The sequence below is a fragment of the Rhodococcus sp. ARC_M5 genome (assembly GCF_022810405.1).
Classification (GTDB): Bacteria; Actinomycetota; Actinomycetes; order Mycobacteriales; family Mycobacteriaceae; genus Rhodococcoides; species Rhodococcoides navarretei.
The window spans coordinates 1-82,365 of record NZ_JALGQE010000019.1 but is presented as its reverse complement, the minus strand read 5'-3'; the positions used below and the strand labels follow the sequence as shown (position 1 = coordinate 82,365).

Here is an 82,365-nt window from a genome sequence, read left to right as displayed (position 1 = left end):
TGAACTTCTACAACACTCGACGTAGGCACTCCACGATCGGAATGCTCAGCCCCCACAATTACGAACAGTCACTGAACGCGCCGATTATGGCCGCGTAGCCACTGTCCACTTTTCGGGGTGAACCTCAGTCGGCATCGTCGTCGAGCAGGCTTCCCCAGTGCTGCCGGATCTTCTCCGTGAGCTCGTTCGCGGCGTCGAGGAAGGCAACTTGTGAATTGAACTGCCGGTCTGTGACGGCGTGTTCTCGCTCCTGCTCCCGTTGCTTTTTCGCAGCTCGATTGGTTTGTATGTTGGCGAGCAGTGTCACTGCGCCGCCGATTGCTGCGCCCCCTCCGGCACTGATTGCCCCGATCCACCCAACAGCGATGTCCATATCCATTGGGGTACCCAAGCACGCAGCGGGACGCAATGGACCTCGAACAGCCCTTCTGGCTGGGGTAGCTCAAGAAGAGCGAAGCCCCACCCCCAGGGTGGGGGCGGGGCTTTGGCGGGGCTGTGACTATCGGTCACCTTTTTCGGTACTGACTTCGACACCGGCGCTGCGGTCACCCTTGCGGGCCTTCGGCGATAAAGACGCGCCTGCGACAGGAGCGCCGATCGGGTGGGCGTTGTCTCGATCAGCGGCTAGCCGGGCTGCGATGGCATCGGGATCGACGCCGGCGGCTGTCAGCGTCTCCGTCAGTGCGTCGCGGCGTTCCTTCGAGTCGTACTTGAATGGGACCGCAGGCGGCGCTAACGCTGATATGACATCGACGTGGGGACGTCCTGCGGTCGTCCATTCCCCGATCAGTTCCGTTCTGGCAGTGAGGTAGTCCTCCCGGTTCGCCGACGCCTCGCTCTGCGCGAACTGAGCTGCAAGTGCGGGCGCGTGGTCTGCGGCCCATCCTTTCGACTGGGCTACCTCCCAGCCGGTGATGATGGTTTCGCGTGCAGCGTCCTGTCGGCGGCCGACTGTGTCGACGTAGCGTTCGGCGTCGCGGGGTACAGCCTGTTTGGCCCACTCCAACGCGTCCGCGAATTCCTGCTGTTCGCGAGGTGAGGGTGAGGGCTCTTGCGCGCGCTGCGCGGTGGCCTCGCTCGTCTGGCGGCGGGTGGCCGACTTGTCGATCGCGTCGGCCTGCGCGATCGCAGCGGCGGCGTCGACTCGCTCTCGGGTTCCTTTGTCGTCGGCGCGTTCCTTGTCGCGTTCGGCGGTGACAGTGCTGATGCGGGCTGCGAGGTCGTCCGGCAGGCCGGCGAACGGTCGGGCGTCGATGCCGTAGCGGCGAGAGATCTGATCCTGCATGTGGGCGATGCCGTAGGCGCTGCCGTTGTGGACGAACTGGTCGTGGATTTCCGCGATCTGGTGATCGGCGGCCATCTCCCACCACCAGTCCTCGTAGGCGAGATACAGCGGTGGGATCGGGCGGTTCAAGCCGGCCGCGTCGGGGTCGGTGCAGAAGTACTCGGGCGTCCAGTCGCCCGTGTCGTTGTCCCGGGCGAGGTAGACCGCCCAGTGAGCAGGTGCGGTGTCGATGGTCTCTTGATCGACGTTCTCACCGCTGGCCTGCCGGAGGTCCCAGGTGGGAATGAATCCCCGGCCGGCGGGACGGTCCTCGACGACGGTGAAGCCGCGCTCGGTGTACGGCTCCGATGCCTTCTCGCGGGCGATGCGTTCGTTCATCACCGCCTCGACCTTGTCCGCGACGGCTGCTCTGTCGACACCCAGCTTGCTGGTGTCGATTCCGTGCCGCTGCGCCAGCTGCTCGTCGAGGCGGATGAGGGTGTCGGCGGCGAGCGGTGATTGGTCCTTCCACGCGTACGCGGTGCGGTAGGTGTTCGCAAGGATCTCCGGGGTTGCGGCGGTCCACCAACGCGGTGAATGCACCGGACGTAGTTGAGCCTCAGCGGAGGCACGTTCGGCCCGTAGGCGAGCGGTGAGGGCGGCGGCGCGTTGCTCGCTGTCCTGTTGCGCCTGACGGAGTCGGTTATCGCGTCGACGCGCGATGTCCTGGCCGGCGAGCATGGCGACCTGCAGGGTGGCGCGGAGGGCGCGGGCGAGGTCGTCGGTGAGGGCGTCGGTGGGGTGAGTCATCGGTGTTCGTCTCCTTCGGATGCGGCGGGTACGAGCTCAGGTGCGGGGGCGGCGGTTCGCGGATCTGCGGGTGTTCCGAACAGGGCCGGGTCGGGTGGATCTGAGGGCAGCGGCGGCAGGGACGTCTTGTGTCCGTGTTTGACGCTGCAGGCGGAGAACGGGCCCTGAGGGTCGAACAGCTTGCTCATGTGGTGGTCGGCGTGATCTCTCCACCACACGCTCATCCCGGTGTTCGGGTCCTGCCTCAGGTGCTCCCACGCCCTCCAGAGAGCGTCGAGACGCCGGTACGCCTCACCGTGCGCCCACCACTGCGGACACCATTTTTTGCTGTTGCCGTCGACCACCTCGCGGCGATAGTGCGGCCGGATCATCTCGTCGACGAAATCGAGCAGGGTCTCGTACACCGGTGTCGCTTCGGCGTTGTCGGCGTCCGCTTCGGCTCGACGTGCTGCTTCCTCGAGGTGGGCCGCCAGTGCGCGTGCCGTGGCGGTCTGCATCCGTTCGTACAGCTCGGGTGTCAGGGCTTCCTCGAACTGCGCCTCCGCGATGGCGGCGAGTTCTTTGCTGATGCGTCTGTTCACGCTGTGCTCGACCAACGCTTGCAGACTCTGTGGCAGCTCGTCTGCCGTCGCGTATTCCGTTGCGTCGCAGACTGTCTCGTTGCCCGGACCGAACGGCGGGGCATCTTCGAACGCTGGAAGGTCGTCGTAGGGCGAGGGTTCGTCGGGTGAGGGGATCTCGCTCAGCGGATCGAAGTCGGGATCGTCGTCGCTCATAGCGGCGTGGCTTCGGTTCCGCTGAACTCGGGTGTTTTGTCGAGTCGGACGGTGCCGGCTCGGTCGTCGGCGGCCTGGTTGGCTCGCTCCTGCGCGGCGGCCACGGCGTCGGCGTACGGGCCGTCGCTCCACTGCACCGTCTCGATCAATACCGGCAGATTGCCCGACGAGCGGACCAGGGCGCGGCCGCGGGGGAGGGCTTCGAGGGCGTCTTCGGTCAGGGTGCGCACCTTGGTGCGCTGCCGCGATTGCGACCCACCGCCTCGTCCGGACGAAACCGATCCGGAGAGTTCGTAGTGATCGCCCACGGCAGTGGACATGTTGCGCAGGAACGGTCCGTCGTCGACGGCGACACCGCCGCCGTAGACCTTCACGTTGGCGGCCGACCACAGCGCTTTCATGCCGTCCTCGCCCCAGCAGCGCACCCCCTGCGACCACGACTGCAGGATGGACATGATGATGATGCCGCGCGAGCCGAAGTGGCTGTAGAGGCCGGGAAGCTCCTGCCAGCGAACGACATTGGCGACCTCGTCCAGGGCGAACAGGACCGGTGTACGCAGACGCCCGCCCTCGATCTCGCTGGCGTAGTCAAGTATCTCGTCACACACCGCGACGGTGAGGGCGGTGACCAGCGGCCCGACCGACCCGACGCCTTCCTTGGACAGGCTGTACAGGGTGTCGGTCTGCGACCGTGCGAACGTGGCCGGGTCGAACTCGGGCCGGGTATCGCCCGGTCCGGTCCGCTCGATCCAGGGATGCACCGAGCTGAGTTTGAGGCAGTTGATCATCTTCTTGGCGGTGGTGAATACGCCGCTGCGTTGCTTCGGGGTGGCGTTGTAGTGGGCGGAGAGGCCGTCTGCCATCAGGGAGTAGCCGCCCTCGCGGAGCAGCTGGATCGGTTCGAGGTTCTGCTCGTCGGTCACCCACCGGTACACCTGTGTGATGCCGTAGCGGGAGGTTGCTGCAGCGAGGATCAGTGACGCAAGCAGGTCCTCACCTTCGGGGTCGAAGAACGGGTCCTTGCTGGCAGCTTGCCCGTCCGCGCCGACGGCGAACTGCTTGGCCAGTGCCGCGGCTTTGCGTTCGTGCACCGATACGTCGCTGAGTACATCGTCGATGTCGTCCGTCGCGGCCGTGGTCGCGGTAGCCGATCGCACCCAGGACAGCGGATCCCAGAACCACGTCGGGGGCTCGTGCGCCACCCGCTGAGGATCGAAGATGCGGACGGTGCCGATCTCGGCACGGTACGCACGGGTGATGTCGACGACGTCGCGTTTGTTGCTGGTGGTCAACACCGACCCGATCGCGGCGAGGATCGCTGGAATGACCCGGGAGGTGGTCTTACCGGTACGCGGGCCCCAGATGTCGACGTGCGTGGATTCGATATCGGCGTACAGCCTGGCGTTCGTTCCAACCATGACACCGAGCGGCACCCCTGGAGGGCAACCCTTCTCGATCGAGGTTCCGAGCCTGCCTGCTGCTGCGCGGCATGACTTTTCGGTCAACGACCGGACATCCTTCATGGAGGCGAGATATTTGGCGGCGTCGTCGACGCGGCTGCGGCCGGCCCGGCGACGGGCGAGGCCGACCGCCACCGCCCCGAGCAACACCAGCAGCAGGAGTGCGAAGAACACTGCGACGATGGTGGCACCGGTCGGCCACACCAGATCACCGGTGTAGAGCTGGGAGACGACGTCGGCAGGGTTGGCCGGCACATTCTGTTCGGTATCGGACAGAGCGCTACCCAGATGCAGAGAGATCGACGCTCCTCCGCCGACGAGTACTGCAGCACTGGCAATTCCGGCGAGCAGCCACGTGGCGGCTGTGTCGTTCGTGGGATCTTTGACGTCGTTGTTCACGCTGGCTCTCCTAGGGTGGGTGTGGCGGATCAGGTTGTGCGGTAGCGGAAGTCGGACAGTTTCCACCCGTTTGGGGTGGTGATGACGGTGGCGCGCCACGGTTCGGTGGGTCGCTGTGTCGAGGAGCCGTCGGCGTGGAGGACTCGTTGGCGGCATTCGAGGTCGACGATGACCGTGCGCATTCCGGCAGGCGGGGCGGTGGCACCCTCGACGGGCCAGCAGGTGGCGGTGAGGGAATCTTTCGAGCGGGCCCAGGCGTCCCACTCCTTGTCCGGACGTAGCTCGGTTGTGCTCTGTGGTGCATCAAGGGTGTCGATCAGGGGTGTGGTGATCCACGGCCGTGCGCGGGCGAGCGCGGCGGCCTTGCTGTCGTCGACGGCGGGTTGCCAGGACAGAATGGCGTTCATCGCTGTCGTCGCGGCACCGGGGGCGTCGAGGCCGGAGGGGTCGAGTGGGTCGATCTGAACGTGGGCGTCGGTGCCTTCGGGGATCGGATCGGGATCGGGTGATCCACCGCAGCCCGCGACAGCGAGTACCGCGGCGATGGCCGCAGCGAGCAGGAGTCGTCGACGATGGACCAGTGCGGTGCGAGCGTTGGAGTGGGCGTTCATGAGTTCTGCTTCCTGTACTTGGCTTCACCGGCGATGATCTTGTCGGCGTACGGGCGGGTCTGAACGACGTAATCGGTGGAACCGGTGGGGAATCCGCCCGAGGACAGCACGGCTCCCTCGCCGGCGTTGTAGCCGGCGAGATACAGCTCGGTCGGACCGTTCGGCGCGGCCACACGTCCGTCCGCGATCCCGGCATCGATGGCCTTGGCGATATCGCACATGTACTGGCCCTGGGCCATGACCGCGTCTCCGATGGAATTGATGTCGACCCGTCCGTCGCCGTCGTAGTCCTTGCCGTAACTGGCCCAGGTGCCCGGCATGAACTGCGCGGGCCCACCGGCACCGGTGGAGGACACGGGAGCGTTTGCGCCGTAGGCGAATCCGTTCTCGGCGTCGAGCTGAGCGGCGATGAGCGAGGGCTTGATCTGCGGGCAGATCCCGCCTGCTTTGCGGATCCACTGCTCGAACTCGGGTGGGACCGATCCGTCGGCGAGATCTTCACCGAGGCCTCCGCCGGCGACGGTGCAGCCCGGGCTCGTGGCCGCAGCGTTCGATCCCGCCCCGCCGCCGGGTAGCTGTCCCCAGACCGCGGCTGCGTCGTCGAAGCCGGAGGCGTCGACTGTGATGTGGACGTGGTTCATGTGGTTCTCGTTGTCCGAGCCGCGGTCCTCCATCAGGGAGGGCTCCTGGCCGGGGAAATGGATGGTCTGACGCCAGATCGCGTACTCGAGGTGGAAGAAGTCCGCGTTGGCCATGACGTAATCGAGGACCTCGTTGCCGAGCGCGACGCCTTCGCCGGAGGAGTAGTTCGGGATCATCGCGTCGACGGCGCGGCCTTCGGGGTGATCGGTGGCCGCTCCGCCGTTTGCTCGCCACCCGCCGAGCGAGTCGAGCCGGTCCCCGAACTTCATGGCCAGGGCGCGCATCAATCGTTTGGTGCCGACCTGCAAATTCGCTTCCGAGCCCATCGACGCCGGTGTCGGGGCCGAGAGGTCACCACCGCCTGCGGTAGCGCCAGCCAGCTGGTCGACCGGGGCAGCAGGAGCAGCAGGGGCGGCCGGTGCCGGACTCGCCGCAGCGGGAGCCTGCCCCGGTGCGGGAGCGGCTTCGTACTGGGCGAGGGGGTCGATGGCCTGCCCGCCGGCGTGGCCACCGTCCCAGATCTCGAAATGCAGGTGCGGGCCGGTCGACTCACCCCGGTTACCGAGGGTGGCGATGAGCTGCCCGGCGCGCACGGGTTGGCCGGCGGCGACGGTGAAGGTGTCGATGTGGCCGTAGACGGTGGAGATGGTCTTGCCGTCGATGACGTGGTCGAGCACGACCCACTGCCCGAAGCCGGACGCGTTCCCGGCGGCGTTGACCGTTCCGTCGGCGGCGGCGTAGATAGGGGTTCCGATCGGTCCGGCGAGGTCGATGCCTTGATGCTGGGCACCCCAGCGAGTACCGAAACCGCTGGTGAACGTCACTTGGGCGGGGTCGACGGGTTTGATGAACGACCCGGGCGCGGCAAGGAGGTTGCCCTGCGTCTGTCCGGTCGCTCTGCTGCCGGGCATGCAATCGAGTGCCCCGATCGCGGCCTGGTCCTCTTCGTCCTGAGCGAGGAAGGACATCATCACGACCAGGCTCATCATCACCGCCACGACGGCCGCGAGCACACCCATCACGGCCGACGAGGAAGAGGACGACGACGCCATCAGCTGGTCGCCGTCCCGAACATCGACCCGCTGGTGCGTTGAGCGGCGAGCCGGTGGTTGAGCTCGGCTGCGGCTTCGAGGGCGCGGCGCAGCTCGAGGACCTGCTCGAAATCGGCGCGCGGGCGCCGACCGGAGTCGTTCACCCAACCGCGCACCGTCGTTTCGGCGACGTCGAGATGCTGAGCGACGACCTTGCAGGCCGCCGTGAACGATGTTCCCTTCTCGATCGCACCGCACACGGTGCCGATAGCGGCGTCGCGAGTGGCGTCGTCGACGATCCGGTACTTGCGGCGCTCACCTCCACCGAACGCAGTCATCGGGTCACCGCCGCACGTCGCTGCTCTTCGGCGGCCGCGTCGAGCCGCTCATCGGTGTCGTGGATTCCCGACTTCTTCTCGGCCGGGGTCACCCACACCCGGAACGGGACACCGGGGCGGCCGCCTTCACCGAGCTTGAGCAGAAAGTGCCCCATCCCGGAGGGTGGCTGCTTGACCGCTTCGAGTGGTTCGGCAATGCGGTCGGTGGCCTGCGCCTGGAAGTACGCGTCCTGTTGCGGGTCGACGGCGTCGCAGTACCGCGCTTCGCTGTCCTGGTGCACCCATTCCGGTGTCTGGGTGCCGGCGAGGTAGAGCAGCGACCGTGAGCAGTGCTTGCAGCGAATCCGCGCCGCGGTCATCGCGGTCGCGGCCGAACCCAGGTCGGCCGAGTCCGACCAGTTGGTGAGCATCGTCTTCTCCCGCTCGGAGAACTGCATGACCTCCGAGAGGCGGGCGACTTCGCTGCGGGGGATGGGGCCGATGATGCGGGCGCGGGAGCGTTCGAAGAATCCTGAGGCACCGACTTTTTCGAGGTCGGCTACCGAGTGGGTGACCGCGATGACGCCGACGCCTTTGGTGCGCTGTAGGCGCTGGACGCCGTCGAGGCGGTCGACCATCGTCGGACCGCACGAGAGGACCTGCCAGAGCTCGTCCATGAGGATCGAGAACGCCAGGTGTGGGCCGTTGCCGCTGGTGGCGCGTAGGTGCGCGGCGTCGACGGCGGCGAAGCACTCCGACCAGCCCGAGACGAGAACGGCGGCACGCATCAGGGAGTCGCCTTCGGGGACGGCGGACATGTCCAGGCAGGTCGAGGGGTTGTCGATGTCGATCCGGACGGTGGTGTTCGAGTCGAACGTTTCCCCGAACCGGCCTTTGGTGAGCGCGCGCAGGGTCCTCAGCAGTGGTTTGACCTGCCCGCGGTACTCCTCGGGGGTGTCTGCGACGACGTCGTTCTGTAGCTCCTCGGGGCAGCTGTCGACGAGGTCGAGCAGGTCCGACAGGCGGGCGGGCCGCTCGACGTCGTGTCCGCGGCCGCCGTCAAAGACGGGTGTGTAGAGCAGGCGGATACCGGAGTCGATGACTGCTTCTTCGTAGTCCTGCAATGGACTTCGGCGGACGATCTCGCACAGTGCCAGTACGAGGTTGACCTGACGGAAGTGCAGTGCGAACTCGTAGCGTCGTCGCAGGTCCGGATCGATGGTGATGTACCGGGCCAGGGCGACTCCGATCGGGCCGGGGTCGAGGGGGTTCAACGAACCTGTGCCGTAACCGACTTCGTTGACGCCGGTAGTGCAGACCGCTTCGGTGAGCTTGCGTCCGTCGGGCTTGACGTCGCCGGGCCACATCACCCGGATACCGGCGGCGATGTCTCCCAGGGCGATGCGGCGCAGAAGGGTCGATTTACCGAATCCGTTGAGCGCGATGATGATGCACGCCGGGGCGGTGATCGCGCCGCGTTCTTTCGCGGCGAGCGGTGAGAAGCCGACCGGAGCTCCGGTGGACAGGTGCGGCCCGAGGATCGGTCCGAGGATCGGGGCGGAGGCACCGAAGATCCACGGATAGAGCCCCGCCACCTGCTTGGTGGTGCCGCGGTACTCGACCGGCGGCAACACGATGGCCATGCGGCCGCTGCTTTCGCCTTTGAATCCGCGTGCGTCGGATTCGGTGAACCGCGCGGTGTCGGTGCCGTCACCGAGCAGTGCCAGGTCGCGGTCCCGGTTGCGGCGGTGGTTGGCGTCGCGGTTGAGGCGGGCACGCAGCCAGAAGGCGGTGATACCGGTCGCGGCCGCGCACCGCTGTTCGAGCGCGGCGCGGTCGGCGTCGGACATGACCTTGTATTTGTCGACGCGGGTCGATGCGGGCTTGGGCGGTCGGGCGTGGGTGGTGGGCACCGGGGTGGTCCTCTCGATCGGTCGACGACGCAGGAGTGGTGGGTGTGGATCAGCCGTCGGCCAGGCGCGGCAGGGAGGTGTGTTCGGGTGCGGAGACCCCGACCCCGAGACCGACTGCGAATGCCGCGTCCTGCCAGTAGTTGCTGCGCCGCACCGAGAGCAGCGCTTGGACCGAGACGTCGCGCAGGATGGCATCGATGCGGGGAACGTCGGTGGTTTCGGCGGGTCCGGTGACGGTGATCAGGACCGCGAAGCGGGTCATGCCGTGCCCGAGGGACTGTTCCTGTTGGGCGAGGTTGGCGGCGCGTTCGTCGTTGACGTCGCTCATGTTGTCCAGGCCGGTGCGTCCGGATCGGCGGGCGCGGGCGTTGCGGTAGTCGCTGGCGGCGACGTCCGCGGCCTCGCCGGCGGGGTGGACGCGGTAGATGATCGTCACCCGCTTGTGCGGCAGTTCGGCGTGCGGGCGGATCAGGCGTTCGAGGACGCGTTCTGTGACAGCGCGTTTCGGTGCGGCTCGCATTTCCCAGGTCACCGACACCGCGCCGTCGTGCAGGTAGCGATCGCGTTTTCGGAACGCCGTGCGTGGCCCGCAGTCCGCCCAGTTCAAGCCGGTGCCTTGACCGGAGTAGAGAGCGGCTTCGACGGCTTCGAGGGCAGCGGGATCGTAGGAGCGGCGCACCGTTCCGGCGACCTCGTCGGCGGTCATGGGGGTGCAGATGACCCCGGCAGCGGCTGCGGCGGAGGTGATTTCGGGGAGGCGGCGGGCGATCTCGACGGCTTGCTCGGCGGGGTCCTTGCGACGCTCGTCGGTCTGGGCCTCGAAGGTGATCGCCAGGCGGGCGGCCATCCGGACGCCGCCTTTGGCGGTGCCGGTGGCCGTTTCGTACATCGACTGGCGTGCGAGCTCGGGGGCGTCGCGTCGAACGCGGCCACGGACGGTTTCCATGAGCACTGTGCCGGTGTCGGGAACGGTTTCGAGTACTGCTGCCACCAACGGGATGTCGGAGACGTCGCCGAATGCGGTGAGCTGCTGTCCCCAGTTGTTCACCGCGCGGTCGAGGTGTTCCTGGTCGAAGTTCTCTCCGCCTTGCGGCTCCGCGGCGAGCTGGACGGTGTAGATGTTCTTGTCGGGCATGTGGATCATCGAGAACGTGCGGCCGGCGGAGTCGATTGCCTCGTAGAGGTCGGTACCGGCGAGAACGCCCGGTAGCCGCAGCATTCCGCCGGGCACCTTCGAGAAGGCCCCGGAAGCGTAGGTGTCTTCACCGCGACGGCTCGAGGTCAGAGCGGATCGCCAGCCGGAGAATCGGCGGTGGCCGCTCTGACCGTCCTTGTTCATCACCATCGGCACGAGCACCACCGCACCCGCGGCGACGACCAGACCCGATGCCATGAGCGATCTCGTGAACAGGTACGTGGCGATCATGGCCACGGCCACGCCCATGCCGATGATGGTCACTGCGAAGCTCACACCGAATGCGCCGCCGGAACGGGGCAGTCGCCACGCGCCGTAGGTCGTCGGGCGTCTGCTGGCGTCACTCATATCTGGAATCCCCTGTCATCGTCGGTGTTTCCCAAGTTGCGGTCGGCTGCTCCGTCGACGCCGGACCCGAACGAATCCGGGGCCGATCCACCCCCGGCGGCCGGTCCGCCGGCGTCGGTGGCCCGTCCTGCCGTCTCTGCTCCGGAATCGCCTGCACCCGTACCGCTGGGCATCGATCCGCCGCCGCCTCCGCCGTCCGATCCGCCGCTGCTCGGTTCTGAGCTGTCACTTCCGCCTCCGCCGGAGGGGCCGACACCGAAGGACGCCGGAACCGATCCGGACGAGCTCGACGGGGCCCATCCCTCGACTGCGCCGCCGCCGGCCGCGCCGCCCGCTGCGCCTCCGGCGGCACCCGCGCCTGCGCTGGCACCACTGGTAGCGGCCATGCCGCCGATCTGGACAGCGGCACCGGTGAGAGCGGCTGCGGCTGCGAGACCGCCTGCACCGCCGGAGGTTTCGGGAAGCAGCAGCTTCATCAGAGACGGCAGCACCAGTGCGGTGCAGGCCAGCAGGAGTGCCCCGATAACGGCGGTCATGATGCCGCCGTCGGCTTCCTGAGAGGGGGCCGATTGGGCGAAGAGCATGGCCGATATTCCGATGACGAACGCGCCGACCGGCTTGAAGAGCAGGAACGCCAGCGTCCAGGCGATCAGGCGGTCGTACGCTCCCGCTCCGATCCGCGTTCCACCGGCGGCGGCGACGATCGGCAGGAACGCCGAGACGACGACGAGCATGCCCATGCGCATGATGAGCAGGAACGCCATCAGCAGACCGCCGAGGATGCCGATCAGTCCGATGACGAACAGCATTGCGATGCCGCCGGATCCGGTGAACACCGTGATACGCACCATCGCCTCGACGAGCTTGGCGGGATCGTCCCCGACGGTGGAGGTGATGAACCAGCTGCTCACCCCGTCCGATATCCGGGTGCCGATGACCACGAAGAAGCCGATGGAGCCGGAAATGATGGTGGCGCGGGCGAGTTGGCGGAATCCTTCCTCCGAGACCTGCCGGATGGCTCCCGATCGGGCGAGGGCGAGTTTGCCGCCGAGCAGGATGATCGAGACGATGAGGAACGCCAGCTGGATGTCGTAGGTGTAGCCGCCGACAGTGGACAGCACGCTCTGGTAGGCCTGCTCGTTCTGTCCGGGAATCTCGATCCACCAGCCCAGGGCGAATTTCAGTGCCGCGCCGCCGGCTTCGCCGAAGCTCAGGCCGGCTTTCTCGAACGCACCTTCGGCGACATTCTTGACGGCGTTGATCGGTGCTGCCGCGACGTCACCTACCGCGTCGAGGCAGCTCGGCCCACCGTCGGTCACGCCCGTCGCATTTGCGATCTCACTGGCTATGGCGACGCCGAGCCCGACGGCGTTCGAGCACGTCGAGGCTGTGGCGGCGTTCTCGACGAATGACGGGTCATCCGGCGGCGGGTCCTGTGCGGCCGCGATGCCGGCGTTACCCGCGACCAGCGCGAAAACAGCAACGAACATGAGCGTGGAGCGCAGCAGGTAAGTCAGAAGCGTTCGAGGCTTGTGGGTTACCACCATGTCAGCCACCCCGGCTCGAATGGCGTCTGGTCGGCGGTACCGCCAACCGTAGAACCCTGAGGGGAGTTCAGCGGTCGGACCTGGATGACCCATCCGCGGTCCTCGCGCCAGATGAAGTCCGAGAACACGCGTCGGTACTGGGTGGAGCCGTCCTTGAGGGTGGCGGTGTAGCCGAACGAGACGCGGGTGAGGGCGTCGGTGTAGTTCAATTTCAAGGAGGGCAGGGCAACGTATGCGGAGCCGTCCGCGACGGACCCGAGAACACCGGTGGCGTTGTAGCGCTTGGCTTCTGCGATGGTGCCGGTCGGATCGTCGGCCCGACCCGACGCTGCGATCATGTCGATGCGGTCGTTTCCGCCGGTGAAGTAGGCGATGTAGTGCGCCGCAGCCAACGCCGCACCCTGGGGGGTGTGGCTGAATCCTGTTGCCACACCGGAGGAATCGATAGCGGTCGGCCCGTCCGAGGTGGAGAACGGCAGCACCATGTTGCCGTGCACCCGTTGGAGCATTACCCCTTCCGGAGCGGTCTCGGGCGTGCGGCCGGCAGGTGGGGTCTTCTGCTCGAGGACGACCCCGTTCGGGTCTTTCGGGACGTAGACGACCCGGTCGAGGGAATCGAATTCGGGATCGGGCTCGAACAAACCGGCAGTGTCCTGCGGGGTCACCTGCGCCGCAGTGCCGCCGTCGTCGAGCGGGACCAGTGGGGTGTCCTGGTCGCGGGAGAGGACCACCAGGCTCACGGCGAGACCGGCGAGCATGATGACCACCACCATCCCGACGCCGATCCAGCCGACGGTGCCGATGCGCTTGCCCTCCGGCTCGGTCGGTTCTGTTGCAGGCGTTAGGTTTTCTTCGTAGTGCGGTTCGGTCATGGTCTGGTTCCTTCCAGGTCGACGATGTCGTCGGGAAGGGTAGCCAGATCCTCGACCGGGTTGGTGTCGCTGACCGGGAGGGTGAGCTTCCAGTCACCGCCGGACCAGGTCACCGGGGTCAGGGTCGAGGCCAGCGAGTCGTCGGGAAAGCGTTGGACGATCGAGACATCGGCTGCGTCGGCCGAGTACTCCTCGATCGTGTAGCCGACGATCTCGGGGGCGACGGAGGGATCGATGCCGCTGGTGGAGAGCAAAGCCCGGTTGCCGGCCCACAGGTCGCGGCCCTGGCCGGGAACGGTTACAGAGGGCAGGATTTCTGCCCAACGCCCGTCGGCGGCGGTGGCGAGCTGGACCGATTGGTCGATCGCGGCCAGAGCTGCCCCTTGCGGGGTCTGGGTGTAGCCGGTGAACGGTGCTCCCGGGGCCGAGGTCGGCCCGTCTGCTGCGCCGAGTGGTACCGCAATGCTCCCTGCTGTGGTCCAGGACGCGATCTCGGGTGCCCGGTGGATGTCGATGCTCGGCGCGGCGGGAGCGTCGCTCTGCGGCTCTGTCTCGTCGCTGCCGCACCCGGCCAGTAGGAGGCCGACCGTGATCGCGGTGGCCGCACCTGCGGTCAGGTATCGACGGCCCGTGCGGGGGTGAGTGGCGATGGTCATTGTCCGCCTTCCAGAGGTGGGTTGATGCGTTCGATGTCGTCGACGACGGTGGGGCTCGGTTGGGGATCGTTCGAGACAGTGCCGGTCGCATCCAGTAGGGCCGCGGCGATACCTCCGGCGGCGACGGCCGCGAGAATCCATCCGATGACCGCGGCGAAGAACTCCGCCGAGACAGGCGATTCGACCCCGGGGGTGTGCTGGTGATCCCACGCCATGCGGGCACCGACGAAGATGATCTTTCCTACGCAGGCCACCGCGACGAGCCCGAGCATCCACCCGAGAGCGGTGTTGATGTTCTCGACGACATCGGCGGGCATGGCCAGGACAGTCCCGCCGTCGGTGGCCCCGGTCATCCGCCGGCGACGGCGTTGAGGATGGCGTTGGCGCTACCGGAGACGATCGCGCCTACCAGAGCGCCGAGCAGGATCTTCGGGGCCTGGATCGATCCCTGATTCCACTTCTCCCAGGCCATCTTTCCGCCCGAGAACACGATCGCGGCCATGCAGGCCAGCAGCACCCCCCACAGCAGCCAGTTCAACAGTTTGAGCAGTCCGTTCGCGCCGGGCGGGAGTTCGGCGGTGACGTTGAATTCGATGGCCTGGACCGAGAAGTCCTGCACGGCCTGTGCGGTTGCGAGAATCATGGGCGATCATCGAGCCTTTCGTGTCGTATTCGGTCGAGCGGTGAACATCGGTCGCATCAGTACTGCGGTCCGAAACTTGTTGAGAGGCAGCAGCGGTGAACCGGTCATGAGATATAGTGCGAGAGGCTGAAGGTGCCGGCCATGATCAGGCATCCGAGGATGGATTTCGCGTTCACGAGGCGACCTGTCCGGTGAACAGTGCCGGGATGCGTGCGTGTACGGCGTTGGTCAGGGCGATGCCGACGGTGTGGATATCGGTTGGTAGTGCTGGGTTGGGGGCGGTTGCGTCGGCGGCGAGGGGATGCCAGCGCGGGAGCCGATCCACAGACGCCGACAGCAAGGTTCGATGCCATCCGATGTGCCAGGACTGCTCGAACGCCCCACCGACGACGTCGCGGTGTTGGCGTATTGGCTTGTCCAAGGTTGGGGCCGATGCGACGGTGATCAACCCGAGGAGCTCCGATCCGGCCCCGATTTCTCCTCGCTGGTGTGCGAGTGCGAGATTCTGTGCGGCAGTGAGCGATTTGAAGCTGTCGCGCGCGACGATGACGACGTACGGGGAGACGCGTTCGCGGTCGTCGCCCGGTGGCCAGGATCCTTCGCTGTCGGCGGTGAACGACCAGAACTGTTCGAGGGTGCTCACCCCTGCCTCGCGGGTGGCACCGAGCAGCCACAGTGACGGTGAGATCCACTGAGCCGCTGAGTCTGTGGTGTCGATGGTCTCGGTCATGCTTGCTCTCGCTTTCGTTGCTGGTCGGTCTCGAGGTCTGCAGCGGCGAGCGACAGGGCCAGCGCGGCAGACGCGGCGGTGGACCATGCGGCCGTCGTGGCCGGTGCGGTGCGGCGGTGATCGAACAATCCGGGTGCAGCCAGGGCACTGTCGAAGGGCACCTCGACCAGTGCGCCGAGAACAGGGGTCAGTCCGGCACGGACGGCGGTGAGATCGACGGTGCCGGCGGGAATGGTGTGCGAGATGACCACGACGGTGCGAGCGAGCGCATCCGCCCCGTGGGCGGCGCGAATATGCTCGAGGCGTCCTCGCAGGCGGGTGAGTGGTTCGGCGCGTGCGATCGCGGTCAGGACGAGCACGGCCTGTCCTCGCAGGCTTGCCACGCGCGGTGCGTCGAGCGCTGTGCCGACGTCGTAGATGCGCGCTGCTCCGCGTGAGGCGAAGATGCTGTTGATCAGGGTCAGGTCGCTGCGGTCCGAGGTCGGTCCGCACACTGTTGCGTTCGCGGTGGTGGCGGCGCTGCTGACGGGTAGGCCGGCGGTGACCGGGTTGTCGAGGGTGTGCGCGGCGGCGCGCTCGAAGAGGTTGCCGCCGTCGGTGGTGGCGTCGGCCACCACGACCGGGAACTTCGGTGTGGTTATGGCGGTCGCGAGCCCGAGGGCGGTGGTAGTCGAGGACGCACCACCCGAGGACGACCCGACCATGATGCAGACCTGCTGTGGCGGTGGGGTTTTGCCCGGTCGGATGGGAACCACGGTGCTCACCGAACCTCCTCGACGTTGCTGATGGCGTAGTTCGCGCCGGTGCGGACGGTGGTGATCCGTGAGGCGATGGCCGATTCGGAGCCGGACGGCGTTCGTAGCGCGAGGGCGACGGCATGAACGTCCGGGTTGTCGGTGGCGGCGATCGTCACGCAGTGCTCGGTGCCGGCCGGGGTGCGGTCGATGACGGCCTGGATGCGTTCCGGTGGTGCCGGAGAGACCATGAGGGAGGCGACGGCTGCGCCGGAGCGCTCAACGTAGTAGGCGTGTTCGAAGGCTGCGATGACATCGACCGCGTTTCCGCGTCCCCCGGCAGCGTCGGTGGTCGTGGCGTCGGGGGTGCTGGTGGTGGTGCAGAAGGGAGCCGGGGCGGCGCTGGTGGGCGCGGTGGTGCTCGCTCTCGGTGCGGCGGTCGGCGCAGCCACCACGGTCGGGGTCTGCGGGGCCGGGGCGTCGTCCTGGCCGTTGACGATGACAACGGCACCGATCATTGCGGCGGCCGCGACGCCGGCAGCAGCGATCCACGTCGGGGAGATCCGTCGACGCGGGCGCGCGGCCGGTGCCGGCAGCGCCGATGTCGTGTCGTCTACGGAGGGAGCCGGTGTGGGCGCGGTGCGACGTCGACGAAATCGCCGTTGTGGTTGATCCATCACGAGGCGGTCGGCCGGGACGTGTGCGGCGACCCAGTACGGAACCGGAGCGGTCTCGGGGGCGATGTCGCCGAAATCATGGTCGGCATCGGCGGCGACGTAGTCGTGTTCGGTGCCGAAGTCGTAGGTGTGTGCCGGATCGGTTGTCGGGGAATTGTGGTCGCCTACTGCTGGCATCGCCGGTAGCAGCGGTGCGGGGGTCGTCGTCCGGTGCACGGCGGAGTCTGCGGCCGGCTGCCACTGCGAGTGGTCGAAGTTTTCCTGGGGGTCAGGGAACAGCATCGTGCTGTCGCGGTGATTGTCGGTCGCCATTGTTTTCTCCTGTGTCCCTGAGACGTTCGATGAGAGCGCGAGGGGTTCGGGTGGAGTGGGGAGCTTCGGGAAGGCCGGTTCCGGCCGCGTGCGGGTCGGTCGGAACCGGCCTTCCCGAAGCAGGTCACTGGGTAGGTCAGGCAGGCACTGCCGGAGCGAGCGGGTTGGACAATCCGGCGGCCGCGAGCGCGTTGTCGATGGCAGCGAAGGCAGGTGCTGCATCTGCCACAGCGGCGTGTACCGCGGGGGTCGCGTCGGCCACAGCGGCATCGACGGCGTCGAGTGCTTGCTGGCCACCGGCGATCTGTGTCGTGACGAATCCGCGTGCTGTGTCGACAGGGTTGTCCGGAACGGTCCAGACCGGGGCGGCCTGCTCGATGACCGGTGCGGGTGCGGGAGCCGGTGCGATAGGTGCAGGTGCAGGCGCGGGCTGCGGGAAGTCCGGCAGTTCGATCTTCTGCGGCTCACCGAGATCGCCGGCACCGTAGGTGGTTCCGAGTGCAACTCCCGTAGCGAGACCGACTGCGCCACCGATCGCGGCCGAGGGCACACCGCCGACCAGTGCTCCGATTGCTGCTCCGCCTGCGGTGCCGGCGATGCCGGTGGTGATCGGTGCGATGCCGGGGGCGATGGGGATCAGGCCGCCGGCGAGTGCGCCGCCGATACCGCCGATGGTTCCGCCGGCGAGCGAGCCGAGGACAGCACCGGGGACACCGGCCGCCACAGCGCCGGTGACCAGGCCTGCGCCGCCCGCGGCGATCTGGGCGGCACCGAGTCGCTGGGCGCGGTCGGTCGGGACACCGATCGAGCGCCAGAAGTCGGTCACCTGCGCTTCGATGACGGCTGTGGAGTTGTTGGTGCGGTCGCGGTCCTGGTCGGAGAGCCAGCTGGGCTGGTCGGCGTAGAAGTCACCGATCTTGACCGTCTTGTCCGGTGCGGCGATCGGCGCGGTGGGGTCGTCGATGGCGGTCGGGCCGTGGAGGGTGTTCACGTCCAACGGTGCGGCGGGCTCTGCCGGTGCGGCCGGTTCTGCGGGCTGTGCAGCGGTGTCGTCGGAGCTCGTGCTGTTGCCGCCGGTGGTGGCTGGGGTTTCGTCGTCGTAGTAGGCGTCCCAGGTCTGCCATTCGGTCTGGTCGTACTGCGCGGGCGGTGCCACCCAGTAGACGCGTTCGGGCTGCGGGGCGGGGGCGGTCAGTTCACCTTGGGTGGACGGTGCATCGGAGGTCAGCGGGCCCTGTGTGGAGGGTGCAGCGGTGGTGATGTCGCCCTGGGTGGCCGGGGCGTCGCCCGGGGCGGCTGCTGCGGTGCCGTAGCAGAACACGGCCATCACCGATGCGGCGGTCGTTGCCGTAGCGACGCGGGCCAGCGAACGGGTGGGGATCTTGTGAGTGCCCATGAAGGAGTGGACCTTTCGAGTAGGTGGAGCTATTGGACGGGACTTGCGGACGGAAGCGAGGTGACGCTCGCGGGCGTGGTGGAGGGGCGAGTCGAGGGCAGCACCGAGGTGGTGCCGGTCGAGGTCGTGGGCGTTGCGGTGCGTGTCGTGGTGGAGCTCGACGGAGACGATGTCGTCGACGCCGTATCGGTGGAACTGTCACCAAAATCGGCTGCGGCGGCCGCGAGCCAATCCGCCACGAACTGTGTCGTCGATTCGCCCTGTGGAGTCGCCGCTGCAGTGCCGTAACCGGTATGTGCGGCAATGGTGTTGGCGTAGGACGTCAACGCCGCGAGGTCGAACAGATCCTTGTTGGCCGTCACTTCGTTCTTGACGACGTTGAACGCCTGCTGCACGACCCGCTTCGATGTCGCGGGTGGCACGAGCTCGATCACGGCCTTGGCTGTCTTGGCGGCGATCACCGCGAATGCTGCTGCGGGATTGGACAACCCGGCAGCGGAGACTTCCGCGATGGTCTGCGGGGTGATGACCTTCTTCGCCACCGACACCACCGCATTGACCGCGACCAGACCGACTTTGGTCAGCGCCGAGATCGCTTCCTGCCCGGTCGGCGGAGTCGCCTTCGGGTCCGAAGCTTCGGCGAACCGCTGCGAGAGCGACTTCTTCGGCGCGATCGACAGGTTCTTGAGGGAGTTCTTCGGTACCGAGACGTCCTCGTTGATGACGTCGACCGCGACGCCGAACGACGTTGACGCCAATGCCATGCCGATGGACGACACGGCGCGGAACGGATCACCGCCGACCTCTGCCTGGCCCGCGACATTGGTGACCGCTCGTGCGATCGGGGCGTTCGCGGGTGCATCGCACGCGAGGTCGCCGGTCTGGCACATCGACGCCACCCGGCCGCTGAGCGATCCGTAGCTCGACACGACGTCACTGGTCGGTCCGATTCCCGACCCGGCAGGGGCGGGCGCAGAGACCGGGGGAAGTTCGGCGACGTGGTTTCCGGACGACCCGGGAGCGGGCGAGGGGTCGTCGCTACTGCTGCCAGGGAAGACCGGCGAACCGGCGGCCCTGGTCGGCGAACCGAACAGCGCGCCGACCGCAACCTTGTCCGCGGGGATTGCGCTGGTGCCCGCGCCGACTGCCTCGAGGAAGTTCGAGGCGGCGTGCGCACCCTGGCTGTAGCCGACGACGGCCAATCGGGTTGCTGGGCAACTGGAGACGACCTTCTCGGCTGCAGCTTCGAGGTTGGCTGCAGCTTCCTCTACCGAGACGGTGTAGGGCTGCTTGCCGCCGGGAACCGCTCCGCCGAATGCAGCCGGGTACGGCACATACGCCCGGTCGAGCGAGGAACCGATGACCCGCGCGGCCTCGAGTGCCGGGCCGAGGACCGTCCCGAGCATTCCGGTGTCGGCCTTGATCGGCGCATCCGGCGAGGACTGTCCGGTCCCCTGGACGGCGAGTGTGTAGAGGGCGGGGCAGTCGGTGACAAGTTCGTCGAGCCACGGCTGCTCTGGGCTGGCCGAGGCAGTCGGCGGCGTCACCAACAGGTGTGCCGCGGTGACCGACAGCGTGCATGCTGCGACGGCCATCATCGCGGCGATGGATCTGAAACGAGTTCTGTCGGACAATATTTCGACTCCTGTCAAAACCGAGAGAAACTGCGGGCTGTGACGTCGACGACGCCGGATCGTGGAACTTCTGTGTGCTTCCTGGTGGGTGCCAGGTCGATCGACAACGCAGGCACCCACCGGCATGTTTGGAGAAGCGGTCAGCCCAGCGGACTGAGCCAGAACCAGAGCTGCGAGAAAATCCAAGGCATCGGGCGTATTCCTTTCTGTCAGTGGAGGTGTGGGAATCCGGTGGATGTCCCGGCGGGGTCGCGCAGTGCTGAACATGATGAAATGCGCTCACTGCGCGACCCTCGCGCCGGTCCATCGGTCGAGCTACAGGGCGTCGGGGAGCTCCTGCAGCTCACGACCGGGCGTCAACAGCTGACCCCGGTCGAGATTGGGGGTCAGGCCACGTCGTCGTAGTGAATCTCGTGGTCGGGTGTATCGCTGAACTCGACATAGCGCTGGAATTCGTTGGTGGGCAGGCGGAACGTCGTGTCCGCGTCGGTCCATTCCCCGACTATTTCGCCGGTCTCTTCACACCGAAGCTGGTGTGTGGAATGCGGAGCCGAGGCCAGTGAGCACACAGCAAGACCGTGGACTCGGTCGTTCACGGCGCGGCACTGATTCGAGTGCGAGGACGCGGCCGCTGGTGCTTGCAGGGTCTGTGAATGACTGGACAGCACAGTTGCGTTCCGTTCCGGGGCGCTACGTGCATCGACGTCCGTTAGGCTGAGAATGCCCATGTAGACGCGACGTAGTCGCACCCCTATCTGCTGGGTCGGCCCTCGTGGATGCGCTTTGCGGACGCCAATCAGCTACGCGCACCACGGGGGTTCTTCTTTGTTCGGGTCCTGTGCTAAACCTTACTTCGACAGTCCGGTTTAAACAACCCGCGATAACCAATCTGTTTTACGACTACATTATGTGCTACCAGGAATAGGCGGGTGACATTGTGACTCACCGTGGAGTACCAGCGATGAAGCGCCGCCTCCGCGGTTTCGATCCGAGCCGCCTGCGAGACGCCCGAGCCAAGGCTGGGCTCAGTGGTGCGGAGGTTGCTCGACGGGGCGGTATCGGAGCGTCGACCTACTCGCAGTGGGAGCAGGGAAAGGCGGATCCGGGCATCGCCGCACTTGCCCGCTGCCTCGCTGTGCTGCAAGTGCGTGTGACCGATGTGGTGATCGTGGATCCCAGTGATGAGCACCTTGGAGACTTGCGGGTAGCTCGCGGTCTTACGCAGGGTGATCTTGCTGGCAAAGTTGAGGTAAGCCCTCAGCACATCGGCGCACTCGAACGCGGTCATGTGAAGCTGTCGGACGCAATGGCCCGGAAGATTGCTAGCGCCCTTGGTTTCGAGGTGTCGCGTGTAGTTGCCTCCTTCGAGCGCGTGCGAAACCGACCGTCGGACGTACTCCCTTGAGGACGTTGGCGGCAGCACGGGGTTCTCGTCGCAATTAGTCCGGTCCAGTGGCAGCTGAGCCGAACCGTCTCGGGCGGTCGTAAGTGGGCCGACGACTCTCCGTTTGACGTCCCGTGGACCCAGTCTTCTAGATTCACAAAACTCAACGCGCGATCTGATTGCGCCGTGTTTCGTCGTCACGAGCGGAACACTATGGTCCCCCTGAGCGATGGGCAAGTAGAAGTCAATTTTGAGTGCATCACATGTCCCTGACCTGGGCGTTATGAATCGACACGTTAATTGACCCCACTCAGTTTATTGACCATATATTGACCTCGGCTCTAGGATGGATCTGTGACGCAAACGGGACACCCACTATGGTTTGCCACCTGCGTCAGCTCTCGCAGAAAGCAACGGAACCTCACCATCACGGGATTGCGCGAAGCAGGTGGGCCCACAAAGCCCGTCGTCCTGATGGCCGAACGCGGCGAGCTCAACAACCCGAGACCGAGCACCTTGCGAAAGTTCGATACCGGCCTGAGTTGGAAGCCCGGAAGCGCCGCGAATGTCTATTGGGAAAGCGCGCAGCCGGTTGTGTTGGGTCGAGCGCCGTACAACGCCGGCACGGGGAACATCACGGTCGGGCTGGACCCTCTGACCAAACTGCTCGCGGCCCAGAGGGGCATGCACAGAGAGATCGATGGCCTGGAAGACCGCACCTCAGGAGTCGATGATCTGCGGGCAGCACTCCAGAAACTGGATGTTGCAGTTTCGGCCATCGCCGGGTCCTTCGTCACCGAGACGCTGGAACGAAATCATGGGCAGCACCACAAGGCAATCGATTCCGCAATTGCGGCGCTCCTGGAGCTTCCTGTCGATTGCGACGATCCAGAACGCGAAGAAAAGCTTTACCGCCGTTGGCTTTACGGCAGTCCCATCGAAATCGATCAAGCAACAGCCCAGCGGTTCGCGCGCCGTCTGAAAGACAGTCGACGCCGCTAAGAAGAACGGAATAAACATGGCTAAGGCAACGCCCTCCTTACACGTCAGAATCAACAAACTCTTCGAGACGAACCACACCGCTGACAACCCGGAAATCAGCAATGCCGTCGTAGCCGAGGCGATCTCCAGCCTCTTGGGACGGCCTGTTCTCGAGACGGAAATAGCAGAGTTACGTGCTGAGGCCGGTCTGAGATTTGCCGACAGCGACATGGTCCACGCTCTCGCTGAGTACTTCGAGGCCCCGGCCTCCTTTCTCGCGAACAAGTGGGACAGCACCGCGGAGAGCTACGACCGGGAATTGTCGGTGCTGACCCAGCTACGCGATTCCGGCGTTCAGTTACTTGCGATGCGGGACGGAGGTGCGATGAGCGCCGACGATCTCATGAACATCCTCGAACAGCTTCCTGACCAGCCAGAAGGCAAGACATCCGATGCAGGCGGTACCAGGAGTAACGTGTAGCGCCGTTCATCGTTTCGGTTAAAAAAAGGTCAGAGGGAGTCGGGACCCGTGAGCCAAGAGAATCAGATTCGGTCGGCTGTGCGACGCATCGCAGCGAACATGCCGTCGGATGAGCCGTGGTCGCGTCACAAGTTCATCGACCTGATCGCAGAGGAACGTGACCGACCGATCGTCCTATGGCCCGTCGAGTCGGCACTGCTGAGCCGTGTGGGCCTGACGGGCACCCTCTGCGGGTTGTGGGTGGCACGCAAGCAAGACGACTTCATCGTGTATGGGTCCGACGTCGCTGAGTATCAAGCAGACCAGGTCATTGGTCACGAGGTAGGTCATATGGTGCTTTCGCACACCGGCCTGCCCGAGTCCCGACATAGTAGGGCCATGCTCAGGGTGCTGTTACCCCACGTCTCGGAGCGCACCATCGAAAATGTGTTGGGTCGTGACAGCTTCGAAGACGACCAGGAAGTCGCCGCCGAATCCTTCGCCGACCACATCATGGTCGAGGCGATGGTCAATCGAAATCGACGCCAGTCACCCCTCCGCTCTACATTTTTCAGGTCGAAATGACCTCCCCCGTCCCAGCGTGGATCTCGTGGCCAATCCTCATATTGATGGCGCTGACGTTGGTGGTTCGCGTGGCGTGGCTCAACTCGTCGATCATCGACCGGTTGACCACACGCTCGTTGATCATCGGATGGTTCGGCCTGGTTCTACGTGAACGCGCGGTGCAAGATGCAATCAGGCAGCTACCGAAGCCGTTAGGCGACGTCGCTCTGTTCCAGCAGCTCACGTTCTGTTGCATCGTCATGATCGTCATGACCATTTACGGCATGTCGAGGTTATGGGTTGGAGCAGATCCCTCCACTGTGTGGAAACGACAGCGGATCTACGACGCGATCGGGCTTGCTCTCAGTGCGGTCATCCTCATTTCCGGGACACCCTCACGGAAGGCCGGTGAGTTGATCGACCAATACTTGGGTTGGCCGGCAGTCGTCTTGTGGACCGCCTTCTACGCCCCACTGCTGTACGTCGCAGTTGCTGTCATGAGCATTTTCGTACGCGAAGCTCGACATCCCGACACCGCTGTCCGTGAGAAAGCCCTCTATGGCTTGGCGATCGCAATTGCGGTCGGCCTCGCGCTCGTCGCGGTGAGCACACCCATTCTTACGCTCCAGGAGGTCTTGACGGGCTCTGGGTCGGCGGACCCAGAGATGCATGTGAAGGCCCTGACCTTCTTCCTGGCGGTCGCTGGATCACTGATCATGGGTGCGGTTCCGGTTGCCGCCGTACTGCGCGCAAAGCTAGGCCAGGACCGAATCAGCAAGAACTTGAAGGAAATCGAGCTTCTGTGGCAAGACATGACCGATCAGTTCCCCGAGGTCAGGACAGCCGACAGTCGACAGTCCGATCCTGCGATGAAGCTGCACAGAAAGATCATCGAAATTCACGATGCAGCACGCAGGCTCAGCAAGTGGAACGCATCCACGTTGTCCACTGAATCGGACCCGCTTCAGCTAAATGCGGAGAGCATCGCAGCAGAACTGGCTCAGGCCTATGCCGCGAAAAACGCCGGTCAGACGCCTCCGGAACGCTATGAGCTCCTCACGGTGCTGGCGCAACGCTCCGTGGCCTACGACCTCACCGCTACGAGCGATGACTTGGTCGACGTTGCCAGAGCTTGGCGAAAGCTGCGCCGGCACAGCGCGATGTCCTGATCGAACCGCTCGTCACTTGTCCTAGCGAGCCTCGTACGTGCTAGATCCGTGGTGTGGCTCTCGGATCTTCGGCAACAAAAAGAGCGACATTTCCGATCATGTCGACCTTCACCTGCTCGAACCGACTGCTGAGCGCCTTCTCCAGTCCCGGCAGATCGTCATGCCAATTGCCGAACGCACCAATCTTGTTGTACGCCGTCATCAGAGCTTTGCCGAATAGGGTGTATCGCTGATCGACTCCGATCACAGTTGATCCAAACAGCACTCCCCCGGGCTTCAGTTTCTCGGCAAGATTGTCGAAGGCTGCAGCTTTGGTCGACCAGTCGCCTGGTAAACAGTGCAGAACGTAGTTGAGTGATATCGAGTCGAACTTCTCTATGCCCTCAGCGAAGGGCTCAAGTACGTCTTGCTCGATCAGCGTGGTGGGTATTTGGAGTCGAGACGCGGTGTGCTTGAGCGAATTTGGGCTTAAATCCGTAAGAGTGAGATCGAGGTCGGCTGGCAAGTCTGTGTTGGCGAGTAGCCAACCTGATCCAGGCCCGACCTCAAGGTGTCTGCGTCCGATGCGACCGTTGTAGAGGTCGAGGAAGTTCTGCCGGTTGCAGCGCCAGGCGTAGCTGTTCGATAGCCGCATGACCCAGAGATCGTAGACGTTCAGAAACAGATTGCTGCTGTACGGAGCCGCCCCCGCTTGGGTCGTATCAGATGTCATCGAGTCGATGTTCCTCTCGGTGTGTGTGAGCCAGTCCCCCGCGTAGCTACCACGCGATCTAGGAGTCTGCCCTATCGGTGCGGTTGGGGCAGGCGCGACGGTGCGGATCGGGTTCGGCGTGGGCCGGAGGATGCTTGTCGATCCGTCACAACCAGCCCAAGACCGCCGCTGGATGCCCCTTCCATGGGGACTTCCGGGAATCTTGTTACAGCTTCCCGGCGTGTCGAACCGGCGCCATTCGCAATCTGTTACAGAATCCGGAGGTGGATTGGCGTCCGGGAAAGGTGTCAGCGATGGCCATGCAGAGCAAGGGGTCGAGGCGTATGTACGCAACTCGTATCCCTGTGGAGGTTGGTGACCTGATCGAACGGCGAGCACTTGAGGCGGGCTGCACGTCTACGTCGCAGTACCTTGCGGATCTGCTTGCAGTGGTTCACGGACGCCCCGATCTTGTACGCGAATTGAACCAAGAGGTGATGCCGCTAACCGCATAGCCGGACAAGAATGCGGAGTGCTTGAGGACGGTTAGCCTCGGCCCCGCTCGCACACTACGTGCAGACCGAAAAGAGTCGAGCCCCCGACTGGCAGGTCGAGGGCTCGAGGTGAAACGGAGAGCCAATCTTCGTTTCGGTGCTGCATTCCCCTGGAAGGGACAGACTATTGCTGGTCTCGTCTCAGGGTACCTCGCGCCCTGATGAAGGTTCAAGATCTAACGATCGTGTCGAGTCGACGATGTCGACGTCCGACCTTATTTGGAGACGTCTGTCTCCGCTCGTGGCCGCGCGTCGGTCCATGCGACTGTGGAGCCCCGTCACCGGAGAGTTCGCGGACGAAGGTCAGAGCTGGACGAAGCGCCTGCCGGCGGTGCCGGCGGCCGTACCGATCTACCGCAGGGGACGTACGTGTCTGTTGGCGTTGGACTTTGACGCCAAACATCACACGGGCGAGCAGGTCGATGCCGATGTCGAACGGGTGTTGGTGTGGCTCCACCAATGTGGCGCACGCACGGTAACGGATCGCTCGACGAGCGGCGGCCGCCACGTGCTCGTACCTCTGGCTACCAACAGTTCTTTGCGGGTCGACGACGTCAAAGTCTTGATGGAGCTCCTCGCTGCTCGGCTGATGACTCTGGACCGTTCTCCCATGCTCGGGGTGGAGCAGGGGTGCATTACTCCCCCGGGGTCACCCTGCCGGGAGGGTGGATTTCGCCGCCTCGATGGGACGCTCGACGACGCGATCGACGCGTTCACTGTCCGATCCGACCGTGGTGTCGTTGCCCGCTTGACTGCTCTGCTCGGTGGCGTGACCACTCCCCGACACCGAACCGCAGTTGCCGCCGTGGCAGCCTCGCTCACCCAGGACGAACGCCTCGTCGGCGTCGGACGAGGGCGGCGTTTGGACCCGCGCTTTCACCGCACCACGCCGTTCCCTGAGGCCGTCGAGACCTACGCGGCCACCGGCAAGCTCAACAGGGCTCTCTGGCCGACGCCCTCGGAAGCACGCCAGTCCGTCATCAGCCACGCGGTTCTTCGGGGTGCCAGCGCTGCGGATATCGAGAAGGCGATCGCTACCAAGGAGTGGGCTGGTGTCCGCCGCGCTTACACCGAGAAGTACAGGGATCCCGCAGTCGCTCTCCGACGGGACGTGGAGAAGGCGCTGACCTGGGCGGCAGGGACCGCCCATCAATTCCATCAACTCACGCACAAGAACAAGCTCACAGGGGGAGGTACTTCCTTCCTGAAAGATCGAATTCGTCGCAAGTGGTTAGCTCACGCACAGCTGTGGATCGACTCAGAATTCCTCGGTACCCGCCAGCGGCCGGTCCTACTCGCTGTGGTCCAGGCACTGGCCTACACATCGGCTTTGGCCGGCGACCTGGTCGAGGGCGTCCCGGTCGTGGCGGTTGGCGGTCGCAGCTTGTCGCATTCAGCTGGGCTGATGTCGGAATCGACCGTGTGGAGCGCGTTGAGGGTTCTTAGAGAGACCCCAGGTTCTCCCCTGCTACTCGTAGCGCGCGGCGCGGGTCGGGAGGCCGATCGCTACGCCTTGACCACGCCAGCGACCACAGGCGGCCCTGGACGAGCGCGTGTCGAGCGTGCACGGGTCGAGCCGGTCCACCCGGCATGGAGCGTGCTCGGTCTACGTGGCCGGATGGTCTACGAGCTGGTCGCTGCGGGTCTTGCTACAAACGTCGACGATGTGTTTGCTGGCGCAATGCTCCGGCCGTCGAACGGTTATGCCATTCTCGCAGCTCTGACGGCCGCTGGGCTCATTGAACGGAACGGCGCAACCTTGAGCATCGGGAGCCGCACGTTGGACGACGTAGCGGCCGCTCACGGCCTGGAAACTGTCGCTGCCGAGAGGATCGTCCGACACCGAGCCGAACGGCTCGTATGGCAGGTGTGGCTCGAGAACCGCTTCTACGGTCCGGCCGTTGCGTTGTTCATGAAAGATCCAGTCAACGTTCCGATCTCTGGGGCTCCCCCACCGCGTGGGGAAGAGTCGGAGACGCTGTGGGCGGCCATGCTTGCTGCCGGGCCCCCGAAGCCTGATCCTGTGCTGGAAGCCATGGAGCTGCTCAGCGATCAGCTGGGTGCAGTGATCGTGTGTTCAGATTCCTGATCGATCACCGACATGAATGCTGGCATTAGCAGCATTGGCGTTATTCGATAAGCCAGTATTAGCGTGGCGGTGGACGATGCGGGGCCGCCACGCCCGGAGGCGATGAGGTGACCCCGTCGGATGCGGTCCCCCCGCCACGCGCGGCCGGTGTGCATATTTTCGCGGGGACGAGACATGGCCAAGATGGCTGCTGCGGCCCCAGCCCCGGCCGGCCAGAGGGATGCAGTCGGAGAGTGGGCGGAATGGCAGTTATAGCAGCATTGTTGCGGGCGGCTCTGACCTCGGGGTTCGCCTCAAGTTGAACAGGTTGGTCGACCATCTCTGGCCAACTATGGCAGTAATGACAGCATTGCTGTAGCTTAATAGCAGTATTACAGCTATTGCTGGTATAGACAGTTATGGCATGATTGCCATGAATGCTGACAATGCCAGCGATGTTGGCAATGCTGTGATTCGCAGCAATAGAGCTAATGCCGGTGATGCTGTCAATACCTGTAATAACAGGAATGCCAGTATTAACAGTATCCCGTCCAAGTCGGAGACCTCAGAAGGGAACATCAAGATCGTGAGCGCAGATGTCTATGACCGCGAACGGGTGATCGCCATCATCAACGGCAAGGGAGGCGTCATGAAAACAACCCTCTCGGCCAACGTCGGTGGCCTGGCCGCTGCATCCGGCTACAAAGTTCTCATCGTTGATTTCGACCCCCAAGGAAACCTCGCAGAGGATCTTGGGTACACCGAAACGGACAGGGACGACCACGGACGTGCCCTCGCCGCAGCCCTCGCGTTCGGCGGAAGCGTAGAGCCAGTCAGGGGCGTCCGAGAAAACCTCGACGTCCTCACGGGAGGTGTCAACCTCGAGCAGGCCACAGCGGCCCTGGCCTCTAAGGCAGCGAAGGACCCGAACGGCGCGAAGCTGGCACTGGCCGTCCTGTTAGCACCGCTGGCCAAGGACTACGACTTGATAATCATCGACTGCCCGCCCGGTGACGAGACGCTGCAGAACGCCGCCCTTGCGGCTGCGCGCTGGGCGGTCGTGCCAATCAAAAGCGACGCATCCAGCCGTAAAGGACTGGCGGCTGTCGCTCACCGTCTCGACGCAGTGCTCGACATCAACCCCACCCTTGACCTGCTGGGAGTTGTGCTGGTGGGAGTCGGCAAATCCGCGACCGCAGTACAGGAACGTGCACGCAAACTCGTCGCCGAAGCCTTCCAGGACGACAGTGTCCTGTTCTCGGGAGTGGTGAGGCATTCGGAAGCGACAGCACAGGCAACGAGAGAACGAGGACTCTTGGTGCACGAACTCGACGACGCCGTTCGCAAGGGGCCCAAATGGTACGAGGTCATCCGTGGCGAGGCTCAGGCGCAATCCCTCGCGCCTAAGTCATCCGGTTCAGTCGCTGACGACCTACTTGCCATCACACAAGAAATGATCGCACGCATCACTGCGGCCGAAGAGAGGGTGAACGCATGACCGATCCCAAGCAAGACCGAGTCGTAACGGGCCTGCCACCGCGGCGGCCGGCAGTCACGGGCGACCTGTCGAAGCTACAAGCCAAAAACAGAAGTCCGGTACCACCACCACCAGCTACGCCGCAGGTATCTCCGTTAGTCGGGTCGAACACGGTCGCGGACGACGATGCAAGGACGAAGAGAATCACCGTCTACATCGACCACGACGTCTTCACCCGCGCACGTGGCGTCCACAAAGCAACAGCGCACCTCGAAGACGACAAGTCGTGGTCTCAATTCGTAGAAAAGGCCCTCGTCCGCGAGGCCCAGGCTCGCGAACTCACACACAACGAAGGCGAGCGGTACGGGGGATCCGACGTACCACTGTCTGCGGGCCGACCACTGTCGTCCTAGCCGCCCCACCTGGTCATCGAAACACTCGAAATCCGACGCGGGGCCCCGGCAGTGCTGTCACACCACCGGGGCCGGCGGCCACAGACAAACCAAGGAGCTGTGACCTATGAACAACCGTAACTCTGACCCGAAAAGCGATACAGCGGACGACGTCACACCGCCACCCCCTATTGGACAGCCGGTGGAGATCCACCCGGCTATCGTGACCTGGGCGCTCGTCATCGGCCTGGTCGTCGCCTTCGTCGTGACAGCATCGAGCTTCAAGCTCAGCTTCGCCACCCTCTACGACCTGGCCGCGATGGCCGGCATGCGCGACTCCGCGTGGGTGATACCAGTGGTCCTCGACGGCCCGATACTCGCCGCCGGCATCTTCCGAGTCGCGTTGTCCCAACACACCGATCACCGCACAGTTCTCGGCCGACGATTCATCATCGCTGTCTTTGCCCTAGCTGGACTGGCCAGCATGGCCGGCAACGCCTACCACGCAGTCCTTACAGTTACCGACCTAAACGCAGGAGTCGCGGCCGCACTCGGCGCACTCGCCCCCCTGATGGTGATGACCATGAGCGAAATGATGTCCATCGCAATCAGCGCACCCCGACACCGACGCCCATCCGCGACACCCGCCGTGCTCGAAGCGACCGAAGCCGAACAATCGACAGCCGGGCCGCAGAACAGCACCGAACAGCGCGACGAGACACCCGACGACGAGCACGGAACCCTCGACCAAGTCGTATGGGAAACCGTCGACGTCTATCTCAATCACCCGACCGCGATGGGCAAATTCAACAAGGCCGCAGAAGTCCTTGGAGTCTCGCCGACCACCGTCCGAAGCCGCTATGACAAGTGGGTGAACCTCCAACAGAAGATCGCCGCAACCAAAGCGGCTTCCCAGCTTTCAACGCCACCGGCACCGGCCGAGAGTGCGGCCGACACCGGAAACGCTCTGGAGAACCTTCACCCGGCCGACATCGACACATACACGGCTGCCGAACGCGACTACGCGGTTGCAAACCGCTGACCGACCACAGGAGGGTGTGACAGAAACGATCGTTTCTGTCACCCGGTCCTGCACGTAGATCCGGTGTCAGTTTCAGAAGTGGGCTGCACGATTTGCTGGGATTTCACCAGTGATTGCAGTCGTCTTCTGACATTCTGAGTGCAGAAGTGAACTGCACAAGCGGCACCACAGGTCGGGGTGTTCAAGGCTGTGGTGGGGGTGGGCGGCCGATGTGCGGACGGGTCGATACGTCGACCAGAATCATCGGTATGACGGACGAGCGGTCGGCAGAGACTTTTGTGGGGTTCGCGGTGCGCTGGGAACCCTATGGAGGTGCCGATGACGAAGACATCTTCGTGGCGTTCGGGATTTCGGGTGCGGAGTATCGGCGCCGGTTGTGGTGGGCCTTGAATCTGCCCAGTGGCCCAGACCTGGACGCCGATGTCCGTGATCGACTCCGTGAGTACGCCATGCGTACCACGCGCCTACGCCGTCGTCGGGGCGGTAGCGAAGTTCGCGATGCACTCAGTGGCGTGTGGGAATGGGGTGATTCCTACGGTGATCGCGACGTGAATCGACTTCCCGCCAGCGAGGGCGATCAACGCGAGGATCAGTAGTGTCGATGACGTTTGTCAGTGTCAGAAGTTGGCTGCTCTTCGTGCTGACGCCGGGGGTTGGCTTGGGGAACCTTTGGTGCGGTTTCGCAGCGCCCGCGTGATGTCGATGATCGTCATGGCCAGCAGGACTGGTATGGCAATGCTTAGTACGGCCGCGGACCCGATGACCGAGGCAACCAGAATTGGGTAGATGTCCACCGGTCAGGTCTTGTGGCTTACGTCGTTCGGTGTCGCCGTTGTCGTCGACGGTTCGGATTTGTGGTGCTCGATGATGTCGGCGTCGTCGGCGAAGATCAGCGTTCCGCTGTTCGTTGCGACGGCCCATCGATGGGGCATCGCCCAGTCTCGGCCGGCGACGGGGACGGTCAGCAAGTAGTCGGCGAAGTCCTCGACTACGGTCCCGGTAACGAAGCCGCCTTCTAGGCGTCGCACTTGGACTGTGTCACCAACGGTGGGTGTTGTCGTTGTGATGTCTACCGGATCGGTCATGACGGAATTGAAGCAGATGAACCCTCTTGGCTGATCATGCGTCCATCGATTTTCAAAGTCGTCGATGTGCCTGAGACCGGTAGGTTGCGGCCGAGGAGGTGCAGCTCTGGGTTCGAAGGTGACGGCACTGCTTGCACGTTTCACCTGCGGTCTCTTGTCGCAGCGGAGGCGCTCACGCCGTGTGTTGTACCTTCCCTGCCATGGCCAAATTTCCCAGGGTTCGAGAGCAACACATCGCCGTGTTCGGCGAGAGTGGTTCGGGCAAGACTGTTTTGTTGTCGTCTTTTTTCGGACCGACGCAGGATGGGGGATACGCGAACGATCTCTGGGACCTTGTTGCCGACGACATCGGCCAAGGGCATCGGCTCTACAGGAACTACCTCCGCATGCGGGACCTCGCGACGGCACCGAAACAAGACCGATACAAGGCGACGACTCATTACTTCTCGGTGAAACTCAAAGGCGCAGACACCGACGCAGCCAAGAAGCGGCCCTTCGACGTCCTCCGACTCGCATGGCACGACTATCCAGGCGAATGGTTCGAAACCGAGCCCAGCAGCGCGACGGAGCGCGAGCGGCGCACCGACACCTTCCGTTCTCTACTTCGGTCCGACGTCGCTTTCCTGCTGGTCGACGGACAGAAATTACTCGACCACCGAGGCGACGAAGAGCTGTACCTGAAGTCGTTGATGTTCAGCTTTCGTCAGGGGCTCTTACGAATCAAGGACGACTTGCTCGAGGACGGGCCTATCGTCGAGTTCCCTCGGGTGTGGATCCTGGCGCTCTCGAAAGCCGATCTGTTCCCGGACTGGGACGTCGACACTTTCCGCGATCTGATCATCGTCAATGCAGCAGCAGACATCGAACAGCTCCGATCGACCATCGCCGAACTCATCGACACCCCCGCTGCCCTGTCCATCGGGGAAGACTTCTTGCTGCTGTCCTCCGCCAAGTTCGAGCGCGAGTCCACTGGTCCACAGACGCTCGACATCGACTTGACCCGGCGTATCGGTCTCGATCTCGTCCTTCCGGTGGCGTCGATTCTTCCGCTTCAGCGTCGTGTGCAATGGCAGGAGAAGCACGACATTCCTGGCAAAGTGCTCGACTCGCTCGCCGACGGCGCAGAGTTGCTGGCAGCAGGCCTGACGGGTGAAAAATTTGCGGCGATCGAAAAGCTTCTAGCACTGGTCAACCCAGGTAAGGGCGGAAAGGCAAGAAAGATCGCCGCCGTCGCGCTGCCCATCCTGGCGGACGCGGCGCGGTTGGTGGGACCGAAACTCAGGGAGATGAACGCGCAGGCCCGCGCTCAGCACGACTACCTGCGAGCGACACTGACGCAGTTCAAGTTGGACCTCGAGCAGGGCGTCGACGACAAGGTGATCAGGAACCCGAAGTGAGCACCAGTTCCGGACCCTCGGACATCATCTGGTCCACTCGGGGCCGTAATTGGGGTTTTCGTTTTCTTCTCGACGCCGGACTCGGCGACCCGCTCCCGGACTACGAACGTGCTTTCGACGACGCTGGAGACGCGCTGACTGCGTGGCACCGCCAGGATGGACATGTTGCGCTTCGCATCGAGGATCCGCTCGGACGCCGAGACTCGGCTGGCCGTGTGATTCCCCACGAGTTCGTGATCTTCGGCGACCTCGCCACCGTCGTCGACTCCGTCGAGGACGGTCTTCGCCAGGTGTGGCCGTTGGTAGCCGAGATGTATGCGGGAATCTGGGATACTCCCACCCCTCCAGATAGCTGACAGAGTGCGCCGGACCCGCCGCGACGCCAACCTACCGAGATGCCATCCCATTACGTTGCCAGCGCACCCAGTTAGAAACCGCACGCGTCCTCCCGGCACGGCTTCGTTCAGGCGTGTTCGATCGGTGGTCTGAAGTCTCCGGACACAGTCGGTGCTCATAGCGACAATGCGCACTCCGACCGGGGAGCAGCACCCCATTGCCCACCCAGTTGGTGACCACGTGGACTGAAGACAACTGACCGGGTAAACGATCAACAGAAAACCCGACGACAACCTACGCTAAAGTTTCAGCCGCTCCCCCGGAGGCGACGCCGAGAATTCTCAAATCGGTTACACCTCCGGCGGGAACCGTCCGAACATTCCCACCTCTGACCCTCGCATGTACGCCTCGTGCTCGGCCTGTGCCCGTGCCGACAGTGCCGCGTTCTCTGCGCGCTGCGCCTTGGCCCGCTGGATTCCGAAATAGCCGCCGACACCGACAACGGCGAGCGGCACGAACACATACCAGAAGTTGATGACAACACCGAGGGCGATGAAGGCCATGATCGCGAAGGTCAGCGTCCCGACGATAGGGTGTTGGCGCCACACAGAGCGCGTGTCGACGGGCGGCGGATCGGGTTGACGTTCAACACCTCTCGTCCCACCATGGTAATGGTGGTGAACGCCGCCGTAAAAGTTGTTCCCCATGCGCGTAACGGTACTCTGCAGGGCAGCAGCCTCGGGCGATATCTGACCTGTCAACTCTCGGGCCTGTGCATGTGGGACAACGGCTTGCATCGGGACGTGTCGATGACCAGGTCCTATACCCTGCTTTTTCGTCTGTTGCCGACTACGGCCGCCTGATGTGGGCTCATTCCGGGTGAAACCGCTACCTCCTTGGCAGTGATGTTCTTCGCTAATCGCACTCGAAACTGCGAAACGGTAGCCGTCGCCGAATACTTCCACTGCGTCGGTTGCTGATCAGCTGCCCAACTACGATGTCGCCCGACTCGTTCATCAACGATCCTGGAGCACCACTGTGTCTTTTTCCGGCTGTTCGCCGCCTATGTCATCCGCATCGAAGAGTGTGCGGACGTGGCCGTGGATCGCCGGAGTGGCATTGTCCGGTCTGCTCGTCGTCGGTTGCGTGGATCCGTCGGGGGAGAGGGACGCAACGTCGCAAACCGATGCTGCGTCGTCGGCCGCCGATACGACAATCGACACCTCACGCGAAGCGGCTACTACCGAGGCCACGCCCACGCTTCCGGTCGATCCGCCGGCCATACCCGAACCGGTGGATCCATCCGTACCTGCCGCGGCGGTGGTCACCAACGCGGACAGCGCACAAACAGCCCTGACTATGCTGGCAACCGTGCCGATCAAGGGGCGAGCCCCGAAGACCGGCTACGACCGCGACCTGTTCGGGCAGGCCTGGACCGACAACGTAACCGTTGAGTACGGCCGCAACGGCTGCGACACCCGCAACGACGTACTTCGACGGGATCTCACCGCAATCACTGTGAAACCGGGATCCAACGGATGCGCAATACAAACAGGCACCCTGGTTGACGAATACACCGGGGCCACCATCGACTTCATCCGTGGTGCCGATACCTCGATGACCGTGCAGGTCGATCACGTCGTTGCTCTGAGCAACGCCTGGCAGACAGGTGCGCAGCAGCTTGACGAGCTCACGTTGCGGAATCTGGCGAACGACCCGCGCAATCTGCAGGCCGTGGACGGCCCGGCGAATCAGCAGAAAGGCGACGGCGATGCCGCGACATGGCTGCCGAGCAACAAGCCGTACCGGTGTACCTACGTCTCACGGCAGGTCGAGGTCAAAGCCGCGTACGGACTTTGGGTCACCCCGCCCGAATACGATGCCATCGTTCGCATACTCGGGGAGTGCGGCGCTACCGCCTCAATCCGCCCCGCCGAGTCAGCGCCCGCGCTGACACCAGCTCAGCAACCCGCTGCGCCAGCGCCGGTGGGTATGGCACCGGCGCTGGCGAGCGTGATCTACGCGAACTGCGCCGCAGTTCGCGCCGCCGGTGCAGCCCCCATCCGAGTTGGAGACCCCGGATTCAGTACCGAGTTCGACGGTGACGGAGACGGCGTCGGCTGCGAGTGACGACGACACACGTCAGGGGCAACTGTGGTGGGTGTGCGTTGCCCTGACAACCATCGCCGAACGCGAGTGCGCACCGCGTCCATATCGAGCTCGGCATCGTGACAACCGCACGCGACCGAATGGGTGCATCGGACAGCTACTCTGACCGAGAGCACATCGGTCCCTCGGCGAACGGATTGTGGGATCGAATCGCCAACGCCATCAACAATTGGCACTCTCGCATCGCGCCCAACCTGATCGCGCGGCTCGACGACACTTTTGCGGTCGAGTCCTGCGCAACACGCCCCGACATGCCGCTCATCTTCGTAATCAATCGTCCAGTCGGAGAGGCCGTTGCTATCCCGTGATGTCAATCATGTTGGCCTTGAGTACTAACGCGGTTTCGCTCGTGCCCAATGTGGTTTCATAGCTCCGACTTCCGGCGACCTCTGCGTAGAGCGTCACCACATCGCCATCAATGATTTCGCGTCCAATGACCGGATCGAAGTTCACTATGGTGTTGTGGTCGAACTCGTACCACTGGTTGCCTTCCACTGCAGAGGTGTCTGCCCGAAACATAGAGGTCCCGGTGACCGAGTCAAACTGGGTCACATACCCGTACACGACAACTCTTCTTCCCCGTTCGGCATCTGGATCGCGGACCAACACGCCGAATTCGCGTTCGCCGATTGCTGGGTAAGTTTGTCGGTCCAGCCGTGTTGCTTGAGCGTCGGCCGCTGCCTGTTGAGAATCCATAGCAACGCGATTTGCTTCGATTGCAGCCGCGTTCGGATCTGTCGTTACCGCAGCGGCCGGTGAGGGCGATACGGTTGGGACGGTGGTCGCTCGTTCGGCACCACTCGGAGCCGAACCTCCCGGGGGCGAAGGCGGAAGCGTGCGTGTGGTCGTCTGAATGGCGCGCGTAGAGTTCTCATTATTGTCGGCGTTGCCGAGAGCGACTCCTAGGAGGAGCACGCTTACCAACGCAGCACCTGCAACCACTGACTGAGGCGTCGTCAACGGCCACTTGTGCGGCTTCTTATGTTTCTGGTCGTCTATCCGCCGCCAGGTTCGACCGTCCCAGTAGCATTCGCCTGATTCGTATCGACCGGTTTTGGGGTTTAACGAACCCGACCCTGGTGGCGGTTCCATTTATAGGGCTTCCTCTCCTCACGGGATTTCCGTTGCAGATTACTCGCGGACCGCTGCAACTCTGCCAATGGCGGCCAACAGCAGAAGCGTGGCAGTCATCGACGTCGGGGGGCACTGGTCGGGTTGTGCATAAACAGGCCGCGTCGGTGGCGTGCCGTCAATCGTCCGCCTCGGAAATTACACTCCACGGTCTCTCGCACGGCTCGGGCTTCTTGAGATCACCTCGGCAGGCTCATCGCGATTTGTCTCGCGGGTCCGGGTTGAGAAGCTTCCTGCGGGTTTGGGTGTGCGTTTAGACCATCGTCATACCGGACGAGCGCGAACGGGCTACTGAGAGCGATTGACCACGACGTTCTCTCGGCCGAACCGTCCGCTGGAGGTGTCCACTTGATTGGTCCAGCTTCCCGTAGTCTCTACTGGACAGAACGAGTCCAGCAGGTCGGAGGGGCATGAAAATCGGGTACGCGCGGTGCAGCACCGCCAGACAGGACACCTCCGTCCAAATTGGACTGCTCGCCAAGATCGGCGTCGAACGCGACCGGGTCTACATCGACCACGCCGTCAGCGGCCGGCAAGCGAAACGGCCCGGACTCGAAAACGCCATCAACGCCAGCCGCGAAGGCGACGAATTCTGCGTCACCAAACTCGATCGTCTCTCCCGATCAGCCGGAGACCTCCACGAAACCGTGAACCGCCTCGCCGCCAGGGGAGTGGCACTGTTGATCGACGGCAAGGTCTACGACCCAGCTGATCCCATGGGCAAGATGTTCATCGGCATGCTCGGCCTGATGGCCGAATTCGAGTCCGACCTGATCCGAGCCCGCACCCGCGACGCGATCGCGGCCGCAGCAGCGGCCGGCAAGATGAAAGGACGGCCGCACACCCTGACCCCTGAAGAGCGGGCATACCTACTCCAGGTATACGAAACACGGCAGTTCAAGATCGAAACACTCTGCAAGAACACCGGATTGAAACGATCCGCCCTCTACAGCAACCTCACCCTCGCGAGGGAAGAACGAGACGCTCTAGCGGTCGCGAGAGGCGAGTAGTGCAGTCCACTTCTGAAACAATGCAGTCGTCTTCTGAAACTGACATCCGGTGCGGAGGCGACCAGTCCGAATGTCGTGCCAAAAACGTGAGCTAAACCGATCGTGTCAGAACCCCCTGTGTCAGTGAGTTGTGGCAGTCTCTCGCCCTGTGGGACACAAATACGGATACGCCAGGGTTTCGACCACCGATCAGACACCCGCGCTACAGAGCGACGCTCTAACCGCGTTTGGGTGTGAACGGCTCTTCGTCGACACTGCGAGTGGGTCCACGACCACAAGGCCCGCGCTCGACGAGCTCCTGGGCACCCTATTGCCCGGAGACACCTTGTGCGTGTGGAGGCTCGACCGGCTCGGTCGCAACCTCCCGCACTTGATCGAACTCGTGACCGAGCTGAAATCCAGGGGAGTGGGGTTCGCATCGGTCACCGAACAGATCGACACTGCTACCGCCGGAGGTGAACTCATCTTTCACATCTTCGGTGCCCTCGCCTCGTTTGAGCGGCAGCTGCTCCGCGAACGCACGAACGCTGGCCTAGCCGCCGCGCGCGAACGCGGCAAGATCGGTGGTCGGCCACCTGCACTGTCGACTGCCAAGAAGCGTGAAGCCACCCGAATGCGCAACCAGGGCAGCACTATCGGCGACATAGCTGAAATCCTTGGAGTAAGTCGGCGAACCCTGTACCGCCATTTTGCGCAATCCTAGAGCTGAGGGGGAACTACGCGGTTGACACTCCCGCTCCGACCTCGACCGAATCACTCGCCGGTGACGCCTCGCGTTGCGCCTGAGCGCTGGCAAGCTCACGGGCCTCGAGCACGTTCAGATCTTCGCCGGCTTCGTTCTTCCAGCTGATGCGTCCATTGTTGCTTCCACCGACGAGCACTGCGCCGGCGGCGGATGGACTGTCGAAGAGCTCGTCGTCGCGAAATATGAAAGCGTCATCTTCGATCGACGCGCGGCCGCTGGTGATTAGAGACTCGCGGGTGGTCCTGACGCGCTCGGTAGCTGAGCCACGTAGATCCGGTCGGCCACGGGAACCTCGTTGCACGACAATGCCTTCGGAAGTCAAGTACCCCTGCGCATCGCATCCGGACTCACGGAAGAAGAGAGGCTGGTTTGGCGATTCTTCACCTGCTCTGGATTCACCCTTCGTTGGACGAATCGAATCGAGGATCGGTGCGCCAAGGGTGGTCAGCAGGACGGAGATCGTGTCCAGAAACTCGTGGCAATCCGCCTCAAGCGGTGCTGGTGTGAACGGGTTGCTCGCATCGTTGACGTTGGTCAGCGTGTACCGATCTGCGCGTTGAGCGGTTCGGATCGACAACCACTCCAGGTAGGAGACGTGCGTGGTCGTCCATTCATTGGTCAACGACACTGCAACCATCGCGCGGGTCCAGTTCTTCTCGCCGTGCTCACCCAGGCGTTTACCGACGTTCCCAGTCTGGCCGATGTATGCGGTCCGTTCGTCTTCGCTACCTCCGAACAGGTAATACACCCCGACCTGCGTCGACGCCGGTAGCTTCGCAAACTCGCTCAGCAGCGATCGCGGGATGTCGAAGACCCGGACAGTCCTGGTGGTCAGGCTCGCGACCCGAATACCGGCGGGATCCCCACCCGGTAGAAAGATCTGGATGGTCTGAGCCCGGACCATCAAGCGGCCTTCCATATGTCGAGTTCGCGAACTATGCGCATCGTTTCGACGGCGACGGTGGTGACTTTTTTGATCAGCTCGACGATATACGTCGGGTCGTTGTGTTCGTCGCACCACAGGTTCGGATCGCTCACGATGCCCGAAGGCTTATCGGTTTTGACCTGGTAACGGTCTATGACCCATGCCAGCGCTGACCTCGACCCGAGCACATACTCCTCGGCTTCGGATGGAATGCCGGTGATAGTCACCTTCGAGTTGTAGACAATGGCGGTGTGGTCGGACTTGCTGCGCCACTTCATTTTCTGTACCCGCCACGTCTCGCGATCGTGTTCGTCGACACCGGCTTTCACCTCGACTACGAGTGGGTGGGGAGCGACGTCCTCGTATTGCATATGAAGATCACCGAGCTGCTCGCCGGCGTCGGCGAGCTGGGTGAAGCGTTGCAAGCTTTCAGGGGGAGGGATGTGGGGAAGCATCTTCTTCAGATCCGCCGCGTACGTGTTCCGATAGGCCGGGACGTGCAGTTGCCCGTACACCGACCAAAAGATCTGATCCTTCGTAACGGGTTTGCCGAGCGCAGCCTGGTACACCGACAGGATTTCGCCGGTGATGTTGTCTATTCGTCGATATCCCCACTCGTCGGCACCGAGATCGGAAGCTGTGGAGCCGAAGTCGAACCCACCTGCGTCGGCAGCTTGAACCTTTTCGAAGGTAAAACGAGGAAAATATTGACCATTCTGTCCTGCGCCTAGCAACTGAACGTCAGGAATCCCGCTTGTCGCCAAAAGTGAGAAGTCTGCCGTTGCCCCCACCCCAATTGCATAGAAGCCGTAGTTGTCGTGGTGGGTTGTCGGGAACATCGACGGGAGCTGCGACCGCTCGTGGTTCAGATATTGGTCGAAGTAGGTGTTCTGTCGGTTGAACGGCCTGTAGCTCGATGCGCGGAAGCCGTGCTCGCTCAGCTTAATCGTGCGGCCGCGGGCTAGATGGGTGCGTAAGCTGCGTGACCATTTGATGTGATCACCCGCCGCTGCGGCGGGGGTAGAACCGAGGAACGTTGTGACGTCTGCTTCGCGTGGGCTCGTGATGCTGTGACTGGCGCAGAACGCTGCAAACGGCGCGAGCTGCGCGTTGTAGTTGACGATAAGCCGACGGACGTTCTGCTCGAGGTCGGCGCGCGAGTAGTTGTCCACCCACGCATCGCGATTGGTTTGAAGGCCGGCCGAGTACCGCGCGAAAACATGGGTACCCGGTGACTGATGTCGATCGCCGATGGCCGGCCAGGTGCCGAAGGTGGTGTCGCGTTGGCTGATCCAGTCGCCGCTGGCGTTCGGGGTGATGGTGTCCCATTCGAGTGCGTCGATGTTGTTGGATGCGACCAGGCCCAGTTTCTGTTCCCGGTCGAGGTAGTCGCCGATATCGCGATAGTGAATCTGCGTCGCTCCTGTATGTGCGACATCTTTGACCCCAACGAAAATTGCGATGGTGGTCTTGCTACCGGAGCCGAAGACGTTGCCGCTTTCCTTCCGTCGAAGTTCGCCGGCTGTACGGGCGTTCCCGCGTAGGTTGTAGATCCACAGGTGGGCGAGTTCGTCGGCAAAGCTCAAACGGACACCATCGCCACTATTCGAGTTGATCCAACCGCCGTTGGAAACGAACGCGACGATGCCGGTGTCGCCGACGCGGTCGGTGGCCCACCGAAAAGCGCGGTAGTAAGAGTCGTAGAGGCTGTTCTTGTTCGTTCCTGTCGACCGCGCGGCGTAAGTCGCTGCGATACGGGCGTCGAGAGTGGGGTAGCTGAGGTTGGCGTTGTTGTCGTTGGCGCTGTCCTGCCCGACAGAGTACGGCGGGTTACCGACGATGACGTTGATCGGCACACTCTGCTGGCGGATGATGCGATCGTTGTTCTGCGGGAACATGATTGCGTCCATCGTGTCGCCGTCTTCGGAGATCTGGAACGTGTCGGTGAGGACGATTCCCTCGAACGACTCGTACTGTCCCTCTTCGCCGCTGGGCGTAGTAAGAGCGTGGTAGGTGGTCTCGATGTTGACCGCGGCGATGTAGTACGCGAGAAGCATGATCTCGTTGGCGTGCAGCTCGTCCCGGTATTTACGCGAGAGGTCGTCGGGGAGGATCAGCCCGGATTGCAGGAGCCGAGTGAGGAAAGTGCCGGTGCCTGTGAACGGGTCGAGGATATGGACGCCGGTGTCGGTGAGGCCCTTGCCGAAATGCTCCTTCGAGACGTGGTCTGCGGCCCGGAGGATGAAGTCGATGATCTCCACGGGTGTGTAGACGATGCCCAGCGCATCGGACTGCTTCTTGAACGCGACGCGGAAGAACCGTTCGTACAACTCGGCGATGACCTGCTGTTTGCCTTCGGCGCTGGTCACTTCGGAGGCTCGTATGCGGACGGAGTTGTAGAACGAGTCGAGACCGGTGGTCTCCGATTCGAGGTTGGCGTCGCCGAGGGTGTCGAGCATCTGTTGCATGACAATCGAGACGGGGTTGTGCGCGGCGAAGTCGTGGCCGGCGAACAGGGCATCGAACACTGGCTTGGTGATGAGGTGTTGGCTGAGCATGCTGATTGCGTCGTCGCGGCTGATGGAGTCGTTGAGGTTGTCACGTAGTCCGGTGAGGAACCTCTCGAACTGCTCCGTCACTTGGGAGGATGCACCGGTGAGGAGGGCGTTGATGCGGGCGATCTGGGCGGCGGCGATGTCGGCGACGTCGGCGGCCCATTGTTCCCAGTAGACGCGGGTGCCGACCTTGTCGACGATGCGGGCGTAAATCGCTTCCTGCCACTCCGAGAGTGCGAACAACGCCATCTGTGACGCCACCCCGCCGCTCCGACCTTCGCCGTTGTGCGGCTTCGGATCTGTGTCCGGGGTGGGGTGTCCGTCGCCGATCGTTTCGTCGGAGTCGGTGGTGGGGCCGATGTGGCCGCCGAGAAGTCGATCGTTCCCCTGGCCGGCTTTGGCTTGTTTGGTGGTGGCGTTGAGGGCGATGGAGTTGACCATCGCGTTGAACCGATCATCATGCGCCCGTAGGGCGTTGAGAACCTGCCACACCACCTTGAAGCGGCGATTGTCCGCCAACGCCTGCGACGGTGACACTCCGGCGGGCACGGCGACGGGCAGGATGATGTACCCGTAGTCCTTGCCGGGGGAGAGGCGCATGACGCGGCCTACGGATTGGACGACGTCGACGACGGAGTTGCGGGGGTGCAGGAACAACACGGCATCGAGGGCAGGGACGTCGACGCCCTCGGACAGGCAGCGTGCATTGGACAGGATGCGGCATTCACCCTCGGGGATGGGCGCTTTGAGCCAGGACAGTTGCTCGTTGCGCTTGAGAGCGTTGAAAGTTCCGTCGACGTGTCGTGCGGAGACGACGAGGTCTCGGTTGGTGGCGTCGACCTGTTCGCCGTCGTTCTCGTTCTCGTCGAGGAGGGCGCGGTAGGCGGCGACGACGTCGGGGAACACTTCGGCGACCTGCTTGGAGGCGGCGATGTCCTTGGCGAACGCGACGGCCCGTTTCATCGGGGGTGCGCCGATCGCGAACCCGTCTCCGTCGGGGGAGCGGCCGGCACGTTTCGCGAGACCGTTCCAGCAGCCGACGATCTTGGAGGCGTCGTCGAGTTGGAGTTCGGCGAAGTTCCCGGCGAGCTGTTTCTGCATAGGGGCCGCAACGAGGTCCTCGTCGACAGTGAGCACGATGACCTTGTAGTCGGTGAGCAGCCCGCGCTCGACAGCGTCACCGAAGGACAATCGGTGCAGCTCCGGCCCGAAGATGTCGACATCGTCCATGGACGACAACTCGGCCGAGTGGTCGGCGGCCTTCTCCTTGACTGCGTCGTCGAAGATCCGCGGCGTTGCCGTCATGTACAGCCGCCGTGACGCTTTCAGGAACTCGGCGTCGTGGACGCGGACGAAGTTCGATTCGTCCGCACCGGCGACGGTGACACCGGTGGTGCGGTGTGCTTCGTCGCAGATCACCAGATCGAACGCATCCACCCCCATGCCTTGCGCCGCAGCGACCGTCGGCAGGGACTGGTAGGTGGTGAACACCACGGTCAGTCCTTTGGAGCGTTTCCGGTGCGCCATGTGCGATGCGAGGGTGTCGGGGTCGGTGGTCACCGGGATCGCGACGTCGACGGTGCTGTAGTCCTCGGCGGAGCGGGAGACCTTCGAATCCGAGCACACCGCGAACGCGCGAATGTCGAGCTGGGTTTGAGCGGTCCACTCTCGAAGTGTCTGCGAAAGCAAGGAGATGGAAGGGACCGCGAACAAGATGCGTGCACTGCCGCCGGCCTCGGCAGCCGTGCGTTCGGCGATCTTCAGAGCGGTGAACGTCTTTCCCGTTCCGCAGGCCATGATCAGTTTCCCGCGGTCGTTGCCGGCGGAGAACCCGGCGAAGACCGCGTCGATCGCCTCGACCTGGTGCGGGCGGGGCTCGTTGCGGACCGCTTCACTCAACTCGACCGTCAGCTCACCCTGCGGCCATGCGATGTCCCAGTCGATCGGGGCCTCGGCGATCTCGGCCAGACCGATCCGTTGGACAGGGATGGTCTGGTGATTGATCGCGTCTTCGGCGTTCTTTCCCCACCGGTCGGTGGTGGAGATGATCACGCGGTTGGTGAACGACCGATCCCCATCGGCGGTGGGAAATGTTTGTCCCGAGGCGGTGAAAAACGAGTCGAGATCGCCTTTGCTCAACGTGGTGGTCGGTTCGTAGAACTTGCACTGGATCGCGGCGTAGTCGCCGGTGTCGCGTTCGCGGGCGACCAGGTCGATACCGGTGTCGGCCTTACCTTGACGGTCGGGCCAGTCGATCCACCGCCACACCTGCTCGTACTGCTGCGACAGCGTCGGATCGAGCTCGAAGTATCGAACCATCAGCTGCTCGAACTTGGTGCCCCGCTCCGAATTCGACGGCTCACCACGGAACGCTTCGATAACCTCGTGCACACTCGCCATGACCTACCGAAACCACCTCAACGTCGGGGACAATCAGACCGAGTATGCCGCTTACATCGACGACAACCGCCATCCACGAGGACTCTTCGGCGTTTCGGTCACTGAAGAGGTCGTGGCCCAGCAGGGTCTCCCTGGTAGAGCCGCAGACGCGGAAAGCTCCGGTGTCGCATCCTCGAGTGCAAAGGGGTGTGCCGCCGCGAAGCCTGCACGGTCGAAGTCAGGATTGTTCGCGCGCCGCGGCCTGGACAGCACTGGCGAGTCCGGAGAACGAACATTCGACGGGATCATGCGAGAGCAGACTGCTCAACACAATCGACTTCTGCTCCCCGCACGTGGAGTTGAGGCGCTGGGTGGACATCACGTAGAAGTCCCACTGGTCTAGGTCGAGCGGGTCGGCGGTGGCCCGATCGGTCTGTTTGAAGACACAGAAGACGTATACGTCGGCCTGCCGCTTCCGTTGTGCGGCAATTGTGTTCGTCGTCGCGTCCCAGCCGTTCGTCGGCTGGATCCCGAAGCTGATCATCGACAACCTCTTCTGCTTCCAACTTTGCAGGTACGCAGACGATTTCACCTCGACGCGAATTCCCCCTTCGGTCAGTAGATCAGAAGCATCCCACTCCACTCGGACTCCATCGGCTACGCATCCGAGTGCGAGTCCGACAATGTATTCGGCGAGAACACCGCGTTGAGCGTTACCGATGAGATCCGAGCACGCCCAACGCCAGAACTGGCGAAGGTCCGATCCGATCGACTGCCCCTGCTGTGTGAACGGCTCGTCGCCAGTCTTCGGTGCTGTCACGAGTGGGTCGCAGTGGTTCGTGAACTCGATCGACGAGCATTCGGCCACGTCGAACGCATACCGGGTCCCGTGGTGGTCGTGCAGCATCGCACTCGATGGGTCGAGATGCCGATGAACTCGGAATCGATGGCCATGAAAATTCTCCCTCGATCGGGCAGGTGAACGCAACTAGCTCTTCCGAGGTCTACTCATGTGCCGCCAGATCGAGTGGTCGAGTGCCGACACCGGCATGTCCATCCGCCTCGCAGCGTCGGTCACCAGCCGTGAGACTTCTTCGCTCCCGAGTCTGCGACCCAACGCCTCCACCACGAATCGAGTCACGAGAGTGTCGGCTTTGACGCCGTCGTGGCCGACCAGCATGAGGAAGTAGTCCCACGTCACCGGGCCCAAGCCGCGAGTTCCGCAGTACGCGGCTCGCTGCGCTGCAGAGTCCCGATCGATCTCGGATGCGTGGCGTGCGCCCGACGCTGCGAGCCGGCCGGCAGCAGAGATGATCGCCTCAGCCTTCGGCACACCTCCGGTCTTCTGCTTGTTGCCGAGCACCGTCTGAATCCACTGCGGGTCGGTTTCGCCCAGTACACCGAGGTCGTCCCAACTTTGCCTGCCGGACTCGGCCTTGTACCGCTTGATCGCGCCGCGTACGCCCGTGTCGGCAGAGACTCCGTAGACCGCTCTGATCGACAGGACCGCATCGAGCAACGCCAGTTCCACATGCCCCGGCCATCCGTCCGGGGCAGCGTGCATCTCAGTGATCTCAGCCGTGAGGTACTCGACGAGCACCTCGATATCGCCTGCGTCAGTCGTCGCCATTGCGGTGGATCCCTTCTGGGTCGATGAGAGCGGACGTTACCGGCCGGTGCCGACCTATTTGCACAGAACTCGTCCTCGACGACCACAGTTCGTCGTACGGGCGAGGGTGGCAGTCGACACACCTTCCGGTGCTGCCTGCGACAGTCAGGCAGACGTTCGACTATCCGCGGATGACGATCTCGATGGCGTCGACATCGACGTCGTACGTCTTCGCCAGACCGGCCTTCGCTTCCCGGATCGTCAACGCGGCGACCTCCGTCGTCGGTGCTTGCGTGCTCGTGGACTGATCGTCGAATTTCTCGAACTTTGCATCGGTCAGGTCGATCCCCAGATCGTCCAGCGTGGTGTACCGCACCGGATTTCGGTCACCTGTCCACACGTCGGGGACGTTGACCCGGGCGAATTCGCTGAACTGAATCTTCCACCGGGCGGGGTCGCCGGCCGTTGCGGGAACGATCCGAGAGATCCGCCCGACCAAGAAGGCGCTGCCGTGATCCTCGGTGCCGTCCGCGTACGCCTCGACGTTGTGTGCGTTCTGCGTGCACACCACGTACTGGCACTTCCTGGCTCGCGCTGCATCCAGTTTCCACGACTGAGACCCACCCTCACCCAGGATCGAGTCGAGGCTCTTGCCGGTGAACACTGCCACTGTGTCTTCGTTTGTTGTCATGCCGAGAAGGTAGCAAACTATCGACCGTCGTGCAACGAACTATGTATAGTTTTATCCATAGTTTTCGCGTTGTGCCTGCGGGGACACCTAGAAGTTGCCCGCCCCCGCATGCATCTTGGGCGCTACCGCGGCTACGAGCGTGGTCGGGCCTCGTCGCTCCCGCGCAATCACCCGAAGTGCTCCACCGATGGAAGGTGGACACCCGACGAAGTCGCGAGCCGGTCCCGCATCCCGCCTGCCGGCGGTGCCGGCCACCTGCGGTGTCCCCTGAGTGGAGCTCCGCTGCGCTCCGCACCGTGAAAGAGCATCGTTCTTTCGGGCATCTGGCTGCCGGCGAGTCTGCGTCACCCGGGCCCGCCTTACCCACCCCTGACTCCGCGATGCTCCGGCCCTGCGGGCGCCGAAAACTTTTCACAGACGCCTCCGGCTGAAAACTTCCCGGCCCAGGGGCAGGACGCCGTTCCCGTGCGCCGCCTACTCTCCCCACGCCAGATGACGGCGAAAGAACGCGGGGGAGGACGCAACACCGACCCGGCATGAGTTCCGGAGGGCAGCAACAGTTATGACCGAGACCACGAACACCGACGCCGTCACCTGCATCGCGGACGGCCGCGATTGCACCGGTGACGTCGAATACCGGGACGCACTGTCCGGAACCGGAGTAGCGCACCCGAGGTGCGACAAGCACTGGCAGGACCGACTCGACCTCGAGGACGACCTCCGCCGCCGCTACCCGGCCCACGCACCCGCCGATTTCGACCCCTCCTACGCAGGGGAGCACTGGGAGGAGGACTACTGACCCAGCACACGCTCACCACCCCATCCGACCCGCACCGACCGAGGAGCAGAAGCCATGACCGCCAACGACATCGACGACTACTGGACCACCTACGACAAGGCCCTCGACGCGGCCGCAGAATGCCGGAGCGTCGAATCCCTGATCGATACCCTGAACCGCTACTACCCGCCCTCGTCCGGAGTCGCGTTCTTCCCCAACGGAGCCGACCGCGACCTACTCGGCACCCTCACCGACGCCGGACACTTCGATACCGTCTGGGTCCACGCGGACTACCACTTCGCACTCCGTGACGGCCGCGGAGACGGATTCACCTACATCGAAGGCGACATCGTCCGCGGAACCTCACGCCGGTAACCGACCGCCCCGGTGCCAGACGGCACCGGGGCCACCAACCCCGCACCACCTGGAAGGAACGCCCCTGATGCCCGCACAAGCAGTGAACACTGGACACAGGGTCGCTAGGCACCACGATTGACCTACCGCACAAGTGACCGGTGTGTCTTTCCCAAGACGCGTCGTCGCGGTGTCGAGCGGCCCGCTCGTCGGTGGTCGGGCCTGGCGGCGTGACTTCATAGGACCTTGAAGCGACTCTGCCCCATCACTGTTTTGTCCACCGCCAGCGTCCGCCCACCCAGCGCGAAACTCGGTCGGAAGGCCCGCCGAGTCCGTCGAACGGGAAGGCTCGGATCACATGGACGGTGACATCGTCGTCGGCATCGATTCACACAAAGACACTCACTACGCAGCTGTGCTCACACGGGGTGGAAGGAGGCTCGGAGCGCGCCAGTTCGGAGCCACAGCGCAGGGCTACAACGAGCTGTCGGAATGGGTGGAGACGTTCGGAACTCCGGCGAGCTTCGGTGTCGAGTGCACCGGTTCGTACGCTGCGGGACTGACGCGTCACCTGCTCGAACGTGGCATGTCGGTCGCGGAGATCAACACGACCAACAAACATGCGCGGGCTCGCCGTGGGAAGGACGATGCCCTCGATGCGGAGATGGCTGCTCGGCACGTCCTCACCGGAGCCGACGCCATCGTTCCGAAGTCGAGTACCGGAGCGGTGGAATCGATCAGAATGCTGCTTCTCACGCGGGAGTCGGCAGTGAACGCTCGTACCGTTGCGCTGCAACAGATTCAAGATGTTCTGATCACCGCCCCGGTGGCTCTGCGTGAGTCGATCACCTACAAGCGGGGGAAGGGAGCCGTCGAAGCGTGCTCCCGGTTGCGTCCGGACTTGTCGCGCCTGTCCGATCCGGAACAAGCTGCGAAGTTGACATTGCGGACTCTCGGTCGCCGGGCCAGCGATCTGGCCGAGGAGATCGCCGTTCTGGAGCGCGAGCTCGACACTTTGGTGACCGCGACGGCTCCGACGATGCGCGCAGCGTGCGGGGTAGGACCGGTCAACGGGGCGCAGTTGTTGGTGACCGCGGGGCAGAACATCGGCCGGCTTCATTCCGAGGCCGCGTTCGCCCGGTTGTGCGGTGTCGCCCCTGTTCCTGCCTCGTCGGGCAAGACGACGAGGATGAGGCTGCACCGAGGCGGTGATCGCGCCGCGAACAGAGCGCTCTACTTGATCACCGTGTGTCGGCTGCGGTACGACCAACGCACGATCGACTACATGCAACGCCGGCGCGGTGACGGGTTGTCGAAGAAGGACGTCATCAGGTGCCTCAAGCGGTTCGTGGCGCGGGAGGTTTTCAACGATCTCGTCGCTGATCTCGCAGGATGTGGCAGCATGTCAGCAGAGGTTGACGTACCTGCCGCTCGCGCCCCGTCCGGGGTTCGGTGAACACGTTGCTCTGAGGGTCCACCATCGGAATCCGTCAGGAAGCAGCTGACCGCCGGTAATGCGAGCATCCGGACTCGGTTGTGCTTCCAACGAAGGATCCCTGATGCCCGTTCACATGACCATCGATGAGTTGAAGTCCGCTGCACGAACGTTGCGAAAGTTCCTGGCCGAATCAGGTGCTGCACAATTGACCCACGCCCAGTCACTCGAGGCCGTCGCTCACACTGCCGGATTTCGAGACTGGAACAGCTGCAGCGCCGCTCTTCTCGCTCCCCGTCCGCTGGCGGCTGTTCCGATCCTGCGGGTGTATGACGAGGTCGCGACACGAAACTTCTATTGCGACTACCTCGGATTCGAGGTCGACTTCGAGCATCGCTTCGCCGCCGATCTACCGCTCTACATGCGGGTCACCCGTGGCGGTGTTCACCTGGACCTGAGTCAACACCACGGGGATGGAACACCAGGGGCCGCTGTGTGGCTGCCGACGGTCGACATCGCGGCGTTCCACCGGGAGCTGCGTCGGCGAGACCATCTGGTGACTCTGCGACCCGGTATCGATCGCTCCGCACCTGGTGGACCGACCGTCGAGCTACTGGATCCGTTCCAGAACGCCCTGCGCTTCTGCGAACTCGACGACTGACACATGCTCGACTGACAGACGATTCACTGCTCCCGCCCACGGATCGCTTGACATGTATAGGACCGTCATGGGCCACCCTGATCGTCGGCGTCCTCGCCGTCGTCGGCGTCGCCCTGACAGTCCGCCAACGCACCGTGGCCGACAAACGCGCCCAAGCCTGGCAACGGATCACCTGGTGCCTCGAACGCACCACCAGCGCCGACCCCGCCGAAGCCGAGCTCGGATGGGACATCTACGCCACCGTCACCGACTCACCGCTCATCACCACCACCGAGCAAGACGTCCTCGTCGCCGTCGCTGACCGATCCGCCCGACGTGCACTGGCGGAACCCGACGAAACCGAGGACACTGACAACCAGAACGAGCAGGAGGACCCACGATGACCACCGCAGAAGCCCGCAAGACCTGGACCCCGAACGAACGGCGCAGTGTCGCTGCCGCAGCAGCCCGCGCCTCGATCGCACTCCGTGAACGCAGCGGCCGCGAGGTACCCCAATGGATCCGCGACGCCGCCGAAGGGCGCCCCACCACCCCACCGGCCGAACAGTCCTGACGCCGGCCACAGCCGCAGACCGACAAGGCCCGTACCCCCACAGGGTGCGGGCCTTCTCTATTGCCTCACCGAGAAGGAGCGCTGCGAGCAGGTCCGGGCCACCCTGCGGGCGTCCACCGAATCGAACTCCGCTGCGCTCCGTCCTGTGAAAAGAATTCTTGTTTTCCCTTCTGGCCTTCCGATTTTGACCGGCGGTGACCTCCGCGCAACCGCCGGCGTCCGCTGCGCTCCCGGCCCCAAGGGGCTCCGAAAACTTTTCACAGACGCCTCCGGCTGAAAACTTTCCGGCCCGACCATTGCACTCCGGCCCCCTCATGCCGGTCCAACTCTCCTCTGCCAGAACGGCAAAAAAATTGGCGGGCCACCCGGTTCGTCACGTTGAGCAGGGGAGCGCGAGATGTCGAAGACCACCGCCCAGAAAGCCCACAGCAGCACCGACACCGACAACTACGGCGCAGTGGTCACCCACACCACCGCCACCATCGTCGGACGCCAGAAAGCCGTGGTCAACGTCCATGCCGCCGCCACCGACGACGCCCAGATGATCGTCACCTTCAACCGACTGATGATGACCTTCCGCTCCGCCGCCGCCGTCCACGCGTTCATCGCCGGACTCGCCGACGCACGCACCCTCATAGGCCGCATCGACAACCAGGCACCCCAGCCCGGGGGACCGGGCGACGACTACGCCCGCGCCGCAATGTCCGTGGTCTGGATCGCGCCACCGGAAACCGCCGTCACCCCGCGCGAGCAGTACGTTCCCGCCCGGCGGCGCACCATGCACTGGGTCGAGGTCCACATGGGACCGGTCACCTGGCGCATCATCGACCGCCTCGGCTACGTCACCATGCTCGACGAGCTCCGCAACGTGCACCGCATGGCCGTCGCGATCTTCACCGACGGCGACCAGTACACGAGCGACCCGACCACCCTCACCGACGCATTCGACGACGCCGAACGCGAACACCAGGAAGATATGGCCGCACCCTGGCGACGACGTTTGTAGCCACACCTGATCCGGCCCCGGAACCCGAGACGGATTCCGGGGCCGAGCTGTATCCATCCACAGGAAACGTCTCTATCCCCAGATTCCGGAAAATGCCTGCGCATCGCGGACCTCGCTGGCGCTCGGTACGCGATGCTGGAAGCCGAACGCACTTTCGCGCCGCCCGGCTCACCCACCCGAAGGAACACGACACCGATGATCACCTGGACCGTCACCACCCGCCCCGACCGCCGACCCGAAGCCATCACCACCGCAGGAGCAGAACCCAGCCTCGACGCAGCGAAACGAGCCGCCGCCGACGCCGTCCGCTACGCCCTCCTCGACGCACAAGCCCACGCCGACACCAGCCCCACCAACACCCCACCGACCTACCTCGTCACCATCGACGGAGCCTGCGCACTCATCGTCAGCCTCGGAGCCTGCCGACCCGCCAACTACACCGGAGTCCTGGACAACCTCGAACACTTCGACGGCACCGCCACCCACCTGCTCTACCTATAGGCAGGCCAAGGGGAGCAGACCTGAAAGCGTTGCGAGAGAACGACTCTGTCGGTCCCCACTGCAATACTCGCCCTCATGCGCATCAGAACACTCACCGGCCCACCGCTACCAGCAGAGATCGCAGCGAACACAGCGCGACTCCTCGCGCTCGTGGAACTGAACAACGCCCGGCCCCAATCGGAACCGAACGCCACGGCCAACGACCGCAGCCGCCACGCGCGACACTGCTGAATCTGCCAACCCCTACAACCAAAAGTCCGGTGACCGTGAACGGCCACCGGATCCTGGTGCTTCTACTTATCAGCCTTAGAACAACTGCAACCAAGCGATCAGCAAGTCAACGGCTCCGTGAACCCACGGACCCACCACATCCCAGACCGCCAGCAGCACTGCCCACACAGGAGACGAAACCTCGTCACCCTGCCACGGCACATCGACACCAAACATGTGGCACACCAGCTGAATCCGCCAGTGCACCTGCGCCAGTGTCGACAAGGTCCTCACGGGTCGTGAACCCTTGAACCTCGCGGACCATCCTCTCCAGCCTGCTCGCCCGGTCTCGGACCCATCATTCTTCTCTGCTGCCATAATAGTTTCCTCTCGTTGTGAAATTCCGTCCCGTTGTTGGAGTGATTTGCGCACACGTGTGGCATATCGGCCTTTCGGTTGGATTCTCGATATCTTGGCTCAGCGGTTGCTTCGCCTCCATCAGGGTCCCACATAGAGGGCCGTTTCGCAACCTCTCGAAGAAAGCGAAGTCGCCACATAGTCCCAGGTCAAGAGTGGTTTATAAGTTTAATTGCGCACTTATCGAGCGCAAATTATTGTCGGATTAAAAGCAGCGGATATCTCTGATTAATTTCCGAATATTCGCGATTAATTGCGCGGAATAGATAAATGTTCGACAAAAAATGTATCCAGGGTCTACGAGCTGCCGCGACACCGAGCGTGGCCGGTCTCCGTCGCTCCCGCACAGTCACCGCGCCAGCTCCGCAGGTGGGAGGTGGTCACCCGCCGACGTCGACGAGCGGTCTCGCATTCCGCCTGCCGGCGGTGCCGGCCACCCTGCGGGCGTCCACCGAACCGAACTCCGCTGCGCTCCGCACCGCGAAAGACATCGATTTCTTGTCGCACATCTGGCTCCCGGCGATACTGCATCACCCGTGCCCGCCGCCTCAACTCCTCGCTCCGCTGCGCTACGGCCGAAGGCTCCGAACACTTTTCGTCCCGTACTCGCTGCGCTCCCACGAAAACTGTCCGGCCGCGGGGTTGCCCCGTCGTTCCCGTGCGCTGCTGTCTCTCCTCACGCCAGATGACGGCGACAAGAAATTGGCAGAGCAGGCCGGGGGACCGGTCACGAGGGAGAGGGGCCAGTCATGGCATCACGGACCAAGACCAGCACAGCGGACAAGGCCGAAGCACGCCGCGAGCTGGCGGCATCACTGCACGCCTCGATCACCGACAAGGTAGCCGAGCTGACCAGCTCCGACACGTGGCGCGCGTACCTCGACCACGTGGCCTCGTTCCACTCCTACAGCACTGGCAGGGATGGTGTATTCGGGGGTGCGAATGCCGTCGCTCAGGGTCGGCGGTCGGCGGCGTAGTTTGCCCATTGGCCGTTCGTCTTGAAGGTGTGTTTGGCGACGGTATGAGCGTTGAGCCCTAGGATTCCCGCGAGCACACTCGGCGGGAGCTCACGGGCTAGCTGTGCGGTGGCGGACAGTCGTAGCTTTCGGGGCTCGATTCCAATGGCGCGCAACCTGTTTCCTAGACTGGTTGCACTCAACGGTTTGCCTGCGTGGCCACCTGCGAAAAGCCATGTCGTAGGTAGTTGTTCCGCAGTTCCGGTGCGCCGCTTGAGGGGTAGATTTCGGGCGATGGCTGCGAACGGATCTGGCAGGTCGAGGACGTCGGTGGGACCGAGTCGTAGACCTGTGGTCGTCGCGGTGGCAATCACGTCGGCTGTGGTGAGGCTGACGATTCGCCGTAGCGGCTGGGCGTAGAGGGCGACCAGCGCACCGGCCAGTCGATCTACCGGGTCGAGTGACTCGTCGTGGATAAGGCGCCGGCCGATCTGCCAGCGATCCTCGGCGTCAGTCGGTAGTTCTGCATGGGCTCGACGCTCTTTCGGGAGGGCAATCTCTTTCGATAGGTGCCGTGTTCTTTGTGCCCAGGTCAAAAACGGGCGGATGTGCCATCGGGACGCACCGGGCTCTGCGAACCAGGCGTCAATGTCGTATTGCGCACATCGAGGCATCTCGGTTCCTCGTCGTTCGAGTGTGTTGAGGAACTGAATGACTTGGAGGATCTGGCAACGTGCGTTCTGTACGGCGGTGCCGATCGGTCGGTGCGTTTCGAGTCCGCGCAAACGCGGCAGTACAGCCCAGTGCGTCCACTGGCTAGCGAGCTTGCGATGGCCTGTGTCGAGTCCGCTGAGGAGTTGCGGGAGCTCCGTCTCGAGCCGCCGGAGACTACGGTGCACGTCGGGGTCGAGGATGCCCGTAGCGATGAGGAGTGATCGGAGGTAGTCGACCGACTTGGGCCGAGGGAGCAGGTCGAGTGATTCGTGCGTGAGGGGAATGGTGCCGTCGTGGAGGCCGCGCAATAGGTCTGTGTTGCGGTTCAGCCATCGCCGTGTGGTCGTCGGTTCAGCCTGCATGATGGCGTCACGAAGTGGTTCCAGGAGCCCGTCGGCAGTCGGTGGTAAGACGTGCTCGAGGTGGCAGCGGAGCGCGCATCGCGCGCACATGCGTTCGCCGTCCATGGCGATCAGGGGCTGACCGACGCTGGGGCACCGCGGGCAGCTTCGCTGCGCCTTCTCGCGACACCATCGGCATAATGCGTTGTCGTCCAACAGCTTGTCGGGTTTCGTGCAGCCGGTGCACGCGCCGCGATGCTGTCGTCGTCTTTTCCTGCAGCGGTCGCACACCCGGACGCGGTCTACGACTGAATTGCACAGTACACAAACAGTATTGATCACTTCTTACGTTTGATTTCCGCTCGCCGTGGTGTGCGCGTCTTCGCGTCGGATGGTGTTGCTGCGGTCTTGGGCCGATGGGTAGTTGTACCGGTCGCTCGCACCGTCGCCCGTTCGGCGACTGGTTCGATCAGATCGTTCGGTGTGCACGAGAGTATGTCGCAGAGCGCCGCGAGGGTACGCAGGCTGAGGCGTTCCGGCGTTCCAGTGACCAGGCGATACACCTGAGCTTCGGACAAACTGATCCCGCGCTCGGCAAGCAGCGGTCCCAAACCGGTCGTCGCGAATATTCCCCTCTCGGCCAACAGTCGGCGTAGGTGCCAGTCGTAGTTCAAGCGTGGCTGTTGCATCCCTGTCTCCGTCCTACTCTGCGGTGAACGCTCGGTCCAATGCCCGTCGGAGGGCATTGTTCTTGTAGTCGGTGCCGACGCTGGTGTAGATCGCGGTGGTAGATCCCCAGGAGTGTCCGAGTTGTTGCTGAACAAACAGGTGGTCGAAACCGTCTTCGAGTAGGTGTGTCGCATACGAGTGCCGTAGGCAGTGCGGACCGAGATGCTTCTCCAGTCCGATTGCGTCCCGGTACTCGGCGAAACGGTGCGAAATCGACTCGGTGCCGACGCGTGCCCGACGTTCTGTCGGCCACATGGCGAGATGGTCGGTGTCGTACAGGGGCCGAATCTCGGTGACCCACTCGGCGACGGCTTCGGCGGCCCACCCCATCGTGGTCAGTACCGTTCGGCGGCGCGGTGGCCCTCCATTGAGGGCTTTGCCGTAGCGAACCGACAATGCGCCATGGCGGCCGAACTCTTTGGCCGCGGAGTTCGCGGTCCAGTCCACGATGTCCAACATCGCTGCCTCGCGGCGACGCAGCCCCCAGGCATAGATGACCTTGAACAACGTCGCGTCTCGGTAACTGGCAAGCCATCCCTTGCGGCCGGACAACCCAACCCGGTTCACCCGCTCATCGCAGTAGTCGAAGAAGGCCTGTAACTCGTCCCTCGTCAGTGGCCGGTTTCCTGGTCGACCTTCGTACTCCCCGCGGTGGACGACGGTGTTCCATTCGTGGAAAACCTGCACCGGGTGAACGCGAAAGTATCGCTGACACACTTCATCCCACCGATATCGGACATCAGTGATGTAGGCGCAGAACAGCGACGCGGCCATCTGGTAGAGCCGCACAGTCGAGTGAGCGACCCCCGAATCGACAAGATGTGCGGTCCACTCCTCGACGTCCATCGACGACCAGTTCCAGGGGTAGTCGTTCGTGAATGCGACCAGCCTCCGCACGATCTGTGTCCGTCGCTCGATCGTCAAGTTTGCGAGCATCCGCGCACGTTGCTGCGTCTCCCATCCGTCGATCATTCCTTCCAGGACCGTTTCCTCCGGAACCAGTAATACGACGCCATCACTGAGGAAGCGGTCGGCGGAACCTTTGGCGTCGGACGCGGGCTTTTTGGCAACAGGGTCGACCGGCACTGGATGAATGTAACAGTCATTCGATGCATGTTCACGTGATGCTCTTCAGCTGCTGATGGCCGACGAGCCCGCGGCCGCCCCCGGAGATCGACGCAGATGCAAGTAGGCGGTTGTGACATGGATGCCCCCTTTTCAACGGTACGGGGAGGGGGTATGGTCCGAATCATCGCAAGATACCCCCTGGGGGTATCACTCAAGATGAAGGAGTACCTCATGATCACCACGAATTACCGAGTCACCGGCATGACCTGCGGACACTGCGAGGCGTCGGTCCGGGAAGAAGTCGGTGCTGTGGCCGGGGTCGACACGGTCGAAGCATCGGCGTCGGCGGGGACGCTGACGGTGACAAGCGCCGATGAGCCCGACCACGCCCAGGTCGTCGCCGCCGTTCGCGATGCCGGATACACAGCCGAACCGCAACCCGCAGATTCACGCACCGCGTAGCCGCTGAACTCGGTGGAGAGAAGGATTCGCACGATGAACAACCACACACACGCCGATGTCGGCGTGGCCGAGACAGCGGGCACACAGTCGGGCCACGACCCGTCTGGACACAGCGCAGCCCACACCGGACACGGCGAGCAGACTGAACACGAAGGCCATACCGGGCACGGTGGCCATGCCGGTCACGGCGATCACGTCGGCATGTTCCGTCGCCTGTTCGCGATCATGCTGGTCCTCGCCGTCCCGGTGATCGTTGCCTCGAACATGTTCGCGATGCTCCTCGGATACTCGCTGCCCGACGCAGCGTGGATCGCGTGGGTCTCCCCGGTACTGGGCACCGTGATGTATGTCTGGGGCGGTTCCCCGTTCCTCACCGGCGCAGTCAGCGAAATCCGTTCACGTGCACCAGGAATGATGCTGCTCATCGCCCTCGCGATTACCGTCGCATTCATTGCGTCGATGGGAGCGAGCCTCGGCCTGCTCGATCATCAGCTCGACTTCTGGTGGGAACTTGCCCTGCTGATCGTGATCATGTTGCTCGGGCACTGGATCGAAATGCGATCCCTCGCTCAGACCACCTCCGCCCTGGACTCGTTGGCAGCACTGCTCCCGGACACCGCCGAACGCGTCGACGGCGACGACGTAGTGCAGGTATCCCCGGCCGAGCTGCAGCTCGGTGATCTCGTCGTCGTCCGCCCCGGCGGACGCGTACCCGCGGACGGCACCATCGTCTCCGGATCGGCGAGCATGGACGAATCGATGATCACCGGCGAATCACGCACCGTCCGCCGCAGCGACGGCGACCAGGTCGTCGCCGGCACTGTCGCCACCGACTCCGGCCTGCGCATCCAGGTCACCGCAGTAGGGGAGGACACCGCCCTCGCCGGCATCGGCCGGCTCGTCGCCGACGCCCAGAACTCGACCTCGCGCGCTCAGCGCATCGCCGACACCGCCGCCGGCTGGCTGTTCTGGTTCGCTCTCGGATCCGCGATCATCACCGCCGCCGTGTGGACCCTGGTCGGGATGCCCGACGACGCCGTCATCCGCACCATCACCGTGCTGGTCATCGCCTGCCCGCACGCACTCGGACTCGCGATCCCGCTGGTGGTCTCCATCGCCACCGAACGCGCCGCCCGCGGCGGCGTTCTGGTCAAGGACCGGCTCGCACTCGAAACCATGCGCACAGTGGACACCGTGCTCTTCGACAAGACCGGGACCCTCACCAAGGGTGAACCCACCGTCACCGCAATCGAGGTGACGAACGGGCGCACCGCCGACAATGTCCTCGCTTTGGCTGCTGCCGCAGAAGCCGACTCAGAGCACCCACTCGCACGCGCCATCATCGGTGCCGCACGATCACGGAACCTGACCGTCCCGGCGGCCACTGACTTCCAGTCGTCCCCCGCTGTCGGGGTCTCTGCGAATGTCGACGGTACCCGCGTACAGGTCGGCGGGCCCGCGCTGCTCGAGCAGGAACACGGATCCGAACTCGCCGTCGCCGACCGGTGGCGCGGTGACGGGGCGATCATCCTGCACGTCCTCGCCGACGGGGCCGTGATCGGTGCACTCGCGCTCGCCGACGAGATCCGGTCAGAATCACGCACCGCGATCGATGCACTCCACGCCCGCGGAATCACCGTCGTGATGATCACCGGTGATGCCGATGCCGTCGCGAAGTCCGTCGCGACCGAACTCGGTGTGGACCGCTACTTCGCCGGGGTGAAGCCGGAAGACAAGTCCCACACCGTCGCTGCACTCCAGGGCGAAGGACGTACGGTGGCGATGGTCGGCGACGGAGTCAACGACGCCCCAGCGCTCGCGCAAGCCGATGTCGGTATCGCGATCGGGGCCGGCACCGACGTCGCTATCGCATCGGCCGGAGTGATCCTCGCCAGCGACGACCCGCGGTCGGTGCTGTCGGTAATCGAACTCTCGCGCGCCTCGTACCGAAAGATGAAGCAAAACCTCTGGTGGGCAGCGGGATACAACCTCATCTCAGTCCCACTCGCGGCAGGAGTGCTCGCACCGGTCGGGTTCGTACTGCCCATGTCCATCGGCGCGATCCTGATGTCGCTGTCGACGATCATCGTCGCCGCGAACGCGCAGCTGCTCCGGCGACTCGACCTCACGCCCGACACCATCGCCGGAGCGCTGAACGAGGGGAGTTCCAATCCTCCGTCGCAGCGCACACCGTCACTGTGAGAGCTGATCTCGTACCGGAAACGCAGCCCTGACGACTGCGAAACGCTGATGGCCGCACCCTCTCCGCCGGAGAGGATGCGGCCATCGTTGTGTGGCGGGCCGGGTCAGCCGAGCAGCCGCTGCATGGTCTCGATTTCCTGCTGCTGAGTGGCGACGATGGCGCGTGCCATCTCCAGGGCGTCAGGATTGGAACCGTCCGCGATTTCGGTGTTCGCCATCTCGATGGCACCGGTGTGGTGGGCGATCATCATCGTCAACCACTGGCGGTCGAATTCCGGTCCCGACGCTGCCATCAACGCGTCCATGTCCTGAGCGGTCATCATGCCGCTGCCAGAGCTGTGGTCCATCCCGCCCATGTCACTCATGTCCATGTCGGGCATGGGCTGGCCCCACTCGGTCAGCCATGCCGTCATCTGGTCCATCTCGGGCTGCTGTGCGCCGGCGATCGCCGATGCCAGCGACAGCACGTCCGGGTTGTCGGTGCGGCCGTTCGCCATGTCGGCCATCTCGACTGCTTGTGCGTGGTGCGGATACATCATCTGCGCGAACATCACGTCGGCATCGTTGAACTCTGCGGACGCGCTTGCTTGGGCCGAGGACATCGGTGCGGAGGACATCGAGCCCATGGAATGCCCGTCCATCGACGAATCGGTCGAGTCGTTGCTACAGCCGACGACGAGGAACGCGCTGGCGGCGGCAGCAGCGAGTGAAGCCATGACTTTGGTACGCATGTGGAATCTCCTTGCAAGAGTGGACAATCAGGGGTGTGTGACGTGTTTCGGTCCGCCGGTCGACGCGCGTCTACCGGGCTCCCTGTCACACTCGCAAGGTCACCGATCTGTCCAACTCCCACAAGGTCCACGGCGGTGCGCGCTCCAGGATGGAGTCTGTGCGCCCGGCGATCCCGTCCACCGCTGTCGGCGACTGGCCTGTCTCGGTGCTCATCGTCGGGACGGACAACGCGGCCCACGACACCGGAGTTCCCACACAGGGATGCATCATCTGATGCGCCGACGGACAATCGTGTTCCCCGAACATCACCGAAGCCGAGCTACTGCCCGGGGCTGTCGACGCCATCGCGGCATGACCACCGGTCATCGACTCCGACATCGGGCCAGCCATCGACGATGCCGGTGTCACAGAATGCATCAACAACACCCCGAACACCGTCACTGCAATCAACAATCCGATCGCCGAGGCTGTGCCCCGTCGAGTGCGACGAATCGTCGAGTTCATGCTCTCGGCGGTAACAGGGCATACCCCCCAGGGGTAGCGTCGGTGCATCGTTCAGCTGGCCAGTCGGACGTCAGCTCTCGGTCGTGCGAACCAGTGAACCAACACCCCGCTCGCGACACTGAGTGTTGCGAGCGTCGGCATCGCCACCACGATCGCCCTGTCGAGCCCCCAGAAGGTTGCGAGCGCACCGATCCCAACCGCAGTGAGACCCTGCGACAGGTACGCCACCAAGTACATCAACGACAGTGTCGCGGCCCGCGTCTCGGCCTCGGAGGCTGCGACGACCATCCCGAGCCCGCCGTAGAACATCAGGCCGTACCCCACCCCACTGATGACCGCAGCGAGCAGGAAGACTGTGAGCAAGTCCACGTTGGCTGCGGCGACGAGGCTGACAGACCCGGTGGCGGAAAGCACCGAACCGGCCAAAGATGCGGACGTCGGCGAACCGCGGCGGGCGATGATGGACGCGGGAACGATGGCAACAGCCCAACACGCAAGTGCGCACGCGGCGACGAAAGCGTCGACGGTACCGACGAGATCCCTCACGATCTGCGCACCGAGCCCGATGAACACCGCGCCCATCATGAAGGCCACGGTGAGGGAAGCAACACCGATGGCGAACTGCATTCGAGTTCTCGCGGGTGCTCGCACCCGACTGGGCCGCCATCGAACATTGCTGCGCGTGGCCTCCTCGGGGAGGAACCACACCAGCGGCAGCAGAGCAATCGTCACGCCGAGCAAGATGGCGAACGGGAACGTGGTGGGCAAGGCGGAGTACTGCACGAGCGCACCGCCGACAACGAGCGCGAGTGCGGTACCGCTGGCCGTCGCCGCCGTATTGACGGAAGTGGACAGTGCCGCGGTGCGGCGCGGTGCGAACTCGACGAGTGCGGCGCTGGCCGCACTCATCGCGATACCGACCCCGAGTCCTTGAAGAGTGCGGCCGATGAAGATCGGGACGAGACCGCTTGTGACCACGAACAGCGCAGTGCCGACGGCGACCATGCCGACGCCGGCAAGCAGTACGCGGCGTCGCCCGATCGAGTCCGAGAGAGACCCACATGCAACGAGAGCGAGAACCAGCGCTACCGGATAGGTAGCGAACAACGCGGTCGTGACGACCTCACCTACGCGCCACCGATCCGCTAAGAGCGGATAGACCATCGACGGCGCGCCGCTCGCCCACAACGACACAACCAGGACGCCCGCCGCCGTCGACAACGCCACAGGTAACGGCAAGGTCTTGCGTGAACGAGGGCGGCGGTTCACCGATCTACGCCGACCGAACCGACGGTGTGCGACCAACCGAGCGGAAGGTGGTGCGCCCAAGCCTCAATGGGTGTCGAGTAGAGCAAGGATGGTCCTCACGATCAGATCGGGTGCGTCCATCGAATCCAGTCGCCCTGCTGCTATCTCGGCTCCGGCACCGTGAAGGACCTGATGGAGCACGGCGACTTGCCACGAGGTGGGCATGTCACGTGAAAACAGTCCTGCACTGCGTCCGCGTTCGATCAACGATTCGACCCGGCTCGCGGGGCCGTCGTGAAGCTCGCGGATACGCGCTGGGGGGAGTTCTTCCTCGGCGGCGGCAATGACCGATCGTGACCGGTCCACCAGCTCCCAGCTGCTGTGAATGAGCCGGGACAACGCTTCTCGGGGATCCCCACCCAGATCGACCGCAGCCAACGTCTGCTCACCGCGATCGATCACACGCGCCACCACGGCATCGATGAGCGCTGGGCGAGAAGCGAAGTGACCGTAGAGCGTCACCCGCCCGAGACCGGCTTCCCGTGCGATATCGCTCATCGTGGCGTTCTGCCGCCGAGACAGGCAGACGATCGCAGCATCGAGGATGCGCTCGACGTTGCGCACCGCGTCGGCTCGTTTACCGCCTACCTGTGACGTATCGGTCGTCATAGAACCCTCACTTCCCGAACACGTTTGTATGAGTTACGGTACCAGTGTCCAACTCAAACAACTATGTACAACTTAGGAGGCAGTGGTGACCACGTCGAAAACGACACCGGAAGCGGGCGAAGGGCTTCACCCGAAGCGATGGCTCGCACTGGCCCTGCTGGGCACAGCGCAGTTCATGCTGATCCTCGACGTCACAGTGGTCGCGATCGCGCTACCGCAGATGGGCATGGACCTGGCCCTCTCGCGGGAGGCGGTCACGTGGGTCGTCGCCGCATACACCCTGACCTTCGGCGGCTTGATGCTCCTCGGCGGGCGTAGCGCGGACCTGTTCGGGTCCAAACCAATCGTCTTCGCCGGCCTGGCCGTCTTCACCGCCGGCTCGCTAGCGGCCGGACTGGCTGCCAATGCCGAGTTCCTGCTCGGCGGCCGCATTGTCCAAGGCATTGGCGCGGCGATGCTCTCACCGGCGGCGTTGTCGGTGGTGGTGCGCCTGTTCGCCGGCGACGAACGCAACCGCGCCCTGGGCATCTGGTCGGCATTGGGCGGCGGCGGCGCGGCGGTCGGTGTCCTGCTCGGTGGCCTGATCACCGCCGGACCGGGATGGCCGTGGGTGTTCTACGTCAACATCCCGGTCGGCCTGATCGTCATTTTCGGCCTTCTGCGCGTCCTTCCGCCCCTCGCCCCAGCTCCCGGGCCGCGTCCCGCGCTCGACATTCTCGGTGCAGCGCTGGTCACCGCTGCGACCGGATCGGCGATCTACTCGTTGACCGTCGCCGGTGAAATCGGATGGACCAACCCGCAGACCCTCACCGCAGCCGGGGCAGCGGCAGCGCTCTACCTGCTGTTCTACTGGCGACAGCAGGCCGCGTCCTCTCCGCTGATGAACCTAGGACTGCTCAGCCGACGTCCCGTCGGTGCCGGAGTGTTCGTGATCCTGATCGCAACAGCCCTGATGGTCGCAGTGTTCTTCCTGGGCACCTTCTACTTTCAGCAATCCGCCGGGCACGGCCCCCTCGTGACCGGACTGTTGTTCCTACCGATCGCCGTGGCCACGATGACGGGAGCGAACCTCGGCGGACGCCTCATCGGCCGCTGGGGCGCACGAATCCTCGGCACCGCCGGGATGCTCATCGCAGCGTTGGGATTACTTGTGCCAGCCCTGTGGGCAACCACCGCGGCGACCACGATCGGCGTCAGCTTCGGCGCATTCGGTATCGGCGCGCTGTTCGTCGTCGCCTCAGCCACCGCGCTCGGACAGATCGGCCCCGAGGAGGCCGGCATCGCATCCGGCCTGCTGAGCACCTTCCACGAATTCGGTGCATCCATCGGCGTGGCCACCGTCTCGAGCATCGCTGCACTCAGCCTCGTCGCGGGTGGCGGTGACACCGGGTTCCAACACGCGTTCCTCTTCGCCGCAGCCGCTGCTGCACTGGCCGCAATGATCTCCGCCGTCGTCATCCCGCCACGCCCCGCACTCTGATCGTGCAAAACCAGGCACCGCCGGTCAGGAAGTGGTGAAAGCGTCACCGTCACCGTCGACGAATGAGCTCTCGGTCCGGATAGTGTTCGTGGAGAACGTGATCAGGTTGCCGTCTCCGTCCACGGACGCGAATTCCATCGTCCCCCAGTCCGTCGCGACGGGGTGGCCGGCGTCTGCCGGGTGCAGAACGCCCGCGCGCGAGAGTTCGTCGTACAGCGCGGTGACCTCGTCGACGGTGATGCGGCAACTGGCCGTTCCCGCGAGGAAGGTCTCCGCTCCGCTGCACACAGGCCAGGGTGCGGTGTCGGGCCGGCTGCTCCAGCTGTCGTCGTCGGCGGCCCACAGGTGGATCTCGACGTCGTCTCGAGTGAGCTTGGCGAAGGTGGGATCGGAGTACTGCGCCGTGAAGCCCAAGGAGCGGGTGTAGACAGCGACTGCTGTCTCGATGTGCCGTACCGGCAGTGCGGGGACCGCTCTGGACATACGCATGGGCAACACTAACGCCAATGAACGGCACGAGGAAGCGAACGCTGCCGTGCCTTCGGGGAGTGCGTGCGGGCCGAGGTGCACGGTCGCCGCGCGGACGCTACCGCTCGGCGTTCGACAGGGTCGGCGTGACGCGACCCTTCGCTGCGTTCATCGTTGCAACGCTTCGCCTTTGGATCGCAGCGACGCGGCGAGTTGGTCGACGGTCGGCAGACCCGCCAGGCCGCGGTCGGTCGAGTAGACGCGGCAGGCAAGTTCGGTCAGTTGCACGGCATCGTCGAAGGCGTCGACGCCGTCAACGAGGATGGTCGGTGAGCCTGCGAAGGCCGACGCCGCTGCCTCGGCGTCGGAGGAGATCAGCCGGTGTCCGATCTCGATGTCTGACTGTCCGATCAGGCTGGCTGCAGCACGAACCCGGTCCGCAGCTTCCTGCCAGTTCGGGCATCCGTCGAAGTACAAGATCTCCACCTTCATACGAGCGAGTCTGCCCTCGAATCGGATGGCGTGCCGGTGCGGCCACAACGGGGGTCAGTTCATGGTGAGATCGTTTCGGCTGCAACGGGCGAGGCGGCGATCGTGCACCTGATGCTATTCCGCATCCTTCTTCAACAACGTCCTGCTGATCCTCGCCCAGAAGCCCGAGGCAACGCAGGTCGCCGGATTCCGTGCCTGGCAGCAACGCGGACGGCAGGTCCGTAAGGGCGAGAGGGCGATCCGGATCTACGGCTACAGCTCCCGCACCGTCACCGAGACCGACCCCGACACCGGCGACGAAGAGACCCGCAAGGTGCCCACGTTCCCGATTCTGTCGGTGTTCGACCACTCCCAAACCGACCCGATCGAGGGACACCCGCAGCCCGAGAAAATCGCCCAGCTGCTCACCGGCGCTGATCCGGACGCGATCTACGACCGCGTGGCCGCGATCATGACCGGACGCGGCTGGACCGTCACCCGCGAGGCGATCCCCAGCAGCGCGAACGGCTACACCACCACCGACGGCTCCCACCGGATCGTCGTCGACGCAGCCCTCGAACCCGCAGCGGCCGCGAAAACGATGATCCACGAGGCAGCGCACGCGATCATGCACGCACCCGACCTCATCGGCCCCGAAGCCCGAAAGGACCTGCACCGGGGCCGGATGGAGGTCGAGGCCGAATCCGTCGCCTACGTCCTGGCCGGGATGCTCGGACTCGACACCAGCGCCTACAGCGTCGGCTACATCGCCGGATGGGCAGCAGGAGATCTCGAGCAGGTCACCGCCACCGCGAAAGCAGTGCTGACCGCCGTCCACGAGTTGGCAGACGCCCTCGATCCTGCCGCCGCCGAGTCGGACGACGGCGAGGGCACCGGGACCGGGCAAGCCGCATAGGTGCACAGGGAGGTTCGCCGGCCGAAATGTTCCGGCCGGCGGATCAGGCCACCTGCGGTGTCCACCGAATCGAGCTCCGCTGCGCTCCGCACCGTGGAAGAGCGAAGACGTTTTTTCACTGCGGTTCTGGCTCCCGGCGAGCATTCATCACCCGTGGCCGCCGCCTCAACCCCTCGCTCCGCTGCGCTACGGCCAAGGCTCCGAACACTTTTCGTCGAGCAGTCGCTGCGCTCCCACGAAAACTGTCCGAGACGAGGGGTTGCCCCGTCGTCCCCGTGCGCTGACTTCTCTCCTCACGCCAGAAACGGCGAAAAAACGTGGCAGGGCAAAGGGTCAGGCCACCAGTTGAGAAGGGAAGTACGCGACATGCACGACACCATCACAGGACCGAGGACGGTGGGACTGCGCATCGCAGTCATGGCCGCGATCCGTCAGGTACCGGGGCAGGTCAAGACCCACGCACTCGCGCAGGTCACCGCCTACACCGAGCAGGTCAACCGGGCCGCAGCGGACGCGAAGTCGACCACCGTCGACGCGCACCTCGAGCGGGCCGCGTTCTGGGCGTGCACCGCACGCGAAAACGGAGCCAGTGAGGCCGAGATCCACGCTGCACGGCTCGAAGGCCACCACCAGGCAGCCACCGTCCAGAAGTAGCCCCAGGCCCGTACAGGCCCGGACAACAAGAAAACACCGGACAGTCCTTACCTGCCCGGTGTCTCCAACCGAAGAATCTATCAGGAGAGAGACACCACCATGACCGCGAGCGTCGAAACCACCACCGCCGCAACGCAAGCCTCCACGACCGGCACCACGCCGGTCGTGGAGGCGGGCGAATACGTCGTCCGCCTGCACCCCACCGCCCTCGAGGTCGGCCCGAACGTCCGCAGCGAGGTCGACACCGAGTCACCGGCATTCCGAAACATGGTCGCCTCCATCATCGAGCACGGTGTGCTGATGCCGATCCTCGCGCGCCGCGACGGCGACCACACCGTTGTCATCGACGGCCAGGTTCGCACCCTCGCCGCGATCGAAGCCGGGGTCGACAGCGTCCGAGTGCTGATCGTGCCGACTGCCAGCAAGGCCAAGGACCGGGAAATCGAACGCCTCACCCAGCAGGTCGTCGCCAACGACCGCAGAATCGGCCTCACCGAAGGTCAGCGCGCGAAGGCCGTGACCGACATGCTCGAACTCGGTCTGTCGGTGCCCAAGATCGCCAAGGCCGTCCAGGTCAAGCGTGAGACCGTCAAAGCGGCAGGGGCAGCGGGCCGCTCGCAGACTGCGATCGGTGCCCTCGACGCGGGGCAGCTGACTCTCGATCAGGCCGCGATCGTGGCCGTGTTCGACGCAGAGGGCGACACCGCCGCCGTCGAGAAGCTACTGGGAGTTGCGCGGTACGACTTCCGGTGGACCGCGCAGCGGCTGCTCGAGGACCGTGCCGTCCGCAAGGCCCGCGCCGCAGCAGGCGCACCGTATGTCGAGCAAGGGCTGAACGTCCTCGAGGAAGAACCGGCCTACGGCGGCCCGTACCTGCGTGCAGACGATCTGGTGACCGTCGACGGTGATGCTGTGACCGACGCCGTGATCGACGGCGCAGCGGGACACTGGGCGGTGTGGCTGTCGAAGGAAGACCAGTTCACCCTCACCGCGACAGGTGCGGTGATCGAGGAGGACAGCATCGACTGGGACACCCAGGACGACCCCGAAGCGACACCCGACGAGGGGTTGCACCACCACAAGGACATCACCGCCGCCGAGGTATGGGTGCCGGAGTACTTCACCGCCGACCCCGACGCCGCCGGTGTGAAGCCGGGGCCGATCCTCGCAGCCGCACTGGCCGAACCCGCAGAAAACGTCGATCCCGCCGACGCCGAGGCAGTCGCTCGGGCGGCCGAGCAGAAGCGGCTCGCCGCCGAGGCGGCGGCGAAGGAAGCAGAACGGGCAGCCCGGCGACGGACCAAGGCGCTCAACGTCGCATCGCTCGCAGCGACTGTGGTCCGCAAGGAGTTCGTGTCGAAGTTCCTCACTCGCAAGACCCTGCCGAAGGGGGCCGCGAAGTGGATCACCGACACCCTGGTCGACGAGCCGGGACTGCTCACCCAGAACAAGGCGTCGCAGTACCTCGCGGAGCTGCTCGGAGTGAGCGTGGCCGAGCCGACGACCAGCCTCTATGGCGATTGGAAAGAGCGGGCCGCACGTGATGCGCTGGCACCGGTGATCGACAAGGCGAGCGACTCACGCGCGCAGGTGATTGCGCTCGCGCAGATCCTCGCCGCCTACGAAGCGCGGATGAGCGGGACCGGTAAGGACTGGTGGAAGCGAGTCGGAGGCTCCAACCAGGACAACTACCTGGGACTGTTGGCCGAGCAGGGCTACGAGCTGATTCCGGTCGAGAAGGTCGCAGCCGGGACGATGACACCGGAACAGGCATACGACGCGCTCAGCGAGGAGAGCGTCACCGACTAGGACCGGCATCGGTGGCGGGTACCTCTACGCTGCCCGCCACCTGGTGGCCTCGTCCCCGGCCCGGGTCGAGGGGGCTCCGCCGCCCTCGAGCTCCCCCGCTCGGCGCACCACCATCGGCACCCGCTCACGTCGACGCAGGCGGCTCACCGACATCAGTGAGCGGCGTTGTACGCCTCTTCGATGTCGGCCGGAATCCGGCCACGTTCGCTGATCTCGTAACCTTGGTCGAACGCCCACTGCCGGATCGCCCGCGTCTGCTCCGGATCACGCTTGACCGATCCGCCGGCCGCTGTCGCGTTCGACGCGGCAGCGGGGGAGGGCTTACGCTTGCGGCCACCGACCCGCGTCGCATGCCCGACGTAGTAGTCGAGCTTCTTGTGAAACTCGTTGGCGTTCTTCGCTTTTAAGTCGATCGAGTACTCGACGCCGTTGATCGCGAATTCGATCGTCTCGCCGGACTCGTCGTCGATGACCGACCCGTCGATATCGTCCACCAATTGGGTTGTCACTCGTTTGGCCACAGCCGGAAAACCTTTCATCGACACATTCGCAATGCGCAACCGCATTCGTCTTCTCGAGGATAACCAGCGTCGATATCCGCATTCTTCATCGACACGGTAATTGAGCTGCATTCGATTTCCCGCAGTCGGACCTATGGGCACAGTGAAAGCAATCCCGCCGAGTGCGCGGATGGACGTTTTGCGGCAGCCGTAGGCGTTGCAGTGCAACAGTATTCGAACGCGTGGGACGCGTCCGCACGTCCCCTTCGGGGCCGCCCCATACGGGTCACCATTTTTGGTCGTACGAGTCGCCCGAGTCTGACATGCCGGGGACCCCGACCAGTCAACCCACGCTCCGCAAGCTCCGCTCTTCGGGGTTGACAGGCCACCCTCGTCATGTCGATCGGGGACGTCTCATCCGAACATTTGGAAGGTGTCCCTGACATGAACAACTGCGAACTGCTCAACGATCACCAGATCATCACCGGCCTCATCGGCGCAGCCGCGAATGCCCCCGCTGGGGATCCGCGCGCGGCCCGGTGGGCCACCGAAGCGCTCGCGCTCGCCAGGGCAGTAGAGCTGCCCATCCTCATCGAGGAGGCCGAGGGAGTGCTCGGCCGGATCGAGCACGACACCACCTGCGGGTGGTGCAACAGACAGCCGGGAGCGGCCATCCCGGTCGGGTCCTTCTGGTGCACCCACTGAGCACCAGGCCCTCCAGGGCCCGGTCCCACCACGGGGCCGGGCCCCCTTTTTTGTCTCCCAGATCGGAGCTGTGCATCCGTGCGGAGTGCACGTGTACCTGCAGCACCACCTCGCCGCCTGCGGCGTCGCCCCCTATGGGTCACCAAAGGGGTCGTACGAGGACGCCGAGTCTGACATGCCGGGGACCCCGACCAGTCAACCCACGCTCCGCTCTTCGGGGTTGACAGGCCACCCTCGTCATGTCCGATCGCTGCGTCTCATCCGAACCTCGAAAGGATCTCGCCATGCTTCCAGATCGCCTCTCCGCCATCGCATCCGCCGCCCATAACCGCGGTGCGACGATGGCCACCCACAACCTGGGCGGACTGCACGCGGACGTGCACCACGCCACGATGTGCGGACAGTGGGTCACACCCGAGCAGCTCGACACCCGGACCTGGGAATGCCTACTCGGCAAACACCGCACCGACGAACCGATCCAGCCGCTCAAGCTCTAGGCCGGACGGGCCCCGCCCACACCGGGCGGGGCCGAATCGCCCGTCCCGGAGGAAGTGCTCAAGTTGGCTTTTCGAAGACTTCGAAACGCCACGCCGAACAGTTGGACTGACATGTGTCCGACATTGGACTAACCTCGGGCAGCAAGAAGGCCAGGCCCCCGTAGCAATGGAAACCTGGCCAACTTGCTTCAGATGGTTGCGTTAACTGAAGAACGTAATGAAGATCCTGGCCAACTGGATGACGGCTGCAACCGCTCCCCAGTTGACCGGGGTTTTCTTCTTCCGACGCTGAGAGACCATCTTTCATCACCCCCTCTCGGGTTGTGACTTAAAGGCGACGGTACCGCCGAAATCGAGGTTCGGCTCGCTGGAAGTCTGGCGTGTCGGTGAACAAAGCGTTACGTCGACATCGGCCCAGGTCGCGGGACGTTCACCAGCTCTTTTCTGTATGGCCGCTAGTTGTTAAATCTCAGGCCCGTTAAGTTCAGTCATTCGATCGAATGACTGTTGTCGGAACCAACTCGAACCCGACTGCGTCCAAGTAGGTATGGACCACGACGACCGAGACGCCGTCCGAGACGAGGGCCACGACCCCGACCACCCGTCCGTCGCCATAGCTCTCGACCAGGTCAAACGCACCCTAAATCTGTACCGACATCTCGCCTGGACCTTCACGGCGTCCGACCTAGACGGCCGCGCAATTCCCCGCTGACAGGCCCACCAGCACATTCGACACTCGAACACCCGTTCGATACAGTGGCGGTAGTTCCTACCGGCACGGCGAAAGGTCGATCCACATGGCCACCGTCGACGTGATCGAAGACCTCACCGGACTCGACAAAGCTACCCAGCTCGACGTCCTCCGTCGACGGATGGCCACCGTCCCCGGCGGCCGCCGAGACCACGCACCCGCCAACCTGCCCACCATCGCCCCGCCCGATCGGGTCGAACCCCTCGACCGGGTCACGCCCCTCGTCGACGACGACGGCCCGGAACCGCTCACCGCCGCTGTACGCGGCAAAACCCTCCGGACCATGCCCGTACCGCCACCGCTCGCCGCTCTGGCCGGTCTACTGTCCGCCGCACTCGCAGCCGGAATGGAACCGACGCAGGTCCAAGGAATCGGCAGGGTCATCACCCCCGACTACGTTGCCGACCACATCGGCGCAGTCCAGAGCTACACCTGACACCGCAGCCGAGCGTGGCCACCGGCTCGAGGTGGCCACGCTCGGCAGTCAGGGCGCGGGCGCGGGGCCGGTGCATCGGGCATCGAGCCCTCACACCGACACACGCCCACCAGCGTCGACACCAACGTGGGCCGGGCGGCCGGCAGCAAAGCAGGGAGAAGTGAAGAGCGAGAGAGCGCTCAGAGGGACGTCGGATCGGCCGGCCACGCCATATCGACGTCGGCGGCGGTGGGACGGGTGTCCTCGACCGGAACACCGGCCATGATCGCATCGAGCGCCAGATCCGACGGCGGCAGCGACGCGTTCACCACAGCTTTGGACAAGGCATGTTCGACCCGCGAGCGCTCCATACCCCAGAACCCTACCGACCAGCACGAACACCAGCCACCAGGCACGAGCTCCGCGCCACCACATACAAAGGGTAGAGATTCTTTTCGATCCGTCTGGCTGCGCAACGAGAATGCGTCACCCGCCGCGCTTCCGGATCAACCCCTGACTCCGCTCACGCTCCGGCCCACAGGGCCCAGCACGACTGTTCGCCCGACCCGCACTCGCTGCGCTCCCCGGCGAACACTCGCACCGGCCAGGCATTGACCGTCGACACCGTGCACCGCCGTCTCTTTTTCGCGCCACCCGGAAGCGAAAAGAACGCAGTAAGGCAGGCCCAATCAGAGGAATTCGTAACTGTTCCGGAATGCCGAAAATGGATGCATCGGGGATTGCTCAGAAAACGATAAGTCGAAGTGCAGCAACATAATTGAAATATATTTGGAGTAATCAAGGTCTGGATTCAATGCCGTTATTGACGTAGAATAGAAGCCAACAGCAGTAATTCCCGTAAGGAGAAAACTATGCCGATCACCGTGTACACGAAACCGAATTGCAGCCAATGCGACGCAACGAAACAACGACTCGACAAGCACGGCCTCGACTACCGGACAGTCGACATCACAGAAGACGACACCGCCCGCCACTTCGTCACCTGCGAACTCGGCTACCTCCAGGCACCCGTGGTCGTCGTCGACGAGGACACCCACTGGTCAGGGTTCCGGATCGACGCCCTGGACAAGCTCGCCGCCGCCTGAAACCCGCAAACCCACAAACACAGAAGAGGCCCCGCCATGCGACTCGTGCCCGCCTACACCCCCGACCCTGACTACATCGACCGCCAGATCGACGCCGAACTCACCGTAGAACACCCCACATCACGTCAGTCCAACCTGGCCGAGACCGAGTGCAGTGACATCGACAAAGCTGCATCCTGACCACTGACGCAATGCACCACAGCCGGTAGCAACGTTCCACCGGTACGACGTCCGACCCGACACGAACACGAGGCCCACGATGAACGCACTACGCGCAGTCCCCACACCCGGCGACGACGCCGCAGCGCAGGCACGCGCGGACCTCGCACCCGTCGAGGACCTCGACACGTCCGTCGAACCCGGCTACGACCCGGCCACCGACCCCGAAGCAATGCTCCTGTGCGCCCTGATGGACGTGCGCAACCAGAGCACCGACGGAGCCGACATCGAACGGATCACCAGCACACTCACCGCAGCAGACTTCGAAGATCCAGCACACGCACGCATGTACGGCCACATCGTCGACCTCATCGCCGCCGGCCAACCCCACGACTTCGCCTCCGTCACCGGCGCACTCATCCGATCCGGAGCAGACGGAGCCAAAGACGCGCCACTACGCAAACGCCTCATGGGCATCGTCACCGCCGGCGCACACTCCGTCGCCGCCGTGCACTACGCCGACAACGTCCTCTCGCAGTCCTACCGACGCAGCTTCCACATCGCCGGCCAACGACTGACCCAGGCCGCCGAAGAAGCACCCGAAGCCGACCTGTTCGACTACATGGTCGAACTCGGCACCACGCAACGCGCAGCGTTCAACCGACTCAACGCTTTTCGGCAACCCTCCACATCCTGACCATCGGGCGAGCTGATACGTGTACGCGGACGACCGGCGGATGGCACTACGGTGCTCTGCGGGCCACAACCGAAAGACGAGGACAGTGACAACGACAGGTGAGCACGCCGAACAGACGCCACACGTAGCGTCAGACGGCATGAACGAGCCCACCACGCCCGCCGCCACTCTCGGCGCAGGCCTGCCCGCGCACGTTCGGGACCAGATCGCTGCAGTCGTCGACGCGTCCGGCGACCTCGAGCACGTCCCGACCGGCAGCGGTGCGCTGACCGTGCAGGTGTGCTCGGCATCGGAAACCTCGTACGACGCCGCGACGTGGAGCACCCTGGGCACCTACCGCGCCGCTGACGCCGCAACTCTGGCCGAACGACTGCTCGACGCTCTCGGGGACAGTGCGAACATCGGAACCGACCTCGGCGTCCTCATCGTCACCCACACCCACACCGACAGCCTGGAGGCACCGGCCATGACCGCACCCACCGCACACGGAGCCGACGGAACCCCTGCGCCGGCCGCGCCGCTGCTCACCCTCGACATCGCCAAAGCCGACGTCCTCGACGACGACTTCGAGTGGCCCGAACCCGGTACCCCGCAAGCACTGTGGATGCCGCACTGGTTGCTGCAGGCCGCGATCAACTCCGGTGCCGTCACCTACGACCGGCGACTGTGGGGCGAGCTTGCCCTGTCGGCCGAGTTCACCGCCCCGAACCGGCACGAGCTCCACTTCGTGATCACCTACGAGATCGACGGCGCACCGAACATCGTCGACGGCGACACCACCGACTACCCGAGCGACTTCAACGAACTCTCCGACGACGAACAGAACGCCGTCCCGTCGACGCTGGTTCCGAATCCGGAGACCGCAGCGTCGTGGCTGACGTACCTCGTCGCCGCGTTCAACGCCGTGCACGCGAGCACCGACAAGCTCGTTCGCGGCTGGCCCCAGCACTAGAACCCGCCCGAACAGCGAAACCCCCGACCACAGTGTGTGTTCGGGGGTTTCGCTGTTTCTCGCGATCGGAGTGGTGTGGCTGTCAGTCCTCGCGGATCCTCCGCAAGACCTGTGCGAGAGCGAGCGCGGTGATCGGATCGTCGACGGTGGGGGCGGCCGCGACGACCACCTCGAGGTCACCCGAGTCCTGCACCGCGTCGAGCAGATCGAGTGATGCGTCGACGGCGAAGTTCGGGCCCGAGAGCTCGTTGATGATCGCCAGCAGCTCGACGAACCGCGGCCCGGCCTCTGGGCGGACGGTGCTGTGCAGCATTTCGAACGTGGCTACCGCTTCCGGTGAGCGCAGTTCGGCGAGGATGTCGAGCTCCACGGCGTCGAGGTCGGACAGGGCGGGGGAGTCGGGTGTGCTCATGGTGTGGGTCCTTCGGTCGGTGCGTCGCCGGTGGCCGGAGACGTAGGAGGGACGAGAAACAGTCGGGACACCGCGGCTTCGGTGGTCCCGAGATGGCCGGCGATAGTGGCCACGGAGTCGGTGGCCACCATCTCGGTGACCAGATCCCGATGGATCAGGGCGGCGAGGCGGTGCTGATGGGAAAGGTAGGCGAGCAGCTCGGAGGTGAGCAGTGCGGCACCGATCGGTCCGCCGTAGTCCTGCGCCCAGTCCTCGCCGTCGCGTTCGGGTGCGTACAGCAGCGAGTCCGGCGCGCAGAGAACCTTGTCGAGGATCTCCGCAGTGATCCCGCACGCCTGCAGGCGCTCGATCACCCCGGGGATCTCGTCGGTCGTCCGGTGCCCGACGAGGCTCAGATACCACCCGACGTCGATCACGCCACTGCGCCCGATTCGTCATCGAACGACCGGCGGGTATGGCTCTCCAGTACGTGGAGCTCGGCAGTGAGGCCGACCGCGCATTCGGCGTCCGCCACCGGATCGAGGGCAGCGATGTTCGCCCGCAGTTGCGTGATCCGGGTGTAGCGGGCGACCGCTGCGGCATCGGCCTCGTAGACCTCCACCGCGTGCTCGACGATCAACCGTCGTTGCCCGGGCACCGTCTTCACGGTCGCCTCACTGTGGCCGCCGCTGCGCATCGTGATCTCGCGGGCGAGAGCGCCGGCGAAGATGTGCGCCGAGTGGGCGGGGAAGTCGCCGGCCACCGTGGTCGAGTCCGGCAACGGATCGGGCCGAGTCGAGCGCACCGTGACGTCGATCAGGTCGGCCGGGTCGACGCCGGGAAGCGGCGCGATCGGTGTGGCGGTCCAGACCCCGATCGAGGTGGTGACGTAGCCCGGTGGCGGCAGTTCCGCCGACCGCACACCCGGCGCGTAGGCCGACATCGACGCCAGAGCGCACGCTATCTCGCCGGGTGTCCCGATGAGGCAGAGCGAGTCGTCGACGGTGTGAATGAACGTCGCGGCGACGGTATCGACCTGTCGGAGGTCCGCGACGGTTTCCGCTTGGCTCACCGCGAACCGGGCCGCAGTCGAGGGGGAGTGGAAGTGCCCGCGGGTGAGTACGAACCCGGGGTCGCCGTGTTGGTCGAGGGTCGAGATCTCGATCTCGATCAGCGTACGAGTCGAGGGCGCGGCCGAGTGGGACTCTGTGGCCGGCGGGAGCGAGTGGTGATCTGTGGTGTCCATGATGGATGCCTTCGATTAGGGGCGAGACAGGTCAGAGCGGAATGGGGTTCGGGCCCCACGATGTCCAGGCCGAGAGGGCCAGGGTGGCGGCGGCGCACAGAAGACCGATCAGGACCAGGTTTCGACTGATGCGGTCGTCCAACGGTCCACAAATGGTTGTGTGCCGGAGCGTGAGGCCGAGCCGGGCACCGGCGATTGCCGTCGTGAGAAAGGACGTGAGCGCCAGGGCGACGGTCAGCCAGTACAGAACGGCCATCGGTCAGCTCGCGTTCGCGTAGCTCTCGGACGAGTTCTGCTCAGCGTCCGTGGCGGTCGACTCGGGAGCGTCGTTGTCGTTCTTCGCCGGCGTCGATGACGGTTGGAGTCGAGGCGGCCGCGGCGACGTCTTGGCGGACGCTCCGGTGTTGGATTTCTTGCCGCCCGCGGCGGAGGTGGGGACTTTGAGTCCGGCCTTGCGGAGTTCGGCGGCGGACCAGCCACCGTCTATCGCAGCTTTGATGGCGGCGAGTTCGGTGGCTGCGGCGGCACGTTCGGTGGCCTGTGCTTCGGCGACCTTCGTCGCGGCGGTGGTGCGTTCGTTCTGCGCGGCGACGATGGCGTCGATGAGACCGAGTCGGGCATCGAGGGCGGCCTGGGCGGCGGCGCGAACGGTGGTGGGATCGAGAGCAGTGCTGGACATGTGCGGACCTTTCGGAGACGGCGTGCAGCGCACACGCAAACCGATGCGTGGCGCTGTTCTGAACGCGGTCTCGGACGGCCCGCACGGCTGCCCGATATCCACTGGCAACAATATCGAATCGGTCCGACAGATGCATGTCGGGCGGCCCGATTCGGTTGGGCTGCTTCGTCTGATGGCTAGGGAGGTGCGGTCATGATCGGATGATCGGAGTGAGTGGTTGGTCGATGCCGGGCAGGTCCCAGGGTGTCGGCGGGTTCGCGAAAAGATCGGGTCGGTCGTTGCTCGTGAGGATGAGCCGGAAGTATCTGGTTGCTCCGGGGGCAAGCTCGACTTTTACGTCCTCCGCTACTCCGTTATCGAGCGCTGTCAAGGCTGGGGCGGGGTCTACGAAATACGCCTGGGGGTCGGTAATGAAGACGCGTCCGATGTCGAGGGTCTTTCGTCCAATGCTTATGCCGTAGGTGCTGCCCTCAAGGCGGAGTGACTGGTGCTCGCCGCTCAGGGCTGCGCGCAGTTCTGGGGTGTCGTCGCCGTTGAGAGTAAGGGTGATCCTGCTGAGGTCTGGACTTTCCGCAGCGTGACCTTCGATCAGCAGGCGAGCAACCCGAAGATCGATGCGCTCCTTGGGCGTGACATTGACCGGGAGGTTGAAGAATTTGTTGCAGTGCCGCTGTACGACCGCCAGATCTTCGGCGATTGACTTGATCAGATCGAGTTCTGGATCGGATGCCGTGTCCGGTTGGTTGTGCGTCATCGACATCAAAAAGTCGTCCTCGAAGTACACCTTGAGAACGCCGCCGGGAGCTCGCAACAGTTGACCAATCTCGATCACGCCGATTGCGTCCTGAGGACTGATCTGTCGAAGGTGAAACCGGCTGGTGACGTCGATCGGGTCGGAGTTGTTTGTCAGGGAGTGCAGGACGCGCACGGTGTGGTGGCTGTTGAAGAATTCGACTTCGAGAGAGCCGCCGACTCCGCCGCTCCCGATATGGGTGACTGTGCCCTCGTATTGACCACGGCTGTTGCCGGCCGAGTCCTCGAACTCGAATTGAACGGTTGCACCTATGTGTGGGTGTGCACTGTTGGGATTGATCTGGACTGTCACATTGGTTTGTGTGCCGGCGATGAATTCCGGTCCATCGATCTTCAAGCTGTGCACGACATCAGCCGGGATAAGGACGGGGTCGGACGAACCAAAGTCGAACGTGTTGCTGAGTGCCTTGGCCAGCGCAGCGTGTTCGGGTCCGAGTCTGGTGGTGACGGTAAATTTGATCGGGCTTTTCGTGTGTGATTCCGCGGTTTTCGGTGTCAGCTCGTAGCTGAACTCGTTGCCGTCGCGGCGGAAGTTCAACCCCCAATATGGGTCCATGCTGCTGTCCACCAGCTCCCCCAAAGCCAGTGTTCGATCGGCGAGGTCGTCGATTCCGTTGAACAGCGAGTCGGTCTCCCGTCCGTAAAGTTCGGCGTTGGCTCGCATCTGGTCGCGACTCAAGTAGTTGTAGACCTCAGGCATATTGATCATCAGGTTGTCGAGCTCGATGCGATCGAAGACAACTACGCGTGGTCCGCCCGGTTCCTGGAGGTCGGTCACGAAGCGTCGTTCGCCGGGCGTCAGTTTGACTGGCACAACCAGAAACCACTCGTCGGGTTGGAGCGCAGCGGCCCTCACGTACGAATTCTTGAGTTGACGTTGGCGGGTTGTCTTCCGATCGCCCGAGAAGCCATCGGAGAAGTACTTCAGCTGATAGATAGCTAGCTTGCTACCGCGCCGAACCTCGATGTCGATTCCCTCGTCTCCGCCACGTCCGTCGGGGACGGTGACAGTAGCCAAGCCGTCCCACTGCTTCCGGATAAGTGCCTCGACGACGTAGTCGAATTTGTCCCGGCCCAACTGTGGCCAATCAACCTCCACTGCGACCTCCCTGCGATGTCACGCGAGGTCGGATTCGGCATTCGCATGCGCAGGACACGGCCGCCGCGAGCCTGCGAATCTGCGTGCCTTGATCGCATGTCGCTCGGGGCGATGTTCTCATCGGCAATACATACCAGACGGTTCCGACGCCTAGAGGGGTCCCGGCGGATCGTTGCCCCCCGCTGGGGATCGGACGTGGTCCTCATGTGGATGTCCGAGAGTTCCCAGGCCGCTCCGCTCGATCTCAGGCACCCACAATCGGGTCCGAATCCACAACCGGGGACAACCGCCGGCCGCGCACCGTTGGCGCGCGGAATCGGAACTCGCAGCGCTCGTCCTGAGCGTCTTTTCTGGCGACCCACTCCGCAGGCTCCGCGAGCCACCAGCGTGCCCCTGGCGGAGCAAGCTATAACTTAGGTGCCCTAAGTGTGGATTTCCTGACGGAAATCTGACACGCTGGTCGCGTGGTCCCCAGGTGTGGGGTTGCTGCGCTGGGCCGATGTGAGATGCGAACGGGAGGAGCGGGTGATGGCAGAACGCAAAGCTGGGTGGCTGCGCACCCGTCAGTCGAACGTCGTCGGCGGCCGCGAGTACCGGCACGTGGTGAAGTTGACCGCCGAGCAGGAGATGGCGGTCCAGGCGGCTGCCCGAGTGCAGGGTGTGACGGTGGCCCGGCTGTTGATCGACTCCGCTCTCAAGGCCCCGCGTTCGACGGTCTCGCGTGAGGATCTGGCCGAGCTGTTCGCCGCGACCAAGCTCATCGCGGCACTCGGACGGAACCTGAACCAGCTCGCGAAAGTGGCGAACGCGACGGGCGAGGTGCCACCGGAAACGACGGCGGCGATCGCGGCGGTGCGGCAAGTATTCGATCGGGTGAACCGGTTGCCGCGCGATCTGGTGGGACGTTGATACCGAACATCACTCGGGGCGCGAAGATGACCGGGTTGGTGGTGTATCTCGCCGGTCCGGGTAAGTCGAACGAGCACGAGAATCCGCACGTCGTCGCCGGGCACGAGAGCATCGTGTTCGCGGCCCCGGCGGGCGAGCTGTCGCACGAGGACGCCATCGCGTTGGCGGGTGAACTGGACACTGCGCGTGTGGTGTTCGGTACCGAGGTGTCGGTGACGAGTCGACGCAAGATGAACGCTGCCATCGACGACGGAGTGCCGCGATCGGTGGCGTTGGCGGACGCGACGTCGGATCAGAACGTGTGGCACTGCTCGCTCTCGCTCAACCCCGAGGAGGGCGAGCTGTCGGACGAGAAGTGGGCGACGATCGCTGCCGACTTCATGAAGGAAATGGACTTCGACGACGCGGACTCGCCGCGCGCCCCGGCTCGCTGGGTCGCGATCCGCCACGGCAAGACCACAGCCGGTGGCGACCACATCCACATCGCGGCATCCGCTGTCCGCGAGGATGGAACGAAGGTCAATACCTTCAACGACTTCAAGCGTGCCCAGGCGGCGTGCAACGTCCTCGAACGTCGACACGATCTGGTGGTGCTGGCCTCGCGGGAAGCTGAGCGCGGCACGCGGGGAATCAAGCCTGCCGAAGCGGCACGAGCGCGGCGGTCCGGTGCACCGGAAACTGCGCGTGAGTCGATGGAGCGGACGGTGCGGGCCTGCGCGACCGCATCGAAGACCGAAGCCGAGTTCGTCCGCCGACTACGTGCACGCAAGCTTCTGGTGCGCCCCCGCTACGACAAGGGTTCGGCCGGCGAGGTGGTCGGCTACTCAGTGGCCACGACACCGACGCCCGCCGACCGAGCGAACGGCATCAAACCGGTTTGGTACGGCGGCGGACGCCTGTCGAAAGACCTCACCTTGCCGCGGTTGCGGGACGAATGGGACCAGAGCGAGGACGCCCGTACAGCGGCTGCAGCCGAGTGGAAGGCAACGCGTCGCGGGACAGCGGTCACCGTCACCGACGGGCGCGAACGCGCGCCGATCGACCCCAAGCTGGTCGCCCGCGCCGCCGACGACATCGGCAAATGGAACACTTACCTCGCGTCGATCCCGGCGACCGACACTGCGCAATGGGCACGCGCCGCCGGCCGCACCTCCGGTGTGTTCGCGGCATGGTCGGCGCGAGTGGAGACCACTCCTGGCCCCTTGGCGGCGGCGGCACGGACCCTGGCCGACTCGGCGCAGATCTCGGCCCACCAACGCGCCCCGGTACCGAAGAAGACGATCTCTGCAGGCGGGGCCGCGCTGATCATGCTGCAGCTCGCCACCGACGACCCGACAGCGGCGTACATGCTGCTGCTGCAACAGCTGTCCAAGACCGTCGAGGCGATCGCCAGCGCTCACCGGGCTGCGGGTGATCTGATGCGTGCACGTGCCGTCGAGACGATGTCCGAGGTGCAACTGCACTCTGTCCAAGCCCGGTTGCGTGAAACCCAACCAGCAGGGCCGGCGGTGGACACGATCGAGCGCCCCCGGACGCTGTCCGCGGGTGAACAACGCGCGGCGTACGCCGCCGAAATCGACTCCCGGACCGACATCTCCGAGGAGATCAAACAGGTGCTCAAAGCTCGGCACGCCGACACCGTCGGCATACCGACAGGCAACAAGCGCGGGCTAGCTGACTCTCCGGACACTGTCCCCAACCGAACATTCGACACTCCTGAACCCAGCAACGAGCAGGAGCGCTAGGGATTCTCATGCTGGGTGTCGGTGGCTACTCGTAACGTGGAGAGCCACCTACGGGGAAACCCGGACCAGGAGGGGTAATGAGCAGCAGTCAGTACCAAGGACAGCTCGATCGCAAACGCAAGTCGCGCATCGCCGCAGAGACCAAAGCCGGGGAGCTCCGGTCGAAAGAGTCGAAGCACCGCGCAGACGCTGCGAGCGCACGCCTGGCCGCAGAAAAGACGACCAACGCAACGACCCGCAAGTCGAAACTCAGCAAAGCTGAACGCGAAGACAAGCATGCACAGGCTGCGGGTAAGGATGCGGCCGCAGCGCAGTCGAAGGCTGCCGGATATCTCAGAGAGGAGTCGGCCCTCGGCATCAAGGTCGCCCGGGCCCTAAAGACCGAGAACGAGGCGGCCGAACGCAAGCGAAAGCGCGAACAACAGCAGGCAGAGCGGAAGGCAGTCAGCGATCGCACTGCGATGGAAACACGACTTTCACAGACCGAGTCCGTCGTCAGATCCGCCTTACGAGACCTGCCCGAACCGAAACCGGAAAAGCTCCGAGTGTTGATGCTCGCCGCGTCGTCAGAGGGTGATCTGAGGGTGGGTAGAGAGCAGAAACGCATCCGGGCCGCCGTCGAGTCAGCTTTACACCGGGACCATATCGAGTTCGATGTGCGCCCCGCGGCCACCGGCGCTGATCTTCTGGACGGCATCACCAAGTTTCGACCCCACGTAGTGCACTTTTCTGGTCACAGCGACGACGAACTCATCGTTTTCGAGGATGAGCAAGACGAGGCTCACCCAGGCGTGGTCGTGTCGGCGCGCACGTTCGCCAAAGCCATTCAAGCAACCGACACCCCGCCGCTCCTCGTGCTCCTGAACTCTTGTAACTCAGCGGCGCAGATCGACGACCTCGTAGCCGAAGTCGTACCGTTCGCGATAGGCATGGCAGACAGTATCGACGACGTCGACGCCATCAACTACGCAGCACAGTTTTATGCCGCCATCACCAACGGTCAGTCGATCGATTCCTCGCACCTCTCCGCTCAGGTAGCACTGGAATTGGCGGGATTGGATGGGGCCGAGCTGCCCACGCTCGCGTGGGCAGACGACGTCGACCCGACTACAACTGTGTTGGTCACAGGAACGGGCATCTAGGCGACGCCCGTCGTCAGGACGACAGTAGGTCCACGCCTTCCGCGATGTACGCGTCTTTCTTCTCGGTCAGCTGCTTGCTCAGTGAGTTGAGTTCGTTGTGCCATTCTTCGTTCGTTTTCGTTCGGGTGGGTTCCGCATGTTCTGCGTCCCAGTCGTCAAGGCACTTCGAGTAGTCCCGCATCGCTTCCCGAAATAAGGTAGCGGCCGGTTCTAGGCCTCCTGGACCTGCCAGGCGTGCAGCAGATGTACTCGTGAAGTAGACCCGCCAGGCCTCGATGTATTTCTCTTTCGTAGCTTTGATTGTCGCGTCGTCTGAGGTTCACCCCGGATGGTGGACACCGAGATAGCGGGACCGATGGTTCCGCTGGAAGGATGTCCGCATGTCCCGCAAACGCAGGTCGTTCACGACCGAATACAAGGTCGAGGCCGCCCGTAGGGTG

Annotated in this window: 89 protein-coding genes; 43 read left to right on the top strand and 46 right to left on the bottom strand. The window is 64.1% G+C overall.

What is annotated here, in order from left to right:
• Positions 1-124: 124 nt before the first annotated feature.
• The 20 genes from MTX34_RS22055 to MTX34_RS21960 form a co-directional block, all read right to left on the bottom strand.
• On the bottom strand, positions 125-373 hold the full coding sequence (locus tag MTX34_RS22055; protein WP_243610824.1) for a hypothetical protein: 249 nt from the start codon (positions 371-373) through the stop codon (positions 125-127).
• 126 nt (positions 374-499) lie between these two features.
• A complete protein-coding gene (locus MTX34_RS22050) occupies positions 500-2,074 on the bottom strand; it encodes a hypothetical protein (protein ID WP_243610823.1) in 1,575 nt (524 codons plus the stop codon).
• Positions 2,071-2,850: a DUF4913 domain-containing protein gene (locus MTX34_RS22045; protein ID WP_243610822.1), complete on the bottom strand. Its 780-nt coding sequence runs from the start codon at positions 2,848-2,850 to the stop codon at positions 2,071-2,073. The genes MTX34_RS22050 and MTX34_RS22045 overlap by 4 nt, the downstream gene beginning before the upstream one ends.
• Complete coding sequence (locus MTX34_RS22040; RefSeq protein WP_243610821.1) at positions 2,847-4,709, bottom strand: type IV secretory system conjugative DNA transfer family protein; 1,863 nt, start codon at positions 4,707-4,709, stop codon at positions 2,847-2,849. The genes MTX34_RS22045 and MTX34_RS22040 overlap by 4 nt, the downstream gene beginning before the upstream one ends.
• 29 nt (positions 4,710-4,738) lie before the next feature.
• On the bottom strand, positions 4,739-5,320 hold the full coding sequence (locus MTX34_RS22035; protein WP_008720881.1) for a hypothetical protein: 582 nt from the start codon (positions 5,318-5,320) through the stop codon (positions 4,739-4,741).
• Positions 5,317-7,014 carry a peptidoglycan DD-metalloendopeptidase family protein gene (locus MTX34_RS22030; RefSeq protein WP_374640263.1) on the bottom strand — a complete coding sequence of 566 codons (1,698 nt, stop codon included), beginning with the start codon at positions 7,012-7,014 and terminating at the stop codon, positions 5,317-5,319. Before MTX34_RS22030 ends, MTX34_RS22035 begins: the two co-directional genes overlap by 4 nt.
• Positions 7,014-7,331: a hypothetical protein gene (locus MTX34_RS22025; RefSeq protein ID WP_008720879.1), complete on the bottom strand. Its 318-nt coding sequence runs from the start codon at positions 7,329-7,331 to the stop codon at positions 7,014-7,016. The genes MTX34_RS22030 and MTX34_RS22025 overlap by 1 nt, the downstream gene beginning before the upstream one ends.
• Entirely contained in the window at positions 7,328-9,223 is a 1,896-nt protein-coding gene (locus tag MTX34_RS22020; RefSeq protein ID WP_243610820.1) for an ATP-binding protein, read from the bottom strand. Before MTX34_RS22020 ends, MTX34_RS22025 begins: the two co-directional genes overlap by 4 nt.
• Before the next feature lie 49 nt (positions 9,224-9,272).
• Entirely contained in the window at positions 9,273-10,766 is a 1,494-nt protein-coding gene (locus MTX34_RS22015) for an SCO6880 family protein (RefSeq protein ID WP_243610819.1), read from the bottom strand.
• Positions 10,763-12,313: a hypothetical protein gene (locus MTX34_RS22010; RefSeq protein ID WP_243610818.1), complete on the bottom strand. Its 1,551-nt coding sequence runs from the start codon at positions 12,311-12,313 to the stop codon at positions 10,763-10,765. Before MTX34_RS22010 ends, MTX34_RS22015 begins: the two co-directional genes overlap by 4 nt.
• On the bottom strand, positions 12,304-13,185 hold the full coding sequence (locus tag MTX34_RS22005) for a hypothetical protein (RefSeq protein WP_243610817.1): 882 nt from the start codon (positions 13,183-13,185) through the stop codon (positions 12,304-12,306). The genes MTX34_RS22010 and MTX34_RS22005 overlap by 10 nt, the downstream gene beginning before the upstream one ends.
• Positions 13,182-13,841 (bottom strand): hypothetical protein, encoded by a 660-nt coding sequence (locus tag MTX34_RS22000; RefSeq protein WP_243610816.1) that lies wholly within the window; start codon positions 13,839-13,841, stop codon positions 13,182-13,184. Before MTX34_RS22000 ends, MTX34_RS22005 begins: the two co-directional genes overlap by 4 nt.
• The gene (locus tag MTX34_RS21995; protein WP_008720864.1) at positions 13,838-14,194 is read right to left on the bottom strand and encodes a hypothetical protein; all 357 of its coding nucleotides are present in this window, start codon (positions 14,192-14,194) and stop codon (positions 13,838-13,840) included. Before MTX34_RS21995 ends, MTX34_RS22000 begins: the two co-directional genes overlap by 4 nt.
• A complete protein-coding gene (locus tag MTX34_RS21990; protein ID WP_008720862.1) occupies positions 14,191-14,484 on the bottom strand; it encodes a hypothetical protein in 294 nt (97 codons plus the stop codon). The genes MTX34_RS21995 and MTX34_RS21990 overlap by 4 nt, the downstream gene beginning before the upstream one ends.
• 172 nt (positions 14,485-14,656) lie before the next feature.
• Positions 14,657-15,214 carry a hypothetical protein gene (locus tag MTX34_RS21985; RefSeq protein WP_243610815.1) on the bottom strand — a complete coding sequence of 186 codons (558 nt, stop codon included), beginning with the start codon at positions 15,212-15,214 and terminating at the stop codon, positions 14,657-14,659.
• The gene (locus tag MTX34_RS21980; RefSeq protein ID WP_243610814.1) at positions 15,211-15,978 is read right to left on the bottom strand and encodes a hypothetical protein; all 768 of its coding nucleotides are present in this window, start codon (positions 15,976-15,978) and stop codon (positions 15,211-15,213) included. Before MTX34_RS21980 ends, MTX34_RS21985 begins: the two co-directional genes overlap by 4 nt.
• Positions 15,975-16,937 carry a hypothetical protein gene (locus MTX34_RS21975; RefSeq protein ID WP_243610813.1) on the bottom strand — a complete coding sequence of 321 codons (963 nt, stop codon included), beginning with the start codon at positions 16,935-16,937 and terminating at the stop codon, positions 15,975-15,977. Before MTX34_RS21975 ends, MTX34_RS21980 begins: the two co-directional genes overlap by 4 nt.
• 136 nt (positions 16,938-17,073) lie before the next feature.
• Complete coding sequence (locus MTX34_RS21970; protein ID WP_243610812.1) at positions 17,074-18,333, bottom strand: insoluble domain protein; 1,260 nt, start codon at positions 18,331-18,333, stop codon at positions 17,074-17,076.
• A gap of 29 nt (positions 18,334-18,362) precedes the next feature.
• Positions 18,363-19,967 (bottom strand): cutinase family protein, encoded by a 1,605-nt coding sequence (locus MTX34_RS21965; RefSeq protein ID WP_243610811.1) that lies wholly within the window; start codon positions 19,965-19,967, stop codon positions 18,363-18,365.
• 386 nt (positions 19,968-20,353) lie between these two features.
• Positions 20,354-20,563, bottom strand: coding sequence for a hypothetical protein (locus MTX34_RS21960; protein ID WP_243610810.1), 210 nt, complete (start codon positions 20,561-20,563; stop codon positions 20,354-20,356).
• Between the two features lie 365 nt (positions 20,564-20,928).
• On the opposite strand from MTX34_RS21960, the gene MTX34_RS26180 reads away from it, so the two are divergent.
• The 5 genes from MTX34_RS26180 to MTX34_RS21935 all read left to right on the top strand — a co-directional run bounded on the left by MTX34_RS26180 (position 20,929) and on the right by MTX34_RS21935 (position 24,525).
• A complete protein-coding gene (locus MTX34_RS26180; protein WP_374640257.1) occupies positions 20,929-21,372 on the top strand; it encodes a helix-turn-helix domain-containing protein in 444 nt (147 codons plus the stop codon).
• Positions 21,373-21,825: 453 nt separating this feature from the next.
• Positions 21,826-22,353 carry a hypothetical protein gene (locus MTX34_RS21950; RefSeq protein ID WP_243610809.1) on the top strand — a complete coding sequence of 176 codons (528 nt, stop codon included), beginning with the start codon at positions 21,826-21,828 and terminating at the stop codon, positions 22,351-22,353.
• A 16-nt stretch (positions 22,354-22,369) separates the two neighbouring features.
• On the top strand, positions 22,370-22,813 hold the full coding sequence (locus MTX34_RS21945; protein ID WP_243610808.1) for a hypothetical protein: 444 nt from the start codon (positions 22,370-22,372) through the stop codon (positions 22,811-22,813).
• A 48-nt stretch (positions 22,814-22,861) separates the two neighbouring features.
• Complete coding sequence (locus tag MTX34_RS21940) at positions 22,862-23,377, top strand: hypothetical protein (RefSeq protein ID WP_243610807.1); 516 nt, start codon at positions 22,862-22,864, stop codon at positions 23,375-23,377.
• 116 nt (positions 23,378-23,493) lie between these two features.
• Positions 23,494-24,525 carry a DUF6545 domain-containing protein gene (locus MTX34_RS21935; RefSeq protein WP_243610806.1) on the top strand — a complete coding sequence of 344 codons (1,032 nt, stop codon included), beginning with the start codon at positions 23,494-23,496 and terminating at the stop codon, positions 24,523-24,525.
• A gap of 40 nt (positions 24,526-24,565) precedes the next feature.
• Here MTX34_RS21935 and MTX34_RS21930 read toward each other — a convergent pair whose 3' ends face one another.
• Complete coding sequence (locus tag MTX34_RS21930) at positions 24,566-25,237, bottom strand: class I SAM-dependent methyltransferase (protein WP_008720938.1); 672 nt, start codon at positions 25,235-25,237, stop codon at positions 24,566-24,568.
• 792 nt (positions 25,238-26,029) lie between these two features.
• Between MTX34_RS21930 and MTX34_RS21925 the strand changes: the two genes are divergently transcribed.
• The 5 genes from MTX34_RS21925 to MTX34_RS21905 all read left to right on the top strand — a co-directional run bounded on the left by MTX34_RS21925 (position 26,030) and on the right by MTX34_RS21905 (position 31,345).
• Positions 26,030-27,859: a hypothetical protein gene (locus tag MTX34_RS21925; RefSeq protein ID WP_243610805.1), complete on the top strand. Its 1,830-nt coding sequence runs from the start codon at positions 26,030-26,032 to the stop codon at positions 27,857-27,859.
• A gap of 403 nt (positions 27,860-28,262) precedes the next feature.
• Positions 28,263-29,336, top strand: coding sequence for a ParA family protein (locus MTX34_RS21920; protein WP_243610804.1), 1,074 nt, complete (start codon positions 28,263-28,265; stop codon positions 29,334-29,336).
• Positions 29,333-29,728, top strand: coding sequence for a hypothetical protein (locus MTX34_RS21915; RefSeq protein WP_243610803.1), 396 nt, complete (start codon positions 29,333-29,335; stop codon positions 29,726-29,728). Before MTX34_RS21920 ends, MTX34_RS21915 begins: the two co-directional genes overlap by 4 nt.
• A gap of 202 nt (positions 29,729-29,930) precedes the next feature.
• Positions 29,931-30,749, top strand: coding sequence for a DUF2637 domain-containing protein (locus MTX34_RS21910; RefSeq protein WP_196248502.1), 819 nt, complete (start codon positions 29,931-29,933; stop codon positions 30,747-30,749).
• Between the two features lie 248 nt (positions 30,750-30,997).
• Positions 30,998-31,345 carry a hypothetical protein gene (locus tag MTX34_RS21905; protein WP_243610802.1) on the top strand — a complete coding sequence of 116 codons (348 nt, stop codon included), beginning with the start codon at positions 30,998-31,000 and terminating at the stop codon, positions 31,343-31,345.
• A gap of 201 nt (positions 31,346-31,546) precedes the next feature.
• Here the strand turns inward: MTX34_RS21905 and MTX34_RS21900 are convergent, their stop codons facing one another.
• Positions 31,547-31,834 (bottom strand): hypothetical protein, encoded by a 288-nt coding sequence (locus MTX34_RS21900; RefSeq protein ID WP_143545972.1) that lies wholly within the window; start codon positions 31,832-31,834, stop codon positions 31,547-31,549.
• A 200-nt stretch (positions 31,835-32,034) separates the two neighbouring features.
• On the opposite strand from MTX34_RS21900, the gene MTX34_RS21895 reads away from it, so the two are divergent.
• Both MTX34_RS21895 and MTX34_RS21890 read left to right on the top strand, forming a co-directional pair.
• Entirely contained in the window at positions 32,035-33,231 is a 1,197-nt protein-coding gene (locus MTX34_RS21895) for an ATP/GTP-binding protein (RefSeq protein WP_094689035.1), read from the top strand.
• Complete coding sequence (locus MTX34_RS21890; protein WP_094689034.1) at positions 33,228-33,587, top strand: hypothetical protein; 360 nt, start codon at positions 33,228-33,230, stop codon at positions 33,585-33,587. Before MTX34_RS21895 ends, MTX34_RS21890 begins: the two co-directional genes overlap by 4 nt.
• A 330-nt stretch (positions 33,588-33,917) precedes the next feature.
• Here the strand turns inward: MTX34_RS21890 and MTX34_RS21885 are convergent, their stop codons facing one another.
• On the bottom strand, positions 33,918-34,130 hold the full coding sequence (locus MTX34_RS21885; RefSeq protein WP_243610801.1) for a hypothetical protein: 213 nt from the start codon (positions 34,128-34,130) through the stop codon (positions 33,918-33,920).
• Between the two features lie 502 nt (positions 34,131-34,632).
• Here MTX34_RS21885 and MTX34_RS21880 point away from each other — a divergent pair.
• Positions 34,633-35,697 (top strand): DUF1524 domain-containing protein, encoded by a 1,065-nt coding sequence (locus MTX34_RS21880; RefSeq protein ID WP_243610800.1) that lies wholly within the window; start codon positions 34,633-34,635, stop codon positions 35,695-35,697.
• A 98-nt stretch (positions 35,698-35,795) separates the two neighbouring features.
• On the top strand, positions 35,796-36,044 hold the full coding sequence (locus MTX34_RS21875) for a hypothetical protein (RefSeq protein WP_243610799.1): 249 nt from the start codon (positions 35,796-35,798) through the stop codon (positions 36,042-36,044).
• On the opposite strand, the gene MTX34_RS21870 is transcribed toward MTX34_RS21875, so the two are convergent.
• Positions 36,034-36,432 (bottom strand): hypothetical protein, encoded by a 399-nt coding sequence (locus tag MTX34_RS21870; RefSeq protein ID WP_094689030.1) that lies wholly within the window; start codon positions 36,430-36,432, stop codon positions 36,034-36,036. The two genes, MTX34_RS21875 and MTX34_RS21870, sit on opposite strands and share 11 nt — an antisense overlap.
• Before the next feature lie 845 nt (positions 36,433-37,277).
• Here MTX34_RS21870 and MTX34_RS21865 point away from each other — a divergent pair.
• Both MTX34_RS21865 and MTX34_RS21860 read left to right on the top strand, forming a co-directional pair.
• Entirely contained in the window at positions 37,278-37,877 is a 600-nt protein-coding gene (locus tag MTX34_RS21865; protein WP_243610798.1) for a recombinase family protein, read from the top strand.
• Positions 37,878-38,025: 148 nt separating this feature from the next.
• The gene (locus MTX34_RS21860) at positions 38,026-38,580 is read left to right on the top strand and encodes a recombinase family protein (RefSeq protein ID WP_243610797.1); all 555 of its coding nucleotides are present in this window, start codon (positions 38,026-38,028) and stop codon (positions 38,578-38,580) included.
• A 13-nt stretch (positions 38,581-38,593) separates the two neighbouring features.
• Here MTX34_RS21860 and MTX34_RS21855 read toward each other — a convergent pair whose 3' ends face one another.
• The 5 genes from MTX34_RS21855 to MTX34_RS21835 all read right to left on the bottom strand — a co-directional run bounded on the left by MTX34_RS21855 (position 38,594) and on the right by MTX34_RS21835 (position 46,781).
• Positions 38,594-39,526 carry a GIY-YIG nuclease family protein gene (locus MTX34_RS21855; RefSeq protein WP_243610796.1) on the bottom strand — a complete coding sequence of 311 codons (933 nt, stop codon included), beginning with the start codon at positions 39,524-39,526 and terminating at the stop codon, positions 38,594-38,596.
• A complete protein-coding gene (locus MTX34_RS21850) occupies positions 39,526-44,502 on the bottom strand; it encodes a DEAD/DEAH box helicase (protein WP_243610795.1) in 4,977 nt (1,658 codons plus the stop codon). The genes MTX34_RS21855 and MTX34_RS21850 overlap by 1 nt, the downstream gene beginning before the upstream one ends.
• Before the next feature lie 217 nt (positions 44,503-44,719).
• On the bottom strand, positions 44,720-45,301 hold the full coding sequence (locus MTX34_RS21845) for a hypothetical protein (RefSeq protein WP_243610794.1): 582 nt from the start codon (positions 45,299-45,301) through the stop codon (positions 44,720-44,722).
• 168 nt (positions 45,302-45,469) lie between these two features.
• On the bottom strand, positions 45,470-46,111 hold the full coding sequence (locus tag MTX34_RS21840) for a hypothetical protein (protein WP_243610793.1): 642 nt from the start codon (positions 46,109-46,111) through the stop codon (positions 45,470-45,472).
• A gap of 160 nt (positions 46,112-46,271) precedes the next feature.
• A complete protein-coding gene (locus tag MTX34_RS21835) occupies positions 46,272-46,781 on the bottom strand; it encodes a hypothetical protein (protein ID WP_094689025.1) in 510 nt (169 codons plus the stop codon).
• A 562-nt stretch (positions 46,782-47,343) separates the two neighbouring features.
• Here MTX34_RS21835 and MTX34_RS21830 point away from each other — a divergent pair.
• The 10 genes from MTX34_RS21830 to MTX34_RS21785 all read left to right on the top strand — a co-directional run bounded on the left by MTX34_RS21830 (position 47,344) and on the right by MTX34_RS21785 (position 53,673).
• Positions 47,344-47,580 carry a hypothetical protein gene (locus MTX34_RS21830; RefSeq protein WP_243610792.1) on the top strand — a complete coding sequence of 79 codons (237 nt, stop codon included), beginning with the start codon at positions 47,344-47,346 and terminating at the stop codon, positions 47,578-47,580.
• Positions 47,581-47,634: 54 nt separating this feature from the next.
• Positions 47,635-47,934: a hypothetical protein gene (locus tag MTX34_RS21825; protein ID WP_243610791.1), complete on the top strand. Its 300-nt coding sequence runs from the start codon at positions 47,635-47,637 to the stop codon at positions 47,932-47,934.
• Positions 47,935-48,271: 337 nt separating this feature from the next.
• Positions 48,272-49,369, top strand: coding sequence for an IS110 family transposase (locus MTX34_RS21820; protein ID WP_206498880.1), 1,098 nt, complete (start codon positions 48,272-48,274; stop codon positions 49,367-49,369).
• A 103-nt stretch (positions 49,370-49,472) separates the two neighbouring features.
• Positions 49,473-50,009 (top strand): glyoxalase superfamily protein, encoded by a 537-nt coding sequence (locus MTX34_RS21815; protein WP_219520300.1) that lies wholly within the window; start codon positions 49,473-49,475, stop codon positions 50,007-50,009.
• Positions 50,010-50,056: 47 nt separating this feature from the next.
• A complete protein-coding gene (locus MTX34_RS21810) occupies positions 50,057-50,392 on the top strand; it encodes a hypothetical protein (RefSeq protein WP_243610790.1) in 336 nt (111 codons plus the stop codon).
• Positions 50,389-50,562, top strand: coding sequence for a hypothetical protein (locus MTX34_RS21805; protein WP_243610789.1), 174 nt, complete (start codon positions 50,389-50,391; stop codon positions 50,560-50,562). The genes MTX34_RS21810 and MTX34_RS21805 overlap by 4 nt, the downstream gene beginning before the upstream one ends.
• Before the next feature lie 397 nt (positions 50,563-50,959).
• On the top strand, positions 50,960-51,568 hold the full coding sequence (locus MTX34_RS21800; protein WP_243610788.1) for a hypothetical protein: 609 nt from the start codon (positions 50,960-50,962) through the stop codon (positions 51,566-51,568).
• A gap of 195 nt (positions 51,569-51,763) precedes the next feature.
• Entirely contained in the window at positions 51,764-52,069 is a 306-nt protein-coding gene (locus MTX34_RS21795; protein ID WP_243610787.1) for a hypothetical protein, read from the top strand.
• 75 nt (positions 52,070-52,144) lie between these two features.
• A complete protein-coding gene (locus MTX34_RS21790) occupies positions 52,145-52,300 on the top strand; it encodes a hypothetical protein (RefSeq protein ID WP_243610786.1) in 156 nt (51 codons plus the stop codon).
• Between the two features lie 1,145 nt (positions 52,301-53,445).
• Positions 53,446-53,673: a hypothetical protein gene (locus MTX34_RS21785; RefSeq protein WP_032364199.1), complete on the top strand. Its 228-nt coding sequence runs from the start codon at positions 53,446-53,448 to the stop codon at positions 53,671-53,673.
• A 1,372-nt stretch (positions 53,674-55,045) separates the two neighbouring features.
• Here the strand turns inward: MTX34_RS21785 and MTX34_RS21780 are convergent.
• Together MTX34_RS21780 and MTX34_RS21775 are read right to left on the bottom strand one after the other, a co-directional pair.
• Complete coding sequence (locus tag MTX34_RS21780) at positions 55,046-55,396, bottom strand: helix-turn-helix transcriptional regulator (RefSeq protein WP_032364201.1); 351 nt, start codon at positions 55,394-55,396, stop codon at positions 55,046-55,048.
• A gap of 13 nt (positions 55,397-55,409) precedes the next feature.
• Positions 55,410-56,522 carry a tyrosine-type recombinase/integrase gene (locus MTX34_RS21775; protein ID WP_032405569.1) on the bottom strand — a complete coding sequence of 371 codons (1,113 nt, stop codon included), beginning with the start codon at positions 56,520-56,522 and terminating at the stop codon, positions 55,410-55,412.
• A gap of 213 nt (positions 56,523-56,735) precedes the next feature.
• On the opposite strand from MTX34_RS21775, the gene MTX34_RS21770 reads away from it, so the two are divergent.
• Both MTX34_RS21770 and MTX34_RS21765 read left to right on the top strand, forming a co-directional pair.
• Positions 56,736-56,966: a heavy-metal-associated domain-containing protein gene (locus tag MTX34_RS21770; RefSeq protein ID WP_032364250.1), complete on the top strand. Its 231-nt coding sequence runs from the start codon at positions 56,736-56,738 to the stop codon at positions 56,964-56,966.
• A 33-nt stretch (positions 56,967-56,999) separates the two neighbouring features.
• Complete coding sequence (locus tag MTX34_RS21765) at positions 57,000-59,168, top strand: heavy metal translocating P-type ATPase (protein ID WP_243610785.1); 2,169 nt, start codon at positions 57,000-57,002, stop codon at positions 59,166-59,168.
• A 104-nt stretch (positions 59,169-59,272) separates the two neighbouring features.
• Here MTX34_RS21765 and MTX34_RS21760 read toward each other — a convergent pair whose 3' ends face one another.
• From MTX34_RS21760 to MTX34_RS21745, 4 genes are all read right to left on the bottom strand, one after another.
• Complete coding sequence (locus MTX34_RS21760) at positions 59,273-59,899, bottom strand: DUF305 domain-containing protein (protein WP_032364203.1); 627 nt, start codon at positions 59,897-59,899, stop codon at positions 59,273-59,275.
• Positions 59,900-59,984: 85 nt separating this feature from the next.
• On the bottom strand, positions 59,985-60,404 hold the full coding sequence (locus tag MTX34_RS21755) for a DUF6153 family protein (RefSeq protein ID WP_032364204.1): 420 nt from the start codon (positions 60,402-60,404) through the stop codon (positions 59,985-59,987).
• 51 nt (positions 60,405-60,455) lie between these two features.
• A complete protein-coding gene (locus tag MTX34_RS21750; protein WP_243610784.1) occupies positions 60,456-61,673 on the bottom strand; it encodes an MFS transporter in 1,218 nt (405 codons plus the stop codon).
• A gap of 63 nt (positions 61,674-61,736) precedes the next feature.
• Positions 61,737-62,321 (bottom strand): TetR/AcrR family transcriptional regulator, encoded by a 585-nt coding sequence (locus MTX34_RS21745; protein ID WP_032364206.1) that lies wholly within the window; start codon positions 62,319-62,321, stop codon positions 61,737-61,739.
• Positions 62,322-62,406: 85 nt separating this feature from the next.
• On the opposite strand from MTX34_RS21745, the gene MTX34_RS21740 reads away from it, so the two are divergent.
• Positions 62,407-63,801 carry an MFS transporter gene (locus MTX34_RS21740; RefSeq protein WP_032364251.1) on the top strand — a complete coding sequence of 465 codons (1,395 nt, stop codon included), beginning with the start codon at positions 62,407-62,409 and terminating at the stop codon, positions 63,799-63,801.
• Positions 63,802-63,825: 24 nt separating this feature from the next.
• Here the strand turns inward: MTX34_RS21740 and MTX34_RS21735 are convergent, their stop codons facing one another.
• Together MTX34_RS21735 and MTX34_RS21730 are read right to left on the bottom strand one after the other, a co-directional pair.
• Complete coding sequence (locus tag MTX34_RS21735) at positions 63,826-64,290, bottom strand: VOC family protein (protein ID WP_068425809.1); 465 nt, start codon at positions 64,288-64,290, stop codon at positions 63,826-63,828.
• 147 nt (positions 64,291-64,437) lie between these two features.
• The gene (locus MTX34_RS21730) at positions 64,438-64,761 is read right to left on the bottom strand and encodes a hypothetical protein (protein WP_032364207.1); all 324 of its coding nucleotides are present in this window, start codon (positions 64,759-64,761) and stop codon (positions 64,438-64,440) included.
• 142 nt (positions 64,762-64,903) lie between these two features.
• Between MTX34_RS21730 and MTX34_RS21720 the strand changes: the two genes are divergently transcribed.
• From MTX34_RS21720 to MTX34_RS21710, 3 genes are all read left to right on the top strand, one after another.
• Complete coding sequence (locus MTX34_RS21720; protein ID WP_374640266.1) at positions 64,904-65,656, top strand: ArdC-like ssDNA-binding domain-containing protein; 753 nt, start codon at positions 64,904-64,906, stop codon at positions 65,654-65,656.
• Between the two features lie 366 nt (positions 65,657-66,022).
• On the top strand, positions 66,023-66,310 hold the full coding sequence (locus MTX34_RS21715) for a hypothetical protein (protein ID WP_243610782.1): 288 nt from the start codon (positions 66,023-66,025) through the stop codon (positions 66,308-66,310).
• A gap of 99 nt (positions 66,311-66,409) precedes the next feature.
• Entirely contained in the window at positions 66,410-68,119 is a 1,710-nt protein-coding gene (locus MTX34_RS21710; protein WP_243610781.1) for a ParB N-terminal domain-containing protein, read from the top strand.
• Between the two features lie 24 nt (positions 68,120-68,143).
• Here MTX34_RS21710 and MTX34_RS25815 read toward each other — a convergent pair whose 3' ends face one another.
• Positions 68,144-68,266 carry a hypothetical protein gene (locus MTX34_RS25815; RefSeq protein WP_279393588.1) on the bottom strand — a complete coding sequence of 41 codons (123 nt, stop codon included), beginning with the start codon at positions 68,264-68,266 and terminating at the stop codon, positions 68,144-68,146.
• A gap of 5 nt (positions 68,267-68,271) precedes the next feature.
• Positions 68,272-68,640: an Lsr2 family protein gene (locus MTX34_RS21705; RefSeq protein ID WP_094742550.1), complete on the bottom strand. Its 369-nt coding sequence runs from the start codon at positions 68,638-68,640 to the stop codon at positions 68,272-68,274.
• Between the two features lie 423 nt (positions 68,641-69,063).
• Between MTX34_RS21705 and MTX34_RS21700 the strand changes: the two genes are divergently transcribed.
• From MTX34_RS21700 to MTX34_RS21685, 4 genes are all read left to right on the top strand, one after another.
• Positions 69,064-69,324, top strand: a complete 261-nt coding sequence (locus MTX34_RS21700) for a hypothetical protein (RefSeq protein WP_243610780.1) — start codon at positions 69,064-69,066, stop codon at positions 69,322-69,324.
• Between the two features lie 284 nt (positions 69,325-69,608).
• On the top strand, positions 69,609-69,821 hold the full coding sequence (locus MTX34_RS21695) for a hypothetical protein (RefSeq protein WP_243610779.1): 213 nt from the start codon (positions 69,609-69,611) through the stop codon (positions 69,819-69,821).
• Between the two features lie 547 nt (positions 69,822-70,368).
• Complete coding sequence (locus tag MTX34_RS21690) at positions 70,369-70,533, top strand: hypothetical protein (protein ID WP_243610778.1); 165 nt, start codon at positions 70,369-70,371, stop codon at positions 70,531-70,533.
• An 85-nt stretch (positions 70,534-70,618) separates the two neighbouring features.
• Positions 70,619-71,008: a hypothetical protein gene (locus tag MTX34_RS21685; RefSeq protein WP_243610777.1), complete on the top strand. Its 390-nt coding sequence runs from the start codon at positions 70,619-70,621 to the stop codon at positions 71,006-71,008.
• A gap of 179 nt (positions 71,009-71,187) precedes the next feature.
• Here the strand turns inward: MTX34_RS21685 and MTX34_RS21680 are convergent, their stop codons facing one another.
• Positions 71,188-71,358 (bottom strand): hypothetical protein, encoded by a 171-nt coding sequence (locus MTX34_RS21680; RefSeq protein WP_243610776.1) that lies wholly within the window; start codon positions 71,356-71,358, stop codon positions 71,188-71,190.
• 501 nt (positions 71,359-71,859) lie between these two features.
• On the opposite strand from MTX34_RS21680, the gene nrdH reads away from it, so the two are divergent.
• From nrdH to MTX34_RS21660, 4 genes are all read left to right on the top strand, one after another.
• Positions 71,860-72,093 carry a glutaredoxin-like protein NrdH gene (nrdH, locus tag MTX34_RS21675; RefSeq protein WP_032364215.1) on the top strand — a complete coding sequence of 78 codons (234 nt, stop codon included), beginning with the start codon at positions 71,860-71,862 and terminating at the stop codon, positions 72,091-72,093.
• Between the two features lie 36 nt (positions 72,094-72,129).
• On the top strand, positions 72,130-72,273 hold the full coding sequence (locus tag MTX34_RS21670) for a hypothetical protein (RefSeq protein WP_243610775.1): 144 nt from the start codon (positions 72,130-72,132) through the stop codon (positions 72,271-72,273).
• Between the two features lie 79 nt (positions 72,274-72,352).
• Positions 72,353-72,949: a DnaB-like helicase N-terminal domain-containing protein gene (locus MTX34_RS21665; RefSeq protein ID WP_243610774.1), complete on the top strand. Its 597-nt coding sequence runs from the start codon at positions 72,353-72,355 to the stop codon at positions 72,947-72,949.
• 139 nt (positions 72,950-73,088) lie between these two features.
• On the top strand, positions 73,089-73,901 hold the full coding sequence (locus MTX34_RS21660) for a hypothetical protein (RefSeq protein WP_243610773.1): 813 nt from the start codon (positions 73,089-73,091) through the stop codon (positions 73,899-73,901).
• An 82-nt stretch (positions 73,902-73,983) separates the two neighbouring features.
• On the opposite strand, the gene MTX34_RS21655 is transcribed toward MTX34_RS21660, so the two are convergent.
• The 6 genes from MTX34_RS21655 to MTX34_RS21630 all read right to left on the bottom strand — a co-directional run bounded on the left by MTX34_RS21655 (position 73,984) and on the right by MTX34_RS21630 (position 78,129).
• Entirely contained in the window at positions 73,984-74,313 is a 330-nt protein-coding gene (locus tag MTX34_RS21655; protein WP_206511056.1) for a hypothetical protein, read from the bottom strand.
• A complete protein-coding gene (locus tag MTX34_RS21650; RefSeq protein ID WP_243610772.1) occupies positions 74,310-74,729 on the bottom strand; it encodes a hypothetical protein in 420 nt (139 codons plus the stop codon). Before MTX34_RS21650 ends, MTX34_RS21655 begins: the two co-directional genes overlap by 4 nt.
• A complete protein-coding gene (locus tag MTX34_RS21645) occupies positions 74,726-75,538 on the bottom strand; it encodes a methyltransferase (protein ID WP_243610771.1) in 813 nt (270 codons plus the stop codon). The genes MTX34_RS21650 and MTX34_RS21645 overlap by 4 nt, the downstream gene beginning before the upstream one ends.
• Positions 75,539-75,569: 31 nt before the next feature.
• The gene (locus MTX34_RS21640) at positions 75,570-75,794 is read right to left on the bottom strand and encodes a hypothetical protein (protein ID WP_243610770.1); all 225 of its coding nucleotides are present in this window, start codon (positions 75,792-75,794) and stop codon (positions 75,570-75,572) included.
• A 3-nt stretch (positions 75,795-75,797) separates the two neighbouring features.
• Complete coding sequence (locus tag MTX34_RS21635) at positions 75,798-76,217, bottom strand: hypothetical protein (RefSeq protein ID WP_243610769.1); 420 nt, start codon at positions 76,215-76,217, stop codon at positions 75,798-75,800.
• Positions 76,218-76,407: 190 nt separating this feature from the next.
• Positions 76,408-78,129: a hypothetical protein gene (locus tag MTX34_RS21630; RefSeq protein WP_243610768.1), complete on the bottom strand. Its 1,722-nt coding sequence runs from the start codon at positions 78,127-78,129 to the stop codon at positions 76,408-76,410.
• Between the two features lie 528 nt (positions 78,130-78,657).
• On the opposite strand from MTX34_RS21630, the gene MTX34_RS21625 reads away from it, so the two are divergent.
• From MTX34_RS21625 to MTX34_RS21615, 3 genes are all read left to right on the top strand, one after another.
• Positions 78,658-79,038, top strand: a complete 381-nt coding sequence (locus MTX34_RS21625; protein WP_032364224.1) for a plasmid mobilization relaxosome protein MobC — start codon at positions 78,658-78,660, stop codon at positions 79,036-79,038.
• Between the two features lie 26 nt (positions 79,039-79,064).
• The gene (locus tag MTX34_RS21620; protein WP_243610767.1) at positions 79,065-80,783 is read left to right on the top strand and encodes a relaxase/mobilization nuclease domain-containing protein; all 1,719 of its coding nucleotides are present in this window, start codon (positions 79,065-79,067) and stop codon (positions 80,781-80,783) included.
• A gap of 77 nt (positions 80,784-80,860) precedes the next feature.
• Positions 80,861-81,925 carry a hypothetical protein gene (locus MTX34_RS21615; RefSeq protein ID WP_243610766.1) on the top strand — a complete coding sequence of 355 codons (1,065 nt, stop codon included), beginning with the start codon at positions 80,861-80,863 and terminating at the stop codon, positions 81,923-81,925.
• Positions 81,926-82,365 lie beyond the last annotated feature (440 nt).

Bases quoted from the DNA above. Each gene is read 5' to 3' on its own strand.
- MTX34_RS22055 (WP_243610824.1), bottom strand. From the start codon at position 373: ATGGACATCGCTGTTGGGTGGATCGGGGCAATCAGTGCCGGAGGGGGC.
- MTX34_RS22050 (WP_243610823.1), bottom strand. From the start codon at position 2,074: ATGACTCACCCCACCGACGCCCTCACCGACGACCTCGCCCGCGCCCTC.
- MTX34_RS22045 (WP_243610822.1), bottom strand. From the start codon at position 2,850: ATGAGCGACGACGATCCCGACTTCGATCCGCTGAGCGAGATCCCCTCA.
- MTX34_RS22035 (WP_008720881.1), bottom strand. From the start codon at position 5,320: ATGAACGCCCACTCCAACGCTCGCACCGCACTGGTCCATCGTCGACGA.
- MTX34_RS22030 (WP_374640263.1), bottom strand. From the start codon at position 7,014: ATGGCGTCGTCGTCCTCTTCCTCGTCGGCCGTGATGGGTGTGCTCGCG.
- MTX34_RS22025 (WP_008720879.1), bottom strand. From the start codon at position 7,331: ATGACTGCGTTCGGTGGAGGTGAGCGCCGCAAGTACCGGATCGTCGAC.
- MTX34_RS22015 (WP_243610819.1), bottom strand. From the start codon at position 10,766: ATGAGTGACGCCAGCAGACGCCCGACGACCTACGGCGCGTGGCGACTG.
- MTX34_RS22010 (WP_243610818.1), bottom strand. From the start codon at position 12,313: ATGGTGGTAACCCACAAGCCTCGAACGCTTCTGACTTACCTGCTGCGC.
- MTX34_RS22005 (WP_243610817.1), bottom strand. From the start codon at position 13,185: ATGACCGAACCGCACTACGAAGAAAACCTAACGCCTGCAACAGAACCG.
- MTX34_RS22000 (WP_243610816.1), bottom strand. From the start codon at position 13,841: ATGACCATCGCCACTCACCCCCGCACGGGCCGTCGATACCTGACCGCA.
- MTX34_RS21995 (WP_008720864.1), bottom strand. From the start codon at position 14,194: ATGACCGGGGCCACCGACGGCGGGACTGTCCTGGCCATGCCCGCCGAT.
- MTX34_RS21990 (WP_008720862.1), bottom strand. From the start codon at position 14,484: ATGATTCTCGCAACCGCACAGGCCGTGCAGGACTTCTCGGTCCAGGCC.
- MTX34_RS21985 (WP_243610815.1), bottom strand. From the start codon at position 15,214: ATGACCGAGACCATCGACACCACAGACTCAGCGGCTCAGTGGATCTCA.
- MTX34_RS21975 (WP_243610813.1), bottom strand. From the start codon at position 16,937: ATGGCGACCGACAATCACCGCGACAGCACGATGCTGTTCCCTGACCCC.
- MTX34_RS21970 (WP_243610812.1), bottom strand. From the start codon at position 18,333: ATGGGCACTCACAAGATCCCCACCCGTTCGCTGGCCCGCGTCGCTACG.
- MTX34_RS26180 (WP_374640257.1), top strand. From the start codon at position 20,929: ATGAAGCGCCGCCTCCGCGGTTTCGATCCGAGCCGCCTGCGAGACGCC.
- MTX34_RS21950 (WP_243610809.1), top strand. From the start codon at position 21,826: ATGGCCGAACGCGGCGAGCTCAACAACCCGAGACCGAGCACCTTGCGA.
- MTX34_RS21945 (WP_243610808.1), top strand. From the start codon at position 22,370: ATGGCTAAGGCAACGCCCTCCTTACACGTCAGAATCAACAAACTCTTC.
- MTX34_RS21930 (WP_008720938.1), bottom strand. From the start codon at position 25,237: ATGACATCTGATACGACCCAAGCGGGGGCGGCTCCGTACAGCAGCAAT.
- MTX34_RS21925 (WP_243610805.1), top strand. From the start codon at position 26,030: ATGCGACTGTGGAGCCCCGTCACCGGAGAGTTCGCGGACGAAGGTCAG.
- MTX34_RS21920 (WP_243610804.1), top strand. From the start codon at position 28,263: ATGATTGCCATGAATGCTGACAATGCCAGCGATGTTGGCAATGCTGTG.
- MTX34_RS21915 (WP_243610803.1), top strand. From the start codon at position 29,333: ATGACCGATCCCAAGCAAGACCGAGTCGTAACGGGCCTGCCACCGCGG.
- MTX34_RS21905 (WP_243610802.1), top strand. From the start codon at position 30,998: ATGACGGACGAGCGGTCGGCAGAGACTTTTGTGGGGTTCGCGGTGCGC.
- MTX34_RS21900 (WP_143545972.1), bottom strand. From the start codon at position 31,834: ATGACCGATCCGGTAGACATCACAACGACAACACCCACCGTTGGTGAC.
- MTX34_RS21895 (WP_094689035.1), top strand. From the start codon at position 32,035: ATGGCCAAATTTCCCAGGGTTCGAGAGCAACACATCGCCGTGTTCGGC.
- MTX34_RS21885 (WP_243610801.1), bottom strand. From the start codon at position 34,130: ATGGCCTTCATCGCCCTCGGTGTTGTCATCAACTTCTGGTATGTGTTC.
- MTX34_RS21880 (WP_243610800.1), top strand. From the start codon at position 34,633: ATGTCATCCGCATCGAAGAGTGTGCGGACGTGGCCGTGGATCGCCGGA.
- MTX34_RS21870 (WP_094689030.1), bottom strand. From the start codon at position 36,432: ATGGATTCTCAACAGGCAGCGGCCGACGCTCAAGCAACACGGCTGGAC.
- MTX34_RS21865 (WP_243610798.1), top strand. From the start codon at position 37,278: ATGAAAATCGGGTACGCGCGGTGCAGCACCGCCAGACAGGACACCTCC.
- MTX34_RS21855 (WP_243610796.1), bottom strand. From the start codon at position 39,526: ATGGTCCGGGCTCAGACCATCCAGATCTTTCTACCGGGTGGGGATCCC.
- MTX34_RS21850 (WP_243610795.1), bottom strand. From the start codon at position 44,502: ATGGCGAGTGTGCACGAGGTTATCGAAGCGTTCCGTGGTGAGCCGTCG.
- MTX34_RS21840 (WP_243610793.1), bottom strand. From the start codon at position 46,111: ATGGCGACGACTGACGCAGGCGATATCGAGGTGCTCGTCGAGTACCTC.
- MTX34_RS21835 (WP_094689025.1), bottom strand. From the start codon at position 46,781: ATGACAACAAACGAAGACACAGTGGCAGTGTTCACCGGCAAGAGCCTC.
- MTX34_RS21830 (WP_243610792.1), top strand. From the start codon at position 47,344: ATGACCGAGACCACGAACACCGACGCCGTCACCTGCATCGCGGACGGC.
- MTX34_RS21825 (WP_243610791.1), top strand. From the start codon at position 47,635: ATGACCGCCAACGACATCGACGACTACTGGACCACCTACGACAAGGCC.
- MTX34_RS21820 (WP_206498880.1), top strand. From the start codon at position 48,272: ATGGACGGTGACATCGTCGTCGGCATCGATTCACACAAAGACACTCAC.
- MTX34_RS21815 (WP_219520300.1), top strand. From the start codon at position 49,473: ATGCCCGTTCACATGACCATCGATGAGTTGAAGTCCGCTGCACGAACG.
- MTX34_RS21805 (WP_243610789.1), top strand. From the start codon at position 50,389: ATGACCACCGCAGAAGCCCGCAAGACCTGGACCCCGAACGAACGGCGC.
- MTX34_RS21800 (WP_243610788.1), top strand. From the start codon at position 50,960: ATGTCGAAGACCACCGCCCAGAAAGCCCACAGCAGCACCGACACCGAC.
- MTX34_RS21795 (WP_243610787.1), top strand. From the start codon at position 51,764: ATGATCACCTGGACCGTCACCACCCGCCCCGACCGCCGACCCGAAGCC.
- MTX34_RS21790 (WP_243610786.1), top strand. From the start codon at position 52,145: ATGCGCATCAGAACACTCACCGGCCCACCGCTACCAGCAGAGATCGCA.
- MTX34_RS21785 (WP_032364199.1), top strand. From the start codon at position 53,446: ATGGCATCACGGACCAAGACCAGCACAGCGGACAAGGCCGAAGCACGC.
- MTX34_RS21780 (WP_032364201.1), bottom strand. From the start codon at position 55,396: ATGCAACAGCCACGCTTGAACTACGACTGGCACCTACGCCGACTGTTG.
- MTX34_RS21770 (WP_032364250.1), top strand. From the start codon at position 56,736: ATGATCACCACGAATTACCGAGTCACCGGCATGACCTGCGGACACTGC.
- MTX34_RS21765 (WP_243610785.1), top strand. From the start codon at position 57,000: ATGAACAACCACACACACGCCGATGTCGGCGTGGCCGAGACAGCGGGC.
- MTX34_RS21760 (WP_032364203.1), bottom strand. From the start codon at position 59,899: ATGCGTACCAAAGTCATGGCTTCACTCGCTGCTGCCGCCGCCAGCGCG.
- MTX34_RS21755 (WP_032364204.1), bottom strand. From the start codon at position 60,404: ATGAACTCGACGATTCGTCGCACTCGACGGGGCACAGCCTCGGCGATC.
- MTX34_RS21745 (WP_032364206.1), bottom strand. From the start codon at position 62,321: ATGACGACCGATACGTCACAGGTAGGCGGTAAACGAGCCGACGCGGTG.
- MTX34_RS21735 (WP_068425809.1), bottom strand. From the start codon at position 64,290: ATGCGTATGTCCAGAGCGGTCCCCGCACTGCCGGTACGGCACATCGAG.
- MTX34_RS21730 (WP_032364207.1), bottom strand. From the start codon at position 64,761: ATGAAGGTGGAGATCTTGTACTTCGACGGATGCCCGAACTGGCAGGAA.
- MTX34_RS21715 (WP_243610782.1), top strand. From the start codon at position 66,023: ATGCACGACACCATCACAGGACCGAGGACGGTGGGACTGCGCATCGCA.
- MTX34_RS21710 (WP_243610781.1), top strand. From the start codon at position 66,410: ATGACCGCGAGCGTCGAAACCACCACCGCCGCAACGCAAGCCTCCACG.
- MTX34_RS21700 (WP_243610780.1), top strand. From the start codon at position 69,064: ATGAACAACTGCGAACTGCTCAACGATCACCAGATCATCACCGGCCTC.
- MTX34_RS21695 (WP_243610779.1), top strand. From the start codon at position 69,609: ATGCTTCCAGATCGCCTCTCCGCCATCGCATCCGCCGCCCATAACCGC.
- MTX34_RS21690 (WP_243610778.1), top strand. From the start codon at position 70,369: ATGGACCACGACGACCGAGACGCCGTCCGAGACGAGGGCCACGACCCC.
- MTX34_RS21685 (WP_243610777.1), top strand. From the start codon at position 70,619: ATGGCCACCGTCGACGTGATCGAAGACCTCACCGGACTCGACAAAGCT.
- MTX34_RS21680 (WP_243610776.1), bottom strand. From the start codon at position 71,358: ATGGAGCGCTCGCGGGTCGAACATGCCTTGTCCAAAGCTGTGGTGAAC.
- nrdH (WP_032364215.1), top strand. From the start codon at position 71,860: ATGCCGATCACCGTGTACACGAAACCGAATTGCAGCCAATGCGACGCA.
- MTX34_RS21670 (WP_243610775.1), top strand. From the start codon at position 72,130: ATGCGACTCGTGCCCGCCTACACCCCCGACCCTGACTACATCGACCGC.
- MTX34_RS21665 (WP_243610774.1), top strand. From the start codon at position 72,353: ATGAACGCACTACGCGCAGTCCCCACACCCGGCGACGACGCCGCAGCG.
- MTX34_RS21660 (WP_243610773.1), top strand. From the start codon at position 73,089: ATGAACGAGCCCACCACGCCCGCCGCCACTCTCGGCGCAGGCCTGCCC.
- MTX34_RS21655 (WP_206511056.1), bottom strand. From the start codon at position 74,313: ATGAGCACACCCGACTCCCCCGCCCTGTCCGACCTCGACGCCGTGGAG.
- MTX34_RS21645 (WP_243610771.1), bottom strand. From the start codon at position 75,538: ATGGACACCACAGATCACCACTCGCTCCCGCCGGCCACAGAGTCCCAC.
- MTX34_RS21640 (WP_243610770.1), bottom strand. From the start codon at position 75,794: ATGGCCGTTCTGTACTGGCTGACCGTCGCCCTGGCGCTCACGTCCTTT.
- MTX34_RS21635 (WP_243610769.1), bottom strand. From the start codon at position 76,217: ATGTCCAGCACTGCTCTCGATCCCACCACCGTTCGCGCCGCCGCCCAG.
- MTX34_RS21625 (WP_032364224.1), top strand. From the start codon at position 78,658: ATGGCAGAACGCAAAGCTGGGTGGCTGCGCACCCGTCAGTCGAACGTC.
- MTX34_RS21620 (WP_243610767.1), top strand. From the start codon at position 79,065: ATGACCGGGTTGGTGGTGTATCTCGCCGGTCCGGGTAAGTCGAACGAG.
- MTX34_RS21615 (WP_243610766.1), top strand. From the start codon at position 80,861: ATGAGCAGCAGTCAGTACCAAGGACAGCTCGATCGCAAACGCAAGTCG.